Genomic DNA, 115,343 nt, shown 5'->3' on the forward strand with positions numbered 1-115,343 from the left:
ACCTTGCGGTCGCGCTCATCGGCTGAAATACCGGGGAAATGCACCTGCAGGCCTTCACCGACGATTTCAGCCACCGACATGCGCGGGCTCAGCGCACCGAAGGGATCCTGAAACACGATCTGCATGTCCCGGCGCAGCGGGCGCATTTCCTTCCAGGAATTCTTCTGGATTTCGGCACCGTTGAAGGCAATCCGCCCGGTGGAGGAAATCATGCGCAGGATCGCAAGACCGAGAGTTGTCTTGCCCGATCCGCTTTCGCCGACGATCCCGAGTGTCTGGCCCTGCCGCACTTCCACATCTATCCCGTCCACCGCCTTGATGTGGTCGACGGTCTTGCGCAGGAAGCCTCGCTTGATCGGGAACCACACCTTCAGATCGTCGGCCTGAACGACAATCGGCTTGCTCTTGTCCGTCGCCGGTGGTTCGCCCTTGGGCTCCGCGGTGAGAAGGTGCTTGGTGTAGGCGTGCTGCGGCCGGTCGAAGATATCGGCGACCGGTCCCTGCTCGACGATCTTGCCCTTGGTCATCACGCAGACCCGGTCGGCGAACTTGCGCACGATCCCGAGGTCGTGGGTAATGAACAGCATCGCCATGCCGTGGCGGCGCTGAAGGTCCTTCAGCAACTCCAGGATCTGCGCCTGAACCGTGACGTCGAGCGCCGTGGTCGGTTCGTCGGCAATCAGCAGATCCGGTTCGTTGGCCAGCGACATGGCAATCATCACGCGCTGGCGCTGGCCGCCGGAAAGCTGGTGCGGATAGGAGTTGAGACGTTTTTCAGGATCGCGGATGCCCACCTGGTTGAGCAGTTCCAGCACGCGCTCACGCGCCTTTGTATCGCTCATGCCCCGGTGGATCTTCAGAATTTCCGAAACCTGCTTTTCCACCGAGTGCAGCGGATTGAGCGAGGTCATCGGTTCCTGGAAAATCATCGAAATGCCGTTGCCGCGCACCTTGCGCAGTTCGGCTTCCTCGACCGCCAGAAGATCCTGACCGTTCATCAGGATCCTGCCGGAGGGATGCGAAGCTGCAGGGTACGGCAGAAGCCGCAGGACCGACTGAGCGGTTACGGACTTACCCGAGCCGCTTTCCCCCACCAGTGCGACGGTCTCACCCTTCTTGATGTCGAAGGTGATCCGGTCGACGGCAAGGTTCTTGCTGCCGCCTTGGGAAAAGGCAACGGACAGGTCTTCGACGGAGAGGAGCGTTTCTTTTGTCATCTTGTTTTCCTCACCCCAGGCTCTTGCGCGGGTCGAACGCATCACGCACCGCCTCGCCGATAAAGATCAGCAGGCTCAACATCAGTGAAATGACCATGAAGCCGGTGATCCCGAGCCAGGGCGCCTGAAGGTTGTTCTTGCCCTGCGCCAGCAGTTCGCCAAGTGATGCCGACCCTGGCGGCAGGCCGAAGCCGAGGAAATCCAGCGCCGTCAGGGTGGAAATCGAGCCGTTGAGAATGAACGGCATGAAGGTGAGCGTCGCCACCATGGCGTTGGGAAGCAGGTGCCGCCACATGATCACCGGATTGGAAACGCCGAGTGCCCGGGCTGCGGATATGTATTCCAGGTTCCGGCCGCGCAGGAATTCCGCGCGCACGACACCCACAAGCGCCACCCAGGAAAATGCCAGCAGGATGGTGAAAAGGGTCCAGAAGCCGGGCACCAGAAACGACGACACGATCAGGATGAGGTAAAGCGTTGGCACCGCCGTCCAGATCTCGATGAAACGCTGGAACAGGAGATCGGTCCAGCCGCCATAATAGCCCTGCACGGCCCCTGCCGCGATGCCGATGACGGAGGATGCCAGCGTCAGCGCCAGACCGAACAGAACGGAAATCCGGAAGCCGTAGACGAGACGCGCAAGCACATCCCGGCCCTGGTCGTCCGTACCGAGCCAGTTCCAGTTGCCCATGACGCAATTGGGATCTTCCGCACCAAGCGGATAGCGCGAGCAACGCTTTTCCTTGTCCATCGTCCAGGAGGGAGGTGCGGGTGCCGGGACCGGAATATCATTGTTGACCGATCGGTAGGAATAACGCACCGGCGGCCACAGCATCCAGCCGTTGGCGCTGATCTCTTCCTGGATGAACGGATCGCGGTAGTCGGTAACCGCCAGGAAGCCGCCGAACTTTTCTTCTGGGTAATCGACGAAGACCGGCGCCAGCAATTCGCCGTTGTAGGAAACAAGGATCGGCCGGTCGTTGGTCAGGAATTCGGCCAGCATGGCCATGACGAACAGCACCAGGAAGATCCAGAGCGACCAGTATCCGCGCCTGTTGGCCTTGAAGTTCGCCAGCCGCCGCTGGTTTATCGGCGAAAGGCGTGCCTTGGTCCCCTGTGCCGGGACGACAAACGCTTCGCGATCACCCGTTATAGCGGCCTCGAAGTAGGCCGCCCTGGACCGCTCGCGGCTTTCGGCTTCATATCCGCCAGCCTCATGTCCGCCACTGCCGGAATCGTAGTTTGCACTTCCTGCATCACTGTCTGAATCGGTCGCCATCGATCAGACCTCCCTGCTTTCGAAGTCGATCCGGGGATCGATCCAGGTGTAGGTCAGGTCGGAAATGAGGTTCACCAGAAGTCCCATGAGCGAGAAGATGTAGAGGGTTGCAAAGACCACCGCGTAGTCGCGATTGATCACCGATTCAAAACTGAGCAATCCCAGGCCATCGAGCGAGAAGATCGTCTCGATGAGGAGCGAGCCGGCAAAGAAGGACGAGATGAAGGCCCCCGGGAAACCGGCCACCACGATCAGCATGGCGTTGCGGAACACATGGCCGTATAGCACCTGGCTTTCCGTCAACCCCTTCGCCCTTGCGGTGATCACATATTGCTTGCGGATTTCATCCAGGAACGAGTTCTTGGTCAGCAAGGTGGTGGTGGCAAAGGCGGACAGGGCCATGGCCGTCAGAGGCAGGGCAAGGTGCCAGAAATAGTCGGCGATCCGGGCAGGCCACGAGAGCTGTTCCCAATTGTCAGACACCAGTCCCCGCAAGGGAAAGATATCCCAGAAGGAGCCACCGGCGAAAAGCACGATCAAGAGAACCGCAAAGAGAAAGCCCGGTATGGCGTAAGCCACGACGATGACACCGGAGGTCCAGACGTCGAACCGCGAACCATCCGAAACGGCCTTGCGGATCCCGAGCGGTATCGACACCGCATAGGATATCAGCGTCATCCAGAGGCCGAGAGAGATCGAAACCGGCAGTTTCTCGGCAATCAGATCGATGATCTTGATGTCGCGGAAATAGCTTTCCCCGAAATCGAAGCGGGCATAGTCGCCCAGCATCTTCAGGAAGCGTTCCAGCGGCGGCTTGTCGAAACCGAACTGCGCTTCCAGTTCCTTGATGAATTCCGGGTCGAGCCCCTGGGCACCGCGATATTTCGAACTGACCGAATCTGCAGTTGCGCCGCCACTGCCTCCAGAGGTGTCGTTGCCGCCCCCCAGCATGTCGCTGCCACCGCCGCTGATGCGTGATGTCGCCGAAACGTCCGTTCCCTGCAACTGGGCGATGACACGCTCGACCGGACCACCTGGCGCAAACTGGATGATGACGAAGTTGATTGCCATGATCCCGACCAGCGTCGGTATCATCAGCAGCAAGCGGCGAAGGATGTAGGCGCCCATGGAGTGTGTGCAGTCCCTTTTGTCTTGGCCTTCTGGAGCGGGCCCGAGGTTTCGCTGGAAATATTACCCGGCTTTACCGAGTTTTTCCGCCTTTTCCTTGTCTATCCACCACAGTTCTTCCACCGGGAAGAAGTAGCGCGGAGTTTCTTCGGGAAAGCCGTAGACATCCCACATGGCAACAGTGTGGACGTTCTTGAACCATTGCGGAATCCAGTAATGACCGGCCCGTAACACGCGGTCGAGGGCCCGCGCCGCGTTGGTCATCTCATCGCGCGTTGTCGCCGCGATGGCCTTGTCGATCAGTGCATCGACAACCGGGCTGGATATGCCGGATGTGTTGTAGGTGCCCGGAATTGTCGCCGCCTTGGAGCCCCACATCTCGCGAATGGTATCCGACAGTGTCGGCGAAAGGCTGAGCCTGCGGCTGGCGATATCAAAGTCGTAGTCGTTGAGCCTGGCCTCATATTGCGCCGGATCGACGATCCGCAGGCTCGCCTTGATGCCGAGCCGTTCCAGGTTCTTGATCATCGGATTGACGATCCGTTCGTAAGCGGCGGTGTTGTTCAGGAACTCGATCGTCAGCTGATTTCCGTCCGGGCCGATCAGGTCGGTCCCCGTCCGGGTAAACCCGGCTTCGGCCAGAAGTTCGCTCGCCCGTTTCAGCAGCTTGCGGTCATTGCCGGATCCATCGCTGACGGGCTGCATCACCGCTTCGCCGAAGACAGCCTCCGGCAACTGGTCCCGGAAGGGCTCCAGCAACGCAAGTTCCGCGGCCGTGGGCATCCCCTCCGCCTTCATGTCGGAGTTTTCGAAGAAGGACTGGGTTCTCGTATAAAGCCCGTAGAACAGGTTCTGGTTCGACCATTCGAAATCAAAGGCGTATCCAAGAGCCTCGCGCACGCGCGGGTCCTTGAACTTGTCGAGCCGGGTGTTGATGAACCAGCCCTGCGCCCCTGACGGCCGGCCATCGGGAAACTCGCGGCGGATGACCTTGCCTTCTTCCACAGCCGGAAAATTGTACTCCGTTGCCCAGTTCTTGGACGTGAATTCCTCACGGTAGAAGGTCTTGCCCTTCTTGAAGGCTTCGAATGCCGTCTGGCGTTCACGGTAGAACTCCACCCGTATAACCGCGAAATTGCAGTGCCCGACCCTGACCGGCAGATCCTTTGCCCAGTAGTTTTCGACCTGGTGGTATTCGACATAGTGACCGACGGCATGTTTTCCGACCTTGTAGGGACCGGAGGACAGGGGCGGTGTCAGGGTCGATTGCTTGAAATCGTAGGCGGTGTAATAGCGCTTGGAGAAGATCGGATAATCGGCCGCAACGACGAGCGGCAGGTTGCGCGACTGCGAACCGTCGAACTGCAGCGCGACCTTGTGATCGTCCAGAATGACCGCGTCCTTCAGTGACGACAACGGCTGGCTGAGCATGGGGTGACCGTCGGCCTTCAGAAGCAGAAGCGAAAAGGCGACGTCCTCTGCAGTCAGTTTGGAGCCGTCGTGAAATCTGGCTTCAGGCCTCAGACTGAACGTGAAAACATTGCCGTCCTCCGATACCTTGACCGTTTCCGCCAGCAGGCCATAGACCGCGTCCGGCTCATCGTAAGCGCGCACCATCAAGGTGTCGAAACACAGCTCCATGCGGGGCGGGGCATCGCCTTTCAGGATGAAGGCATTGAAGGTGTTGTAGGTCAGGACATTCTGGTTGAAGTACCAGTAAGGCGCCTGAAACGAGAACGTTCCGCCTTTCGGAGCCAGCCTGTTGACATAGTCGAACTGGGTGAAGTCCGGTCCGTATTTCAGATCGCCGAATACGGACAAGCCGTGTACGGGGCCATCCGGATATGCGGTCTGTGACGCGAAGGCCGTGGACACCGGCCAGGGCGCTGCCGACGCAAACGCCGCGGCGCTGCTCATTTGCAGGAAACGGCGCCGGGAAGTCGTCAGGGCCCCACTCATCTCGCAGTTCCCGTCTTGGCGGCCAGGGCCTCGTCGTACCACCAGATGGTCGGGAACCCGGTGCTGTATTCCGGCATCTGTTGCGGATGGCCGAAGCGGTTCCAGCGTGCCGTGCGAGTTTCGTCGGAGTAGAACTGCGGTACAACGTAATGGTTCCACAGCAACACGCGATCGAGCGCGCGGGTGGCCGCCACCAGCGTTTCCCGGTCTTCGGCAAAGATGACCTTGTCGATCAGCTTGTCGATCGCGGGGTTCTTGATGCCGGCATAGTTGGCCGAACTTTCGTTATCAGCAGATTCAGACCCCCAGTACTCCCGCTGCTCGTTTCCGGGCGACAGGGACTGTCCGATCGCCAGGACCACGGTGTCGAAATCACGGCTGCGGACGCGATTGACGAACTGCGAGGTATCGACCAGACGCAGGATCGGCTTGATGCCGATGGCTTCCAGGTTCTGCGAATACGGCAGAAGGGTGCGTTCGCTGGCCTTGTCACGGTAGAGGAATTCGATGCTGAGCTGTTCGCCGGTTTTCGGATCGACCATCTTCCGGTCTTTCAGCTCATAGCCGGCCTTGCGCAGCAACTTGACGGCTTCACGCAGGTTGGCGCGCACGTTCTGCGGATTGCCGCCAACCGGGTTCTTGAATTCTTCCGTGAAGACTTCGGGCGGCACCATGTCCCGCACTTCCTCCAGGATCTCCAGCTCCTTGCCCTGCGGCAGACCGCTGGATGCCAGCTCCGTACCGGCGAAATAGGAATTGACCCTCTTGAGAAGGTTGGCGGAAACGATCTCGTTGGTGGTTTCGAAATCGTAGGCATAGTTCAATGCCTGACGGACATCAGGGTTCTGGAATTTCTCACGGCGCTGGTTCAGGAAGAACCCCTGCATGACACCCCTGGACTTGTCCGGGAAGATTTCCTTCACCACCCGGCCATCCTTGATGGCTGGGAAGTCGTAGCGCTTGGCCCACTGGCTCGAGCTGCGCTCGGTATGGAAGTCGTACTGGTCACCCTTGAAGGCTTCGAACTGCACGGAATCATCGAGGAAGGAGATGTAACGGATCTCCTCGAAATTATCGGTGCCGACGCGGATCGGCAGGTCCTTTCCCCAATAGTCCGGCACGCGCTCGTAGATCACCTGACGGTTGGGCGAGAACTCTTTCATCTTGTAGGCACCGGAACCGAGTGGCGGCTCCAGAGTGGTGCGGGAGATGTCACGCTGCTCTCCCTTGCTGTTCGTGCCTTCCCACCAGTGTTTGGGCAGGACGGTCAGCTGGCCCATGATCTTGGGAAGCTCGCGGTTTCCGCTGACATCAAAGGTGAAGCGCACGGTGCCATCGCCGACAATCTCGGACTTCTGGACATTCTGGAAGTAGTACTTGCGCTGCGGGTCCAACTCGATGGACTTTTCAAACGACCAGATGACATCTTCGGCGGTTACCGGCTCGCCGTCATGCCACTTTGCATCCGGGTTGAGCCTATATTCGACCCAGGAATAGTCGTCGGGAAAGCGAACCGCTTCGGCCAAGACACCGTATTGGGCACTGATATCCTCTTCATCCAGAGAGGGCTCCATCAGGCTTTCGTAGATATTCAGGATGCCGGGGGCGATATTGCCCTTCTGCGCCAGAATGTTGAACGTATCGAACCCGCCGCTGGCAGCTAGCCGAACCGTGCCGCCCTTGGGGGCATCGGGATTGACGTAATCGAAATGCCTGGCATCGGCGCCGTACTTGGGTGTTCCATTGAGGGCGGCCGCGTGATGCCATTCCGGTTCAGCCGCGAAAGCCGGTACGGATCCGATCCCCGACATCACCACCACACTTGCCAGTGCAAGCCCAGCTGCGGCCCGCTTCCCTACATGCCATTTGAACACCATCGGCTTCTCCGTCCCCTTCCGGTTCCTGAACCCAAATCACGGGTTTAGAGAATCAGTGTAGGGACGTGTTGGCCCTGCGTCACCTGCTGGCTGTCGAGATGACAGAAATTTAACCTGCCTGGGGGAGGCCGTTTCCGGGAATATCCTGTGAATTTCTCTTGGACTTTGCCTTTTGCGCGTACATTCTTCCGTCGGCAACCCTAAGTAAATCCTCCACTGTGGCGGCATCACCTGGATAACTTGCCGAGCCAATACTGGCTTTCACATCGATGCGGGCACCCGAATACTGGAATGCCTGGGTCACACGTTCATCGAGGCGCGTGAGAAAGGTGTCCCTTTCCTGGCGCCGCATGTTGCCCGGCGTCAGCACGATGAACTCGTCGCCGCCGACCCTGGCGACGGTATCCGTCTGCCGGATCTGGTTCTGCAGCCGCTGCCCGACCTCGATCAGAAGCTGATCGCCAACTGCGTGCCCATAGTTGTCGTTGACCGGCTTGAAGGCATCCAGATCGACGTAAAAAATCTCGAAGCCCGCGCCACTGCGCTCGCACATGGCGGCAAGCTGGTGCATGCGGTCTTCCAGCAGGCGCCGGTTCGCCAGTCCTGTCAGAGGGTCATGCAGCGCCATGGAGCGAACCTTGTAGACCTCGCTGATCAACAGAAATGCCATGGCGCCAAAGACGAGCGAGATCAGACTGCCGACGAGTTGCGTGATCCAGACCTGGTTGCCCGTGCTCGACCAGCCGGCCTCCGGAAGACCGACAAGCTCCCAGTTCAGACCGCCCGGAAGATGCAGAGGCAGGGACACATGATCCTTTTCAAGGAGAGACTGGCTGCCGAAAATCATGTTGTTGGAAGCAACCGCGCTCCGGTTCACAAGACCGATGCGGATGCCGTTGATGACATCCGTGATGCCGGCAGTCTTCATCATGCCCTCTTCGTCCAGCACCAGGGTGGCGACACCCCAGTAACTGCGCTCCTTGAGCGGTTGCCCAAGGAAGCTGGCTGGAAAGATGGGAATTCGGATCAGGAGGGCCCTGCCCCCCTGCACAAGTTCAAGAGGGCCTGCAATCACGACGTCACGCGTCACCATCGCCTGCTGGATTGCGGGCCACTGCGCCGTGTTCATGCGGTAGTTCAGACCGAGCGCCGCCTGGTTGGGCTCCAGCGGAAACACCGCGCGAAGAATGTTGTTGGGTGCCAGGCCGATAGAGCGGATGGACGGATTTTCCTCGATCAGTTCGACCGCGATTTCCCGGTAGTCCTCCATTTCGAATGGCTGTTCGACGAACTGGGACACATAGGCTCGGATCCCGAGTCCGTGGGCCACAGTCCGGTTGATTTCGCCTTCAAGGCGCGCCCGTGCCTCGGAGAGCGAGGCGACGGCCTGACGTTTGTGCTGGGAAACAATTTCATTGCGGACCAGTTGACCGACGTGCGCAGTGACGGCGATGCCAGCGAGAAAACAGACGGCAGCAACGATGGAAGCGATCCACGTTCCATTCGACTTAGAAAATACATTCCTCGTCAAGTTGATGCCCATAGGGTCCTTGTCCGACCTTAGCCCACTATTCGACAACAATACGTAACGTAAGATTTGTTAATTTTTCATATAAATCAAATAAAAAAGCCGGGTAGTTAACCCGGCTTCTCTACAACTCTAGTCACGTTCGCGATGTCGAAGAGGTTTTACTCGGTCGGCAGCGGCGCAGGCGAATCGGCCTGTTCACGAAGGTAGGCAATCATGTCTGCGCGGTCTTCCGGTTTACGCAGTCCGGCAAAACCCATCGTGGTGCCGGAGATGAAGTTCTTCGGGGACTCCAGGAAGTGATCCAGTTCTTCATAGGTCCACTCCGGATTTTCTTCACCGAATGCGACCATCGCGGAAGAATAGCCGAAGCCTTCGTGTCCACCTGGCTTGCGGCCGATAACATCCCAAAGTGCCGGGCCAACCTTGTTGGCGCCACCCTGCGTGAAGTCGTGGCAGGCGGCGCATTTCTTGGCCACCTTCGCGCCGTCTTCAGCAGATGCTTCGACCAGACGCTCGGAGATCGGCACCACTTCCGGAACCGCGCCGACTTCCGAGGTGCTATCCTCTGCAGACGCCACGACGATCTCATAACCCGGTTTACCCGGCATCGTCGGATGGAAGATGATGTCGGAGACAATGCCGACACCCATAGTCAGAATCAGAACCATCAGTACCGCACCAGCGGCCTTGTTCAGCGTGAAGGAATCCATTCTCTCCGGCTCCAAGCTCATACGCGTCCGGGCCCGCAGCGTCGCTGCGACCCCTATCAGCTTTTCGAATTTTGCCGGAACCTACAAATTTTTTGACCTTGCTGTCCATAGCTTTAAAAGGGCATCTGATACGACAAACGGACGCGGCACGTGTTTTTTTGCATTTCTTCCGCCCGTCCGGCCCCATGGAGACCCGATTGACCGCTGCTCTTGTGATTATCCCGGCCCGCCTCGCTGCCACCCGACTGCCGCGCAAACCGCTTGCCGACATCTGCGGAAAACCCATGATCGTGCGTGTTCTGGAACAGGCCCGCAACGCGGATATCGGCCCGGTAGCCGTTGCCTGTGACGACAAGGACATTTTCGACGCGGTGCAGGACCACGGCGGCAAGGCGGTCATGACGCGTGCCGATCACGCCTCCGGATCCGATCGCATTCACGAGGCAGCGGGACTGATCGATCCGGACGGAAAGCACGATGTCATCCTGAACGTGCAGGGCGATGTGCCGCTGATCGCACCGGAAGCCATCCGGGCGGCCTTTGCGCCGCTCGCCATTGCCGATGTCGACCTGGGCACCATCATGACCGAGTTCACCAATACCGCCTTCCGGGACGATCCGAATTTCGTCAAGGCAGTCACTACGCCCAACGGCCACGGCCATCATCGCGCGCTTTACTTTACCAGGGCCGTCGCCCCGCACGGTGACGGCCCGTACTACCACCACATCGGCATCTATGCCTACCGCAGGGCAGCCCTGGCAAAATTCGTCCAGCTGCCGCCTTCGCCACTGGAACAGCGTGAAAAGCTGGAACAGTTGCGGGCCCTGGAAGCGGGCATGCGGATTGATGCCTCCGTCATCGACAGCGCGCCGATGGACGTGAACACGCCCGAAGATCTGGAACGAGCCCGGGCGGCCTATCAGACAAACTGACGAAAGACTGCCGAAAGGCGGAAAGACATATGACCGACAGAAAAAGAATCGTGTTCCAGGGAGAAACCGGTGCCAATTCGCACATGGCCTGCCGGAGCGTTTATCCCGATTACGAAGCCATCCCCTGCGCCACCTTCGAAGACTGCTTTTCGGCCATGGCCGACGGGTCGGCAGACCTTGCCATGATCCCGATCGAGAACTCCGTTGCCGGCCGTGTCGCGGACATTCATCACCTGCTGCCCAAATCGGACCTGCACATCATCGGCGAATATTTCATGCCGATCCGGTTTCAGCTCATGGCGGTCAAGGGCGCAAAGATCGAAGACCTGAAAAAGGTGCAAAGCCATGTGCATGCCCTTGGTCAGTGCCGGAACGTGATCCGTGAGCTCGGCCTGACGGCCGTCGTCGGCGGCGATACCGCGGGCTCCGCCCGGCAGATCGCCGAGCTGGGTGATCCGAGCGTCGGCGCCCTGGCGCCGGAAATGGCCGCCGAAATCTACGGTCTGGACATTCTGCGCCGGGATGTGGAGGATGAGGCGCACAACACGACCCGCTTTGTCATTCTCTCGCGCGACAAGATGGAGGCCGCGCACAACGGCCAGCCGGTCATCACGACCTTCATCTTCCGGGTTCGCAACGTTCCGGCAGCGCTCTACAAGGCCCTGGGAGGATTTGCCACCAACGGGGTCAACATGACCAAGCTGGAATCCTATCAGCTTGAAGGGCAGTTTTTCGCGTCGATGTTCTATGCGGACGTCGAAGGCCATCCGGAAGATCCGAAGGTGGCCCTGGCGCTCGAGGAGCTGGCCTTCTTCTGTGCCGAGCTGAACATGCTCGGCGTCTACCGGGCAAGCCCGTTCAGGGACAAGATCAGGGAGCCGGAATCCAACCGTGCTCTCCGGCCCAATCCCTACTCGTAACGGCGGCTACCCGACACCACCAGAGGAACTCTATGACTGAAACAAGATTTGATGCCCTGTGCATCGGCAATGCCATTTGCGACGTCTTCGCCCATGTCGAAGAGGATTTCCTGCTTCAGGAAAACCTCGTCAAAGGCTCCATGCGCCTGATCGACACCGACGAGGCAGTACGCCTGTTCGACAAGATGGGACAGACCGTCCGCATTTCCGGCGGCAGCGCCGGCAACACGGCGGCTGGCATTGCCTCGCTCGGCGGACGCCCTGCCTATTTCGGCAAGGTTGCCGAGGACGAACTGGGCGATAGCTATTATCACGACATGAACGGCACCGGCGTCTATTTCAACACGCCCCGCCTCAAGGAAGGCAAGCCGACCGCCCGGTCGATGATCCTGATCACGCCGGACGGCGAACGCACGATGAACACCTATCTGGGTGCATGCACCGAATTCGGCATCGCCGATGTTGACGAGGAAGTCGTTGCCGCCGCAGCCGTCACCTACATGGAAGGCTATCTGTGGGACCCGGCAGACGCCAAGAAGGCGTTCCTGAAAGCTGCGGAAATCGCGCATGCAAACGGGCGTCAAGTGGCGATCACCCTGTCCGACTCGTTCTGTGTCGACCGCTACCGCAGCGAATTTCAGGCCCTTCTGACCGATGGTGTCGTCGACCTGATGTTCGCCAACGAGCATGAGCTGAAGGCCCTTTACGAAACATCGGATCTGGACACTGCAGTAAATGCGGCCCGGGACTCCGGTGCCCTGACCGCCCTGACCCTCGGCGAGAACGGTGCGATGGCAATCAGCCGCGAGGAAACCGTCAAGGTTCCTGCGCAGACTGTCGACAACGTGGTTGACCTGACAGGCGCCGGCGACCTGTTTGCCTCCGGCTTCCTGTTCGGCCTTGCCCGCGACTACAAGCTCGCGGAAGCCACCGAGCTTGGCTGCCTGTGCGCCGCGAGCGTCATCAGCCACGTCGGCGCCCGGCCGGAACGGGCCTTGAAAAACATCGCCGGCCAGAGCGGCTTCGAGATCTGAACCTTTTCAGGGGCGGCCTTCGGGCCGCCCTTTTCGGAACCGGCAATTGCTACCGACGCATGCCGTGTTCCTTCGATTGCATTGCTTCAATCGCCGCCGCGATTGCCAGCACCTTTCGATCTGCCCCCGGTAGCCCATCGATTTCCAGGCCTGCGGGTACGCCGCGAACACTTCGTGCCATTGGCACACTCACGCCTGGGGCGCCAAAGAATGTCGCTGGTACCGTGTTGCGCATGGTCTTCCAGACAGACACTTCCTTGCCGTCAACGACGACACGCCCTTCTTCACCCAGTGCCGTTGCCGCAATCGGTGTCGTTGGAAAAATGATCGCGTCGAGTTTGAACTGCTCCAGATGCGCGCAGTAGTGCTTGCGACAGCGAGGGAGCGAGACGGAAATCACATGCTCGTATCGTGCTGCCAGGTCCTTGGCGTCCGCACCACGCAAAGCCTCGTCGAATTCCTCACGAACGTATTGCCCGGCTATGCCGGCAACGAGCGACCGAACATCGACGGCAGCGCCAGAAGCCGACAAATACGCTTCCAGCGCTCTTTCCAGCTCCCACGCACGGATTGGCTCCGACAATTCGCCAAGCCAGCTTGAAACCTCCGGCATCTCTGCCTCAACGACCGTGACACCCCAGGAGACAAGCTGGTCAAGGGTTTCCTCAAACGCCTGGGCGACGCCACTTTCCAGGCCGGACAGGAAATACCTTCCGGGTAGGCCAAGCCGCAGGCTTCGAAGATCGATGGCAGGCCGCTCACTCTGCCCACACAAAACGGCATCCAGAAGCAGCAGATCTTCTGCAGATCGCGCCAACGGGCCAGGCACATCGCGCGTTGGAAACAAGGGCATGACACCGTCAGTCTTGTAGCGATCACTTGTGGGGCGAAAGCCGAAAACCCCGCAAAATGATGCCGGAATTCGCACCGAGCCTGCCGTGTCCGTGCCAAGAGCAGCCGGAACCAGACCCGCGGCTACGGCAGCGGCAGAACCACTGCTGCTTCCCCCCGCTGAGCGAGAAGGATCGTGCGGGTTTCGAACGGGGCCGGTGTGATCGTTGTTGCTGGTGATGCCGAAGGCGAGCTCGTACATGTTGGTCTTGCCGAAGACCAATGCCCCGGCTTTTTCCAGTTTCGTGACCACCGATGCGGTCCTGTTGACCACGTGATCTTTCAGGCTTGGCGTTGCAGCAGTCGTTGCCATGCCGGCAATGTCGATGCAGTCCTTGATGGCAACGGGAATGCCATGCAGCGGCCCCAAAGGTCCACCGTTTGCCTGGTGCTCATCGGCCTTGCGTGCGGCGCTGCGTATATTATCCGGGGCAAACTGGGTGAAGGCATTCAGGTCAACGAACCGTTCCGATCTTTCAATCAACGCCTCGACATAGTCTCGGCAAGACATTCTGCGGCCGCGAAACATCTCCACCGCTTCAACAACTGTCAGCCGCCAAAAATCCATGTCGGTTTCACCCCAAGCATCGGAACCTTCGTATCATGGCGGGTTTGCAGCCCTTGTCACTTGCTGTTCTCAAAAAATAATCCAGTTGGCCTACCCGGTTAGGCGGCAGCTTCAATCGCCTCTGCGACGTGCAAAATTTCCCTGACAAGCAACTCGAGGTCATCGCTTCGTGTGCGGTGGTTGCAAATGGCGACGCGAAGGCTGTGACGGCCCCTGACAGTGGTATCCGAGAGCGCTGCAATGCCTTCCTCCTGAAGGCGAAGCATGATTTCCGTGTTCAGAGCTTTGAGCGAAGCTTCGTCCATTCCGCCCGGGTCGTACCGAAAATTCACGATATTGATCACGGTCGGGGCCATGAGCCGCAGCCGCGGTTCGTTTTCGATCCTTGCCGAGAGCTCTTTGGCCTGAGAGATGTTCTGATCGATCAGGCGACCAAATTTTTCGACGCCGTTTTCCTTTAGTGCCATCCAGATCTTCAGTGCCGCAAATCCCGCGGATGTGCCCATGTTGAGATCGTGCAGAAACGGCGCACCGGCGATCCCGCGAGGTTTCTCCTCCAGGTATTCCGGCGACAGGGTAAAGGCCTTTCGGTGAGCCTGGGCATCGCGCACCAGCGCGCACCCCGCGGTGAATGGAACATGCAGCCATTTGTGCGGATCGAGCGCCAATGAATCCGCTGTCTCCAGTCCGGCAACAAGCCCGCGATTTTCCGGAGCAATCGCGATCAGGGCACCGATGCAGCCGTCGACATGAAACCAGAGCCCCTCGCGTTTGCACAAGGCACCGATGGCGTTCAGGTCATCAATGGCGCCCGTGTTTACGGTGCCTGCAGTCGCGATCACGCAAGCAGGCTTCTTCCCGCTGGCACGATCGCCGGCTATCGCTTTTTCCAGGGCTGATAGATCAATGTTTCCATCAGGTCCGGTTGCGACACGAACCAGCGCCTGGTTGCCAAGCCCCAAGGCTTCAAGCGCCTTCTGGTGGCAAGAGTGGACCTGATCGGATGCGTAGAAGCGCAACTGCGAGGGGATTGCCGCCACCCCTTCGCTTCGAACATCTACGCCCGCCATCTGGTTGCGGGCGATGGTCAGGCCGATCACGTTCGCCATGGATCCACCGCTGACGATCGTGCCGCTTGCAGCCTCGGGAAACCCGACCATCTGTTTGAGCCAACCGACGACCTGTCTGTCGACGAGGGCAGCCGCCGTGTCGCCGCCACCAAGATTAGATCCGTCGATAGCAGCCATGAAGTCCGCAAGTGCGCCTGTAAAGCTGCCCGATCCCATGAACCACATCCAGAAGCGCGGATGCAGGTTTCCCATCGAGTAGGGAAGCAGGTCTTCCTTGAGTTCCTCCAGGATGTTGTCGAGCGACGTGGGGGCATGGGGCACACCACCGGTAAATCTGGTGCGCACCTCGGGCGGCATCTGTCGCCAGAGTGGTCTGGAGCGAACGTCGCGGATATGCGCGAGCGAATACGCAAGCGCCTTTTGCGCCGTGGCTTCCATCCGGTCCCAATCATCGGGATCAAGCGTTTCCTCGGCCTTGCGGGATACGGCTCCTGCCTCGTTTATCGTTACTGCTCTCTCTCGATTGGAACGAACGCACGAAATGCGAATTTCGACCGCGATGATCATCGGCCCAGTTGATGCCTGCGCCTTTCAACGCGGGCGGCGCTGCTCGTTTGACCTTCCGCCTTTCGGGGCCAGGAAGCTTGGAGAGGACCTTCAGAAAAACTTTAGAACACCCGATTTTTTGATAATCTCGAGGGATGCTATTGCGTTTTGACACTTTCGAACTGGATACGGATCGGGTTGAGCTGAGAAGATCCGACGGCACGGCTGTGCCTCTGGAACGGCAAGTCTACCAATTGCTTCTGTTGCTGGTCTCCAACGGCGATCGGCTGACGACACGTGACGAGATCGTCGAAAGCATCTGGGATGGTCGGCCCATCTCCGACGCCGCAATCGACAGCCGCATCAGCGCCGTGCGTGCCGCCATCGGTGATGCTGGGCGCGAACAACGGCTGGTGCGCACCGTTCATGGAAAAGGTTTTCGCTTTCTGGGAAGTGTCACTTTCGGGCAGGCAGGCCCTGCGCGCGCAGAGCGAAGCCCGCCCTCGATCGGCATCCTGCCACTTCAGACCTACGAACCAGATCCGGATCTTCAGCTTCTGGCCGAAGCCTTGCCGCACGAACTCATCCTGCAACTATCGCGCTTGCGCTGGCTGACCGTCATTTCACGTGGCACGACATTTCGCTTTCGGTCCCTGCCGGAGGCAAAGGCGGAGACGGTCGGCGCAGCCCTGGATGCCCGCTACCTTCTGTTCGGTCAGCTTGAAAGAGACGGTACGCACTTTGCGGCAACGGTTCAGTTGCTCGACACGGACTGCAACACCGTCGTCTGGGCGGAACGGTACCTGCTTGCGAAAGATGATCTCCTTCATGCGCGGGCTGTCATCGCGAGCGCGATCACTGCAGAAATTGATCTCAGAATTCATGCGCTCGAAGCTGCCCACGCCCAGAAAACGGGGACGGACCAGCTCGACGCCTGGTCGTCCTATCACCTCGGCCTGCAGCAGATGTACCGCTTCAACGCGAATGCCAATGCGGTAGCCGCAACGCATTTCCGCAGGGCCGTCGAACTCGATCCCAAGTTCGCCCGTGCGCATGCTGGCCTGTCGTTCACCCGGTTCCAAGACGCATTTGCACACTACGACCGCGACCGAGAGGCGGCCCTCACACAGGCAAAGGCCCATGCGGCAAAAGCGATGGAAGCGGATTCCTTCGATCCGTTTTCGAATTATGTCTGGGGACGGACATTCTGGCTGGATGGTGAGCTGGATACCGGCATCGTGCACATCGAGCGTGCCGTGTCCCTCAACCCGAATTACGCGCAAGGACACTATGCGCTCGGCTTTCTTCAGGGGTTGTCGGGAAACGCGGAAGAGGCGATTTCGCGCGGCCGTCTTTCCTACCGCCTAAGCCCTCTTGACCCGCTGGCCTACGGAACATTCGGTACGCAGGCCATGGGTTTCCTGCATCAGCACAGGCTTGCCGAGGCTGCCGAAATGGCCGAACGCAGTGCGCTGACACCAGGAGCCCACTACCTTGTCAGCATGATCGTCGTTTCATTTGCAACCCTGGCCGGACAAACCGAACGGGCCGAGCGTTGGGCGAAAGATGTGCAGTCCCGACGTGCCGACGCGACCAGGCAAATGTTTCTGGAGGCTTTTCCCTTCAAAGACCCGCAATGGCGTGCCCGCATCGATGCTTCGTTGGAAGCACATGGTTTTTAACCGCATGCGGACCGGTGACGGCAGCGCAATGTTTGCCGCCGCCACCGCCCATTCCACCGGGTCTTACCAGGGCTGATTGGCCGGACCGACGGTGAATTCGTTGACCGTCGTGTCCTCCGGCAGCGACACTGCAAACTCGACGACCGCCGCGATCCGGTCGGCGGAGATACCGTACTGGTCGTAAAGGGCCTGGAACGCTTCGGAACTGCCCTTGTCGCTGATCGTGTTCAGAAGTTCGGTGTTGATTGCCGCCGGGTAGATGGTTGCCGTACGGATGTTGGTGCCTTCCATGGCAGATTCCATCCGCAGGACTTCCATGAACGAGCGCACGAACCACTTGGTGCCGCAATAGACCGCACCGCCGGGATAAGCCTTCAGACCTGCAACGGAAGAGGTCGCGATGACATGGCCGGACTTCTGTTCGGCAAAGGTCGGCATGACGGCTGCTACACCGTTCAGCACGCCCTTGACGTTGACGTCGACCATCTGCTCCCACTCGTTCGTCTTGAGTGCGGAAATCGGCGAGGACGGCATGAGCCCCGCATTCAGGAAAATGACGTCGAGTTTTCCGTAAGTGTCCTTCGCCAGTTTGACGATAGCCTCGTTTTCAGCCGGTACGGTGACGTCCAGCGCCTGATAGACGGCTTCGCCGCCAGCAGCCTTGATCTCGTTCGCGATGGTTTCGAGCTTGTCGGTGCGCCGTGCACCCAGCACGACCTTCGCCCCCTTGCTGGCCAGCAGCTTCGCGGTTGCTTCGCCGATGCCGGAGGAGGCTCCGGTAATGATGACGACTTTTCCATTGATGTTGTCGGACATGATAGTCTCCTTGGGTTCTGAGTGTTCTTGTTCAGGCAGAGGACTGGCCCGGTTCACCGGGTCCAGCCAGATTGTTCTGCCGAAGCGAAAGCGTTTTCGAAGGTGTCGAAAATGAAGACACCTGCAGTCGGGCAATCCCGACAGGTGGACAGCCCGTTCCAGAGTTTCCCGATTTTGCGTCGTGTCAGTCGGCCGCTTCGATGCGGACCGAAAGCGGTCGATCACCCAGAAGGGCATCGATCGACCCGTCGAATGCACCGAGCCTCACGAGGCCCCGGGAATTCTGAAACGGCTTGTAGAAGATCGCGATGTTTCCCCAGGGCGCATAGTGCGTGATGTCACCCTTTTTGGGCGTGTAGCTTGCCGGGGCTTCGGAGATATCGAGCTTGCGTGGCAGGTCCGCGACCTTTTCTGTCCCGTGATAGTCGGTCAGGGTCAGGTCGAGCGGCAACAGGGCCGCGAAGTCCCTGCCTGCGCGCGTATCGTCGAGCGTGGCCGGAAGCACCACGTCTTCTACGATCACCTTGATGCGGATCATGCGAGCCTCGTTCGATGATTCGGTTGCGTTTCCGGATGCCCCCGCCCCGGCGCAAAACAGCGTCAGTGCCAACGAGAGCATTCTTGACCTGAAAGCGGGCATTGCGGGGTTCCTCCGATCGGTTGCTCCCAATCTAGGCGTCAGACCGACAGGGATTAAGCCCCTTCCAGGTACTGCCTCTCATGAGCAGCACTCATTAATCAGCGGCCGGATAACACCGGCAGGAGTGGAGCTCGTGGACAGACGGACAGCTCCACCGGGTTCATGAGTGATCCTCATGACTGCTTCCGACAGAGCCACCATTATCCACGCGTGCGTCTTGCCTACGTTCTTGAGGAAGGCCGAAAGGCCGCCTCACGACTGATGGAGACGACCTGAGATGAAACGCACTCTTGCAACGCTCGCACTCGTTCTTGCGGCTCCGGCTGCATTTGCACAATCCATGGAAATAACCCGCTCCGAAACCCTGGCGGGCCAATTGGGAAGCGGTGACTATTTTACCGGTACAGCCTATGTCGCCCCTGTTTTCCCGCCTGTCATGAACGATGTCAGCGCCGGTCACGTCACGTTTCTGCCCGGAGCCCGCTCCGCCTGGCACACGCATCCTGCGGGCCAGATGCTGGTCGTGACATCGGGGACCGGCTGGGTGCAGGAGCGCGGCCAGGAAAAGCAGATCATGCAGGCCGGTGATGTGGTCTGGTGCCCGCCTGATGTCGAGCATTGGCACGGCGCGACCGACACCACGGCCGTTTCCCATTACGCAATTCAGGCGACGGTTGACGGGTCCGCCGTTGCCTGGGGCGATCATGTGACGGAAGAAGAATATGGCCAGTAAGCTTGCCGTCCACTTTTGTGGTGTCTTGTTTGCGATGCTGATGCCGGTGTCCGTCTCTGCAGCGGACACCGTGCTGAACGGCCTCAACTATCCCTGGGATATCGAAGCCCATGGCGGCAAGATCTATGTGACGGAGAAGAGTGGAACAGTCGGCATTCTTGCCGAGGGTTCCTTCACGCGTTTTCCCGTGGAGACCAGTCAGCCGATCCTGGATGACCGCGGCGGCGGCCTGCTTGGTCTGGCCATTAGTCCGGACTTCCCGGACACCGGCCGCATCGTGCTCTACCAGCACTATGGCACCCCGGATGCCCGGATGAACCGTGTCATCGAGGCCGAACGCCTCGGGGATCGATGGAAAGAGACCCGGGTGCTGGTCGACGCCATTCCGGGCCACCCGCTTTACAACGGCGGACGCGTGGCCTTCGGTCCCGACGGCATGCTCTATGTCACCACCGGTTGGACCGAAAACAGGGAGCGTCCGCAAGACCTCGGCAGCCTTGCCGGGAAGATATTGCGCGTCACGCCGGACGGCGAAAACCCCTCGGACAATCCGTTCGCGGGTTCACCGGTCTGGTCGCTCGGCCATCGCAATCCCCAGGGCCTTGCCTGGGACGCCTCCGGGCAGCTCTTCGCAGCCGAGCACGGCCAGTCCGGCCATGACGAGGTGAACCGGATTGAGCGGGGCGGCAACTACGGCTGGCCGCTGATCCAGGGCGATGAAACCCGCGACGGCCTGCTCGCACCACTGGCGCATTCGGGCCAGAGCACCTGGGCGCCTTCAGGCCTGACCTCGGACGGTGACCGGCTGCTTCTTGCGGGCTTGAGAGTGAACGGCATTCTGGAAGTGACCACCGAAGGCCGGGTATCCGAGGCCTACCGGGCGGGAGAACGTATCCGGGACGTGCTTGTGTCGGATGGGGTGATCTATGCAATCACCACAAACCGGTCTCCCCGGCGGGAAGGGGCTTCTGAAGACAGGCTGATCCGGCTTGATCCCTGATTGCATAATCGATGGACCTCATGAGCCCGGCACATATATGTGGGAGAGACAGTGATGATTCTGGATGATCAGAACGGGACCTCCCACATGCTCCGAGAAAATATCAATGATCTCATCGCGCTTGCGGCTGTTGCGGAGGAACGCAGTTTCACGCGGGCCGCAGCGCGGTTGAACGTGTCTCAGTCCGCCCTGAGCCACACGATCAAGGGACTGGAGCAACGCCTGGGCCTGAGGCTTTTGACGCGGACGACCCGTTCCGTCGCTCCCACGATCGAAGGCGAAGACCTTCTGGCTACCCTGACACCATGCCTTGAAAAGATCGAGGCCAGGCTTCAGGCACTCAACGATGCACGTGACCAGCCCACAGGGACAGTGAGGATCGTCGCCACAGAATACGCCATAGAAAGCCTCCTCTGGCCGAAGCTGTCTCCGGTTCTCAAGGCCCATCCGCTGGTCAATGTCGAGTTCGTCATGGACTACGGCTACACGGACCTTGCCGATTCCCAATGTGACGCGGGTGTGCGTTATGGCGAACAGGTCAGCGAGGGCATGATCTCGATGCGTATCGGTCCGGACGAGCGCATGGTCTGTGTCGGATCACCCGACTATCTGGACAGGGTTCGCGAGCCGGAAACGCCTCAGGATCTCGCGGACCATAGTTGCATCAACCTGCGGCTTTCCACCCATGGCGCACTCTATGCCTGGGAGTTCGAAGACAAGGACGGCAACGAAATCCGGGTGAAGGTAAAAGGACAGGCCTGCTTCAATACGATCAACCCGGTCATGCGTGCGGCCGTGGACGGTCATGGACTGGCACTGGTCCCCGAAAGGCTGGCGCAGGAGCATCTTGCGGCCGGAACCTTGCGCACATGTCTTTATGACTTCAGCCCGTCGTTTCCCGGTTTTCACCTTTATTACCCCAGCCGGCAAAAGCCCTCGTTCGCCTTCCAGGTCGTCCTGGATGCCCTGCGGGATCGTGGTTGAGCCCACTCATGAGGTGACGTCATGAGTGGCTTGAAAGACCCGGTTATTAAGATACGTTTTTTGCGCTCCAGATTAGCAGGGTAATTGCCCACTTGCCGAAAGGGAGCTCCCGATGAAATCCATTCTCACCGCAGCTGGTCTGGCGTTGATGGCCACGACTGCAGCCGCTCAGGACGCGGCAGGAACCTTGCCTGCAGCCGTTGGCCGCGTTGCCCCGGCACTTGAAGCCTATGCGAAGGACGATCTCTTCGGTGCGGAATGGAACGGGGCAGGCCTTTCCAAGAGAGACCGGGCACTGGTCACCTTTGCCGCCCTCATGACGCGGCACGAGACCGGAAATCTTGCAAGCCATGTATCGTTGGCTCTCGATTCAGGCGTTACCCCGGCAGAGATCTCCGAAACCATCACCCACCTCGCCTTCTATACAGGCTGGGGCAATGCCACCGCGGCCGCCGAAGCAGCCGCGCCGGTGTTCGAGGAAAGGGAGATCACCATCGAAGACCTCTCGGCCTCCGACCCGGACCTGCTACCGCTCAACGAAGAGGCCGAAGCTGCCCGTGAAAACCTCGTACGCGGCAACTATGCGGATGTGAGCATGGGTGTCGTGGACAACACGCGTGAGCTGCTGTTCCGCGATCTCTGGCTGCGTCCAGATCTCGCGCCCCGCGACCGGAGCCTCGTGACGGTGGCCGCCTTGATTGCAGCCGGTCAGCCCGAACAGATGACATTCCACCTCAACCGCGCCATGGACAATGGCCTGACACAGGAAGAAGCCGGTGCCATGCTTTCTCACCTGGCATTCTATGCCGGTTGGCCGAAAGTGTTTTCGGCTTTGCCGGTTGCCAAGGCCGTGTTCGAAAAACGCGCGCAGTGACCGGTTCCCGCCGGAGCCGGCGTTGCCGCACGAAAGATCGGAACTGAGACATGAAGATAGGCATTCTGGGGTCGGGTCTGATGGGCGCAAAGCTCGGACAGCTCTGGGCGCGTTGCGGCCATGATGTGACCTTCGCCTATTCCCGCAGCCGCTCGAAGCTCGAGCGTCTCGCCCAGGCGGCTGGCGCCTCGCACTGGTCGGTGGCGGACGCGGTCGAGAACGCGGACGCGCTGCTGCTGGCCGTTCACTGGTCGCGGGTGGACGACGTCCTCGCGCAAGCCGGCGATCTATCCGGAGCCGTGGTCCTGAACTGCTGCGTGCCCCTTGATCCGACGAACACGGATCTGGTGGTCGGTATCCAGTCGTCCGGAGCCGAAGAGCTGGCCGCCATGCGGCCGCAGGCCCGCTGGGTTTCCTGTTTCAACACGGTTCCCTCCGAGGCATTCATGCCGGTTTTTTCGCAAAAGGAACGGACACCGAGGCCGCAAGTCCTGGTTTACGGGGACGATGCCGGTGCGAAGGAAGTTGCCGGTCTCCTGATCCGGGACATCGGTTTCGATCCTCTTGAAGCCGGTCCGCTTCGCACGGCCCGCTTCGCGGAGCCTTTTGCCATGGTCACCGCCGAGTTGGCCTACAGCCAACCCGGGGGGCCTGCCTTAACTTACCGTTTTGAAAAGCTGCGCGGCTGACCGCGCAACAAGCATCAGGGAGTTGAAAATGAAAATCATCCGTTCCGGGACTGCTTCGTCCGTCAAGGGGCCAGACGACTGGTTCACTGGCACTGTGCGCATCGACCCGCTTTTCCAGGCAGAAGAACCCGGCCGGACCGGCGGTGCCCATGTCACCTTCGAACCCGGCGCACGCACGGCCTGGCACACCCATCCGGCCGGACAGACGCTGATCGTAACCTTCGGCCGTGGCCGGGTTCAGCGCGAAGGCGGCCCCGTGGAAGAGATTTCCCAGGGTGACGTCGTCTGGTTCCCGGCCGGAGAAAAGCATTGGCACGGTGCCGCACCCGACACAGCCATGAGCCACATCGCCATTCAGGAAAGTATCGGCGGCTCTCCCGTCACCTGGATGGAGAAGGTCTCGGACGAAGACTACACCGGCTGACCAACCGCCAGCCGGGCCCAAGGGCCCGGCTGCCATGCCTCGGAGAATGTCCGTTTTCCGACGCCTGCGACTGACGTCCCCTGTGCTGTTCACCAACGGTTGGAGGACGTTCACGTATTCACGCCGACTGCCGGCTGTTCCCGTCAGGCAATTCCTCATCTTCGGCACTCCGGGGAGTGGAATCGGCGGCCCTGGACCTGCGGCCGAAGAGCTTCGAAACGACGACGTAGAATGTCGGCACCAGAAGCACCGCAAGCACCGTTGCCGATATCATTCCCCCAAGAACACCCGTACCGATTGCTCGCTGGCTGGCCGAACTCGCACCTGTCGCAAAAGCAAGCGGAACCACGCCGAGAATGAAGGCGAAAGACGTCATCAGGATCGGCCGGAAGCGCAGTTTCGACGCTTCGACCGTCGCTTCCAGCAGAGAACGCCCCTCGTTCCTGAGATCCCGTGCGAACTCGATGATCAGGATGGCGTTCTTGGCAGACAGTCCGATGATCGTGATCAGCCCCACCGTGAAATAGATGTCGTTGGGCAGGTCTCGCATGGTGACCGCAACGATGGCCCCGACGGCGCCAAGCGGAACGACAAGCATGACGGCGATTGGAACCGACCAGCTTTCGTAAAGCGCGGCAAGGCACAGGAACACGAAGACGAGCGACAGACCGAGCAGGAAGGGAGCTGCGTTGCCTGAAGCCTTTTCCTGGTACGACAAGCCCGTCCATTCGTAGCCGAAACCATGCGGCAAAGACTGGAAAAGCCGTTCCATTTCAGCCATCGCCTCGCCACTTGTGTGGCCGGGCGCAGGACTGCCGCTGATCTTGATCGCCTGGAGACCGTTGTACCCGACCACTTGCGTCGGCCCCAGTTCCCAGCGCGCACTCGCGAAGGCGGAGAGCGGCACCATCTCGCCGCGGCTGTTGCGGGCGTTCAGATCAAGCAGGCTCGCAACGTCCATCCGCTCGGCCGCTTCTGCCTGAACGATGACACGTTGCATCCGGCCAGCGTTCGGAAAGTCCGCGACATAGCTCGATCCGATCGACGTGGACAGTACCGCATTGATTTCATCGAAGGCGACCCCGTAGGCGTTTGCCTGCCGGCGATCGATATCGAGCATGATCTGCGGAGCAGGCGGCAGGCCTTCGATGTAAGGGTATTGCAGGATCGGGCTTTGCCAGGCCATGCCCAACAGGGCGTTGGCAGCCTGCACAAGCGCATCATTTCCGTGATTGGCACGGTCCTGCAAACGGAAACTGAACCCGCTGGCATTGCCAAGCGCTGCAATGGGCGGCGGCGTCAGGGTGAACACGGAGCCTTCCGGAATGCCGGCAAGTGCTCCCAGGGCCGAACCGACGATTGCTTCGGAGGAATCCCCCGGTCCTCTTTCCGACCAGTCCTCGTAGGTTGCGAAGGAGATCCCCGCATTCTGGCCGTTGCCGTTGAACCCGAAGCCCAGGATCGAGACGATTTTCCTGACGCCTGACCTGTTCATGAAGAAGTCATCGACCTGATCGAGAACACCGGCGGTCCGTTGCGCGGTAGACCCGGCCGGCAATTGCGTTGCGGCGATAGCGTATCCCTGGTCTTCCACCGGCAGAAAGCCGGAAGGCAGGCGAACATAGGTGTAACCCAGGCCCGCCAGGATCGCCATGTAGATCACCATCATGCGGTAGTTGCGATTCACCGCCCCGCCGACGACGCGGCCGTAGCCATTCGTCGTCTTGCCGATCAACCAGTCGAACCCACGGAAGAACCAGTTCTTTTGATGGGCATGGCCTTCAGGGATAGGCTTGAGGATCGTCGCGCACAGCGCCGGCGTAAGGGTCAAAGCCATGAAGGCCGAAAACACCATCGACATGACGATCGTCACGGAGAACTGCTTGTAGATGATCCCGATCGCCCCGGGAAAGAACGCCATCGGCACAAACACCGCAATCAGGACGACCGTGATGCCGATGACGGCGCCCGTGATCTGCTTCATCGCCTTGACGGTTGCCTCTTTCGGCGGAAGGCCTTCCTCGGCCATGATGCGCTCGACGTTTTCGACAACCACGATCGCATCATCGACCAGGATACCGATCGCAAGCACCATTGCGAACATGGTCAACACGTTGATCGAGAACCCGAAAACCTGCAGCGCGGCACATGTTCCCAGCAAGGCGATCGGCACGACAAGCGACGGGATCAGCGTGTAGCGGAGGTTCTGCAGGAACAGGAACATGATGACGAAGACCAGCACCACCGCCTCGATCAGCGTGTGAATGACCTTCTCGATGGAAATCGAAACAAAGGGCGTCGTGTCATAAGGGATCTCGAAACTGACGCCCTGGGGAAAGTTTGCCGCCAGTTCCGCCATCCTCGACTTGACAGCGTCGGCGGTCACCAGCGCGTTTCCACTCGCATTCAGCTGGATGCCGATCATCGCGGCTTCCTGACCGTTGATACTCGAGGAGATCGCATAGCTTTGCGCGCCGAATTCCACGCGCGCCACGTCTCCGAGGCGCACCACAGATCCGTCGGGGTTGGCCCGCAGTACGATTTCCGCAAACTCATCGGTGGTCGACAACTGACCCGTGGTCGAGACGGTGGCCGTAATCTCCTGGCCAGCTGCACTCGGCTGGGCTCCAATGCTGCCGGACGACACCTGGGCGTTCTGTCCAGCAATCGCGCCAGTCACGTCCCTGGCTGTCAGGTTGAGGCCGACGAGCTTTTTCGTGTCGATCCAGACGCGCATCGCCCGTTCTGTCGCGAACAGTTGCGCCTTGCCGACACCAGGCAGACGCCGCAATTCATCAATGACATTCCTGGCTGCGAATTCGCCCAGGTCGACAGCGTTCAAACGGCCATCCGTCGAGACAAGGCCGACAAAGAGCAGAAAGGAGCTGCTGGTTTCCTCGACCCGCACCCCTTGCTGGCGAACCGAAGGCGGCAGGCGCGCCTCCACACGGCTGATCCGGTTCTGCACATCCACGGTCGCGACCTGCGGATCGGTGCCCGCTTCGAACGTGATGTTGATGGTCACGCTGCCTTGCGCATCGCTGACGGAATCGAAATAGAGCATCCCCGTCGCGCCGTTCATCTCCTGTTCGATGAGCTTGGTGACACTGTCATAGAGATTTTCCGGTGTGGCGCCGGGATAACTGGTTGTCACCGCAATCGTGGTTGGTGCCACGTTCGGATATTGCGAGATGGGCAGGAACGGAATTGCGATCGCACCTGCCAGGGCAATGGCAAGTGCGATGACCCAGGCAAAAACGGGCCGTTCGATGAAATACTGCGGCATTTGGAAGGACCTGTTCTAGCTCGGGATATCGCACGGTTCTGCGGCACTGCAGTCTGATACCGTGCCGCGTTCGGCGGCCTTTTCTGCAGCCGCCTCTGCCGGAGCGGCCGAGACGGGCTGACCGGGCATTGCACGATCGAGACCGTCGACGATCACCTGATCGCCCGATTTCAGCCCCTGGGTGACGAGCCAACGGTTGCCGACGGAACGACTTGTCAGGATAGGCTGTGCGGCCGCCTTGCCGTCCCTGACTGTCATCACGCTCGCCTGGCCCAGCGTGTCCCACTGAACGGCCCTTTGCGGAACGAGCACCGCCTGGTGAGCGACGCCTTCCGTCACACGGACGCGGACATAGGTGCCTGGCAACAGTTTGCCCTGCGGATTTTCGAACTCGGCGCGGAGCAGGACCTGACCTGTGGTTTCATCGACCACGGCGGATGAAAACAACAGTCGGCCCGGATGTTCATAGGTGCTGCCGTCGTCAAGGATCAGCTCGATGGCATTGCTGCTTTCAACCGGCTGCATGTCGCCAGCATCGATTTCGCGGCGGACCCTGGACAATTCCGCGAGCGGCGCGATGAAGTCCACATAGAGTGAACTGATATCCCGCACGATCGCCATTTGCGTTCCGTCCTCCTGGCGAACCAGAGCGCCTTCGGACACCAGCGCAGCGCCAATATGACCGTCAATCGGCGAGCGGACCGAGGCATAGCTGAGTTCAAGGTCCGCGGTCTGGAGATTGGCCTTGGCAACGGCAACTTCCGCCTGGGCCTGCTTGCGGTCCGCCAGGGCAACATCGTGCTGTTCCGTGCTGGCGACATTTCGCGCGAGCAGACGCTTCACCCGGTCTGCCCGCTGGTTCGCCAGGCTGAGCGCTGCTTCCGCCCGCGAAAGCTGCGCCTTTGCGGAAGCCACGGCGGCCGCGAATTTGGCCGGGTCGATTTCGAACAACACGTCGCCCTTGTGGACGTCGCTACCCTGTTCGAATTGCCGTTCCAGTACGATGCCGGAAACCCGCGCCCTGACTTCAGCCAGACGAATGGGCACCAGTCGACCCGGATAATCTTTCTTGAGCGGCATGTCCTCGCCGGCCACCGTGATCGTCTTCACGGCCGGCGGCGGGAAACTGGCATGCGAGGTTTCTTCGGAAGGGCTGCAGCCACTGAGTATTATCAGAACCGCAAGGAGCGGGAGTAAGTCGGGAAAGTGCCTGACGTGCATTGGGTATCCGGTAATGAGTACGAGGTACCGGCGGCAGGTTTGGGCACGCCGATGAGCCTGTGGACGCAGACCCGGACGCCTTCTTAAGACCTCAACCTAAGTTGAGGTCAAGGACAAATTTCGGCTTCTTCAAATCGGTCACTTTCCGCGTACCACATCACCATGCAAAGGCTGGCCTTTGCCAAGTTCCGTGTCTGTCATCGATTGACTAGTACGATGCCGGCGACGACGAATGCCGCTCCTGCGAGGAGTGAAAAAGTCAGCTGCTCCCCCAGCAGGAGCACTGCCAGAATGCTGCCGAAGATCGGCATCAGGTGGACAAATTGCCCGCCGCGTTCCGGGCCGATGATGCCAATGCCGTAGGACCACAGCAGAAACCCGATCGCCGACGCAAAAACCGCAATATAGGCGACAGCCACCAGCGACTCTTCGGTGAACTCAGGCCGTTCCACCCCGCGTACGAGGAGGAAAGCCGCCATCACGCAAAGCGCCACCAGAATGCTTGCCACCAGTGTCACGCTTTGCGGCACGGCGGACGGCTTGTGGCGAAGCAAAAGCGTATACCAGGCCCAGATCACAATCGCGCCGAGCATCCAGACCTTGCCGGTATCAACCTGAAGAAGGGACACGCCGACGTTTCCGCCAGCCAGGACCAGAACCGAGGCACCCAGCAGCGACACAAGCAGCCCGGCGATCTGAAACAAGGTCGGCCGGAACCCGCTCCAGATCATTCCACCGGCAACAGTCGCGACCGGAGCCAGCGCCAGGATCAGGAGACAGTTCACCGCGGCTGTCTGCGAGAGCGCCTGGTAGACCATCGTGTGAAACGCGGCGATGCCGGTGATCCCAAGCAATGCGACCACGCGCCATGAGGCAACAAGCTCCCGGCGATAGGAGACCAGGCCTCGCAACGTGAAAGGCAGCATCATCGCCAGGCAAAGCCCCCACCGGATCGTGTTGAGTTCCAGCGGCGTGATCTCACCGCGGATCGCACGGCCGGCAATAAAGTTTCCCGACCAGAACAGGGTCGCAAAAACGAGCGCGGCAATTGCCGCCGTGGTGTCTTTTTGGATTGCTTGTCTCATCTTCCGGTCCCTCTTCGGCTTGATCTGTGGAGATCAGACGCCAAAACCGACCGGCGCACATGAGATCGATGTCCCGCTGCGCTTGATAAAGTGACGTGTTGCCTAGGGTGTTTGTCCCGTCTGTGCCGACAGAACGCGCACGATCAATTCGGAACGGGTGTGCACCCCAACCTTGTCGAAGAGCGAAGAGACCTGATTTCTCACGGTCTTTTCACTTTTGTCCAGAAGCTCCGCAATTTCCGAATTGCTTAGCCCCTTCGCCACCAAAGTCAGCACCTGCTCCTCCGCGGTGGTGAGCCCGAAATCGGTGTCGGATACAGCCATGTCGTCGGAAGTGCCGAGGAAGTCCCGCAAGGAAGAAAGTAGAACGTTCCACGCAGGTTCCGTGTCCAGCAATACGTGATTGTTGCTGTCCAGGGGCACGAATTTGGCATCCGGGATGGTCATGGCAAGCTCGCGTCCCTGAGCAAAGGGAACGCGTGCGTCGCCATTTGCGTGCAGCACCAGCGTCGGCACTTTCAGTCGCGAAGCCAGGTTCAGGACGTCGATACGATGCAGCGTTTCCATGGTCCGGGCCGCAATGTCTGCAGATGCGGTGTCTTGCTCAAGCGACCGCCACCATTTGTGCTGCGCAAGCGTTCCGTCCGGAATGAAGAGATGGGTAAAAACCTGATTGAAAGCAGTATCGTCCCTGCCCCACCCCAGCCGCATCAGGTTGGTCAGCGTGGCCGCTTCCAGTCTCGCCCTGTCGCTGGTGTCGCGAGCCAACAGTCCGCGCGCGTAACCGCCGATCAAGACCAGTCGTTCCACCTTGTCCGGATGGCGAAGCGCGTAAGCGATGGAAAGCGCGGCACCCTGAGACATGCCAAGCAGGGTAAAGGGTTCGTCGATTGCTTCGGTCACGGCTTCCAGGTCCGACAGCCAGGCCTCGAAGCTGATCTCGGAGACGTTTCGCGAAGAAAGACCACAGCCGCGAAGGTCGTATCGCACGAGACGTCCGAAGCCAGTCAACTCGGCAAGCCAGTGTTGCCAGACGGGACTGTCAAGATCGCGGGAGATATGGGTCAGCCAGTGCGCGGCTCGAACGATGGTTGGCCCACGTCCTGACGAGGCGCAGGCAATGCGCGCGCCGTCTTTGGCGGTGACAAAGAAGATGTCTTGTTTTGGAACTCCACGCCGCATCATGGACAGGAGTATGACATCTCTTCGCATGGGGGCACAGTATTGCCTGGGCGCGATTGCGGTTCATTTCACGCCCTATTGCACCCGGCACAAACGCGCACGGCCTCCGGGATGAGCGGAGGCCGTGAAGCGTTTTTCAGTTTTTACAGGGACGCGATTACTGCAGTCGAGTTCCGATCCGGGCATCGACGCTAAAGCGGCCGGCGCCATAGGCTACGATCTGCAACAGTCCACCGGCGATCGATATGTTCTTGAAGAAGTGGATGAACTGGTTCTGATCACCGAGCTGATTGTGGAAGGCCAGTGCTGCTGCAACAGTAAAGAGTGCCATGACTGCGGCAACGAGACGGGTCTGATAGCCTGCGACCAGTGCCAGACTGCCGACGATTTCAACCGCAACTGCGCCGATATAGGCGAGCGTTGCGAAGGGCAGGCCTGCTGCATCGATCCAGGCGATGGTAGCTTCTGCAGAACCAAGTTTGGAAATGCCGGAAAGCAGAAACAGAGGGGCGATCAGCAGGCGTGCGGCGAGCGGCACGGCGCCGTCCAGACTGCGGGTGAGTGACGAGCCGCCTTCAGGTGCGGCCGATACATCGAGATTTGCCATTTTCAGTTCTCCTGTTTTGCCGGACCTTTCCTTATTCGTCCGGGCCTGGTTAAAAGATATCGTCTACTTATCTGATTATAAGCCATCAAAATCAGATCACATTGTAATCGATTATTGAACAATCCAATCTGACGTGCCGTGAGCGGCAGGATGAGATCTGTGCCCCCGGGAGCTTCAGCGCCGGCAATTTCGAACCGAAATCTGCCGGCGCCGAAGTTTCAACCTTCATCAGGCGTTGCGGACAAAACTGGCGATGATGTCCGCCGTCAGTTCAGGATGCTGATGCTGGGGCCCATGGCCTGCACTGGGGTAAGTCACCAGTGTGACTGTCGGCAGAACCCCGTTCAGCGCGTACCAGTTCTCGACCGGGAAGATGATGTCGTGATCTCCACCGATATGCAGGATCGGCACGCTGGTCGTCTTCAGCATCTCCATCACCGGCGGCGCCGGGAAAGCCGGATTGGCCGGACCACCGGCAATGCGAGCCCGTGCAAAATCTATCGGAACTGCCGGGCTGGTATCGCCCTCACGCGCTTCGATGCGTGCCTGGGACCGGCTTGCGGCCGCACGGCTTGAATCCGATTTCGGTTCGAAGAAAAGGGCAACCACGTCTTCGAAGTCGTTCACGTCCTTGCCGGCAAGATCGTAAAAAAGCTGCTCTGCCGGTTTCACCAGATCGCCCGGAGGTGTCGAGCCCAAGAGCACAAGGTGGCTGATCTCCTGCGGATAAAGCGTCAGCGCCACCTGGGCCGCCATGCCGCCGATCGACCAACCGAGCAGGATCACGTCCTTCAGGCCCAGCGCCTGGATAAGATCACGCGGATCTGCGGCCATCTCCAGGGGATTGTAACTGGGCGTACCAGTGGACAGGCCAAGGCCGGAATAGTCGAAGGTGATGACACGAAAGCCGTTTTCGGCAAGCCCGTTCAGGAAGGCCGGATCCCAGAGATCCAGAGTGCCGCGAAAGCGCGTTGCCAGCAGGATCGGCTTGCCTTTGCCGATAGACCTGTAAGCCAGAGTTCTGCCACCGGTTTCGATGAATTGGGTCGGTGCCGTCAGGGCATCATTTTCTGCAATCTTGTCGAGCATGTCCGTCTCCTCTGCTCCTTGCCGAATAGGGCCGGATCGCTTGCCTTTCCGGCTGATGGCTAGAAGGTGAGCCAAGACGGGTCCCGGAACCATTATCTGCCAGGATGCTGCACTCATACTGGCGTATGATTGAACGGACTGCGGGCCCATGCGAGGACTTGGCCATGACTGACAATCCGATTGTTCACATCATCGACGATGACACCTCGCTACGCGAAGCCCTGGTCCGGCTGTTCCGGTCAGTTGGTCTTGAGGCGAGGCCATACGTGTCCGTCGCGGCTTTTCTTGAGGCCGGCAACAACGACACTCCGGGGTGTCTTTTGCTCGATGTGCGCCTGCCCGGCATGAGCGGTCTCGACTTTCAACGCCAACTGGAGGATCTCGGGATCCGTATGCCGGCCATCATGATGACCGGCCACGGAGATATCCCGATGTCCGTCAGCGCGATGAAGGCGGGTGCAGTCGACTTTTTGCCGAAGCCTTTTCGGGATCAGGACCTTCTGGATGCGGTGGCAATTGCAATCGAACGCGACAGCCGCAATCGGACCGACAATCGGGAAAAAGACCAGTTGCAGGCTCTGTACGAGAGCCTGACCCCGCGCGAACGTCAGGTGATGACACGTGTCTGCGCCGGACGCCTCAACAAGCAGGTCGCAGCGGATCTCGACCTCAGCGAAATCACAGTAAAGATCCACCGTGGAACGATGATGAAAAAAATGAGAGCCAGAACCCTGGCCGACCTTGTGCGCATGGCCCAGATCCTCGGTCTGAAAGACCCTCATGTGGATGCCTCCGGATTGGCGAGGCTCGACAGTCATGACCTTTGAGGCAGCCTGCGTGGCGGTCATCGATGACGATGAATCGCTGCGCAACGCCATTTCGTCGCTGCTTCGTTCAGTGGGAATGCGCGTTTCGACCTTTGCCACCGCCGATCTTTTCCTGAACCGCGCGGTGCTTGGCGACACCGATCTGATCATTACGGACATTCACATGCCGGGCATGTCCGGCATCGAGTTGAAAGACCGGCTAGACGATCTGGATTGCCAGGTCCCCGTGATCATGATCACCGCCAAGACCGAGCAGAATCTGCTTGACCGGGCGGAGGCCTCGGGAGCCTACTCGGTATTCCGGAAACCCTTCGATACCGACGACTTACTCAACACGATCGAGCAGGCCCTTGCCGACTGAACGGGAGATGCCGCATGCTGGAAGGACCTATCCCTCTTTCTGATTTGCAGCGCCCTGACGCAGCAGCAACCGCCCTTCTGGACCATGCCCCGCAAAGCGTCGTCCTGTGTGACGGAACCTGGCGTATCGCCTACTGGAACCGGGCGAGCGAAACGCTCTATGGCTGGACATCGGCTCAAGTACTCGGGCAGGAGCTGAACACACTGCTGCAAAGCCGGCATCCTCAACCCGTCCAGGCCCTGCAGCAGACTTTCGCAACGCACCGGGCCTGGGACGGTGATCTGGAACGCACCACCGCCTCCGGCAACACTCTCACCGTCGAAACGACCTGGGCGATGGTGCCTGCGGCAGACGGGCAGTCCGAGTGGATCATCGAATACGGACGCGACATCACCGCGTTGAGTGATGCGGAAATCTCCGTCCGCACACTCACCCACCAGTATACCAACGTGTTCCAGGCGATGGCCGCCTCGTTCTGGGAACTGGACTTCACCGAAGTCCGCCAGATGATCGGCGGCCTGCTACAATCCGGCGTCACCGATTTCGCGGCCTATTTTCAAAACCATCCCGAGTTTATCGACGAGGCCATTGCCCGCACGACGATCCTGGATGTCAATGATGCGACAGTGCGGCTGTTCGGGGGCAAGGACCGGGACGGCATGATCGGCCGGAACATCTCACCATTCTGGCCGCAGGAAAGCCGGACCATCTATGCCCGATCCTTGCTGGCCGCCCTGCGGCGTGAACCGAACCTGCAGACCGAAACCCGGCTGTCGACGCTCGACGGGCAGCTGATCGATGCGCTCTTCACCGTGTGTTGGCCGGAGGGCCATCATGGTCGTGGCTCGGTTCTGGTCGGTGTCATTGACCTTACCGACCGCGTCAAGGCGGAAGAGGAACTGAGACAGTCGGAACTGCGTTTCCGCGATCTTTTCCAGGCCATGTCCACGGCCTTGTTCCAGCTCGATACTGCGGGCTTGCTTGGCTTCTATGACGACTTGCATGTCCGAGGCATTACCGACATGGGCGCTCATCTTGACGACCATCCGGAGGATCTCAGGCGCGCCATGGAGGGCTGCCTCATCGTTGAGGTCAATACAGCCGCTCTCAAGATACTTGGAGCGGAAACGGCAGAGGACCTCATAGGTCAGACAGTATCCCGCTTCTGGCCAGCGTCTGGTGAAGAGGCCTTCCGGGCCGTGCTTCAGCACAGCTTCGCCTCGGCAACCCCGTTCGAAGTCCGTGCCCGGAACTGCCGCCTCGACGGAAGCGAGTTCGACACGATGTTCCTGGTCAATGCCTCGCCGATCCTGCGGGCAAGGAAGATGACGCTTGTCGGGCTCGTCGACATCACGGATGAAGTCGAGGCAAAGTCCGCCCTGCAAAAGCTTCAGGCCGAGTTCGCGCATGCTTCCCGGCTTTCGGTGCTCGGAGAACTGGCAGCCTCCATCGCCCATGAGGTCAACCAACCACTGGCGGCAATCGCCGCAAACGGGTCAGCTGCCGGCCGCTGGCTGAAGCGGCCCGACCCCGATCTTGAGGAACTGATGGCCATCAACGAGGCGATGGTCTGCGATGCCAGGCGCGCGGCCGACATCGTGTCCCGGATCCGCTCCATGGCCACCAAGCGGGAGACCCAGCAGCTTGCAGCATCAGTCAATCGGATCATCGAGGAGGCTCTGGTTTTTCTTTCCCACGAGCTGCAAGCCCACGGCACAAATACACGAACCGCGCTGAAGGACGGCCTGCCGGATGTCCTCGTCGACCGGGTGCAGATCCAGCAGGTGGTGGTCAATCTCATTCTCAACGCCGTCCAGGAACTTGCCCGCAAGAACATTCCCTTCCCGCTGATCGAAGTCACGACCTCGCAGGTGGACAACAGGGTTGTCATCCGCGTGGAAGATACCGGTGCCGGCATTCCGGCGGAGATGCGCGAGCGAATATTCGAAAGCTTCTACACCACCAAACAGACCGGACTTGGCATCGGCCTGTCCATCTGCCGCAATATCGTGGAAGGTCATGGCGGCAGGATCCTGGCGGACGGTTCACCGCTCGGCGGTGCACGGTTCCAGGTGGAGCTGCCCGTTGCCTCTGCAGCGGTGCAAACATGATTGGGAGGACGCTGCCGTCCTCCCGTTTATCTGGCTGAAACCGAGTCCTCACGCCGGCTGGACGAAGAACTCCAGAAGATCGGGATTGACGATGTCCGGATGGGTGGTTGCAAGGCCGTGCGGCAGCCCCTCATAGACCTTCAGCGTGCCCTTCGGCAGCAGCTTGATGCTTTCCAGCGCCGAGGCCCCGATCGGGACGATCTGGTCGTCGTCGCCATGCATGACCAGAACCGGGATATCGATTTTTTTCAGATCTTCCGTAAAGTCGGTCTGGGAAAACGCCTTGATGCAATCGTAATGAGCCTTTGCTCCCCCCATCATGCCCTGGCGCCACCAATTGTCGACGATGCCCTGGCTGACGACGGCACCCGGCCGGTTGAAACCGTAGAACGGGCCTGCCGGAATATCGTGGAAGAACTGAGAACGGTTGGCCAGAAAGGTTTCCCGGAAACCGTCGAACACTTCCAGCGGCAGACCGCCCGGATTGGCCGCCGTCTTGACCATCAGCGGAGGTACAGCGCCCAGCAGCACGGCCTTGGAAGCACGGGCAGTACCGTGACGGCCGAGGTAGCGGGCCACCTCGCCACCGCCGGTACTGTGGCCGACGTGGATGACGTTTTGCAGGTCCAGCGCTTCCACCAGCGCCTTCACGTCATCGGCGTAAGTGTCCATCTCGTTGCCGTCGAAGGTCTGGGTCGAGCGGCCGTGGCCGCGCCGGTCGTGAGCCAGCACCCGGTACCCCTTCGCCAGAAAGAACATCATCTGGGCGTCCCAGTCATCGGCAGAAAGCGGCCAGCCGTGGTGAAACAGGATCGGCTGGGCATTTTTCGGACCCCAATCCTTGTAAAAGATTTCGGTGCCGTCTGCAGTGGTAACGAATTGCGCGGTCATCTGGCTTGTTCCCCTGATTTCTTCCGCCGTGGCGGGGGTCGGTTGCATAACGATGGATACGGCCCCGCCGATCGCGGGGGCCGATGCCAGTCCTTCAAGAACGAAGCGTCGCGTGACAGATTTCATGGACATGTTGTTCCCCGTAGCTGATGCAGGCGGTGCCTGCGGTGACGTCATCAGCCTGCGGGAAAGGGCACCGTGGAACCATTGTACGGCAGGTCTCATCGCTCATACATCGGTATGGTTGTATTTACCCCTGTGTTCGATTGAAGCTGGTGTTGAGCCAATTCCGTCAACGAAATCCGGCTTGTTTCATGAGTCCTTCTCATCAGTGCAAGCTGGGCTCAGGGCATATTTTCCATCCGGTCTGCGGGGTATTGTGTCAGCTCCAAATTCGACTTGCCTCCCAAGCGCCTTGAAACCGGAAGCAACGCATCAGATGCAACGCCCCTTCATCATCTGCCACATGATCACCTCTCTCGACGGCCGCCTTCTTCCCGGTCGCTGGCCGGTCAGCGAGGAAGAAGTCATGACAGCCTATGAAAGCGCTGCCGAACGTCTGGACAGCGACGGCTGGATTGTCGGTCGGCGCACAATGGAAGATTTCATTGCCTCAGCTGAACCCCGCGTCTCTGCAGGTCCGGGTTCGCGTCCGGATCTCATAGCCGGCTCTTCTGGAAACAAGGTCGCGATCTGCTTTGACCGCACCGGGCGTCTACGCCCCGAAACCGGAGACCTCGATGGCGATCATCTCGTGATCGTGCTGTCGGATAGAGTTGCGGACGACCACGTCCAGGACCTGTACGCGCGCGGCATATCCGTTTTCTTTGCCGGTGCGGAGGGAACCGACCTGTCCGGTGCGCTGACAAGGATTTCGAAAGCCTTCGATTGCCGGCGTCTGTTGCTGGAAGGTGGCGGTACTCTCAACGGCGCGTTTCTGGCAGCCGACATGATCGATGAAACCAGCACACTCGTCTTCCCGGTTATTGATGGACAGAGTGGCATTCCAGCCATTTACGAGCATACGCAACCGCGTGATGCACGCAGGCTCGAACTCATTTCCTCCAGCACATTCGACGACGGAACCATCTGGATCCGCCACAAGGTGATCCGGGAGACATCCCATCGAGACCGGAAAGACAGTGACATCTGAAGCTCATCCCCCTGCCGGGGCCCTGATCATCATAGCCTTCGCGACGTTCCTTGCACTCGTCGTCTTCACCGCGCCGCTGACGACGCTGGAAGCGATGACACGTGAACTGAACCTGTCGTCGGCCGGTCAGGCGTGGGTCATGGGCGGCATGCCACTGGGGGCGGCCTGCGGCCTGCTGACCGCAGGCGCCCTCGGCGACACACTCGGCCGACGAATGACGTTCACCGGCGGACTGTGGCTCACGGTTCTGTCGTCGGTTGCCGCAGCGCTTTCCACCAGCGGCCTGTTTCTGATCCTCATGCGCATCGTGCAGGGCCTTGGAAGTGCCGGCATCATGGCCTGTGGCCTCGGGTTGCTCGGACAGATCTACCAGGGAGAAGCGCGCCGGCATGCAGCGGCTATCTGGGCGGCGGCACTTGGCGGCGGTGTGGCCGCAGGTCCGATCATCGCATCGCTCCTGCTCGGGGTTTCGGGCTGGGCCGCGATACACTGGCTGATAGCGGTGACCTCGGCCCTGCTCGCCCTCGCGGCCCGGGCACGCCTTCCGGAAAGCCAACCCAGCGGTCAGAAGGTCGACCTGGCAGGAAGCGCCGTCCTGATGACCGGGCTCGGGTGCCTTCTTTCGGCATTGACCGAGGCGCGGGTCGGGTCAGCGATGACGGTCGTAACCCTTTCGGCTTCCGGTCTTCTGCTCGTCGCGATTTTCGTGGCGATCGAAAAACGGGTCAGAAATCCTATCCTGACACTGGATCTTTTCGGTGATGCCAATTTCACGGGAGCCACAATTGCGGCCTTCGCCTCGGGCGCGGGTGTGCTTGCCCTTATGTCCATGGTTCCGACCGTTCTGGTCCGCGGCCTTGGAATGGAACCGCTGTTTGCTGCCGTTGTTCTTGTCGCCTGGTCCGGGGTCACCGTTATCGCCACTCTTGCGGCACGCCTGCTGCCGGACCGGTTCACGTCTCGACAAAGGGTTATCTGGGCCATTCTCGGTTGTGCACTTGCCCAGTTCCTGCTGATTGCCGCTGATGCCGATAAGACATGGGCAGCCGTTCTTCCCGGTCTGTTCATCGCCGGGCTGGCCAATGGCGTCCTGAACGCTTCCCTGGGCCACGAAGCTGTGCAGACGGTCCCCCCAGAACGCAGTGCCATGGGGTCCGCCGCCAACAACACGGCCCGCTACCTCGGTTCGGCCATCGGCATTGCACTTGTCTCCCTTCTGATTGCAGAACCGACGGTCGAGGGCTTTTTTGCCGGCTGGCATGGGGCGGTCATTGTCAGCACCGTCAGCAGCCTGATCGGCGTTGCAGCCATGCTGTTCGTCAGTCGTCGTGGGACCCGACCGACAGTGTGACGCCGGCGGCAGAAGCGCCCTCGACATCGCTCAATGACCAGACCTTGCCTGCTTTGTCAGCGGGCTGTCGCTGTGTGCAGGCCAGGGACATTCAGTTGGTTCGCCCGGTTCGTTTCATGAGGTCAGATCATAACTCGTTTCAAGAGACGCGCCTTAATCCCCCGGCCTGATGACTTCATATTACCCGTGACGCGCCGGGCATGACGCTGCCTGAAGCGAAACGGACGCAAGCATGATGCCGCGTTGCGCAATCAGCCGTCGGCACGCCTTCATGAAAGCTCGAGGAGAGGCACCATGGAACTGAACATCAATGGATCCCGGCACGAGGTTGACGTTGAACCCGACACCCCGCTGCTGTGGGTATTGCGGGACACGCTCGGAATGACCGGTACCAAATACGGATGTGGCCTTGCTCAATGCGGAGCCTGCACGGTGCTTGTCGACGGTTACGCGACCCGTACCTGTGTCACCCCGGTCGAAAGTGTCGCCGGTTCCGAGATCACGACAATCGAAGCAATTGAACAAGATCCGATCGGGAGGAAAGTGGTCGACGCCTGGGTGGAAAACCAGGTGCCGCAATGTGGCTATTGCCAGTCTGGCCAGGTCATGGCTGCCACGTCCCTTCTCAAGGAAAACGCGAGCCCCTCGGAAGACGACATTGCCGCAGCAATGACCAATCTGTGCCGATGCGGCACTTACAATGCGATTTCGAAAGCCGTGCGTCAGGCCGCTGAAGCTTAAGGAGGCGCTCCCATGAAAATTGAAGAAAATTCCGGTTTCACGCGCGCCGACATAAACACAGCGCGCCCGCTGAACGTCTCGCGCCGTGGCTTTCTCGCCGGTTCTATCAGCGCGCTGGTTCTGACCGTATCTCTTCCTGCTGGAACCGGGCGGGCGATTGCGCAGGCCGGCCAGGCCACGCCGGGTACCAGGATCGATGCCTTCCTGGAAATTCTGGCCGACAGCACGGTGAAATTCCGCAGCGCTTTTGTGGAAGGCGGGCAGGGTATCTACACCGCGATGGCCCAGATCGTCGGTGAGGAACTGGATGTAGAACCGGGCAACTTTCAAGTTGAAACGGCGCCCCCGGGACCGGACTACCTGCTGATCGGCGGGCAAATTCGCTTTACCGGCGGCAGCATGTCCGTGCGCATGAGCTATGACGCCATGCGCAAGCTTGGTGCGACTGCCCGTCAGATGCTGCTGCAAGCCGCCTCTGATCGCCTTGGCGTGCCGATTGAAACCCTCACGACCGAACCCGGGAAAGTGGTTCATGCGGCCTCCGGGCAATCGATCCCCTATGGAGACCTTGCGACAGCTGCGGCGAAACTTCCGGTGCCGGAAACAGTCGAATTGCGGTCGAAGGATGAATTCCGCTGGATCGGAAAGCCGCACGACAGGCTGGACGTTCTCGACAAGTCCACGGGACGGGCGCAATACGCGATCGATCTTTCGGTCGATGATATGCTCTACGGTGCGGTACAACATGCGCCACGTCTTGGCCAGCAACCTGGCGCATTCGCCAATGAGGCAGACGTCGCGGCGATGCCAGGCGTGCATTCCCTTCACAAATTACCCGGTGCCGTTGCGGTTCTGGCCGACAGCTGGTGGCGCGCCCGGATGGCCGTTGAGAAGCTGGAAGTCGAGTGGACAGAAGCTCCCGCAGGTACCGCTCGCGCCATGCCGGACACCTTCTCCTCCGAAGCGCACAAGGAAATGCTCAAGGCGACAGCTGGTCAAGGGATCGCGTTTGAAGCCGAAGGAGATGCCGATGCCGCGCTAGCATCATCCGCCAAGGTGATCGAAGCCGCCTATGACGCCCCCTATCTGGCTCACGGTCAGCTTGAGCCGCCCTCTGCGCTTGTGCGCTGGAATGACGACGGGACGCTGGAAATGTGGGTCCCGAACCAGGCTCCCGAGATGTTCCAGGCCGATGCCGCGAAGGTGGCCGGGATATCTGCGGACAAGGTCATTGTTCATTCCCCGATGCTCGGGGGCTTCTTCGGCCGACATTTCCTCTATCAGACGGCAAATCCCTATCCGCAGGCGATCCTGCTGTCCAAGGCGGCAGGCCGCCCGGTAAAACTCCTTTGGAGCCGCGAGGAAGAATTCCTGCGCGATGCTCTTCGGCCAATTGGCACGGTGCGGTTCAGGGCTGCGATCGGCCCGGATGGCCATCCCCTGGCTTTCGACGCGGTTGCCGTCGGCGAAGGCCCCACCGGACGCTGGTACGGTCGTCAGCCGGACAAGGTCGACAGCTCATCGGTCGAAGGAATTGCCGGCAAGCCCTACGCGATCGCAAACAAGCGTGTGGGCCAGATCCATGTCGACGATCCGGCCATCATAGGTTTCTGGCGTTCCGTCGGTCATTCGATGAATGATTTCTTCTATGAGTCCTTTTTCGACGAAATGGCTGATGCGGGCGAGCAGGACCCCTTTGAACTGCGTCTCAAGTTGCTGGACCACAGCCCACGTCACAAGACACTGCTGCAGACAGTTGGTGACTTGTCCGGCGGTTGGAAAAGGGGCCCCTTTGAGGCGCAAGACGGAACGCGGCGCGCCCGCGGTGTTGCCATGGCATCTCCTTTCGGCAGCGAAGTCGCAACGATTGCAGAAGTCTCCCTGGATGGCGGCGAAGTGGTCGTTCACGATGTCTGGGTTGCGATCGATCCGGGCAGCATCGTCAATCCTGCGATTATCGAAGCTCAGGTAAACTCCGCCGTGGCACTCGGTCTTTCTTCCGCGTTGCTGGAAGAGGTCGTCTACACCGATGGTATGCCCGAAGCCCGCAATTACGACATGTATCCGATCCTGCCTCCAGAGCGCATGCCGCGCGTTCATGTCCGTATCGTGGAGAGCGGTGCACCGATGGGAGGTGTCGGCGAACCTGGGCTTCCAGGCGTGCCGCCGGCAGTCGCAAATGCCGTAGCTGTTCTCACCGGCGAACGGATCCGGAGCCTGCCGCTTTCCAGGTTTGATTTTTCGGGAGCAAACGGATGATCAGCAAGATTATTGCAGCCATCGGCATCTCGCTGATGATTTATGGTGCTCCCTGCGCTTTTGCGCAGGGAGGTGACCTTTCGGGACAACAAGCGTTCCTTGAAAAACAGAACCTTGGCCTTCAAGCTGGCAGGAGCTGATTGCTGCGAACCATGAACGCTCGTCAGCACCCTTCAGACGACGCCTTGAAGGACAATGTGCTGGTTCTCGCCTTGCCGTTTTTCCCGACATATTTGACCTTCGCCCGCATGAAGGCGGGATAACCGGCCCCAATCGTCTTGGTCGAGAACCCGTAACTGTTCGTCACGGTGACCGCTCCATTGATCCGGCTTGAATAGAATTCTCCCGTCGCGGTGTTCAGGCTCAGTTTCTCCGTGCGCGTGAAGCACTTGCGCCCTTCCGGGCAAACCTGCGTATGAACCCCGCACCGGTTTTGCTTGTAGTCGTTGAAGAAGTAGACGGACTTCACCGGCCCCTTGGACCCGGTCTTGATGAAGCAACCAACAGGATGGTTGAACGGACAGGCCTGTGGTTGACCTGTCACTCCCTCATTGGAGCGCGACTGTGCTGTCGCAAATTCTGCCGGCAGACCCAGCAGAAGGCCAGCTGCAAGAGCGTAGGCGTATTTCATCAGATTGTCTCCTTTGAGCCGAAACTCGGGAAGGAGTAGACGAACTTTGTAGGCTGCAAATGTCCCATATGGGAGAGCTTGAACGGAAACCGCAGATACTCAGGCGGCGAAGCGTCAAGCTCACGCGTCTCTTTCAGCAACCTTGCGAAGCGCCAGTGACTGGCCCGGAGCAAAGCGTGACACTGTCTCATACAGCAGCCAGGACAAAAGGCAGCCAGCCAACGCCGCGGAATTCAGGTCCACTGTTGTCAGCAGCACGGTGACCGCGATCCCGACATTCAGGGACACGATTGCCGCCGGCGCGCTCACACGCCGGCCGCGAACCGACGCCCAGACAACCGGCAAGAACACCGCCAGCGAACTGAAGGCGGAAATGATCGAGTTCAGGACATCCGCGAACAAGGCCGCTGAAAGACCGAGCAACGTGAACAGCGCGGCAACGATCAGCTGCAATCTCCCCAGCGACAGCTCTGTCCGCTCCAGACCGGCCATCAGCGGCATCACGAACGTGTCCATCGTCGACATCACCACGGCGATGAGCATCAGGTCGACAAGCCATATCCAGGTCTGCGGCACCGACGTGTGCAGGATCTGCATTACGTCCCCGCCAGGCATGCTGTGCAGCCCTAGCCAGACGATAATGAGGTATCCCGCAAGGCATATCGGGGCTCCGAGCAGGAATGCACGCCGGGCAACCGACGGCTCGCGTGCGGTCGCCATCCGCTGCCAGTTGTCGACGGCCAGAACCGCGCTTGCCGGTATGAACAGCCAGATGCCGATCAGGATCGGAAAGCGGTAGGGACCAAGGTCGAAAAACACGAGCTCCCGCGAAGGCGCTTCCATGTTCCACATCCCGAGGATCGCAATGCCGACGAGAATGACCACAGCCTGCGGAATGTCGGTTTCCGTTGCCACCCGGTAACCGCCAATCGCCGTATAGGCCCCTGCAAAGAATGTTGCGAGCACGACCGCCGCAAGCGGGGGAATTGGAAGGACAGCCGTCAGGATAACGGCCAGGGCAATCAATTGCACCGAGGCCCGCAGAAGAAAGACAAAGGCAACCGGCACCCATATCAGGATCGGGTGCCGCACATTGTGGGTGACCACGATGAGGTCAATCAGTCCCCTCACACCGTATTTTTGCGACAGTCTGTGCACACCCGGAGCGACAAGGGCACACATCAGCAGCCCGGTACCGTAAGCCAGCGCGAGCGACAGGCCGATGACCGGGCTTGCCGCGGAAAACAGCACCAGGGCAACGAATGTACCAATGCCGATATTGCCGCAGATGATACCGGCAACGGTGGCCAGCAAACCCGTTCGGCCCGAGTTGAAAATGTAGTCTGCACGCGTTCCCTTGCGGCTGCGCCAGAAGGCGTAAACCAGCGGTCCCAACAGAAGCGTTCCAAGGACGATTGTCTGTGATCCCGTGCCTGTCACGCCAGAAGCAGCCCCTCGAAAACGTTTTCCGTCCGACGGGTCCTGGTCAGGTAAAAATCCCCGTGAACTCTAACCGTTGTCCGATGTAACCCGGCACCCTATGATCTCCAATATATGGAAAACCATAGTTTATGCTTGGACAGACGCAGTGCCGCCCAGTTTGATCGAGAAATTGCCTGAAGGAATTTCTTCCAACAGTGCCTGGACAGCCAGTGCGCAATTCTTCGAATCCTTTGGCTTCGACAAGCTCATTTACATCGACCGCACGATGGCCGGTCTGTCGATGTTCACCACCTTTCCGGAAAGCTGGACCTCTCATTACCGCGCAGCCGCCTATGAGCGGATCGACCCCTTCTTTGCCTACTGCTGCACCTCGACTACTCCTATGGGGACAGGCATCGACTATCTATCGGACTACCCGTATCTGTGCGCCGCCCAGCGCCAACTCATTCAGGAAGCTGGAGAAACCGGCATGCGTGCCGGCATGTCCTGTATCGTGCGGCAAGCCGGCCCTGGTGGAGCTGGTGGCTGGAACCTCGGTTCAAGCCTGCCGCGCCACGAAATCGAGAAGATATTTTCAGAACATGCCGACCTGCTCCGCCTGACAGCCTTCTTTGCGCACCAGCGCCTGCAGGCTGCGCTGGAAAACGAGCACAGGGACATCGCGCTGAGCCCGAGGGAAAAGGAATGCCTCCTTTGGGTCGCGCAAGGCCTGCGCAGCAAGCAGATTGCAGACAAGCTCGGCCTCAGGCCGGTTACCGTCGAACTCCATCTCAAGAACGCCCGCACAAAACTTCGCGCCGCGACCCGCGAACAGGCAATTGCCATTGCGCTGCTCAACGGGCTGATTTCCCCTTAGTCAGGAATGTGGGAAAGGTGTCCTGTGCCTTTCACGTGTTCAAGCTCCCTTAAATGGGAGAGGGCGCGTGTCACCCCAACTGTTCTGTTGTCGTCCGGACATGGGATTTCCGGAGACATACATGACGACGCTTTTCATCCTACTGAGCATGAGCCTTGGCGGGTTCGTCTACCTGCAGAACCGCCTGGCAGCGGCCAGAAATGCCGTTGCGAACGGGCGTTCCGGCATTCAGGTTCAACTCAAGCGGCGGCATGACCTTGTTCCCGGGCTGGTGAGCGCGGTCCGTTCCGCCATCCGTCAGGAAAACCATGTCTTCGACCGTCTTCTGGAAGTACGGGAGAAGGCGATTGCGGTCAGGCAAGGCCGCCTGGAAGACATCGAACGGGCCGAAGGCGACCTGACCGCGGGTTTGAGCACCTTCCTTGGTTACACGGAACACCATCCTGATGTGACTTCGACGGAGAACATCCTTCAACTGCAAAAACAGCTGGAGGAAACCGAGGACCAGATCAGTGCCGCACGCCGGCTCTATAACGGCAATGTGGATCGTTACAACACACTGCTGGATGCCATCCCTTCGTGTTGGGTCGGCTCGCTCCTCGGCTTCGAGCGGGCAGCGTTTTTCGCACTCGATGCAGACCAGTTGAAATCCGCTGGATCCGTACCGCCAATCGACCTGACAAGAGCGCCGTCATGAGTGGGCGCGTCACGCACTGGGACCCGATCAAGGGTGAAATCTCCGTGGAGACCCCCGATGTCTCCGACATCCGATCCGGAGTTGTTCTGCCGGCTCCGGTCCGGCGCATGCTGCCGATAGGGGCGATCCTTGCCCTTCTGTGGACCATGGTGCAGGGCTTCTGGACGGACGGCTTTCCGTTTGTGCCTGTTGCGGTCACGACCGTGATGTTCGCGCTCATGTTTCTGGCGGGGGAGCTTGAAAACAGAGACGGCCGACAGCTGAACCGCCGGGTCGAACTCGCACGCAGGAAAGGCTGGAGCTACACCGGCAAGCTCATGGAGCGCGTGCGCGAATTCGGCACTGTCATGACATCGGACGGCGCGGATCGCCGAACGCACCTGGTCAAATCCGAAAGGGCGCTTGCCGTGGAAGACCGCGTCCCGGAACTGACCAGGCTTCAGGTCGGGTCCTTTGTCGGTGCCCAATTCGATGGCGAATTCTGGGGCACAAGCAGCAACGACGGATTGCCGTTCTGGCTCGCAATCGGTGCCATGGAAATGGAAGCCGGCCTTGCGGCGAATCCTGCCCTGAGGCGTGACGCCCGTGGCGGCCGAGGGGGCTTCGGCGTGTTCTACTCCCTCCTGGGCGCTTACAAACTTGGCCGCAAGACAGGCGTCCGGGCTGCAGTTCGACCGGAGAACCTCTTCCACAAGGGCCCTCTGGATCGGGACATCAAGACGGAGTCCATCGCCTTTAACGAGGCATTCCATGTTTCCTGTTCAAACGGTGCCGGAGCGGATACGGACCTTGCCGTTCTCAGCATCCTGACGCCTGCTACTCAGACCACCCTGCTCGATCTGCTTCAGCGGTATCATACTGTCGGTTTCGTGGTTGACGACGATGTCCTGTTCTTTCTGGCGCAGGACAAGCTTGTCGGTGCCAACGCGCATCCGGACCGGGTCGATGCACATCTCGCCGACCTGCTGATCGAGTTCGAGGCCGCAAAGTTCTCTCTCAAGAATACCGTCGAATAGGGGCACTCGGCATGAAACGCCGCTTTTGCAGCCAGACCCTATGGATTTTCATAGATTTGCAACGGCGGCTTTCTGCTGCAGTCTCGCGGCGGGCGTCTGCAAGGGGAATTTTGACACATTGGGCAGATGTGGTTCTGAGACGAGATCTGCGCATGGAAGCAAAATACCTACCGAGACCTGACGGGCCTTCGCTTTATTACCGTCATTGGCCCGTCAACATGACGCGCCGTCTCTATTCGGGAAAGAGAACCGTTTTCCTTGGCCACAGCCAACCAACGCATTCAGGAATGCTGCAGCCACTCGCGGCCGGATTCCGCGCCTCCGGCTGGGACGTCCACTCCGGTGATATCCGGGGACACGGCAAGAGTTTCGACAAGACCTCGGTTGCCGGGCATCTGGATCCGCGAGACGGCTGGAAATCGGCTGTAGAAGACATGCGGCACCTGCTGCAGCGGAGCTTTGAGGACACGCCCTGGCAGGACCGGTTGATCGTCGTTCCCAATATCACCGCCCTGCTGACCCTGGAAGTCATGAAGTCCTGGCCGGACCTTGCACGGCACATCGTGTTCATCTCGCCGCCGCCCAACCAGAAGACGCTGGCCCTGTTCGGCAAGACTTTTGCCGAGGTTCGCATCCGCCTGAAAGGGGCGGATACGCCCGACGAACAGACCCTGCACCATCTCTATTCCTTCCTTGGCGCGCACCTGAAGGATCGCAGGCACCTTGCCGATGTCATGAGTACGGATCACCGCGTCATTCAGCAGGTTCTGGAAGACCCGCATGGCTGGCCGACACCGACACCCGCATATTGGAAGCAGATTTTCGAAGGCATGCTCAGTGCGTGGTCTTGGCCGCGTGACGCTCAGATGAAACCAGGCACGCGGTGCCTTGTCGTCTTCGGCGGCGAGGATGCAATGCTCCGCGACGGCGGTTTCCTGCCGCCCATCCAGCGCTTCCTGTCGCGGATAGGCATCGAGGACGTAGCCTCCGAACGTGTCGACGGAGCCCGGTCGGCGCTGTTTCTGGAAGAGGACAAATTCTCAATCAGCGGACGGATCCTGGACTGGGTCCAGAAAAACAGGCGCCCTGAGGCCGATATCAGTGAAGTCGGCGTGGAAGAGCTTGCCTCGGACATCCTCAACCGGATCAGCGAAACCGGCGCACGGCAGCTGGAGCCGGATGAACTTGTCGAGCTCTGTTACAACGCGATCGACGACGACAGCCGATGGACGGAAATCATCTACCGGATGATCCATGAGGCGGAACTCTCCGGGAACGTCAACGAGGAGGAATTGCACGAGCGCATCAGCCGGCTGATGCCGCACTGGGAACGGGCGTTCAATCTGAACAAGCAGGTCATGATGAGCGCGACGCTCGGCGTTCTCCTGGAAAGCGTGATCGAGCGGCTGCAGATCGGTGTTGCCCTGCTGGACAGGCAAAACGACCTCCTGCATTGCAACGGCGCCTTCGAAACCTCGCTCTCGGGCCTGTTGCCGCAGGACGACGCTTGTCAAATTCAAGAAACCGCGAAGACGCGGGTAAAGTCGCTTCTGGTAGAAAACGAAGCGGCAGTCATTTCTCGCCAGAACGGGGAAAGACTGATTGTCCACGAGGGCAAGCCTGTCGGCTTTCAGTTTTTTCCTGCCGCCCTCAAACAGACCAGCCTTCAAAGGCACGGGCCTGCCAGCTTGTTGTTGTTGAGGGTGCAGACCGGCGAAGACACCTCCGAAACCCGAAAGACCCTGATCGAACTGGCCTATGGCCTGACCGGCAAGGAAGCGGAGATTGCCCTCGAGATCGCCGAAGGACGATCGCTGGACCAGATTGCAGACAACCAGGGCATTCTGGTCAGCACGGCACGCGGGCATCTCAAGAAGAGTTTCCAGAAGATCGGCGTGCACAGTCAGTCGGAGCTTGTGGCCCGGCTGATGGCCGGGCCTGTCGGCTGGTTGAAATAGACCGTCCGCACGCATTCCATTCGGGAAGTTTTCGTACCGCCTGTCACCTGCCAGCAGCGTAGACGGAACATCCCTGCTTCAAGGCGGCGCGACGGTCGCTCTGGCACTCGCAGGAAGGGGTGATCCCCGTGCCGGTGAGGCAGGAAACGCCTTTGACGTAGCAACCCTGAGCGCGAACCACCACCCTGTGGTTAAACCGGGTGCCATCGAACTTGGGATATCCTTTTGTTACTCGGGCCATGGAAACGGCAAACCGGCGGCCATGGCTGTTCCTCATCTTGCCTTGCCAGTTTACCCAGGCTCTTGCCTCGGCACCGGCCCGGGTCTTGTGACCCTTGCTGAAAGCGCTCTCCGCCTGAATCGTGCAGATCGTCTTGGCCTGCGCCGAAAAGGTTGGCAGCAGGAAACTCGTCCCCAGTGCCAGAAAAAGTATCATCCAAATCTTCCGCATTTCAGTCTCCGGTCTTGTTGGCGAGACATGTCGATGACGCAAGACTGACGTTTCGATCCGGCTGAAGCCTCTCCCATTTGGGTGAGCATCAATGCGGTTCCGGCACCGGATGGCGCTTATTTGCAGACAATGAAACCAAAAGCGGGACACCCGCCGGTTTCGCAATAGGCGTCGACCGTTGCGGCCTTTCCGACGAGCTTGATGTCGCCGAAACAGGCAACGTCCGGCTCACCGAATTTCAGACAATAGGCACGGGCGGGTGCCTTGCCGCATTCGCTGTAGCGATTGTTCGCTCCCTTGAAACAGGCGAGCACCCGGATGTCCGGTTGCCCCTGCACGAAGATCGGATCGACAGACACATTGCCCGGACATGGTGCCTCGGAAAACCCGTCGAAACTTGCGAAGTCGGGCAAGGCTTGTGCACCACTGCCATTCGGCGATGCGCCGGTGTCCTCGGTACCCGAACTTGAAAGGCTGCCCGCGCCGGTACCTATGCCGGAACCGGCAGCCTGCAGGCATTCGGATGGTGGCAGGGCTACGTTTCTTGCCACCTCCGTAAACCGTGCGGGATAAGCCTGGGCGAACAGGTCCCGGGCCTCTCCCGTGGTCATCAAGCCCAGCATTGCCAGGACGTCGCATTGCGAAGACGAAACGCCTTGGCAGCCTTACCCCGCCGCACAAGCGAGGTCTTCGACACCTGGGGCCTGGACAACTGGACCCTGCGCGAAGACAGCTTCCGACAGGACCCAGGGGATTACGAAGGCCAGACAAGCACGGCGAGGACGAATCCTCATTGCGAAACCAGCTCGATTGCAAACCTGTCGAATTCGAAATGGCTCTCTTGCGACTTTGCCTTGTTCCATTGACCGGCGAGCACGCTCGGCTTGCCGGCAAGGCGCAGTACGGTAACCGGATCGGTCTCGAGGACGTAGGGACCGCCCTCCTGACCATCAGCAGCGGGCAATTCCAGTTCGATGGCAGCGGAGAGCGCACGTCCTCGCCGTTTCAGGCGCAGCAGAGCACCATCGGTCGAAAGCGATTCCAGAACCTTGTTGCCATAGGCCCTGCCCGCCTTGTCGCACACGGTCTTGACGATCTGCTTGCTGAACAGATTGACATCGAAACGCGATACTTCAGGCTTGCCTTCGGGATCTCCGGAGAGGCGGGTCAAGGACAGGTTCAGATAAGAACCGCAGCCTTTCGTCCAGATCCAGGCCATTGCGCCAATCTGGTTGTTCGTATCCTCCAGCAGCGACAACGATACGCTTTCATGGCCGCTTTGTTCATGCAGCTTGAACTTGAGACTCAGGTCGAAATCGCCGTCAGGCAGCGGCTCGTCAAGAACGAGGCGGTTTAGCGCGTTCTTGTTGTCGTAGATCGTGTCGCCCCCCAGTGCGGAGACAAACAGGGTGCCGTTTCCGGTAAACCTGGTAAGCCTGTCGGTTCCGTTCAGTGTTTGCCAGCTGGCTGCCAGCTCCGGGCCGTCAAATGTTTCCTCAAACACAAGGGTGCTGGCCGGAACGTCTTCTTCAGCTTCCGGCGCCGGTGCGGGAGGTTCCGCTGCCTTGCCTGCGTCCGCGACAGCCTGCTTGACGGCCTCGGTGAAGCTTTCGGCATTGTTGGCGGCGTAATAATTGCCGCCACCATTTTCGGCGATGCACTGAAGGGCCTGGTTCTCTTCCTGCGTCAGGTCAAACCCGACCACATGGACGCGGGTGTTGATACCCCGCTCGGCCAATGCCTTGGCCGCGGCGCATGGGTCGCCGCCGCAGGTTTCCAGCCCGTCTGAAATCAGAAGCACGTTTGCCGGCCGGTTGGAGGCGGGCATGGCGGAAGCCGCCTGTTGCAGGGCGGCCGCGATGGGGGTTTTTCCACGAGGCGTAATCGCGTCGATAACCGGCTTCAGACGTTCGGTATCGAAGTTGGAAACCGGATACAGGATCTCGGTGTCTCCGCAATCCCCCTCCCGGCGGTGCCCGTAGGCCATGAGACCGACATTGGTCTGAGCCGGCAGATCACCGATAAGACCTGTAAGCGCCTGTTTCGCGGTGGTGATCTTGGCAACACCGTCGACCTGTCCCCACATGGAGCCTGAACCGTCCAGAACGAACAGAAGGTCGCTCCCTTCAGAGGACAGGCCGTTTCCGGGAAGGTCCCCTTCCTCCATGCCGGGTACCACGGCGTCTCCGCCATTTGCAGCCTGTGTCTGCCCCGATCCAACGGTGGACCCGGCCGCTGAACCGCCCTTGAGCGTGATCTCGGAACCTGGATCCGATCTGATGTCCACACCGGCGGACTGCAGGAGATCGGACAGCGACCAGTCGTTTGTTTCGGAATAGATGTCGTTGATCTGCCAGGAACCGTCCGGCACGGATATCAGCGTGTAGATGTGCCGGATCGGCATTCCGAAGTTGGTAAAAGTCACCTGGATCCGGGCAGCGCCCTGCAAGAGAGGTGCCTCCGGATCCGGCCGGATGCTGAGATCGGAAATGCTCGCGTCCTGGGCATCATAGACCGGGTCGAATTGCAAAATCCCCTGAAGCTCCCCTTGCACAAGACCGTCAACGAGGAACTCCTTTGCGGCCGGAGCGTCGTTCAGGAGCGGCGTATCGCCGTCGTTGAACCGCTTGGAATGTTCGGCATAAAACTGCCTCACGAGGTTCTCAGCGGCGGCGACATCACCTTGCTGAGCATGAGAAGGTAAAGCTGCACAAAGGGCGAGCGAGAAAGGAACCACGAGCCGCAGTACGCGCGCCCGAGAGGGAAGAGCAGACATGGGAAACTCCGGGCTCATTGTTGCGGACGGCGGATGCTGAAGTGGTCGAACTCGGCCAGCGTTTCACCGCTGCCGGCGCGGCTGCCCTGGCCAAGCAGGAAAACCGGTTTGCCGAAAGGCGCCATACGGGCAATCCAGTTGGTGTGAACGGTCTCGAGACCGGCGGGTTTTTGCGCCCCTCTGTCCGGAACGGTCAATGTCAGGGAGGTCCGGTAACGCAACCCTCTTCTGGAAAGGGTCAGCTCAAAACCTTCTGCAAACAGGTCGGACAAGATCTGATCCCCAAGAGGCCGACCGGCCTTGTCGCAAACAGACTTGATGATGGGACCGTCAAACAAGCTGTGGTTGGCGGCGGTCAAAACCGGCTCGCCTTCCCGCATTACCGGCTGATTGGCGACAGTCCGCAGGAACAGTGCTGGGCCACACCCCTTGGTGAGCACATAAAGATGGGCTGCAATAAAATTGTCCGGACTTTCCCGAAGTCCCAGCCAGACTTCGTCGTAACCGGTTTTCGGATCGAGCTTGCCCTTGATAGCAAGATCGAAGTCTCCCTCAGGCGGCATGCCTTGCAGCTCGAAGATGTTGCTCGTATCCGCATTTCGCAGACTGTTCTTGCCGCCACTCGTGAGCGCAAGGAGGATGCCGTTCTCTACAACGAAGGTGTCCTTGTCAGCATTCAGGAGCTGCCAGTGCCCGGCCAGATCCTTGCCGTCAAACGGCTCCTCGAAGGGAAGTTCGATTGCGGTGGCAGTCGGTGCCTGGCCGCCGTCGGCTGCGGCCAGCCTGGCCTGTTCTTCAGCTGTCAGGTTTGTCTGGGCCTGCGCCGAAACCGCGCCGAGCAGAAAAACTGCAGTTGCCTGAAATAGCGAACGTCCCGATTTCCCTGATCTGCGCACCAGCTTCCGCAAGCGGGAAGAAACTTTCGTGCATTCGGCCATCTAAAAATGCTCCAACCGTGGTCGACGGCTGGAAACCTATAGAGGCGCGGCAGATCGGCCCTCCCTCAAATGGGAGAGAGACACTGAATGCAAATCATTATTCAGGACTGTTTTTGCAAAGAAATTGCCGGGGAATTGCAGACGGTACATGCCCGCTTCAAAGGCCCATTCGATAATGCCCAGGGCAACGCAGGCACCTGGCGGGCTGCAGGCTGTCTTTCAAAAACAAGTCCCGCTGCCTCTTGGAAGCAGCGGGACATGATTTTCGGCAATGCGGACTGGCCTCAGTCGGCGAGATCCTGGACGCTGACCACGCCGCCGTTTTCATCGAGGCGATAGATGATCGGCGTTCCGGTGCCCAGTTCGCGCTTCAGGATTTCTTCCGGTGAAAGATCTTCCAGATCCATGATCAGCGACCGCAGCGAGTTGCCGTGCGCGGCAACGATCGTGCGGCTGCCAGCCAGGACGCGCGGCAGAATTTCCGACTTGTAGTAAGGCAGAACGCGCTCTGCGGTCATCTTCAGGCTTTCACCGCCCGGAGGTGGAATGTCGTAGGAGCGGCGCCAGATATGGACCTGCTCTTCGCCGAATTTCTCGCGCGCTTCGTCCTTGTTCATGCCGGTGATGTCACCGTAGTCACGCTCGTTGAGAGCCTGATCCTTGAAGGTTTCAAGGCCGGTCTGGCCCAGTTCTTCCAGGATGATGTCCAGCGTCTTCTGTGCACGCGACAGATCGGAGGTGAAAGCAACGTCGAAGGACAGCTTCAGATCCCTGAGCTGCTCGCCGGCCTTGTGAGCCTCCGCCACGCCCTGCTCGGTCAGGTCCGGGTTTTTCCAGCCGGTGAACAGGTTCTTCAAATTCCAGTCGCTCTGTCCGTGACGGACAAGCACAAGAAGGCGGTCCATGCCATTCTCCTCAAGCTAAATGCGTATCTTCAAGAATCCAGGCCGAGGACATCGGCCATCGAATAAAACCCGGGCTTCTGGTCAAATCCCCACAGTGCCGCCTTGACGGCCCCGCGGGCAAACAGTTGCCGGTCTTCCGCCCGGTGAGTGAGTTCGATGCGCTCGCCCTCACCTGCAAAAATCACTGAATGCTCCCCGATGACCGACCCGCCCCGCAGGGTTGCAAAGCCTATGTCGCCGGTCTTGCGAGGGTCCATGATACCGTCGCGCGAACGGACCGAATGGGCGGCCAGATCCAGGCCCCGGCCCTGTGCAGCCGCTTCGCCAAGCAACAGCGCCGTGCCCGAGGGGGCATCCACCTTGTGCTTGTGATGCATTTCCAGAACTTCGATGTCGAAATCCGCATCAAGCGCGGCGGCAGCCTTGCGCACCAGGCTCGCCAGCAGATTGACACCCAGGCTCATGTTTCCGGATTTGACGATCCGGGCATGGCGGGCAGCCGCCTTCAGAGGTTCGTCCTGCCCTTCAGCCCAACCGGTGGTGCCGATGACATGGACGATGCGAGCCTGCGCGGCCAGCTCGGCAAACCAGAGGCTTGCCGCCGGAGCCGTGAAATCCAGGACGCCGTCAGAGGCAGCAAAGGCGGTCAATGGATCGTCGGTGACAGGAACGCCCAAGGAACCTGTTCCAGCCAGGTCGCCCACATCCTTGCCAAGGAACTCGGAGCCCTCGCGTTCGATCGCAGCGACGACGGTAGCACCCGTTGTTTCCGTGACCGCCCGCGTCAATGCCCGGCCCATTCGGCCGCCGGCTCCAACGACTACCAAGCGCATCTGCCCCATCAAGTGGCTCCGTCTTCCGCAGTAGGCCAATCGACCCCAATTCACTTCACGATGGGGGTATACCAGTTTCGCCGGGGGAGGCAAACGCCCGATCATGCAAGGGGACTGCAGCACGCAATAGAAATAGCTCTTGTCAAATATTACTATACCCAATCGCGACATTATTAATGAACAGCAAGTTAAATTGACAATAAAGTCGCAACATCTTCACCATTCCAATTCACCAAAGGTAAACCTCGAGCAGTTACGTTTAAGTCTGTAAGTGTTTTTTCTTACAATTGCAAAACGAGGACCAGGTTTCATGATACTGTGCTTATGGACGCATCGGTTCGTCACAACCAGTCTTTTCCCGAAGCTGTCCACACCCGCCACCGGGTGCCTTGTACTTGCAAGACCAGCAACAACCTGTTGTTCCAACCGAGAAGGACCCCGCCCCGCCTTGCTTCCCCTCACGTCCCATTATCCTGTCAGATGATGCCCGCCGGTTCAGGAGCGCTTCGTTGAAGGCCAATTTTTCCATTCCCTTCAGCCGCCTTGTCATGGCTCTGTTTGCGTTCGGTCTCATGGGAACGGCGATCGCACTCTTCTGGATTACGTACCTTGGCAGCCTGTCGATTGCCGAACATGAAATTGCCCGCAGCGCGAAATCCAAGGCAACGCTCGCAAGGCTCGTCTTCACCCAGCATCTGGACAAACTCGAAGCGCAGATCCGAGCGGTCGCAGCACACCCGGATATCCGGCAGGCCCTGTTGGACAACGACAAGGAGACCGCCAAGGTCATCATTGAACGTGCTTCCGAAGGCATGACCAGCGCCGTTCTGGACATTCTCCTGATCGATCGTCCGGGTGAAGACGGCTGGGTAAACGGCAGTCTCGGCCTCGTCGACCTGAGCCACCAGTTGCCGGTGAAGATACGCGCGGCCATGCCGCCCGACATCTGGGTAACTTACGCGGACCATGATTCCGATCCCATACAGATCACTGCTGCGATCTCTGTTCTGGTACTGGATTCCGATACCGGCCGAGCCCTCGGCAGGATCTACGGCGGGACGACTGTTACCGATTCCTTCTCTCTGCCGGGTGTCCTCGCCAAGGCGCTACGGGTGGAAGATATCGCCTTCTATCACCATGAGGATGTTGTGGCGGGCATGGGTGACCTGACCACGGAAGTCCTTCCCGAACGGCTCTACGCTGCACCCGACGACGTCAATTACGCGCTCAACGGAGAGAATCTTTTCGTTTTTGCTCCGTTGATGCAGGGGCTGGACGGCCATATGCTTGCGACCGTGATCAAGCAGCCCGTGGACACCCTGCAAAAGGTCGAGGAAACCTACAGCCAGCTGTTCACGCCGTTCCTGCTTTATACCGCGATACTGGCAATCGGTGCCGCGCTTCTGGTCAATCGCATCACCACGGCCGGCCTGGGCAGGCTGCTGAACTACGCGATGAGCCTGCGTCAGGACAGGGTGGTGTCGCCACCGCCACCCGGGCTGATCTTCGAATTCAACAAATTGGCGACCATGTTCCAGGCAGCGTTCGAATCCGTTCGTGACCGCGATGCCCAGTTCAAGGACATGATCGACGGCTCGATGCACGGCGTGCTGGTTCATGCCAATCATCGCATCCTTTATGTGAACGACGCCCTGCTGAAAATGTGCGGTTACACCCCCGGTGAACCCGAGCAGCTTGTCGAGTCTCCCACATTGGTGATCTATGCGCCGGAAGAGCACAGCCGGCTGCGCAGCTACTACAACATGCGTGAAAACGGCGAAGGCGCACCCCGCGCCTATGAGGTCAAGGGCATCCGCAAGGATGGCGAGACCATCTGGCTGGAGCAGCATGTTCGGTTGACGGAATGGCGCGGAGAACGCGCCTATTACGCCACCATCACAGACATCAGCGAGCGCAAACGCCAGGAGGAACTGGCAACCAAGAATGCCAATTTCGACATTCTGACCGGCCTGCCGAACCGGCGCCTGTTCATGGACCGTTTGCGCCAGGCGATCCAGCGCGGCAAGCATATGGGCGACCTGACCGCGCTGATGATCCTCGACCTCGACCGATTCAAGACCGTCAACGAAACCTATGGACCCAAGGCAGGGGACAAGGTCATCGAAACCATAGCCGCGCGTCTGACCAGGACCCTTGGTCCGGACCAGACCGTGGCCCGCATGGGCGGCGACGAATTCGCCATTATCCTGTCGAACCCGGAAGACCGCTGGCAGATCGAACAGACCGCCCGTGACATTCTGAAGGCGATCGGCGACCCGATCAAACTGGAAGACGGCAATGAAGCCGTGCTTGCCGGCAGTCTCGGCATTACCGTCTGCCCGCACGATGGCACACACGAGGAAGCGCTGCTGATGCAGGCCGACACCAGCATGCTGCAGGCCAAGGCCGATAGCGGTGCCAGTTACCGGTTCTTTGCCACGCGCATGAATGAACAGGCCGCCCGCGCAAGCCAGATCGAGATCTGCCTCCGGCAAGCCATCGACAAGGGTGAGCTGCACCTGAATTTCCAGCCGATCGTGGACTATGAAAAGAACCGCGTGGTGAGCTGCGAAACTCTGGCACGCTGGACCGATCCCAAGTTGGGCGTCGTCCCGCCGACCGAGTTCATCAAGGTGGCCGAAGACTGTGGGCTCATCGTGCCGCTTGGCGAACAGGTGCTGCGCGAGGCCTGCGAATTCTTCCAGTCCTGCAACCGCAACGGCCTGCAGCTCGACGGGATCAGCGTCAACATCTCACCGCGCCAGTGCAGGGATGCGGATTTCCTGCCTCGGCTGAGAGAAATCCTCGACGAGACCGGCATGGACCCGGCCCGCCTGCAGCTGGAAGTCACCGAAAGCGTGATGTTCGACGACCAGCGCGTCAACCCGGTTGAAATCCTGGAAGCCATCAGCAACCTCGGCATCAAGATCTCCCTGGATGATTTCGGTACCGGCTATTCGTCACTCAGCTACCTGAAGCGCCTGCCGATCGACACGCTCAAGATCGACCGGACCTTCATCATGGGCCTGGAGCGGGATGTGGACGGCCAGGCACTGGTTCAGGCGATCATTTCAATGGCCGGCTCGCTGCATATCGAAGTCGTGTGCGAGGGAGCTGAGACGCACGAACAATGCGAGCTGATACACTCCTTCGGCTGCTCGCTCATCCAGGGGTACAGCTTTTCGCGCCCGCTTTCCGGCGTCGACTTCCACCGCTATCTCGCCAAGATGAACGGCGTCGATTCTGTTGCGGCCCGGGCCGGCTGACCAGCCTTTCTCGCTTCAAGACAAACAAAAACGGGGACCTTTCGGTCCCCGTTTCATATATTGCGTCTGTCGGACGGAAGCTTATTCAGCTTCTTCCTTCTTTTCGATTTCCTTGCCGGTTTCCTGGTCGACAACCTTCATGGACAGGCGGACCTTGCCGCGCTCGTCGAAGCCCATGAGCTTGACCCAGACCTTGTCGCCTTCCTTGATCACGTCGGTGACCTTGGCAACTTTCTTCGGAGCCAGCTGGGAGATGTGGACCAGACCGTCCTTCGCACCGAAGAAGTTCACGAATGCGCCGAAATCAACGCATTTGACGACGGTGCCTTCGTAGATCATGCCCACTTCCGGCTCAGCGGCGATGGAGTTGATCCAGTTGACGGCAGCCTTGATCGCCTTGCCGTCGGCAGATGCGATCTTGACGGTGCCGTCGTCTTCGATGTTGACCTTCGCGCCGGTCTTTTCCACGATTTCGCGGATGACCTTGCCGCCCGAACCGATGACTTCACGGATCTTGTCGACCGGGATCTTCATCACTTCGATGCGCGGAGCATGTTCGCCGAGCTCGGCACGAGCCTCGGTGATAGCCTTGGACATTTCGCCGAGGATGTGGATACGGCCGTCCTTGGCCTGACCCAGAGCGACCTTCATGATCTCTTCGGTAATACCGTCGATCTTGATGTCCATCTGCAGCGAGGTGATACCGTCCTGGGTACCGGCGACCTTGAAGTCCATGTCGCCGAGGTGATCTTCATCGCCCAGGATGTCGGACAGAACCGCAAAACGGTCGCCGTCCTTGATCAGACCCATGGCGATACCGGCAACCGGTGCCTTCAGCGGAACGCCGGCATCCATCAGCGACAGCGAAGTGCCGCAGACGGTTGCCATGGAAGACGAACCGTTGGATTCGGTGACTTCGGAAACGACGCGGACGGTGTACGGGAACTCGTGATGCGGAGGCATCATCGGGTTGATCGCACGCCATGCCAGCTTGCCGTGACCGATTTCGCGGCGTCCCGGGGAGCCCATGCGGCCGGTTTCACCGACGGAGTAAGGCGGGAAGTTGTAATGCAGCATGAAGTGAGACTTCACGGTGCCTTCCAGAAGATCGATGAACTGCTCGTCTTCGCCGGTGCCGAGGGTGGCAACGACCAGGCCCTGGGTTTCACCACGGGTGAAGAGCGCGGAACCGTGTGCACGCGGCAGAATGCCGACTTCGGAAGAGATCGCACGGACGGTCGACAGGTCACGTCCGTCGATACGGGTGCCGGTGTCGAGGATCGCGCCACGAACGATTTCAGCTTCCAGTTTCTTGAACTGCTCGCCCAGAACGGTGCTTTCGACGGCTTCGCCTTCGGCAGCGTTGGTGATCAGCGCTTCAACGACCTTCGCCTTGGCAGCGTCGACTGCATTCTTGCGGTCGGTCTTGGACGTGATCTTGTAAGCGGCAACAAGCTCGCCCTCGGCCAGAGCCTTGACCTTGCCGAACAGCTCGGAATGATCCGGCAGGACCAGCTCGCGCGGTTCCTTGGCAGCGGTTTCAGCCAGTTTGATGATCGCGTCGATCACCGGCTGGAAGCCCTTGTGGCCGAACATCACAGCGCCGAGCATGATGTCTTCGTTCAGTTCCTTGGCTTCGGATTCAACCATCAGAACGGCGTCGTTGGTACCGGCAACAACCAGATCCAGCGAGGATTCCGGCATGTCGTCGACCAGCGGGTTCAGCACATATTCGCCGTTGATGTAGCCAACGCGCGCGCCGCCGATCGGCCCCATGAAGGGAACGCCGGAAAGGGTCAGAGCAGCGGAAGAAGCCACCATCGCCAGGATGTCCGGAGCGTTTTCCAGATCGTGCGACAGAACGGTGATCACCACCTGGGTGTCGTTCTTGTAGCCGTCTGCGAACAGCGGGCGGATCGGACGGTCGATCAGGCGGGACGTCAGCGTCTCGTGCTCTGACGGACGGCCTTCACGCTTGAAGTAGCCACCCGGGATCTTACCAGCGGCAAATGCCTTTTCCTGGTAGTTCACGGTGAGCGGGAAAAAATCCTGGCCCGGCTTCGGAGACTTGGCGGAAACAACCGTCGCCAGAACCTTCGTTTCGCCATAGGTCGCCATGACGGCGCCGTCGGCCTGACGGGCAACCTTGCCCGTTTCGAGGACGAGCGGGCGTCCGCCCCACTCGACTTCTACACGATGAATATCAAACATCATCTGTCCTTACAGCTTTGCCTGCCTTTGGCTGCTTTCGGTACAGCACGGTCATGGCAGACACATTCCCGGTCGGCCCCGTATGGGCCGGTTACCGGCGGACAGGTCACGGGCAAGACGACGAGCTGCTTTCGGCTCAAGACGGAAAGAAGCCGGCAATCCTGCCCCATGACGTGTCACGAGGTCTCTATAGAGCGTTCCACTCGAATTTGAAACACTCAAAGCTCTTTCGCGGAACAAAGACCCGAAGTGGATCAGTGTTTTGCCCGCAAGAGCTGCGTCCGGCAAATGCCGTCACGCAATACAAAAACGCGGCGGGTTCTCACCCACCGCGCTTTCAGGTTCTGAGTTCTTAGCGGCGAATGCCAAGACGCGAGATCAGCGACTTGTAGCGTTCTTCGCTCTTGCCGCGCGTGTAGTCCAGAAGGGACCGGCGCTGCGCAACCATTTTCAGAAGACCGCGGCGGGAGTGGTTATCCTTGCCATGACCCTTGAAGTGTTCGGTCAGGTTGTTGATCCGCTCGGTGAGGATCGCGACCTGTACTTCCGGGGAACCGGTGTCGCCTTCTTTGATGGCGTATTCCTTGATGAGCTCAGCTTTGCGCTCTGCAGTAATCGACATCGCTCTTTCCTTTCAAAGAGTGGGGTCCGTTGACCGGACACGTTGAAATGCCGGAGACCGGCCTGATCCGGACGTTTCCAGAGCCGAGATGTCGTTCAGCAAAGGATCCTTCCGGACGAATTGAGCATCAGTGCCCAATGGCGGCGGAATATGGCGGAAAACCTTGCGAGAATCCAGAGGTTTCTCAGGTTTTTTCGCCACACCCGAATTTACAGGTGAAACACCCTGGTCGGCTGGAACCGGCCCTTGTCAATTGAGCCGATGGCGACCGGCACGCTGGCGTGGCTGGCAAAGGCGACTTCCGTGTTGAGCGGTGCATCGCGGCCGCGCAGCAACACGGCCATGCCCTTGCGGATTTTTGCCGCGTCATCGAGCGAAACCGGTACCTCGATCAGATTGTCCATCGCCTCGCGAACCGGCAGGACGAACTCCTCGACCAGCGCCTCGACGCCGGCGCCTTCCTCAAGTGCCTCGGATGCTTCCAGGATTTCGTCCAGCCCGATCAGGTCGTCTTCGCCGAACGGCCCGACCAGCAATCTTCGCAGTTCGGTAACGTGACCACAGGTGCCGAGACGGCGGCCGAGGTCGCGGGCGATTGCCCGCACATAGGTCCCCTTGCCGCATTCAGCCTCGAAAACAGCCCGGTTCTCGTCCGGACATTCGACCAGATCCAGCCGGTGCACGTCGATGGGCCGGGCTTCCAGCTCGACCTCTTCGCCGTCGCGCGCCAGATCATATGCCCGTTCACCGGCGATCTTGATGGCGGAGAATTTCGGCGGAACCTGCATGATCGTGCCGACAAACTCACCAAGAACTGCCGAGATTTCTTCCGCATTCGGCCGCACGTCGGACGTGGCAACCGCCTCGCCCTCGGTGTCGTCCGTGTTGGTTTCCACGCCCCAGGTCACCTCGAAACGGTAGACCTTGCGGCCATCCATGACGAAGGGCACGGTTTTCGTGGCTTCGCCGAAGGCGACCGGCAGGAGTCCGGACGCGCGCGGATCCAGTGTTCCGGCATGACCGACCTTTTCCGGCGAGAAGATCCGCTTGATCTTGCCGAGTGCGTCGTTGGAGGTGATGCCATAGGGCTTGTCCAGCACAAGCCAGCCGTTGATTGCGTTCTTTTTTCTTTTGAATTGTTTTTGGCGTGCCATGAGTGCGTTTCAATACGATTGCAATTGTTTTTCGGCGACAAACGAAAAACTGACTGTCGGACCCACCATCCATACGCAACAGCAAGACCCTGAAGACATCAGCTTTCGTCAGCGATCATTCTTGAGTTTTTCAAGTCTGTTGTGGTCACAGTAAGTCATCTGGTTTCCAACTTTATGCGTCTGATGGAGCCAATACTGCCACCAACTCAATCTCTGCATTTGCAACCGGCATACCATCGTTTAACAGCACGCCCGAAACCTCAGGCGAGAGGACGCGTGGAACGGGAAACACGACACATGCAGAGGTCGCTGCACCAAGTGCGATTGCTGCGATAGTTCTGAAGAGCGCCATCTTCTTTCACATCAAGTGACTTGCCGACACGGCACACATTCAAGTCGACCGGCCAGACAAATTCAGTTTTCCATTTCCCGGCGAGGCTACAATTACCGAGGGCCAAGAACTCGGATTCACGCAATTTCAAATTGAACCGTGAATTGTGGTTTCAACGCGGCAATCAATCCTTGGCTGGGTCGCCGTCCTCTTCGTCCGCGTCGAGATCGCGGGAGACTTCCGGGGAATGCAGCAGCGTGCCGATGCGGTCGTCGTCGTCGAACCTGGTGTCGAGAACGAAGCGCAGGTCCGGCATGTATTTCATGGTCAGCCGGCGGGACACCTGGCCGCGCAGATATTTGGCGCTGCGGTTCAGGGCCTTTTCGACATTTTCAGCGTTGACACCCCCAAGCGGCATCACCAGGCAGGTGGCCAGGCGCAGGTCCGGTGTCATGCGCACTTCGGGGATCGTGACGATCACCCCGTCGAGATCGGGGTCGGAGAACCGTCCCCGGGTCAGAATATCGGACAGCTCCTTGCGGACCGTCTCGCCAACGCGCAACTGGCGCTGGGAAGGGCCGCGGCTGTCCTGTCCGTGTTGTCTTGCCATTGTTGTTGTTCCTGCATCTCTGGCAGCGCATTCCGTCCCGACGTATTCGGGCGCCGTTGGCGGACCGGTCCCAGCGATCCGCGCCATTACCGGGCCTGAAGCGCGGACGGTGGCGAGACCATCTGGATGGTGCGAATACCACGGCCGAGCCATGGCATAACGGCGTTACCTGCGACCAGATACGACGTCAGCGGCTTAATTGAATAAGCCGCTGACATCAGTTTCAAGTAGATTTCTGACTTCGATCAGAGTGTCCGTGCGATCTGCTCGACGCGGAAGCACTCGATGACGTCGCCCGGACGCATGTCCTGGTACTTGACGAAGTTCATGCCGCATTCCTGACCGGATTCGACAGACTTGACCTCGTCCTTGAAGCGCTTGAGCGTGCCCAGTTCGCCTTCGTGGATGACCACGTCGTCGCGAATGAGGCGAACGTTGGCGCCACGTTCCACGACACCTTCGGTGACCAGACAGCCTGCAACCTTGCCGACCTTGGAGATGTGGAAGATTTCCTTGATCTCCGCATTGCCGAGGAAGGTCTCGCGGCGCTCCGGCGACAGCATGCCCGACAGGGCCGCCTTGATGTCGTCGACCAGGTCGTAGATCACGTTGTAGTAACGGATCTCGATGCCTTCGCGGCTTGCCGCTTCACGAGCCTGCTTGTTGGCACGCACGTTGAAGCCGATGATCGGAGCCTTGGAAGCGAGCGCCAGCGTGACGTCGCTTTCGGTGATGCCACCGACACCGGAGAGCAGGATGCGTGCGCCGACTTCCTCGTTGCCGAGTTCGTTGAGCGCATGGGCAATCGCTTCCGCGGAGCCCTGCACGTCGGCCTTGAGCACCAGCGGGAACTCTTTTTTGCCGGTTTCCTGCAGACGGTTCATCATCTGCTCGAGCGAACCACGCGTACCGGAGGCGACCACGGAGGCCTTCTCGCGGATCTGGCGCTGACGGTAATCGGTAATTTCACGGGCGCGGGCTTCGTTGTCGACGACCGCAACCATGTCACCGGCTTCCGGCGTGCCCTGGAAGCCCAGAACCTCGACCGGTTTGGCCGGACCGGCTTCCTTCACCTGGTTGCCATTCTCGTCGAGCATGGCGCGGACGCGGCCCCACTCGGCACCGGCAACAAGAATGTCGCCCGGCTTGAGTGTGCCCTTCTGCACCAGAACGGTGGCAACCGGACCACGGCCCTTGTCGAGCTGCGCTTCGATGACGATACCTTCCGCCTTGCGGTCCGGATTTGCCTGGAGTTCCAGAACTTCGGACTGCAGCAGGATCATTTCCAGAAGCTTGTCGAGGCCCTGGCCACTCTTGGCCGAGACTTCCACATCGATCACGTCACCGCCCATGGATTCCACAACGAGGCTCTCGCTGAGAAGTTCGGTACGGACGCGGTTCGGATCTGCTTCCGGCTTGTCCATCTTGTTGATGGCCACGATGATCGGTACGTCGGCCGCCTTGGCGTGCGCAACGGCTTCCTTGGTCTGCGGCATGACACCATCGTCGGCAGCAACAACAAGGATCACGATATCGGTCGACTTCGCACCGCGAGCACGCATCTGCGAGAACGCAGCGTGGCCCGGGGTATCGATGAAGGTGATCTTGTTGCCGTCCTGATCGACCTGATAGGCGCCGATGTGCTGGGTAATGCCGCCGGCTTCGCCGGTGACAACCTTCGACTTGCGGATCGCATCGAGCAGCGAGGTCTTGCCGTGATCGACGTGACCCATGATGGTCACGACCGGAGGACGCGGCAGCAGGGTGGCCGGTTCGTCTTCCGTGGTGAACAGACCTTCTTCGACGTCTGCTTCAGACACGCGCTTGACCGTGTGGCCCATTTCCTCGGCGATCAGTTCGGCGGTATCGGCGTCGATAACGTCGTTGATCTTGAGCATCTGGCCCTGCTTCATGAGAAGCTTGATCACGTCCACGGCGCGCTCTGCCATACGGTTGGCGAGTTCCTGGATCGTGATGGCTTCCGGCAGAACGACTTCACGCATGATCTTTTCACGCACGACCTGCTGCTGCCCGCGCTTCGCCTTTTCCTGGCGACGGCGCATGGAAGCCAGAGACCGCGCACGCTGGCCGTCGTCGCCACCGGTGGCGGCGGAGATGGTCAGCTTGGAGCGGCGGCGGTCGTCGCCAGTGCGCGGACGCGCGGCGGGAGCCGGAGCCTGCTTCGGGCGTTTGACCGCACGAACGCTCTTGTTGTTGCGATCGTCTTCTTCGGATTCTCCGCGCTCGGGTTTCGCACGTGCGGCCGGAGCTTCCGGCGCCTTGCGCTTGCCCATGTCGTCAAGGCTGGGCGGCTTGCCGCCGTCGGCGTGAGCCGGCTTGCGAACCACGGTGCGACCGGTTGCTTCCTTGCGCACAGGCGCAGCAGCTTCCGTTGCCGGTTCGGCGACAGGTTCGCTCTTCGGTTCGGCCTTGGCCTGTTCCGCAGCCTGGAGAGCTTCTTCGGCTTCACGCTTTGCGCGCTCTTCCGCTTCCACCTTGGCGCGGGCCTCTTCTTCGGCCTGACGCTGCGCGGCTTCAACAGCCCGGCGCTTGTCTTCTTCTTCGCGGCGCTTGCGGTCTTCCTCGTCGCGCACCTTCGCCATCTGAAGGGCTGCCGCACGTGCTGCCGCTTCTTCCTTGGTCAGGGTGCGCAGAACGTTGCCGTTGCCCTTTTGGCGCTGGCCGGAGGCAGACCGGCGGGCCTGCTTGGTCGCCTGTGGATCTGGCTGTGGCGGCGTACGCGGCGCTTCAGCCGGCCGCTCGAGGCGCTGTGTTGTCGGCGCAGGAGCTTCTGCTTTCGCTTCCTGCCCCGGGAGTACAACACGACGCTTCTTCTTTTCCACGACGACGGCTTTGGTCCGGCCATGCGAGAAGGACTGCCGAACAGTTCCCTGATCGCCACCGCCGCGCTTTAGGCCAAGCGTTTTGCCACGCTCAACGCTGATTGTCTTGTCGCCTGGATTTTTCGTATCGCTCATATTGCCTTCAGTCCTGCGCAACCGCCTTTTCAAGCGTTGCCATTATCGCTGCTTGCCCCGGAGGAGTTGCGAAAACGCTCCAGGTCACGCACCCGCGACAGGAAGTTTTCGCTCGCCTGCCCCGCAAGCAGTGCAGCATGTATCACATTTGACCGGCCCAATGCCAAATCCAATTGGTCCGAATCGAACAAACGGACGATTTGGCATCCGTTTGCGTGTTCCTGAGTGCCGGCAGCCAGTGCCGCCAGCTTCCTTACCCCGTCTTCTGCAGCGTCCGAGGCATGGACCAGCCCGGCGACATCTTCCTGCCGCAGAGCTGCTTCAACTTTCGCATATCCCGTTACCAGCTCGCCGGCCTTGCGCGTCATGGAGAGCGCTTGCAGCGCCGATCGTTCCATGAGCGCATCAACCCGATCCGCCAGTCCCGGCTCGACAGAGGCTTCCCCTTTAAAACCCCTGCCGAAGACCTTTTTCCGGTCCTTTTCGGCAACAGCCACGACTTCTTTCGTGGCGGTTATCCAAACACCACGCCCTGGAAGAACCCGCTTCAGATCCGGAACCACCTCGCCTTGCGGGTCGAGGACGAACCGGATCAGCGCACTGACGGGCTGAACCTCCCGGGTCACGGCACATTGCCGTTCGGTCGGCTCACTCTTCCTGGGCACGCTGCCACTCCTTTAGATCAACCTGCTTTCCGGTGCGAACACCTTCGGCGCAGAAAAGTTGATCGAACTTGCGAATTCGAAGCTGCCGATCGGCCGGGGCCATACCGGAAGCTTCATACAGGAGGCTTTTGCCTCTCTCGTTACCCGTTCAGGATCGCGCCGCCCTGCGGCTCTTCTCCAACGGTCTCGGCCATTTCGGCCTCGTCTTCTTCTTCGGCTTCTTCTGCCTCAGCCTGAGCTGCGAGTTCTTCCTCGGTGATCCAGCCGGCGGCCAGACGGGCGGCCATCACGACGTTTTCCGCTTCAGCGCGGGACATGTCGAATTCCGAAAGAGCACCTTCGAAGCGCTTGGTTTCACCGTCCTTGCGTTCGGTCCAGCCGACGAGATCGTCAGCAGCGCAACCGGCGAGGTCTTCCATCGTCTTGATGTCGTCCTTGCCCAAGGCAACCATCATAGCCGTTGTCAGGCCATCAATCGACCTCAAGTCGTCGGCAACGCCGAGCGAAATACGCTCTTCGTCGAGTTTTGCTTCCAGCTCGGCCAGGTAATCCCGGGCACGTGCCTGGATTTCGACGGCGGTGTCGTCGTCGAAGCCTTCGATCATGGAGATCTCGTCGAGCTCCACATAGGCAACTTCCTCAACCGAGGTAAAGCCTTCGGTCGCCAGCAACTGTCCGACCATCTCGTCCACGTTGAGGGCTTCCATGAACAGCTGCGAGCGCTCCAGGAATTCCTTCTGGCGGCGGTCGCTTTCTTCCTGCTCGGTCATGATGTCAATGGCCCAGCCGGTCAGCTGTGAGGCCAGACGCACGTTCTGGCCGCGGCGGCCGATCGCCAGTGATAGTTGGTCATCGGGAACGACAACTTCAATACGTTCGGCGTCTTCGTCCAGAACAACCTTGGCAACTTCGGCCGGCTGCAGGGCGTTGACGATGAAGGTTGCCGCTTCTTCGTTCCACGGGATGATGTCGATCTTTTCGCCCTGGAGCTCGCCAACAACGGCCTGGACGCGGCTGCCGCGCATACCCACGCAGGCGCCGACCGGATCGATGGAGCTGTCCTTGGAGATCACGGCGATCTTCGCGCGCGAACCCGGGTCACGGGCAACGGACTTGATCTCGATGACGCCGTCGTAGATTTCCGGAACTTCCTGGGCAAACAGCTTCGCCATGAACTGCGGATGCGTGCGCGACAGGAAGATCTGCGGGCCGCGCTGCTCGCGGCGAACGTCGTAAATGATGGCGCGGATGCGGTCGCCCGTGCGGAAGATTTCGCGCGGGATCAGCTCGTCGCGGCGGACGATGCCTTCGCCGCGGCCAAGATCCACGATGACGTTGCCGTATTCCGCGCGCTTGACGACACCGTTGACGACTTCGCCGACACGGTCCTTGAATTCTTCGTACTGACGGTCACGCTCGGCTTCGCGCACTTTCTGCACGATGACCTGCTTGGCGGACTGGGCGGCGATACGGCCGAAATCGAGCGGCGGCAGCGGTTCGGCAATGAAGTCGCCGATGCTGGCTTCCGGATTGCGGGCCTGCGCGTCATCAAGAGAGATGTCGGTGGAAACGTTCTCGACAGTGTCAACGACCTGAAGCAGGCGCTGCAAACGGATCTCGCCGGTCTTCGGATTGATTTCGGCACGGACTTCCGTTTCCGTACCATAGCGGGAGCGGGCTGCCTTCTGGATCGCGTCTTCCATTGCATTGATGACGATCATCCGGTCGATGGATTTTTCCCGTGCGACCGCGTCAGCGATTTGCAGCAGTTCCAGCCGGTTCGCGCTGATTGCCATATTCCACTCCTCTTGCGCCAAGGATCGGTTCGGGCGCGTTCTTCTTCTTTCCCTTAGAGCCTGTGGCTCAGTTGGGCATGTTGTCCTGCGACAGCTCGTCATCCTGGCCACGGGCGGCAAGCGCCGCCTTTTCCGCCTGAAGAGCTGCGGTAATCAAGTCATCGGTCAGAACCAGCTTGGCTTCGCCGATGTTCTCCAGCGGCAGCGCCACGGTGTCCTCTTCGCCTTCCCGCACATCGGGCAGCCGAAGGTTGGCCTTGCCGTCTTCCGCGCCGAGGAGCTTGCCCCGGAACCGCTTGCGGCCATCCAGCATGACGGCCATCTCGACCTTCAGCTCATGGCCGGCCCAGCGATTGAAATCGCCGGCCCGCACGAGCGGACGATCGATACCTGGAGATGAAACTTCTAGATGATATGCCCGGTTGATCGGGTCTTCGACGTCGAGCGCAGGCGAGACGGCCCGGCTGATGGTTTCGCAGTCCTCGACCGTCATGGTGCCGTCGGGGCGCTCCGCCATGATCTGCAGGGTGCAGCCGTTCTGAGCACTGATCTTCGTACGCACCAGTCGGTAGCCGAGGTCCTCGATGACCGGCTCCACAATTGCGGCAACACGGGCATCAAGACCCTGTTCCGTCACAATTCTCGGTTCGTGTGCGCTCACACTTGGCTCCTGTTGGCGGCCGTTACCGGCTCTTGAGCATCAGATGCACCTGATTGTCGATTTACATAGGGCAGTCCTGCTCGAACTCGTTGGTTTCCGGTTATGTAAGCAAAAAAGAGCGGGTCCCCGGCGGGCCCACTCTCAAAGTGCTCAGATAAGCCGTTTGAGGTGAAACACGGGCTGTATAACGCCAAAGGGGGCAAAAAGGCAAGAGGCCGGGCCAAATTCCTCAAAGAAGTTGGCGCCAGTCCAGAATCCCCCGATAAACGGCAGCAAATGCGCCGTTCTCCGCGCTACGCCGCTACACCCTGCGGAAGGTCAGGTAGCGTCCGATACGCCCCTCGCGGATGGCCTTCGCCTCGTAGCGTGTACTCGGCCAGCCTTCCCAGGGCGTTTTCCAGTCGGATGCAGTTTCCGCAGCCCATTCGAACGCCACATGGTCGCGGCAATGGCGCAGTGTCCAGTCGACGTAGGTATCGATGTCGCTGGCAAAACGGAATTCGTGGCCGGGCTTGATGACCCGGGCATAGCGATCGAGATTCTGCTCGTTGATGAACCGGCGCTTCCAGTGGCGCTTTTTCGGCCAGGGATCCGGATAGAGCTGATAGGCCAAGTCGAGACTTGCCTCGGGCAACCAGTCCAGCACATTGACGGCATCATCATCGTAAAGGCGGATATTGCGGAACCCCTCCCCCACGACGGCATTCACGGCCTTGGCCATGCTGCCGACGAAAGGTTCGACGCCGATGAAGCCGACACGCGGATTGGTTCTGGCCCGGTGGAGCAGATGCTCACCGCCGCCAAAACCGACCTCCAGACACACCTCGTCGACATCCGCATCAAAGAGGGTCTTCAGATCCTCCGGAGCGGGGGTCGCCAGGTCCAGCGCGAGGCGCGGCAGTTCGTTTTCCATCAGCGCCTCACGGCGCGGGCTCAACGGCTTGCCCTTGCGGCGGCCGTAAAAGGAACCTTCGTAGCGGTCAGTCATAATTCAACTTCAAAACGACAGATCGCCGGCACTGAACCGGCGATCTGCTTCACTTCTTCCATGTTCAGCGTAAGCGCAGCTTATCCCGCAAGCGGGCGCAGCGCGTCAACCAGATCCGTCTTTTCCCAGCTGAAGCCGCCATCGGCCTCAGGTTCGCGGCCGAAGTGGCCGTAAGCGGCGGTGCGCTCATAGATCGGGTTGTTCAGCTTCAGGTGCTGGCGAATGCCGCGCGGGCTGAGACCCATGACATCGCGCAAGGCTTTTTCCAGCTTGGCTTCATCGCAACGGCCGGTGCCATGCAGGTCGACGTAGACCGACAGCGGCTCCGGAACGCCGATGGCGTAGGAAAGCTGAATGGTGCAGCGGTCGGACAGATCGGCCGCAACAACGTTCTTGGCAAGATAGCGCGCCGCGTAGGCTGCCGAACGGTCCACCTTGGTCGGATCCTTGCCGGAGAATGCGCCGCCGCCGTGTGGAGCTGCACCACCGTAGGTGTCGACAATGATCTTGCGGCCGGTCAGGCCTGCATCACCGTCAGGGCCGCCGATGACGAAGGCGCCGGTCGGGTTGACGTGCCAGACGGTGTCGCCGGTGATGAAGCCTTCCGGCAGTGCAGTGCGGATGTAGGGCTCGACAATGGCGCGCACGTCGGAGGAGGTCAGGGCCGGATCCAGATGCTGGGTCGACAGAACGATCGAGGTTGCCTCGACCGGCTTGCCGTCGACGTAGCGGACGGTTACCTGGCTCTTCGCGTCCGGGCCGAGCGCAGGCTCCTGACCGGATTTGCGGACGTCGGCCAGAAGACGCAGGATCTTGTGCGAAAACAGGATCGGAGCCGGCATCAACTCTTCGGTTTCGCGGCAGGCGTAGCCGAACATGATGCCCTGATCGCCCGCACCTTCGTCCTTGTTGTCGGCGGCATCAACGCCCTGGGCGATGTGTGCGGACTGCGCGTGAAGGTGAACGGCGATATCGCAGTTTTCCCAATGGAAACCGTCTTGCTCGTAGCCGATATCCTTGACGGCCATGCGGGCAAGATGAGCGATGTAATCGTTGGTGATGGTTGACGGACCGCGGGTTTCGCCGGCGATCACGATGCGGTTGGTCGTTGCCAGGGTTTCACAGGCAACGCGCGCTTCCGGCATTTCCTTGAGGTAGGCATCTACAACCGCATCGGAAATACGGTCGCATACTTTATCCGGATGCCCTTCGGAGACGGACTCGGAGGTAAACAGGTAATTCTGACGTGCCATTGGCGATCGTCCTTCTGGGAATGAATATGACAGAAGCGGCGATTGTCATCGCCGCTCCGTCTGCATCAATCTTAGAAGTTCTTCGCCGCGTCAAGCGCGCGCGTGAATTTTGTCAGTCGTCGCCAGCCAGAGACCGGACCAGATCGACGATCCGGCGGCGTACTTTCGGGTCTTCAATCCGCACGAATGCCTTGTTCAGGGACAGGCCTTCGGAAGAAGACAGGAAGTCGACAACATAGGAGGTCGGCTGCGTTTCGCCGAAGCCTTCCGCCTCTTCAGGCGTACCGGGCGCATCTTCGAAGAAAAAGGAAACCGGGACTTTCAGAACGGTTGCGATGTGTTGCAACCGGCTGGCACCGATACGGTTGGTGCCTTTTTCGTATTTCTGGATCTGCTGGAAGGTGATGCCCAGACTTTCGCCAAGCTTTTCCTGACTCATGCCTAGCATCATGCGGCGAAGCCGGACGCGGCTGCCAACATGAATATCGATCGGATTCGGAGACTTTTTACTGGGCATCTGTGTCGCTCTTTCTTTTTCTCGCGGAAAAAGCCCGCTCGTTTTCGTTTGCACAAGCTCTCCTGACATCCCCCCACAGGCTCAAGAGACCGAAGTTTGCCCGCAACCTTTCACTTGTACATGAAGCAGCCTTCAATCGGCTATTTCACGGTTGTATCACAGTTTCTTCACTCAACTCAAACAAAAAATATCAATTTACACGCGAATCGCGGTTGTATTGGTAAAACCCGGCAAATACTACGATAAGAAACGAGATAACGAGCACCGGCAGATCGCCAAAAATGCCGTAGAGAGTATTGTCTAGTCTCTGCGGAAGCTTGGAATCGATCAGACCTTTTTCGAATATCGCGAGTTTCGCGACCACCTGACCTTTGGCATCAATCACCGCTGAAATGCCTGTATTTGCAGCTCTAATCAGCGGCAGGCCGGTTTCGATGGCACGTAAACGAGCCTGTGCGAGGTGCTGATAAGGGCCGGGCGTCCGGCCAAACCAGGCGTCGTTGGTAACGTTCAGCAGAAAATCCGGCCTCCTGGAAACACCGTCCAGAGATCCCGGAAAAATTGCCTCATAGCAAATCATGGGTAGAAAACTAAAACTTTCGGAGGTGGTCAGTACACGCGGTTGATACCCGGCCTCGAACCCATCCATGGGGCCTGCAAGGTTAGAAATTCCCAGTGATTCAAGCAGAGGTTTAAACGGAACGTATTCACCGAAAGGTACGAGCCGAACCTTGTCGTAGATGCCCTGGACGGTGCCCTCGGTGCCGATGACAAAGACGCTGTTGAAGTAATCTGCCCCTCTCATGCCGGGCTCGGCCCGGATCGCACCGGTCACCAGTTCGGTCTTGTCACCGAGCGACTGACCGATCCGGAACAAGGCTCCCGGCTCCTGTGTCAGCAGGAAGGGAACGGCCGATTCCGGCCAGACCACCATGCGCGGCTGTCCGACGCGCGCGGCGCCGCCAAGCGGCGCTTCGGTCATGTCGAGGAAGGTCTGAAAGATCTCGTCGCGCAGCTCCGGCCGCCATTTGTCTTTCTGATCGATCGATGGCTGCACGATTCGGATGTCCAGATCGGCAACAGGCAATGCCGTCTGCCAGAGCCTGACGACGCCGTAACCTGCAACCGCGGCCAGAGCAACCGCGGCAATGACAACGGCCGTCACGCGCTGGCGAAACGGGCGAGCGTCGGCCAGAACGGCCGGCGTCGAAAAGATCGCAACCACGAAGAAGGTGAGACCATAGAGCCCGACAAGACTTGCCGCCTGTGACACACTCAGCGATCCGGACACGCCATAGCCGAAGGCATTCCAGGGAAATCCGGTCAGGACATGGCCGCGCAGCCAGTCCGTCAGTGTCAGGCCGGCAGCAAGTACCAGGATGCGGCGAAACTGGTCACTCCAGAATATCGCGGCCAGTCCCACCCCAAGGCCCGTGAACAGCGCCAGCCCGACAGGCATTGCCAGCACGGCAAAGGGCATCAGCCAGGCAAAGCGCTCCGCTTCCACCAGAAACGCCGCGCCGATCCACCAAAGGCCCGAGAGAAAATAGCCGAAGCCGAACAACCAGCCGAGCGCGAAGCCGGTGCGAAACCGCTGAACCCGCTTGCCGGGTGCGGGATCGACCGCTCCGTCCAGCATCCAGACCAGACAGGGAAACGTGACCAGAAGCACGAAGGTGAAGTCATAAGGGGGAAGCGCAAAGGCCGTCAGCGCACCGCAGGCGGCGCACAAGAGACGGCGCTGCCAGCCCCATGCCAGAAGAAAGGTATTTGGCAGGGCCGACAGGCGGTGTGACAACCATTGCATCAAAGAGCTTCCCCATACTTGCGGTCAGGAGATTTGTCGGCTCGCCGCAGTGGGGTCAAGGGTTAATACCAACGGCGCGCGAAGAAGTCGCTTCGAGACGACGGGCCATCGGCACCGTTGGCAAGCATCCATTTGGCTGGTTTCGGCGTCCGGCCGCTCATCCGTTTCCGCTGGACGCAGCAACCTTGGTCTTGGTGCTTTCGCTGTCCTGGCTGCTCTCGCCGGAAACGGAATCGGTCCGCTTTGGACGGCGGCGAAGATCCGGCGGGCGCGCGTCGGCGCGGCGGCGGCGGATCTTCAGGCGCTTGATGCGGCGCGGATCCGCATCCATTATCTCGAACTCGAACCCGGGCACTTCATCCGGCACCAGCAGCAGCTCGCCGCGGACCGGTACGCGGCCAACGGAGACATAGAGCAGACCACCGAGCGTATCGACGTCCTCGGAAATCTCGCCGTCGTTCAGCTGCGTGCCGAGCGCTTCGTCGAGTTCCTCCAGCGGCAGACGCGGATCTGCGATCCACACGCCCTCGCCGGCGGCAGCCAGCATGGCTTCCTCGTCCTCGTCGTGTTCGTCTTCGATATCACCGACAACTTCCTCGACAAGATCCTCCAGCGACACAAGTCCGTCGGTTCCGCCGTATTCGTCGATCACCAGCGCCATCTGGATACGATCGGCCTGCATTTTCGCCATCAGGTCTGTCGCCGGCATGGACGGCGGCACGAACAAGAGATTGCGCAGCAGATCCGTGTCCTTCAGCGAGACCGACAGGTCGACACAGGACAGGTCCAGGTCAGGCATGTTGTGACCGTTTCGCGCAGGCGCATTCGAATTGGACGGTTGAAAGCCGGTTGTATCGTTTTCATTGTCCACAGAAGTTGCAGGACGGTTCGAAGCGCCACGTTCTGCGATATAGGCCATCAAATCCTTGATGTGGACCATGCCCCGCGGATCGTCGAGCGTCTCTTCGTAAACCGGCATGCGCGAATGCCCGCTCGTCTGGAACAGTTCCATGACGCGGCTCAGGCTGGTTTCCAGATCGACCGCGTCGATATCCGCACGCGGGATCATGACGTCGTCGACGCGCAATTCACGCAGTCTCAGAATGTTGCCGAGGAGCATTCGCTCTTCCGGCGAGAAGGCAGCATCACCACCTTCGCGAGCAAGCTCGTCCTCCAGGTTCTCGCGCAAGCTCGAAGACTGGCGGCCCAAGCGCAGGAAGCGTTTGAGGAGATCGAGAAAGGCCGCAGGTTTCTGCGGCTTCAGCTGTTGCGGGTCTTCCCCGTCCTGGTCCTGTCCGGTGCTGGCAGGCTTCTGCCCGGTTGCCGGACTTTGCGGTTCAATTGAGTTCATCATCCATCAATCAAGAACATCACATCCCATGATGCCACTTAACCGCCGTCGGCCACAAGTGGCCTGTCCGCGTAAGGGTCATCGATGCCAAGAGACGCCAGAATGGACTTCTCAAGGCTTTCCATCAGTTCCGCCTCTTCACTTTCCTGATGATCATAATCGAAAAGGTGAAGCAAACCGTGAACAGTCAGATGGGTAAGGTGATCGGAAAATTCAATTCCAAGGTCTGCAGCTTCCGCTGCGACGGTTTCATAGGCGAAAACGATGTCCCCCAGAAGGGGGCCATAAACGTCGCCTTGCGGATCGCTGCCGGGAAAGGACAGGACGTTTGTTGCCTTGTCCTTGTCGCGCCATTTCGCGTTCAGCTGCCGGATCGACGCGTCGTCGGTAAACAGCAGCGAGACTTCGGTTCCCTCCAGCACTTCCAGATCCGCCCCTGCAAAGGCAGCGGTGATTGCCTTTGCAGTTATTGCTTCCAACTGGCTTTCCGCCGGCCAATCACCCGCTTCTATCGAAAGGTCGATCTGAAAACTATCAGGCAATCGGTCTGGCATCGTCGGCAAGGGCTTTTCAGGAATTTGCGGCTTCACGAGGGCGCGCAGAGGCACCGTCGCGGTCCGCACCACGTTGTCGCTCGGCAAAGCGGCGCTCGCGCGCTTCCGATTCTTCCCGAGAGGCGTTGTCGTAAGCGGTCACGATCCGTCCGACCAGTTCGTGACGGACGACGTCTTTCTCGTTGAAGCGGATGTGGGCAACTTCCGGAATGTCCGTCAAAAGCCCCAGCGCTTCGCGCAGACCGGACATCTGTCCTGACGGCAGGTCGATCTGGCTCGGATCGCCGGTGACGATCATCTTCGAGCCTTCCCCAAGACGCGTCAGGAACATCTTCATCTGCATGGAGGTCGTGTTCTGTGCCTCGTCGAGCAGCACCACCGCGTTGGAGAGCGTGCGGCCGCGCATGAAGGCGAGCGGCGCCACTTCGATCATGCCGGACTGCAAGCCACGGTCGACCTTCTCGGCAGGCATCATCTCGTAAAGCGCATCGTAGATCGGCCGCAGGTACGGATCGACCTTGTCCTTCATTTCACCCGGCAAAAAGCCGAGGCGCTCACCGGCTTCCACGGCAGGACGGGACAGGATCAGACGGGCCACATCGCCGCGCTCCAGAAGAGCTGCTGCATAGGCAACCGCCAGAAAGGTCTTGCCGGTACCGGCAGGGCCGGTTCCGAAAATCAGGTCGGCCCGATCCATCGACCTGATATAGGCATCCTGGGTCGGTGTGCGGGCGACGATCGTTTTCCGGCGGGTCGCGATCTGGGCGAAGGCCAGCCGGGACTTCGGCTCCAGCGTCGGCAACGGCAGCTGCGCTTCCGCAGCCGCTGCCATGCGCAGCGCGCCGTCGACATCACCCGGGTGGATTTCCTGTCCCTGCAGCAGACGCTGATACATGGCTTCCAGAGCCGTGCGCGCCTGGGCGCAGCCAACCTGGCTGCCTTTCAGTGTCACCTGGTTGCCCCGGGCAATCGCATCGATCCCAAGACGCTGCTCGATCAGCGCAAGGTTCTGGTCGAATTGCCCAAACAGATCTCCGATCAGCCGGTTATCTTCAAAGGCAAGAACAATATGGGTCATGTCGGAGGCCGAACCGGCCGCAGAGGATTGTACCGAAGACTTGCGGGATGAAGAGTGGCTGTCGCGCGTCAAATGACGTCTCCTTTAGGCCGCCGGAGCCGGGATGCGTCCGGACCTTCCAAGATCATCTTGCCCCGCAATCAGCCGCCCGAACAGGGAATTGGACCCGATGTCGACGATTTCCACCGCTTGTATCGACCCGATGAGGTCTTCAGGTGCATCCAGTTGCACCGGCTGCAGCCACGGCGACTTCCCGACCAGCTGTCCGGGATTGCGGCCGGTCTTCTCCAGAAGCACATCGCAGGTCATGCCCAGACGCGAGGCGTTGAACGCCTTCTGCTGCTCGGCAACCAGCGCCTGAAGCGCGGCCAGCCGTGCGGACTTGACGTCCTCCGGCACCTGTTCGTCCATGGTCGCGCCGGGCGTACCGGGCCTGGAACTGTATTTGAACGAGAAGGCCGAGCCGTAGCCGACCTGTCGAATCAGATCCATCGTGTCTTCGAAATCCTGGTCGCTCTCGCCCGGGAAACCGACGATGAAATCGCCTGAGAGCGCAATGTCGGGAGAGACCTCGCGAATGCGGTCGATCAGGCGGAAATACTCATCGCGCGTGTGCCGGCGGTTCATCGCCTTCAGGATCTTGTCGGACCCGGACTGCACAGGCAGGTGCAGATACGGCATCAGGCTTTTCAGGTCCCGATGCGCCTCGATCAGGTCGTCATCCATGTCGCGCGGATGGCTGGTGGTATAGCGCAGCCGGTCCAGACCGTCGATTTCCGCCAGGCGCCGCAGCAACCGGCCAAGACCCCAGACGGCACCGTCCGGCGATGTGCCGTGATAGGCGTTGACGTTCTGGCCCAGCAACGTGATCTCGCGTACCCCGGCCGCGGCCATGCGTTCGGCTTCGCTGACGATCTGCTCGACAGAGCGGGAGACTTCGGCCCCGCGCGTGTAGGGAACGACGCAGAAGGTGCAGAACTTGTCGCAACCTTCCTGCACGGTCAGGAAGGCGGACGGCGGGCGTTTGAGAACCTGCTTTTCGGCACGTTCCGACAGGTGATTGAACTTGGCGTCGATGTCGAACTCGGTCTCGACAACCTTGGAGCCCGCGCGGGCCTTTTCCAGAAGGGACGGCAGCTGATGATAGCTCTGCGGGCCCACCACAAGATCGACAATCGGCGCCCGGCGAGAAATTTCCTCGCCCTCCGCCTGCGCAACGCAGCCGGCGACACCCACCATCATGTCCTTGCCGGATTTTGCCCGCTCTTCCTTGACCTTGCGGATGCGGCCAAGCTCCGAATAGACTTTCTCGGCTGCCTTTTCTCGAATGTGGCAGGTGTTCAAAATGACAAGATCCGCATCTTCCAGATCGTCCGTCGCCTCGAATCCCTCCGGTGCCAGCACATCGGTCATGCGCTCGCTGTCGTAGACGTTCATCTGGCAGCCATAGGTACGCACGAACACCTTGCGGGTGTTCCCACCCTTGCGGGCGTCTGTCATATCGGCGGTGGAAACGGCGGTGACGTTCGTTTCCATGTCTTGTTCAGGGCGGCTTGTCATTCGCTCCTCGTGGGGCTCCTCAGGGCCTTGATACGCTGGCCTTTTTCAGGCGGCCGGATGTCGTGAATGTCGGTACCTTCATCGGGCAGTTCACCCGGCACAGGCACAGGATCGATCCGTCCTTCATGCCCGGGACCCGCGCCTGAGACCGGCGGCGGACGGCACCTTGCAAATTCAGGCGCCAGCTTTAGCGGTTTTTTCCGCGTTTGAGAAGAACTCGAGTGTCTCGATTTCGCTGAAATCTTCGGTGTCGACCGGCTTTTGCAGCAGCGAGGCTATCGTCATGGCCCTAACCTCGGTTTCCAGGCGGCGGGTCAGGGCTTTCCGGTCCGTTGTCCGGTCAACCAGAACCGGCTCGCCCCAGCGCACCACCACGTCGAGTGCACCGCGCGAAAAGATGCCCCAAAGATGGCCGGCGAGTTCCATATCGCCATACCAGGCGACATGCGGCCGATGGGCACGACCCATCGGCAGGCCGTAAAAGCCCTGATAGGCGACCGAAAGTGGCTGCACCCAGACTTTCGAGGTTTCGTCCTCGCCGACCGCACGGGTGGCGGCGCCCAGTAGGGCCGAGCGAAACGGCAGGACGCAATTGCCGTCGTTGGAGGTACCTTCGGCAAACAGGACCATCGCGTCCCCGGCAGCCATACGATCGGCGATGGCATCGGCCACCTGGGCGGTTTCCGTGCGCCGGGTGCGATTGACGAACACCGTGCGCTGAAGCTTGGCGAACAGGCCGAAAATGGGCCAGCCTGAAACCTCGGACTTGGCGATGAAGGAGAGAGGCATCAGCGAGCCGACCACGGTGATATCGACCCAGGATGCGTGGTTGGAGGCGATCAGCAACGGCCGGTCCACGGCCGGGGCCCCGATCTGCTCGATCTTGATGCCCACAAGCCGGGTGGCGATCCGGTGCCAGAGCTGGGGTAGTTTGCGCTGCATCTTCAGCCCGAGCTTCACCGCCAGCCACTGAAGCGGGATCAGCACCAGCGAGACCAGCGTCAGAAGGAAGATGATAACCCCGGCCTTGAGCTCAGCCATCGCCCTGATTATCCTTCGGGACATCGAGCGGGACGCCATAAAGTTCCAGCCGGTGATCGACCAGACGGTAACCCAGCTTCTTGGCGATGAATTCCTGCAAGGCCTCGATTTCCTCGTTGCGGAACTCGATGACCTGGCCGGAGCGCAGATCGATCAGATGGTCGTGATGCTCGTCCGGAACGGTTTCATAACGCGACCGGCCATCACGAAAATCGTGCCGTTCGATCATGCCGGCGTCCTCGAACAACTTCACCGTGCGATAGACCGTCGAAATGGAAATGCCAGGATCGATCGCCACGGAGCGGCGGTAGAGTTCCTCGACGTCCGGGTGCTCGTCGGACGCGGCTTCGATGACGGAGGCAATGACGCGACGCTGTTCGGTCATGCGCATACCTTTTTCGATGCACAAGTCCGCTAGCGTTGATTGCCGCTCTTCCGCCATTGCGATGCCGTCCGCTGTCTGTTTCCGATACCGTATCCGTTTCCGCTACAGCGCTTAACCAAGATCGACGCGCATGACAAGCGCGGTGCCGTCTCCTCCACTGTCGCTGTAATAGCCTTTGCGGCTGCCGACTTCCTTGAAGCCGAGCGCCCGGTACAGCAGCAGAGCCGGTTCGTTGGCTGCGTCCACTTCCAGAAAAAGGTGTTTGCAACGTTCACCGTAGAGCCGAAACAGGCCGGCTTCCATCAGCTTCTTGCCGATGCCACGGCCGCGCTGGCGCGGGTGAACCGCAATGGTGATGACCTCGGCTTCGTCGGCAACGGTGCGCACGATCAGGAAACCAAGCGGTGCGCGCGTGCCATAGGGGCTCGCCCGGCGTGCCACCAGAAACATCGTCCCCGCATGCGCTTTCATCCGCGCAAGCTCGTCCGTATTCCATTTGTGCTTGAAACAAAGCGCGTGGATGTCGGCAATCTTTGGTAGATCCTCGTCCAGCGCCTCTTCTATCACCGGCGGCTGGGTCCAGAACCACCAAAAACTCATTGCCGTTCTATCCTTCCCTTCGTTTGCGGTGTCGCATCGGGCGGCCGCAAATAGAGTGGCGAAGGGGATGACCTCGAAGGATCGGCGGAGATCCCCAGTTCCGCGACATCCCGAATACCCGGGAAAGTGCTGCGGGACAATATCGCGCTTTCCGGAAGCCCAAGCTCCCTCGCGATTTTTTCCGATGCCGATCCTGCCAATCTTATGTCCTTGGGCAGGTTCGCCGCAAGATCTGCGATGGTACGGACACCGGCTTCATCGGCAGCGCTGCCGGACGCATGATAAAGCTGGCAATAGACCTCGTCTGCCTTTCCGGTCAGCGCCACCAGCACGGGACCGCCGTCATCCCCTGGCACGGCGGAACGGGCAATGGCTGCCAGGGTCGTTACGCCGACAACCGGCTTTCCGAGCACGAGACCAAAGCCACGGGCAACCGCCAGTCCGACGCGAAGGCCGGTAAAGCTGCCGGGTCCGATGGTCACGGCAACGCGGTCGAGCTCGGAAAAGGTGGTGGACGACTCGGCCATGACCTCACCGATCATGTCCATCAGCTTCTCGGCATGGCCTCGGCCGATCTCCTCGCCGCACGCCTCGAAACACGCGGTTTCGACACCGTCGTCGAGAACGGCGGCGGCGCAATTGGCAAGGGCTGTATCGATGGCGAGGACGCGCATTCCGGTTTGGCTCATGGTTTTCGTGTCCCACATGCCACTACCCCGCCCCGGCCCGCGAGTCGAGCGGGGCTTTGGACCTAAGTCCAAAGGGGGGCTTGCCTTCCACAAAGAATGGGAGTCGAAAATATTAAAGGCCCGGACAAGAGGCCGGGCCTTTGAAATTCTTCAGGAATGCTCCGATCAGATCGGGCGGACTTCTTCGACTTCCGGAACGAAGTGACGCAGCAGGTTCTGGATGCCGTGCTGCAGGGTTGCCGTGGATGACGGGCAGCCGGCGCAGGCACCGCGCATGGACAGATAGACCACGCCTTCCTTGAAGCCCTTGAAGGTGATGTCGCCACCATCCTGCGCCACAGCCGGACGCACCCGGGTTTCCAGGAGTTCCTTGATGGTGCTGACAGTGTCCGCGTCACCTGCCTCGAAGAATTCACCTTCCTCGATATTTTCCGCTTCGCTGGTGGCCATGACCGGCTGACCGGACATGAACTGCTCCATGATCACGCCCAGGATGGCGGGCTTCATGTGCTGCCAGTCGGTTTCGTCCTTGGTCACGGTCACGAAGTCGTGGCCGAAAAAGACCGCGACCACGCCCGGCACGTCGAACAGTTTCTGTGCAAGAGGCGACACCCCGGCGTCCGCCCTGGAGCGGAAATCGTAGGTTCCCTCCGGCAGGACAACCCGTCCCGGCAGGAATTTCAGTGTCGCCGGATTGGGAGTGGCTTCGGTTTGAATGAACATCTTGTCTCGTCCTTGCGCTTCAGGTCGCGCCCATGTTGCCGGCTTCGTTTTGCGCCTCACCTCCATCGCAAAACGCCGATGAATGTTTCTAACGTATCTCTCGGCAGTTTGGAACCGTTAAAAACTAGATAGGTGCAGATCATTCCTGGTCAAGCCGTCTTCTTGAATCCGCCAGCCCTGCGATCGCTCGTCAAGCCAGCGCGGCGATGGAATCATCATCCAGGTTACCCGGCACGATCGTCACCGGAATGGGGAAGGTTCCCGCGGATTTTCCGGCAATCGACGACACCAGCGGTCCCGGCCCTTCGGAGCCCGTGCTGGCGGCCAGGATCAGGATGGCGATGTCGGCATCCGCCTCGATCAGCTCCATGATCTCCTCGGCCTTTGTCCCTTCCCGCACCACCGATTCCGGTTCGGTACGGGCAACGGACCGCACGCGCTCGGCGGCTTTCGCAAGTGCTGCCTCGGCTTCTTCCTGGGCTTCCGCCCGCATGATGTCTTCAACCCCCAGCCAATGCTGGAAGTCCCCAGGTGCAATGATGAAGACCAGCGTCACGACGCCGCCGGTCCGGGCCGCCCGTTTTGCGGCATATACGATCGCCCGGTCACATTCGGGCGTCTCGTCGACCACGACCAGAAACTTCCGGCGGTGGCCTTCCTCGTTGCTTTTTCTGATAGCTACCATGGGCCGCATGCTGCCACCGGTCCGCGCACTCCGCAAGCGGCGAAATCGCCGCGCACGGAGCGCTCAACCGGTGTCTTTCCGCATGCCTCCTAGAGGATGAACTTCGACAGGTCGACGTTCTTGGCAAGGTCGCCGATGTTGTCGCGAACGAATTTGCCCGTGATCTCCACCTCTTCACCCGGACGGTCCGGCGCCGTGAAGGAAATCTCGTCGAGAATGCGCTCCATCACCGTCTGCAGACGGCGGGCACCGATGTTCTCGACAGAGGCATTGAGATCAACCGCAATCGAGGCGATCTCGTCGATGGCATCCTCTGTGAAGTTCAGTGTGACCTTTTCTGTTTCCATCAGCGCCACATACTGCTTGATGAGGCTGGCTTCCGGTTCGGTCAGGATCGCACGGAAATCGTCCTTGTCGAGCGCACGCAGCTCGACCCGGATCGGCAGGCGGCCCTGCAGCTCCGGCAAAAGGTCCGAAGGCTTGGCGACGTGGAATGCACCGGAAGCGATGAACAGGATGTGGTCGGTCTTGACCGGCCCGTGCTTGGTGGAGACCACCGTTCCTTCGATCAGCGGCAGCAGGTCACGCTGCACGCCTTCACGAGAGACATCGGCTCCCGCACGGCCTTCACGGGCACAGATCTTGTCGATCTCGTCCAGGAAGACGATGCCGGAATTCTCGACAAGTGAAATTGCCTCTTCCACCACCTTGTCGTCGTCGAGCAGTTTGTCGGATTCCTCGTTGATCAGGAGCTGGTAGCTGTCGCGAACGGTGGTGCGTTTGGTCTTGGTCTGGCCGCCGAACGCCTTGCCCAAGAGGTCGGAGACATTCATCACCCCGACGCTGGCACCCGGCATGCCCGGCAGATCAAAGCTCGGCATCTGTGCCTGGGCCCGGACCTCGACCTCGATTTCCTTCTCGTCCATTTCGCCATTGCGCAGCTTGGTGCGGAAGCTGTCCCGGGTTGCCGGGCTTGCGTTCTTGCCGACCAGCGCATCCAGCACGCGTTCCTCGGCCAGCATGTGTGCCTTGGCCTTCACCGCTTCGCGCTTCTGGTCGCGCACCAGCGTGATGCCGGCTTCCACCAGATCACGGACGATCTGCTCCACGTCGCGGCCGACATAGCCGACCTCTGTGAACTTGGTGGCTTCCACCTTGGTGAAGGGGGCATTTGCCAGCTTTGCCAGACGGCGGGAAATCTCGGTCTTGCCGACGCCGGTCGGGCCGATCATCAGGATGTTCTTCGGCAGAACTTCCTCGCGCATCTGGCCTTGCAGCTGCTGGCGGCGCCAGCGGTTGCGCAATGCAATTGCGACCGCGCGCTTGGCATCTTTCTGGCCGACGATGTAGCGGTCGAGTTCGGAAACGATCTCACGCGGAGAAAAATCGGACATTGTTTAAGACACGCCTTCTTTACTTACGAGTTCCATCAGCAGGCAGTCGCCGGTGCGTCCCAGAAGCGCTTCGATCTCCTGAAAGCCCGCCTTGCGATAGGCCTTCAGGGCCCTGAGATTGGCCGGATCCGGATCGATGATGATCCGTTCGTGACCTTCCTCGCGCAACTGGCGGACAAACGCCTGCAAAGTTCTTGTTCCAAGTCCCCGGGACAGATCTTCCTCGAATGCAATCGAGAGGTCGACACCGACGGCCTCTGCCGGCAGCCGCTCCAGCCAGGGATAATCCGCCGCAAATGCGCTTCCCTGCTGATCGCCGACAAACCAGGCCTGGATATAGCCCTTGTCGATGCCGTCTTCCTGGAAGATGAAGGGCCGGGTCGTATCCCTGCCTTCGACCATGTCCCGGATGTTGCTCAACTCTTCGTCCGGATCGCCCCACCATTGCCGCCAGTGCGGCCGCGCCAACCAATTCGCCAGCGTGGGCAAATCGTCGGCGGTGACGGGGCGAAACGAAATCATCGGCCCCTACTCGGCCGTATCCAGCGACTCGACCGTCACGCTGGCGTTCGTGTAAACGCAGATTTCGGCTGCAACCGCCATCGCCTTGCGGGCTATGGTTTCTGCGTCATAGTCGGTATCTGCCAGGGCACGTCCGGCCGCGAGTGCATAGTTGCCGCCAGAACCGATACCCATGACACCCCCTTCGGGCTCCAGAACGTCGCCGGTACCGGTCAGCACCAGCGACACGTTCTTGTCGGCCACCAGCATCATCGCTTCCAGCCGGCGCAGATAGCGGTCGGTCCGCCAGTCCTTGGCAAGTTCCACGCAGGCGCGCATCAATTGGCCGGGATACTGTTCCAGCTTCGCTTCAAGGCGCTCGAACAGGGTGAAGGCATCGGCGGTTGCACCGGCGAAACCGGCAATAACCTCGCCCTTGGCCAGCAGGCGTACCTTGCGGGCGGTGTGCTTGATCACTGTCTGGCCGAGGGAGACCTGGCCGTCACCGGCGATCACCACCTTGCCACCCTTGCGCACCATCATGATCGTCGTACCGTGCCACTGGGCCGGTTCGCGCGTTTCGCTCATTCAATCCTCTTGGCAATCTTCATGGTCATCTTGTCTGCCGCCCTATGTAGGCGGCAAATCCGGTATTTCCAAGCAGTCAATGGGATGCGGCCCTGTTAAGCCCGGCTATGGAGCCGGCCGAAATCGGCTCAAGACACACATTTTCAGTGCGATTTCGGCCGGCAATTCGAAACCTCAGTGCGACATCTCGATCCGGGTTGCCCGCAAAAGTGCGTCCACCAGCTTGTCGAGCTGGCCGCCTGCCCGTTCATCGGAAAGTTCGCCCTTGTCGTCGAACGCGCCCGCCGCTTTCGGTACGGCCACCATCTGCGGCAGGACCATTGCTCCAAGGCCGACTTCCAGAATGGTGCGCATGCCGATCAGACCGCGCATGCCACCGAACGCGCCGGTCGAAGCTGCACCGAGCGCAAAGACCTTGGTCTTGTAGGGATCGCCCGGTTCCTTCACGCGGCTGATCCAGTCCAGAGTGTTTTTCAGCAGCGGCGAGATGCCGGCGTTATATTCCGGACAGGACAGAAAAATGCCATCCTGCGCCAGGAACAAGCGTTTGAGTTTCCTGGCATTTTCCGGAACGCCATTCGTATCTTCCAGATCGCCGTCGTAGATCGGCAACGGATAGTCCTTCAGCGACAGATGCGTCACCTGAGCATCCAGGATCGCAAGTTTCTTGGCGGCCAGCGCCGTCAGTCTGCCGTTGAAGGAACCGCTTCGGACCGAGCCCGAGCAAACGAGGATCTTCGGATTGCGCATCAGAACCTACCCTACAAATGTCCGGCTCGCGCGTAGCACCGCGGTGAACCGCCTGAGGGCAAGTTTAGGGCGCTTTTCGGGAAATGGGAGTGCTTCCTGCCCGCTGTCCCCTGCCGTCTGAACCTTCAATGGGCCTTGCGGTAAACCCAGACGCGTGCCGGAGGCAGGTTTTTCCAGACCCAGTCCGAACTGAAGACGGAGACAGAGCGGTTGTCCGGTTTCACCGGAGCGACCAGCCCGTAGGAAAACTGGATGAAGGGCGCGCCCGGCTTCAGAATTTCCAGAGCTTCCGCCAGCAGCGCCTTGCGGACCGTTTCCGGTCGCGTCAGCAGCGGCAGGGACGAGACGATGCCGTCAAGCGAATGGCGCTGGTCTTCCGCTGCTGACAGCGTATCGCCGGCGCGCGAAAGGGTGGCGCCAAGGGCGTAGGCATCACCCTGGACAATTTTCAGGCCGGGGTATCTGCGGGTCAGCAGTTCGCAAAATTCCGGGCAATACTCGATGAGCCTGAGCTGCTGGGAGGAAAATCCGCGATCCAGAATCGCCTTCGTGACGACGCCGGTTCCCGGCCCGAGTTCCACAACTCTTGAATGGGGACGCGGTGTCAGAAAGGAGGCCATCTTGGCGGCGAGCTCGGGCCCGGAAGGGGCGACGGCACCGGTTCGAAGCGGGTTCTGGGCCCAGGAACGGATGAATTTGACTTCATCGAGCACCTTCGCCCGAACGGCACTTGCCTTCTCAAGCTTTTCCCGAAAAGCTTCCCGGCGCGAGCTATTGCGTTTCAGCATCTTTCCTCACTCACATCCCCCACGCGGGGAATATAGGAGTGATTGCAATAAGATGCCATGGGCAAGCGCACATATTGCACGCATACGTCACCCTTTGCAGACTGCTTATGCACCGAGATTATCGATGAAATCCTTCACCTTGGAGAAAAACCCAGCCGATTCAGGATGGTTTTCACCGGAGGATTCCTTCTCGAATTCCGCCAGAAGCTCACGTTGGCGCCGGGTCAGATTGGTCGGTGTTTCGACCGTGACCTGAATATACATGTCGCCGTGCTGGCTGGAACGCATGATCGGCATGCCCTTGCCGCGCAAACGGAACTGCTTTCCGGTCTGGGTGCCTTCGGGCACCTTCACGCGGCTGGTAGACCCTTCGACCGTCGGCACGTCGAACTGACCGCCCAGTGTCGCGGTCGACATGGAAATCGGCACGCGGCAGTAAAGATCGGCGCCATCGCGCTGGAAAAGCTCGTGCGGCCTTATGGAGAGGAAGATATAGAGATCGCCCGCGGGGCCACCGCGCACGCCTGCTTCACCCTCGCCTGCCAGCCGAATACGGGTTCCGTCCTCGATACCGGCCGGAATGTTGACCGATAGCGTGCGCTCCTGGGTCTTGCGTCCGGAGCCGCTACAGCTTTCGCACGGATCGGTAATCACCTGGCCGCGTCCCTGACAGCTCGGACAGGTGCGTTCCAGCGTGAAGAAGCCCTGCGCGGCACGCACGCGGCCTGCCCCGCCACAGGTGCGGCAGGTCGTCGGGCTGGTTCCGGGCTTTGCGCCCGAACCGGAGCAGTCGTCACAGGTAACGCTGGTGGGAACCTCTATCTCCACCGTCTTTCCGGTGAAGGCATCCTCCAGCGTGATATCCAGATTGTAGCGCAGGTCCGCACCGCGCTCGCGTCCGCCCGACCGGCGGCTACCGCCGCCACCCATGCCGAAGAATTCCTCGAAGATATCGGACATGGTGGAGGAAAAATCGTGGGCGCCGGCACCGCCGCCGCCAAAACCACCGTTTTCGAAGGCCGCATGGCCGAAACGGTCATAGGCTGCACGCTTCTGGCTGTCCTTCAGCGTGTCATAGGCCTCGTTGACTTCCTTGAACTTGGCTTCGGCGGCCTCGTCACCCGGATTGCGGTCCGGGTGAAATTGCATGGCCATCTTGCGGTAGGCGCTTTTCAGCGCTTTTTCGTCCGCCTCACGCGAAACACCCAGCACCTCATAGAAATCACGTTTCGACATCAAGATCTTCCGGTCTTGTTGTTGCACCGCCGGCGGCCTGGCAAATGCCGGCGCCAATTACGGCGAAGGCGCCGCGCACAAGTGCCCTTTCATCAGGCAGTCGAGCGACCGGCGCCAGGATTGGACCAGCCAGCCGGTTACCGGCTGGCTGGTATTTTTCGGTTATGCGGATTTTTTGTCGTCGTCTTCTTTGACTTCTTCAAAATCCGCATCAACGACATCGTCTTCGGCCTTGGCTTTCGGATCGGCTTCCTCGCCGTCTTCTGCCTGGGCGTCAGCCTGAGCTGCCTGATACATGGCTTCGCCAAGTTTCATGGAAGCTTCTGCCAGAGCCTGGGTCTTGGCCTTGATGTCTTCCAGGTCTTCACCTTCAAGAGCAGACTTCAGGGAGGCGAGCGCGGTCTCGATTGCGGACTTGTCGTCCTCGGAAACCTTGTCGCCGTAATCCTTCAGGGACTTGTCGGTGGAGTGCACCAGGGATTCGCCCTGGTTCTTGGCTTCCACCAGTTCCTTCCGCTTCTTGTCCTCATCGGCGTGGGATTCAGCGTCCTTGATCATCTGGTCGATGTCGCTGTCGCTGAGGCCGCCGGAGGCCTGGATGCGGATCTGCTGTTCCTTGCCGGTGCCCTTGTCCTTCGCGGACACGTTGACGATACCGTTGGCGTCGATGTCGAAGGTGACTTCGATCTGCGGAACGCCGCGCGGTGCCGGCGGCAGGCCGACCAGGTCGAACTGACCGAGGATCTTGTTGTCCGCAGCCATTTCGCGCTCACCCTGGAAGACACGGATGGTCACGGCCGTCTGATTGTCTTCAGCGGTCGAGAACACCTGGCTCTTCTTGGTCGGGATCGTCGTGTTGCGGTCGATCAGACGGGTGAAGACACCGCCAAGCGTTTCGATGCCGAGCGACAGCGGGGTCACGTCGAGCAGCAGAACGTCCTTGACGTCGCCCTGCAGAACGCCGGCCTGGATCGCAGCGCCCATGGCCACGACTTCGTCCGGGTTCACACCCTTGTGCGGGTCCTTGCCGAAGAAGGTCTTCACGGTTTCCTGGATCTTCGGCATGCGGGTCATGCCGCCGACCAGAACCACTTCGTCGATTTCACCCGGAGCAAGACCTGCGTCCTTCAGAGCGGCTTTCATCGGCTCGATGGTGCGCTTGACCAGATCCTCAACCAGCGACTCGAACTTGGCGCGGGTGAGTTTCAGCGTCAGGTGCTTCGGACCGGAAGCGTCCGCCGTGATGAACGGCAGGTTGATTTCGGTCTGGGAAGAGGACGACAGTTCGATCTTCGCCTTTTCCGCAGCTTCCTTCAGGCGCTGCAGGGCCAGCTTGTCGTTCTTCAGGTCGATGCCCTGGTCCTTCTTGAACTCGGACGCGAGGTAGTCGACGAGAACCATGTCGAAGTCTTCACCGCCGAGGAAGGTGTCGCCGTTGGTGGACTTCACTTCGAAGACACCGTCGCCGATTTCCAGGACGGAGACGTCGAACGTACCGCCACCAAGGTCATAGACCGCGATGGTTTTACCGTCGTTCTTGTCGAGACCGTAGGCAAGCGCTGCTGCCGTCGGCTCGTTGATGATGCGCAGGACTTCAAGACCCGCGATCTTGCCGGCATCCTTGGTTGCCTGGCGCTGCGCGTCGTTGAAGTATGCCGGAACGGTGATGACCGCCTGGGTCACTTTTTCGCCGAGATAGCTCTCTGCGGTTTCCTTCATCTTCTGAAGGATGAAAGCGGACACCTGGGACGGGGAGTATTTGTCGCCGTTGGCTTCCACCCATGCGTCGCCATTGTCGGCCTTGACGATCTCGAACGGGACAAGCTTCTTGTCCTTGTCGACGGTCGGATCGCTGTACCGGCGACCGATCAGGCGCTTGACTGCAAAAAGGGTGTTGGTCGGGTTCGTGACCGCCTGGCGTTTTGCCGGCTGGCCGACGAGACGCTCGCCATCGTCGGAGAAGGCCACCATCGACGGGGTGGTGCGGGCGCCTTCTGCGTTTTCAATTACCTTGGAATCCTTGCCGTCCATTACGGCGACGCACGAGTTCGTCGTGCCGAGGTCGATACCAATGACCTTTGCCATATCTGCCTCTCTTTCTAGCAAACCGGATAGACCCAAAAAGGCGTCATTCCGGCTCCTCTCAGTTGGGTTCCGGGTTCCCCCGGACATCGCGCCTGAACGCTAGGCTCATGATTTGGCGCGAAGCTTGACCGCTATATAGGTGGATGAAACTTTGCCTGCAAGACATCTGTCCACTGACATTTCACAGACCTTCCGTTCTTCGCCGATATTTCTTCCCAGATCGTTACCAGCATTGTCAGCTTTGCGAATTCCACATGCAATCGGCACATGGAGACGAGGTTTTGCTCAAACCTTGCGGACAATACGGCTAACATCGCCCCGTCACCGCGATACCAACGCGGAAAGGAGACCTGAATTGCAAGATCCCAGCCTCTGGAATCGGCTTCAAGCCTGCCACCCGGACGAAGTGGAAGCGGATTTCCCGTTCTCCGCGCGCCTTGCCCGAGACAATGGCTGGAGCAAAAGCTTTGCGGGGCGGGTCGTTGTCGAATATCTGCGGTTTGCCTATCTCAGCCGGCTTGGTAAAGGCATCGTGACGCCGAGCGACGAAGTGGACCAGGCCTGGCATCTGCACCTGACCTACACCAGACATTACTGGGGCCCCTTCAAGGAAGCGCTCGAAGGTCCGCTGCATCACATGCCGACAAAAGGCGGCCCGGAACAGGAAGTCCGGTTCCGGCAGGCCTATGCAAGAACACTCCGGCTTTACCGGTCGGAATTCGGCGAACCGCCTGTGGACATCTGGCCACCGGAGGAAATCCGGTTCGGCAAGGCGCCGGGCTTTGTCCGCGTGAATGCGCAGGATGTGTGGATCATCCGCAAGCCGGACTGGCCGAACCAGCTCGCAAGACAAGCCGGGAAGGTTGCGAATGCGCCCACCGCAGTTCACTGCGCCCTGCTGGCCGCCATATCTCTGCTTCTAGGCACCAGGCTGGCCTTCGCCCATGGCGAGGCGCAAGGCGATACCCTCATCGAGAGACTGCGCAACATGGTCTGGCACTGGGCCACCATGCACACGGCCGAATTCCTGATTTCCCTGTTCATCATCGCCGTGGTGCTGATCATCCTCTTCAAGAAATCGACCGGTGGAAATTCTTCCGGATGCAGTTCAGGCTGCGGCACCAGCAGCAGCGGTGACGGAGGCGGCGGTGGCAGCTCCGGCTGCAGCGGTTGCGGCGGGGGCGACTGACGACCGGCGACAATTGACCATGCAGGAAAATCCCATAAACGGCCTGAGCGGGCTTTACTATCTGCCGGGTTATTTCGACCGCGAGGGCCAGGAACAGCTCCTGGCACATATCCGAGCGATCGTCGCCGAAGCGCCCTTGTTCCAGCCGGTAATGCCGAAAACCGGAAAGCCCTTTTCGGTGCGCATGAGCAACTGCGGGCCGCTCGGCTGGGTGTCGGATATCCGAGGCTATCGCTACCAGCCGGCGCACCCCGAAACCGGCCGGCCATGGCCAGCCATGCCGGATGCCTTGACGCACCTGTGGAAGGACGTTGCCGGTGCGGCGCCACCACCCGAAGCCTGCCTGATCAATTTCTATGATCCCAGCGCCCGCATGGGCCTGCACCAGGACAGGGATGAACAGATGTTCGAAGCCCCGGTCGTCTCGGTTTCCCTGGGAGACACTGCGACCTTCCGTGTTGGCGGCGTGAACAGGAAGGATCCTACCAAATCCTTCCGCCTTCAATCCGGTGACGTCGTCGTACTCGGCGGCGAGGCTCGACTGGCCTTTCACGGTATCGATCGCGTGTTGAAGGGAACTTCGACGCTTCTGAAAAACGGCGGCCGCATCAACCTGACCCTTCGGCGCGTCACGCCACCCTGAATTCTTACGTTTCCACGTAGGTTGCCTCGAAGCTCACCGGAAAATTTACCGAGCGGGCGATGAAGCAGACCTTGTGGATCTCGTGGTGGATCGCGTCGGCCGTTGCCAGGTCCGTACCCTTGGGCACGGTGATGACCGGCTTCAGCACAGCGCGCAGAAAACGGCCGGCTCCGGAAGGCTCGGTTTCCCCCGTCGCATCCGGCACGTCCTCGTATCCCATGACGGCAATGCCAGCATCGCTTGCCAGATGCAGATACCAGAGCATGTGGCAGCTCGCCAGGGAGGACAGGAGCAAGTCCTCCGGATTATGGAGCGCGGGATTTCCGCCCAGTAGCGGGTCGTTCGAACAGGAAACCGGAGGCTTTCCAGGTGTTCGTATCTCCCAGGTTCGGTCATAGGACCTGTAGCTCTTCGTCCCCTCGCCCCGGTTTCCCGTCCAGTGGATGAGGGATGTGTAGACGTGCTCTTTGCTCATGCTTCCTCCAAAATGTATACATTTATACATTTTTGATTTACAGGCTGCTGTCAAGGCTCTATTGAAAATTTCGGGAGGTGCCATGTCCGCAGAAAAAATCGCAGCCACGCTCGAAACCGATATCGTCTCCGGGATCTTCCGGCCGGGTGAGGAACTGAAACAGGGAGAGCTTGCTGCCCGCTTTTCGGTCAGTCGCATTCCCGTGCGCGACGCCCTGCAGCTGATGGCCGCACGGGGCCTGATCGACCTTGAGCGCAATCGACGGGCTCGAGTGATCAGTCTTACCCCCGCGGAGATTGATGAGGTCTACCATCTGCGCGTGCTTCTGGAGACCGATTGCCTACGGCAATCAATCCAGCGGCTGGAAGCGGACGATCTTGTGAATATCGAAGCAGCCCTTGCCCACTCCAGCATAGACGCGGCAACCGACCGTTGGGCCGACGGCGACTGGGCCTTTCACAAGAGCCTTTATATGCCTGCAAGACGCCCAAGAGAGCTGGCGATGATCGAGGATCTTCGGCGGACCTGCCGCATTCACATTGCCGGCTACGGCGTCCTGCCGACGCTCACCGACAGGTGGCTGAAGGACCATGAAGAGCTGGTGGCAGCGATGAAATCACGCACGGAAGACCAGGCGGCAGACATTCTGGCCCGCCATATCGCGGACGCGCGGCAGACATTGCTGGACGCAATGCCCGGCTGAACCTTCAGCGTGCCAACCGAGCCTCAGAAAAGCATGTAGGTCGCCACGACCGCACAGGCTGCAATGACCCACAAGGCAGCCCGCCCCGAGCGGGTGTGACGTGCCTCTGCACGGCCAATTGCTTCTGCGGTCTCGTCATCGAACCTGAGGCCGCCCTGTGTCATCCTTTCCAGCTCTTCCGACATCCGACCGATCCTGTCGGCAAAGAGCGGCATGTCGTTGGCAATGCGCGCCAGTGCCGACAGCGCATCGCCGGCATCACGCAGTTTGCCGACCGGACCAAGGTTGTCCTTGATCCAGGTGCCGACAACGGGTTCCGCCGTCCGCCACATGTCGAGATTGGGATTGAGCGAACGCGCCACGCCTTCGACCACAACCATGGTCTTCTGCAACATGATCAGCTGGGTCTGGGTGCTCATCTCGAAGAGTTCCGTCACTTCGAACAGCTGGGTCAGCAGGCGGGCCATGGAGATTTCGCTGGCATCGTGACCGTGGATAGGCTCGCCGATGGCACGGATCGCCTGGGCGAACATGTCGACATCCTGATGCGCAGGCACATAGCCGGCCTCGAAATGCACCTCCGCCACCCGTCTGTAGTTGCGGGTGATGAAGCCGAACAGGATTTCTGCCAGAAACCGGCGTTCGCGCTTGTTGAGACGGCCGATGATGCCGAAGTCGACGGCAACCAGGGTGCCGTCGGGCTCAACGAAGAGATTGCCCTGGTGCATGTCTGCATGAAAGAAGCCGTCGCGCAGCGTGTGGCGCAGGAAGCTCTGGATGACGGCAGCCCCCAGCGCTTCCAGGTCATGGCCATCTTCCTTGAGACCCTCGACGTCCGACATCTTGCGGCCGTCGATCCATTCCATGGTCAACACGCCCTTGGCGGTGCGCAGCCACTCGACAGCCGGAACGCGGAACCCCGGATCGTCAGCGGTGTTCTCGGCCATTTCCGACAGGGCCGCGGCCTCCAGGCGGAAGTCCATTTCCATCGCGACCGACTGGGCCAGCGTGTCCACGACCGCGACCGGCCGAAGGCGCCGTGAGGGCGGATGGAACCTTTCGGCCAGGCGGGCAACGAGATAGTAGCTTTCAAGATCGCGCTGGAAGCGGCGGGAAACGCCCGGCCGCAGCACCTTGACCGCAACCTTTCGCTCCGTGCCGTCCTGATCGATGATCACGGCCGGATGAACCTGGGCAATCGAGGCGGCGGCAACGGCTTCGCCGAAGGACACGAAGACCTCATCCAGCGGCTTGCCGAGCTGCTCGGCCACCGCGGCGCAGGCCGCATCATGATCGAACGCCGGCAACCGGTCCTGAAGGGCTGACAGTTCGCGTGCGGCTTCCTTGCCGACCACATCGGCCCGGGTCGCCAGGAACTGGCCAAGCTTCACATAGGACGGTCCAAGCTTGTTCAGCGCGTCGGACAGACGAAGGTCTGCCCGCTTGTTGCGAACCGACCGGCGCTCCAGAAGCCGCGCCATGGCAATGGCGAACCGAGGCCCGGCTGGCAGGTCCGGAAGCGAAACGAGGCCGAAAACGCCCTCGCGCGCCATCACGAAACCCGCCCGCGCCAGGCGGAGAAAAGGCATCACGGGAAGGGCCATGTATCAGAGTTTCCAGCCGTAATGCAGGGCGGCGATACCGCCGGAATAGTTGCGGTAGCCGACACGCTCGAACCCGGCTTCGCGGATCATGTCCGCAAAGCGTTCCTGGTTCGGGAAATTGCGGATCGATTCCACCAGATACTTGTAAGGGTCACCGTCCCCTGTTACCCAGCGGCCCATGGCCGGGATCGCGTTGAAGGAAAAGGTGTCATAGACCTTGTCGAGCATCGGCACGTCGACTTCGGAGAACTCCAGACACATGAAGCGGCCACCCCGCTTCAGGACCCTGCGCGCTTCCCGCAGCGCCTTGGGAATATCCGGGACGTTGCGGATGCCGAAGGCAATCGTATAGGCATCGAAACTCTTGTCGGGAAACGGCAGTTCCTCGGCATTGCCCTGGCTGAAAGTAATGAGATCCGACAGACCGGCCTTTTCGGCCCGGTCGCGGCCGACGCCGAGCATGCTTTCGTTAATGTCGCATACCACGGCACGGGCCGTGTCGTTGGACCGGCGAACCACACGGGTGGCGATGTCGCCGGTTCCGCCGGCCACATCCAGCAGCCGCCAGTTGGAGGCAGCTGTCTTGGGCGGTGCCAGGAACGAGACCATGGCGTCCTTCCAGACCCGGTGAAGGCCGCCGGACATGAGGTCGTTCATGAGGTCGTAGCGCTCGGCAACCTTGTGAAACACATCGTCCACCAGCGCCTGCTTTTGCCCTTCGGCAACCTTGGTAAAGCCGAAACTGGTCGGCATTTCTTCCGGTGCGCGGTTCGACCTGGCCGAATGCCCCTGTGCCTGTTGCGTCATGAAAGCGCCTCCAAGATCACCCCGCGCCGCGCCAAGACTGCCGGGCGGCGGCGGGTTCGATCACTTCTTACCCGTTGGACAAGCCACCTGTTGAAAGAGCTGGCGGATTGCCGTTTCGAAACTATCTTCAAAGTGCGCCGGACCATAGTACAAGCCATTGGCAAGCGCTATCTGTGCCGGCCACCAAAAACCATATGCCGCAGGCCTATAGCCTGCCATGACAGCGGATACCAGACCTCTCATGCCCGAACTCCCGGAAGTCGAAACCGTCAAGCGCGGCCTTGCCCCCACTTTCGAAGGGGCTCTGATTGCCAAGGTCGACCAGAACCGGCCCGATCTGCGCTTTCCTTTTCCGGACGGTTTCGCCGACCGCTTGACCGGACGACGGCTGACCGTGCTGTCGCGCCGGTCGAAATACCTGTTGGGCGATGTCGACAGCGGCGATGTTCTGGTCATGCACCTTGGCATGTCTGGATCGTTCCGGATCGAAAACGATCTTTCCGAGGATACGCCAGGTGCCTTTGCCCATGCGCGCAGCAAGGACCCGAAACACGACCACGTCGTCTTCCATCTGGAGACCGTTGACGGCGGGCGAGCCCGGATCGTCTACAACGACCCGCGCCGGTTCGGCTTCATGGATCTCATTGCCCGTCCCGTGCTCGCAGACCATCCCTTTTTCCGTGAGCTCGGCCTGGAGCCACTCGGCAACGACCTTGGCGGCGAAACACTGGCGCGGCTTTTCAATGGCCGGAAGACACCGCTGAAGGCGGCCCTGCTCAACCAGAAACTGATTGCGGGCCTTGGCAACATATATGTGTGCGAAGCGCTCTGGCGCACCGGGCTCAGCCCGGAACGGGCTGCCGGCACGCTGGTGACGAAAACAGGCAAGCCGACAAAAAAGGCGGAAGAACTGGCCGCCAATATCCGCGCCACCCTGGAAGACGCCATCCGGGCGGGCGGGTCCTCGCTGCGCGATCACACCCAGGCAGACGGCACACTTGGCTACTTTCAGCACTCGTTTGCCGTCTACGACCGCGAAGGCCAAGCCTGCCGGACACCAGGCTGCAAGGGCACCGTCGCCCGGCTGGTCCAGTCCAACCGGTCAACCTTCCACTGCCCGGCCTGCCAGAGCTGACTTGTCCTATCGGTCAAGCTTGCCAGACCCGCCCGACCTCGGGTAGGCATTGCCGGTGAAGTACACGTCCAGGAAACCGCAGGCACCAGGAGCCGGGCTCGAGAAAGACCTGGTCATCCGGCCCGGCGCGGTTTCCAGCACTGGGAGCGGGCAACATGGGATATGAGAACATCCGCGTCGAAAAACGCGGAAAAGTCGGTCTGATCACTCTGGATCGGCCAAAAGCCTTGAATGCACTCAATTCGGCCCTGGTTGCCGAACTCGGCACGGCGCTTGACGGGTTCGATGCGGACGAGCGGATCGGCTGTATCGTCATCACCGGTTCGGAAAAGGCCTTTGCCGCCGGTGCCGACATCAAGGAAATGCAGCCGCACAATTTTTCGTCCGCCTATCAGACGGACCTGATCACGCCCTTCGACCGGGTTTCGCGCAACCGCAAGCCGATCATCGCCGCCGTGGCGGGCTATGCGCTTGGCGGCGGCTGCGAGCTGGCCATGCTTTGCGACTTCATCATTGCCGCGGACACGGCCAAGTTCGGCCAGCCGGAAATCACGCTCGGCGTTATTCCGGGTGCCGGCGGCACCCAGCGTCTGACGCGGTTCGTCGGCAAGTCCAAAGCCATGGAAATGGTGCTGACCGGCCGCATGATGGACGCGGAAGAAGCCGAGCGCAGCGGTCTCGTCAGCCGTATCGTTCCGGCGGACGACCTGCTTGAAGAAGCGCTGAAAGCGGCTGAAAAGATCGCCGATTTCTCTCTGCCTGTCGTCATGATGGCCAAGGAAAGTGTCGACCGGGCCTATGAAACCACCCTGTCGGAAGGCGTCCGCTTCGAACGGCGCGTGTTCCAGGCCCTCTTTGCCCTGGAAGACCAGAACGAAGGCATGAGCGCCTTCACCGAAAAACGTACGCCGCAGTTCCGGAACAAATAAACTACGGCGTTCAACGATAAAGCCGTTGACGGCGTCCGAAAGCGCGATTATAAGCAGCGCCCAATCGGTGGCGGTTTTCCGCCGCCGTTGTTTTTTGATCGGGTCTTGCAGCTTTGGCTCCCTTGTCCCGATCGCCACCGGACACTAGTCCCAATTACCGATCAGGATAGAGCCCATGGCCAACACACCATCGGCCAAGAAGGCGGCCCGCAAGATTGCCCGCCGGACGGCCACGAACAAAGACCGTCGCAGCCGCGTGCGCACGTTCCTGCGCAAGGTTGAGGAAGCAATTGCTTCCGGCGATCAGGCCGCTGCAAACGAAGCCTTCAAGGTTGCGCAGCCGGAAATCATGCGTGCTGCCGGCAAAGGCACGATGCATGCCAACACGGCCTCCCGGAAGGTTTCCCGCCTCAATGCCCGTATCAAGGCACTCAGCGCGTAACCGACCCGTCATACGACCGTTAAAAAGACCCGGCCACAGTGCCGGGTTTTTTTTAGCCACGCAATTTTGTGGATGACGAAATTTGACAACTCATACGCGCAATATTGCAATTTCTACCGAGTATAATAGTGTCAGGAAAAACGTTTATTTTTCAGATATTTACGCACATGTACCATTGAGAGAAGGCGATCAATCCGGATTCGATACGAGTCAAGCTATCAGTTCCGAAATTTTTTTTGAAATTGTTGTTTTTGAAATGTGACAGGGCGCTTCAGAGCGAAAAGTCATTGCGGTAAAACACATTTGCTCGCTCGCCAGCAGGGGCCAAAAACACAGTGACGCGGGGGGAGAAACCAGCACTTTCCGCCATTCGCAAAAACCCGCTGTTGCCCCTTCGGTCGCGGTCTGTATATTAACAATACGGCTGGCGGGTAAGACCAGCGACCAACTTAAAAACGGTGCTTGGAAAACAATGAAAAAGTTAAACCGGACCATCGCTGAGCACATCAAATCCAGTTCACGGAATGAATACGTTAGCGTATTCGAACACTCAGGCATTTAGCCTGAAGTAACCTACTTCTTTCTCAAGAAAATCTTGAAGAATACTTTTGATCAATAGCGTCACGCTATTGAAGGGGGCGGCTTTGCAATTTCAGGGTGGATATGCAGGAAACGTGACTTCGCAGGAGGCCTTTGACGGCCTTGCCGGGCAGCAGGAAGCAACTCTTATCGACGTGCGCACACAGGCCGAATGGTCCTTTGTCGGGGTGCCGGACCTTCGTCCGCTCGGCAAGGAGCCGATCCTGGCCGAATGGCAGAGCTTTCCGTCGACCGGACCCAATCCGGCATTCGCGGAATCGGTTTCTGATGTTCTGGTCAAAAAAGGACTTGACCGGAACGCGCCAATCTATTTCTTGTGCCGCTCCGGAGCACGGAGCCAAGCAGCTGCGATCGCCCTGACGCAGGCCGGCTTTACGCAGTGCTTCAATATCTCCGATGGTTTCGAGGGCCCACTCGGCCCGGATGGCCACCGTGGGACCCAGTCCGGCTGGAAGGCCGCCGGATTGCCCTGGATTCAAAGTTAGTTACCCTGCCCATCGACAGGGTCAGGTGAAGGGAGATTTTCCTTCGCCATATAAATAACCGTCCCAAAAGGGACATTATAATGCTGCAAAAGCAGCAAGGCGTCGAAGAACGGCTGTGGCGGACTGTTCTTCACATTTACAGGAGGCAGATAACATGCAGGTTCAGGAGGCAGGCGGCTCCGAACAGTGGAAACGGGTGAAGAAGCAGCTTCGCGCAGAATTGGGCGATGATGTTTTTACCAGCTGGTTTGCACGTGTAGACCTCGAGGAACATCAGGACGGCACCGTTCGTCTGTCTGTTCCGACCCGGTTTTTGAAGCAGTGGATTCAGAACAATTACAACGATCAGCTGATGGGCCTCTGGCAGCGTGAATGTGACAACGTTCATCGCATCGAACTGACGGTACGCGGCGCAATCCGCCCACGTCAGGCCCCGATTGCCAAGCCGAGCCTCGCAGCACCCCAGGGCAGCAAGCCGGCGACTGCAGAAACCCGCTCCGACGCACTTTCCGACGCGGCACAGGTAACCCGGGCCCAGGCGGCAACCGCGGCTCTCGGCCGAGGTGAGACCAGCTCGGACAACGCTCGTGACGTCCTGCAAGGTGCGGCGCTCGATCCGAAATACACATTCGAGACCTTTGTCGAAGGCGAGTCCAACAATCTGGCCCTGGCTGCGGCCCGGCAGGTTGCCGCCGGCGGCGCGGTCACATTCAATCCGCTTTACCTGCATGCCTCCGTCGGTCTGGGCAAGACCCACCTGATGCAGGCCGTGGCCGCAAAGGCCCGGGCGTCCGGTCGCAAGGTGCTCTACCTGACGGCCGAGCACTTCATGTACAAATTCGTTGCCGCCCTGAAGTCCCAGTCCGCACTGGCCTTCAAGGAGAACCTGCGCACGATCGATCTTCTGCTGATTGACGACATGCAGTTCCTGCACGGCAAGCAGGTGCAGCAGGAGTTCTGCCACACCCTCAACGCCCTCATCGACGGGGCCCGCCAGGTGATCGTGGCCGCAGACCGCGCGCCTTCCGAACTTGATACTCTCGACGACCGTGTCCGCTCACGCCTGTCCGGCGGTCTGGTGGTCGGTATTCAGGAACCGGATTTCGCACTGCGCCGGAACATCCTGGCCACACGCGTCGATACGGCCCGCAAGACCTACCCGCAATTCGATGTTCCGGAAGGTGTGCTGGATTATGTCGCGCGTCATGTTGCCTCCTCCGGCCGCGACCTTGAAGGCGCGCTCAACCGGCTGATCGCGCACAACCAGCTGACCAACCAGCCGATCACGCAGGAAATGGCCGAGATGACCCTGCGCGACCTGGTTCGCTCCAGCGAGCCGCGCCGGGTGAAGATCGAGGACATCCAGCGGGTGGTCTCCAAGCATTATAATGTCACCAAGGCGGATCTGCTGTCGGCCCGGCGTACCCGGACCATCGTTCGCCCGCGCCAGATCGCCATGTATCTTGCCAAGGTGATGACCCCGCGCTCACTGCCGGAAATCGGTCGCCGGTTCGGCAACCGGGATCACACAACGGTTCTGCACGCTGTCCGCAAGATCGAGGAAATGGCGCGTGCCGACTATGCCCTGGCGCAGGAGCTGGAACTGCTCAAGCGCATGCTTGACGCCTGAGGCGGCAAACTTCGGAAACGGGCCTTTTGCGGATGTCTGCCTGAATTCAAACGGGCATCCGCCAGCCTGATCCCGGATCGTGCTAAACCAAGGTTAAAATACACGATATTCTACCAAAATTGGGGGCGTTCGGGCAGAACGCCCCCTTGCTTTTGGAGCCGGTTAAGGGCAGTGTCGTCCACCCCGCTCCACACCGGAGCCAAGAATATTCAATCAGCCCGGCAGTTCAGCCAGGCGCTTCATGAGTACGGAACGAGAGTATGAAAGCGACCCTCGAGCGGACCGACCTCCTCAAGTCCTTGACCCATGTTCACCGCGTGGTCGAACGCCGGAATACCATTCCGATCCTGTCGAACGTTCTTCTGCGCGCCGATGGCGGCGCGATCAACCTGAAGGCTACGGACCTCGATCTGGAAATCGTCGAAAGCGTTCCGGCCATGATTGAATTGCCAGGCGCGACCACGGTTCCGGCACACATGTTCTACGACATCGTTCGCAAGCTGCCGGAAGGCTCGCAGGTGGTTCTGGAAACCACAAGCGACAACGCCACGCTGGAAATCCGCGCCGGTCGCTCGAAGTTCACCCTGCAGATGCTGCCGGAAACCGACTTCCCCGACCTGACCGCGGGCGACTTCAGTCACGGTTTCGCACTGACCGGCGCCGATATCCGCAAGCTGATCGACGCGACCCAGTTCGCGATTTCGACCGAAGAGACCCGTTACTATCTGAACGGTATCTACCTGCACACGGTAGACGCGGGCTCCGGTCTCCAGTTCCGCGCTGTTGCCACAGATGGCCACCGTCTGGCCCAGGCAGAAGTGCCGGCGCCTTCCGGTTCGGCCGGCATGCCGGGTATCATCGTGCCGCGCAAGACCGTTGGCGAGATCCAGAAACTGCTCGAGAACCCGGAAGCCAACGTCCAGATCGAGCTTTCCGATACAAAGATCCGCCTCACGACCGGCTCCGTCATCCTGACGTCCAAGCTGATTGACGGCACCTTCCCGGACTACGGCCGGGTGATCCCGCAGAACAACGACAAGGAAATGCGCGTCGACCGGGACGAGTTCAAGGAAGCTGTCGACCGCGTGTCGACGATCTCCTCCGAACGCGGCCGTGCCGTCAAGCTGTCGCTGACCGAAGGTCGCCTGGTGCTGACCGTGAACAACCCGGATTCGGGCAGCGCGACGGAAGAACTTGCCGTCGAATATGATGCCGATCCGTTGGAAATCGGCTTCAACTCCCGCTACCTGCTCGACATTGCCAACCAGCTGTCGAGCGACACGGCCCTGTTCCGTCTGGCGGACAGCGGCTCGCCGACCCTCATTCAGGACAACACGGTTGACGACTGCCTGTTCGTTCTCATGCCGATGCGGGTCTGATCTAGCCGGCACGCCCAATCAGTAGCGGAAGTGGGGTCATGACAGATTACCGGACGGCGCGGCTGACCCGTCTGTCGCTGACCGGCTTCCGCAACTACAGCACGCTGACATTGCCGATGGCGGCCAGGATGGTCGCCTTCGTCGGCCCCAATGGCGCCGGCAAGACCAATATTCTGGAAGCCATATCCTTTCTGACTGCCGGCCGCGGCCTGCGCCGGGCGGCCCTTGCCGACATAGCGCGCAACGACGGCGATGGCAGCTGGAGTGTTGCCGCAACAGTTCTATTGGATGGGTTCGAAACCAAAATCGGTACAGGTTTGGTGGCCGGCACCTCCGGACGCAAGGTGCGTATCGACGGCGAGGAAGTTCGCGGCTCGGAAAGTCTTTTGGACTACATGCGGGTGCTCTGGCTCGTGCCGTCGATGGACGGGCTGTTCACCGGCCCGGGTTCCGACCGTCGCCGTTTTCTTGACCGGCTGACGCTGGCGATCGACCCGACCCACGGCCGCCGGGTCAGCGACTTCGAAAACGCCCTTCGTCAGCGCAATCGCCTTCTCGATCAGGGTGGCTCCGATGCCTTTCTCAGCGCGCTGGAACAGCAGGTAGCCGAGCTCGGCACCGCCGTCTCCATCGCCAGGGCAGAGACCGTTGATCTGCTCAGCCGGATGATCGCCGGCCAGGCAGCCCAGGACCTGCCGTTTCCCCATGCTTCGGTTTCCCTTGAAGGTGCCTTCGAGGCGGAAACCGCCGGTTTGAGCGCCTCCGACCGGGAGGATCGCTACCGCCAGATGCTGCAGGACGGCCGACACCGCGACCGGGCCGCCGGGCGCACGCTCAACGGACCGCATCTGAGCGATCTCACCGTTCACCACGCGGCCAAGGCGATGCCGGCTTCGCAATCCTCGACCGGGGAACAGAAAGCGCTACTGATAGGCCTTATCCTTGCGCATGCCGAACTGACGGCAAAGGTGTCGGGGATGACGCCTGTCCTGTTGCTTGATGAAGTCGCCGCGCATCTCGATCCCGACCGTCGTTCGGCCCTGTTTTCGAAGCTGGATTCCCTTGGCGGACAGGTCTTCATGACCGGTACGGACGAGGCCCTTTTCGAGGCTTTGCCGGCGGAAGCCGAAGTGTTTGAGATCCGGGAGCACCAGGGCCGCCTGCTGAAGCGAGGCGAGGCCCCTTAAATCCGCCGGAATCTTATGGTTTTCCACCAGAATCCCTTCGCTGGCTTGGCTATGGCCGGCACGTGGTTGAACCCCCGCCGGAACCCCGTATAACGGGGGTGGAAAAGATAAATCGATTGGTGATTGATTCGCATGAGCGACACGTCCACGCCTGAGAGCAGCCCGACCCCCGAAACCAATGGCGGTGCCGAATATGGCGCCGACAGCATCAAGGTCCTCAAGGGCCTCGATGCCGTGCGCAAGCGGCCCGGCATGTATATCGGCGACACCGATGACGGCTCCGGTCTGCACCACATGGTCTACGAGGTGGTCGACAACGCCATCGACGAAGCGCTGGCCGGCCATGCCGACCACGTGACCGTGACGCTCAATCCGGACGGATCGGTTACGGTATCCGATAACGGCCGCGGAATCCCGACGGACCTGCACCCGGAAGAAGGCGTGTCGGCTGCCGAGGTCATCATGACCCAGCTGCATGCGGGCGGCAAGTTCGACCAGAACTCCTACAAGGTCTCCGGCGGCTTGCACGGCGTGGGCGTTTCCGTGGTCAATGCGCTGTCGACAAAGCTGGAACTGCGCATCTGGCGCAACGGCGAAGAACACTCCATGACCTTCGCCCATGGCGATGCCCAGGCACCGCTCAAGGTGGTTGGTCCGGCCAACGGCAGAAAAGGAACCGAGGTGACCTTCCTGCCGTCACCGGAAACCTTCACCAAGACCGAGTTCGATTTCAGCACCCTGGAACACCGGCTGCGCGAGTTGGCCTTCCTGAACTCCGGCGTCCGCATCATCCTGACGGACAAGCGCGGCGTTGAGGACAAGGTCGAGGAGCTGTTCTACGAAGGTGGCCTGGAAGCGTTCGTGCGCTATCTGGACCGTGCCAAACATCCGTTGATCGAGGAGCCGATCAACATGCGGGCCGAGCGTGACGGCATCACGGTCGAAGCCGCCATGTGGTGGAACGACAGCTATCATGAACATGTGCTTTGCTTCACCAACAACATTCCGCAGCGCGATGGCGGTACCCACCTTGCCGGTTTCCGGGCTGCGCTGACCAGGCAGGTGACCGGCTATGCGGAAGCAACCGGCCTGATGAAAAAGGAAAAGGTGAACCTTTCCGGCGATGACTGCCGCGAAGGCCTGACCTGCGTTCTTTCCGTCAAGGTGCCGGATCCGAAATTCTCGTCCCAGACCAAGGACAAGCTGGTTTCCTCCGAAGTGCGTCCGGTGGTCGAAAACCTGATCTCGCAGATCCTGAGCGAATGGCTTGAGGAAAACCCCGCGCCGGCCAAGACGATCGTCTCCAAGGTGGTGGAAGCGGCCTCCGCGCGTGAAGCCGCCCGCAAGGCACGCGAACTGACGCGCCGCAAGGGCGCCCTCGACATCGCCTCCCTGCCCGGCAAGCTTGCCGATTGCCAGGAGCGCGACGCCTCCAAGGCCGAACTCTTCCTGGTGGAGGGTGATTCCGCGGGTGGCTCGGCCAAACAGGGCCGTCACCGCGAAAACCAGGCCGTGCTGCCTCTGCGCGGCAAGATCCTCAACGTGGAGCGGGCACGCTTCGACAAGATGCTGTCCTCGAACGAAATCGGCACGCTGATCACGGCGCTTGGAACCGGCATCGGCAAGGAAGAATTCAACGTCGAGAAGCTGCGCTATCACAAGATCATCATCATGACCGATGCTGACGTGGACGGCGCGCACATTCGCACCCTGCTGCTGACGTTCTTCTTCCGCCAGATGCCGCAGCTGATCGAAAACGGCTACATCTATATTGCTCAGCCACCGCTCTACAAGGTCAAGCGCGGCCAGTCCGAGCAGTACCTGAAAGACCAGAAGGCGCTGGAAGACTATCTGATCGGACAGGGTCTGGACGAAGCTTCGCTGACGCTTGCCAATGGCGAGGTTCGCACCGGCCAGGACCTTCGTGCCGTCGCCGAAACCGCACGGACCATTTCCGACATCTTCGACGGGTTGCATTCACGCTACAACCGCGATGTTGTCGAACAGGCCGCGATTGCGGGTGCGCTGACACCGGAAATCCTGGACGATCAGGGCAAGGCTGAGGAAGCTGCCGCCTATATCGCCCGCCGGATGGACATCCTGGCAGACGAATTCGAACGGGGCTGGACCGGCGAAGCGCGGGACGATGGCAGCCTTGTGTTCAAACGGATGGTTCGCGGCGTGCAGGAAGCCGCAACGATTGACGCTGCCCTGCTTGGCTCCACGGACGCACGCCGTCTTGCAGCACATGCAGCCCATCTGAACGAGATCTACGGCAAGGCCGCTGTCTTGCGGCGCAAGGATATCTCGACGGAAATTCGGGGGCCTCGCGCCTTGCTGAACCAGATCTACGCCGCCGGCCAGAAGGGTATCTCGCTGCAGCGCTACAAGGGTCTCGGCGAGATGAACCCGGAACAGCTCTGGGAAACGACGCTCGACCCGAATGTCCGCTCCCTGCTGCAGGTGAAGGTGCGCGAGGCGGACGACGCCGACGACATCTTCACCAAACTGATGGGAGACGAGGTCGATCCGCGGCGCGAATTCATCCAGGAAAATGCCCTGGCCGTGGCCAACCTCGACATCTAAGGCCCTGGAAAACAAACAAAAAAGCGGCGCTTTGCGCCGCTTTTTTTTACGATCTCAGATTTCGCTCAACCGCCGGGCCAGGGTTCGGGCCGACCGAAGAAGAAGCCCTGTGCCGCCTCGATATCGAGCTCCCTCAGCAGACTGGCCTCTTCCGCCGTTTCAACATGTTTGGCGATCACCTTGATGCCGAGTTCGTGCGCCGCGCGAACCAGCCCGTTCAGGATGGCCGCCTTGGCGGGCTCTTCCACCACCTGCTGAGTGAGGCTCGATTCAAGCTTCAACCATTCGACACGCAGGTTGGTCAACCGCGACAGAACCGGCCAGTGTCCGGCAAAATCGTCAATGGCGGTCTGGCACCCCAGTTCATTCACGAACTTGAAAAACGCCTGAACGCTCGCCGGCTCTCGCAGGAAATCCTTTTCCGCGATTTCAAGACACAGCTTGGATGCCAGCAGCGGATTGACCGACAAACGATGATAGAGCCCGTCACGGAAGACCGGATCGCGGGCGGATTCAGCCGAGACGTTCATCGTCAGGATGGTACGGTCGGGATTGCGCTCTGCCGCGTCCAGCACCTTGTCCAGCGTCCAGGCATCCACCTGTGCAATGAAACCGGAGCGTTCGGCAGCCGAGATCCAGGCACGTGAAGACAGGCCCCGGGCACGATCCCCCTGCAGGCGCAGAAGGATTTCAGAACCGCAGGCCCTGTTCCGCTTCAGGCAGACGATGGGCATCGCGTAGAGCGTCAGCTCGTTGCCACGGAAACTTCCCGGCTCGGGTAGATCCGCCAGCTCACCACCCGCCCCTTCGCAGTCCTGCGGCTGCACCGAATGAACCTGCACGGAACGGCCGCCAAATCGCTTGCCGCGCAAACATGCCCGGTCGGCCAGCCCCAGTAGAGCTGCCGCATCGCCTTCACGCAGCTTCACATTGCTGTCGAGGAACGCCACACCGATGGACCCGCCAATGGTGAACACCCGGTCCCCCACCTCCAGGCGGATACGGTCAAAACCGGCCAGAATTTCCTCGGCGATATCGAGAGCGGCTTCCTCGTTGACCACCGGCACCATGCCGGCAAATTCATCGCCGCCGATCCTGGCGGCTGTACCGAATTCACCCAAGGTCAGGCGCAGGCAAGCCGCGACACGCTGGAGCATGTCGTCACCCGCGTCGTGGCCACCAAGATCATTGACCTTCTTGAACTCGTCGAGATCGATATAAAGAACGGCAAGGCCGATTTCATCTTCTGCGGCAAGCCGGGTCAACTCGCGTTTCAAGGCTTTGGTGAAGGCACGGCGGTTCTCCAGGCCGGTCAGCGGGTCGAGATACGCCAGGCGCCTGTTTTCGGCGGTTTCCTGGGGGCAGTCGACATTGCGCCGGATAACCGCCATGGAGGCACCGATGCCCGGCTTACTTTTCACCGCACCGGGAATGGGAACGAGCCGTACTTCGCACATCTGGCGATCAGCCACGTAACCTGCTGCCTGGAAGCTTCGGTTTTCCGGAATATAGAAGGTCTGCGGCAGTTCGCCTTCCAGATTTTCCAGGGCTTCGGCCAAGAGGTCCACTTCATAGTCGCTGTTGATCAGCTTCAGCAGCTTTCCCGCCATTTCGTCGGGGCTTTCGGAACCGTCGAACACAAGAACGTCGTCCGGAAAATGCTCCAGAAGATCGAGATCTCTTGCGGACTTCGCGGAGCGGATTTCATTTCGCGCCGGCTCTGGCAGGGTAACGATCTCGTCCTGGCCGTGTTCTTCCAGATCGAACTGCACCAGGACGGCCTGGCGCTCGCCCGAGAGGGAGACAAAGGATGTGCAAATCATGTGGTGGCAGAAGGTTTCGCCCGACTGCAGCACGATGGCCCCGCTCGCCTGCGCGGGAACGCCGCTGAAGGCCGCCGACAGAACCGCCTCGCACCGCCGCCAACTGGTTTCCGACAAAAGCGACGGCAGGCTGACCGGCACCGGAAAGACACCTTTTGCGGCGCAAAGCGCCTTCATTTGCTTGTTGTGAACAAGGACGCTGCCATCCTGCGCGACGTAGGCCGCAGCATGGGGAAGAACCTCCAGCAGGGACGTGTGGAAGCCTGTAAGATTATTATTTTCCGCACGACCGGATTGTTCCAGCCGGTCGCTTAAGAACCGATGGCTGACTTGCACCAGACCGCCCTTTCAAATTGCCGTTAAAATGGCGCTAATCAATACACACATGCGCCGCTCCTATGTAAAAATTACTAACACAGTTCAGTTGGCAAAACCGAAACAGAAAAACTACCCACAACTCTTAGAATTTTTATAGTAAATCAAAAATTAATGCGACTCTTTCAAATGTATTTAAAATTTTATGTTTATTTTATACTAACGCCTCATTTATCCCGAAAACTGCCACATTTTGATCACCCTCACGACGTAAAGGCGCCGCTACGGAATGTTACGAGCGTCGTCACGAAACTGTGTTCAAGATCGATCGGGGCGGGCTCACTTGCCCCAGGGGGACTATCATGAAGAGAATTACCTTCGCGCGGCATTTATCGCGCGTTGCCTTGGCGGGTGCCTTGCTTGCAGCAGCAGGTGTCGTCAGCGGTGCTCAGGCGGGCGTCTATCAACAATGCGGGAAAGCGTCCTGGTACAAGCTCGGCGGCACCACCGCCAGTGGTGAACGTGCAAATCCCAATCGGCTGACCGCAGCCCACAGGAGCCTGCCCTTCGGTACGCTGGTGGATGTGACCAATCTTGCCAACGGAAAGACCGTCACGGTGCGTATCAACGACCGGGGCCCCTTTGCCAAGGGCCGTGTTATAGATGTGACCTGGGCGGCAGCAAAAGAGCTCGGTTTTGTCCGCAGAGGCATCACGCGCGTAAAACTTTCCAGCAAAACCGGGAAAATATCTTCCGAATATAAGCAAATTTGCCAATAAATTTGCGGCAGGAAAGACAATATTTCCTTGCCGCAACGGCGCCTCCAAATTGTATGACAAATTTAAAGCGCTGAATTTAATGAATTAATTTGTACGACACATTATTTCATATATGACTCAGTATGAATAACGATCAGTCGCATTACAGTGAATCAAAAAATAAAATATTTTACGGTAATGACAATCGAGAAAGATGCCGCTAGAGTTGCCGCCGTGGTCGATGGGGCCACGTGCACAGTAACTTTATTCGCGCAGTCTAACGGCTGCGCGTTTTTTTTGTAACATTCCTCATCCCGCCGTAACCGGCTCGAAACAGCCCTCGATAGCCTCTGCGTTTGCTTACGCGGACGAGCCACTTTCAGACCTCCTCCCCCTCAAGTAGACGTTTCAGGAAGTCCGCAGCACTTTCCTTGAGTAGCTGCTGTTTTTCCGGCCCCATCCTGGCCCAGGACGCGTAAGGCTGACCGAGCCGCGGATTGCCCTTGAGCACCTCCTTGTTGCGGTCCAGAAAGTCCCAGTAAAGCGCATTGAACGGACAGGCCTTCGGGCCGGTCTTCTGCTTCACGTCATAAGAGCATGCGCCACAATAGTCCGACATCCGGTCGATATAATTGCCGCTCGATACATAGGGTTTGGAGCCGAGAAGCCCGCCATCGGCGAACTGGCTCATGCCAATGGTGTTGGGCGCCTCCACCCATTCATAGGCGTCGGCATAGACCATCAGATACCATTCATGCACTTCCTTTGGCCTGACGCCGGCCAGCAGGGCGAAATTGCCTGTCACCATCAGTCTTTGAATGTGGTGGGCATAGGCTTCTTCCAAGGTCTGGCCGATCGCTTCCGACAGGCAGCGCATGCGTGTCCGTCCGGTCCAGTAGAAATCGGGCAACGGACGGTCGGCGCCAAGTGTGTTGTTGTCGACATAGTCCGGCATCTTCAGCCAGTAGATGCCGCGCACATATTCCCGCCAGCCAAGGATCTGCCGGATGAATCCTTCGGCGGCATTGAGCGGAACCTTGCCGTCTTTCCATGCCTCTTCCACCTTCCGGCACAACACCTTGGCATCCAGCAGGCCGGCGTTCAGATAGGCCGACAGGACCGAGTGGAACAGAAACTTCCGGCCGCTCAGCATGGCATCCTGATATGTTCCGAAATCGGCCAGCATGTCGGCCAGGAAGTGCTCACAGGCCTCTTCCGCGTCCTTGCGGGTCACCGCGAACCAGAATGGCTCAAGATCGCCTATGTGCCCGGAAAATCGACTGGCGACCAGGTCCAGCACCTCTCGCGTGATTGCATCCGGCTCAAAGCGTTTCGGCTCTGGCATGAACAGGTCCGGCTGCGCGGGCTTGCGATTGTCTGCATCATAGTTCCATTTGCCGCCCGCAGGCTTGTCACCGTCCATCAGCAGGCCGGTGGAACGGCGCATCTCGCGGTAGAAATATTCCATCCGCAATTGCTTGCGTCCGTCCGCCCATGCCCGAAAATCCGCCACCGCTGAGAAGAACCGCGTGTCGGTAAGGATCTCTACCGGCAGGGTGAAAGCGTCGGACCAGGAGCGCATATCCTCCAAGACCCGCCACTCGCCGGGTTCGGTAACCACCATCCGCTGTGGCCGCAGGCGTTCGCAGGCCCGCTTCACCTCGCCCTTGAAGCTGCCGCTGTTGTCAGGGTCATCCAGCTTGACGTAATCCACCGTCCAGCCGGCTTCCTTCAGCTCTTCGGCGAAGTGGCGCATGGCGGAGAACAGGAAGGCAATCTTCTTCTTGTGATGGCGTACATAAGTGGCCTCTGCCATCACCTCGACCATCAGAACCCTGTCGTGGGCCGGATCGGCCCGCTTGAGGCTGGACAGTTCAAGTCTCAGCTGGTCTCCCAACACAAGTACAAGCGAACGGCAGTGGTTGGTCTCGGTCATGGGGCTCTGTTTTTTCCGGTCCTGGCCTTCCTACGCACAAGCCCCGCCGCCCTATCACCTCTACGGCCATTTTTTCCTCGCGCTCCCGGATCAAACGACACCCGCCCTTCTTTCTTCGGCCAGTTTCTCCCTGACCAGCCAGGCTCGAGCCCCCAAAAATCACCAACAGGTGCGCAGATAACCCGACGTTCATCCAGCCCCGACAACCCCGCCGATATCTTGTCCAAAATTTCAGAAAGCGATTGCCCCGGATCGCCGGATCTTGTATCAGACCCCTCTATCCGCCGCGCAGCCCTTGCGCGCGCGAAGAGCACCCGTAGCTCAGCTGGATAGAGCGCTGCCCTCCGAAGGCAGAGGTCACAGGTTCGAATCCTGTCGGGTGCGCCAAAAATCTGCAGAAAATTCAATAGCTTATACAATTCTGCGCGTTGCTCTAATCGAGCATTGTTCGCAGTATGTACGAGAAACGACTTTTGTTCGCGTTTTCTCCCCAGCCACGACCTCAGTTCATCTGCAGGTAGCGACATCGTTCCAGGGAGGCGCACATGTCTGAGCGCCGTCCATTCCGGGAAGTTAAGCTTCAGTGGCTGAGACTGCTGAGCTGTGATGCCAATATCAATGACAATGCCAAGTGCATTGCGCTCTATATCGTGACCGCACATGTGAACGGCCACACCGAGAAGGCGTGGCCGTCCTACAAGACCATTGCCGAAGCAACCGGCAAGAGTGTCAAATCCATCCAGCGGGCCATCCGAGATCTGGAAATCGGTGAATGGCTCAGCGTTCAACGCGGGAATGGCGTCGGGCACAATACGGAGTATTGCCCTACCGACGCCTCGATCCTAAAGGCTTCAGAGCTTCGAGAAAAGACGGACAAATCTGTCCCCCTTGCCTCTTCTGAAGGCGGACAGATCTGTCCCGAAAGGCGGTCAGATGTGTCCGGCAAAGGCGGTCAAATCTGTCCACCAAACAAAGAGAAAGAAATAAATAAAAAACCTAACCCGCGTGAGGCGCGCGCGAAGGCGGCTTTCCGTCGCTCCATTCCCGTCGTCGTCCTGCCAACGGCTCAGACCAGACAGGTCGATGAATGGAACGCCTGGCTGGCCGAAAAGACCCTGCCCGACCTGGCGCGGTTCAATCTCGCAACCAGCGTCAACGGCTTCTCCGGATACCAGCTTCCAGGGCGATGGCCACCGGAAGACGGCTCGGACAAAGAGCAAGATTGCCTCTCGTATTTCCTGAACAGACTGCCCGTGATCGCGCACCAATCGGCCTCTCAGACAGCCTACAGGCAAGCGGCATGACTGCGGCGGATCGGACAAGAGCAAGGCGACCCGTGTCATACGACACAGGACCTTGCGAGGGGTGGCAGGCCTCCCCTTCGAACCCCTCCGGACCGCAAACGGCCCGTCTCGCCGAGACGGTTGTTATGCGCTGTACGACGGAGGAAAAGAGACATCTCAAGCGCCGCGCCGCCGCGGACAAAATCTCCGTCTCGGAGCTGTTGCGCGCAGCGTTGGGGCAGATCAAAGCCCCGCGCCGCCGTGCCACACCGCAGGCTGATCCGCAGCTTGTGACAGCGCTCAGCCGCATCGGCACGAACCTGAACCAGATCGCCCGCGCCGTGAACTCCGCCCAGGCCGCCGACGACATGCGTCAGCTCGACGGCCTGCAGCTGCTCGCCGAGCTGATCGGCATCGAGCGCCAGATGTCGGCCCTCCTTGCCAGCCACACACGGCGGGACGCAGATCATGCTGATTAAGCTGTTCCGCAGTGGCAAGGGCGGCGGGGCGGCACCGGTCGATTATCTGATCGCCTCTCATGTGCTCGACTACGACGCCAATCGCGATCTCATCCGCGACGACGCTGGCGTCCCGCTGATGAAGAGCCGCGATCCGTTGCCGGAAGTGCTGGCGGGCGACGCGGACCACACCCGGGCGCTGATCGATGCCTGCCCCCACGCCTGGACGTACCGGGCCGGCGTGATCAGCTTCGATAAGGACGACCATCCGAGCGAAGAGCAGCAGCAGGCCGTCATGGACGCCTTCGACGAGCTCGCCTTTTCTGGTCTAGACCGCGACCAGGTCGACATGCTCTGGGTTCGGCACAGCCACGAGGGCCGCGTGGAACTGCATTTCTGCACGCCGCGCATGGAGCTTACGTCCGGCAAGAGTCTCAACATCGCCCCGCCTGGCTACCAGAAGGCCATGGATGCCCTGCGCGACATGCTCAACAAGGAGCATGGCTGGGCCGATCCGCAAGATCCGTCCAGGTCGCAGGACACCAAGCAGCTTCCGGAAAAGAAGCTTCGGGCACAGGGCCGCGAGGACATCCAGAACTGGCTGGAAGACCTGATCGTCACCGGTCGCATCTCATCCCGGCCGGACATGGTTGCCGCACTTGAGGGCGCCGGCTTCGAACTGCCCCGCCAGGGCAGAACCTATCTCACAGTCAAAGACCCGGACAGCGACACCCGCTGGCGGCTCAAGGGAGACATTTTCCATGCAGATTGGACCAGAGAGAAGACCGCTCAGAGAGCGACTGAGCGAGAACATCGAGCAGATGCACGAGGATCAGAACGCCTCGCTGCTCGAAGCCTTTCAGACCTCCGAGACGAATATCGAGCGCATGTTGAAAAGCGCAGGGTCTACAATCAGCAAAGATATCCGCACGTCCCAGGAGAAACTGAACGCAACGTTAGAAAGGCACTTGAGGTCGAGCGAGGAACAGATCCATCAGCTGAAAACAGGCATGGCGGAAAACGAGAGATTGGCGGCGAAGAACCGCTTGTTGAAACTCTCGGCAGCGATTCTGGTCTCGGTCGTCCTGACGCTTGGCGGGGTTCTGTTCCTGGAGAACCACTTGAGAGGGGCGCTGATCGCCTCTGCCTTCAATCAGACAACTTACACGGAATTTCCGATCCTGATCTTCGACACGAAAACCGGCACGTACGAGCGTTGCCGGGACATAGACGGGAATTTCTCCTGCCACCTAACCAAGTAGAGCACCATGACAGACACCAATCCCTCCGCACCGAACCTGCCATCCCAACAAACCCTGACGCCGCTCGAGCGCGGGTTGCTGAGCTTGGTCGAACGCTTGACCAAAGCCTTCGAACATTCGACCGCTCAGCTGGAGCATTTGGAAAGACGCTCGACCGGCTTGCTGGAAGAACGGCTGACCGAACTCGAAACGTTGCTCGACAGGTCCATCAGCTCGCAACGGGCCTTCAACGAGGCCTTGCTCGACTTGCTCAGTGCGCCGGAATCCTCCGGCAGATCGGTGGAAGAGCTCTACGGGGCTACGGAAAAGCTCAACAGCTCCAGAATCCTGCGATAAATACAAGACGCTCACGCAAAACACGTCGAGAGCGCTAGGATTGCTGCCACGTTCTAAAGTTGCATCTTTTCGCACTCAACTCTATGAGTACATAAATGTCATCCTTGAGTCACCAATTGAGACAGATATGCAGCATTCAGAGAGTGAAGTAGCTATTTCATTGGAAGCTTTTCAGATACTCGGCCTCTATGACGAGTTTGATTATATGATTCCATTTAATACACAGGAACATGTTACCGCTGTAATAGCACCCAATGGGGCTGGAAAAACTTTATGTCTAAAAGCAATTGATGCTTTATTTGGAAGAGAGTGGAAGTTTTTTAGAGGAATAGTTTTCGACGCCGCTCGCTATTTATTCTCTGACGGAACCTCAATTGAGATTTTAAGAAAGAAACTTGATGACGATAATTTAGAGTTTGACGAAAACCTCGAGGAAGAACCCTCTTTATACATATCCATGCTCCGCGATGGAGAGTGGATACGCTCGCTCCTCCCGAGTGGGAAAAGGCGTCCCTCGAGGAAATACGAATTTCACTTACCCTTTCTTCAAAGAGTCGGACCGGATCGGTGGCTAGACGCTCGTAGTAAAACCATAATTCGAAGCCGGGAAATAGAAGAGAGGTTTTCTGATGAATTACCAAATCCAGCGAAATTGTTTGTCAACCGGGAAGCGTTATCTAGTATCTTTTCCTTTTTAAAGCGCATTAATTGCAATTTTATTGAAACACAAAGACTTATTGTTTTATCTCAAGAATTCGACGAAGATGACGAAGACAACGAAAATTTTTTTCTTACGCAAGCGGGAAAAACGCAGTTTGCTATCGAACAAAAAGCAGACATGCTCAAATCAATTATTCGTAGTGAGCTAACAAAATACGCCGCGCTCTCTCAATCATTAGACCGAACATTTCCTCAGCGTGTCATTCGCTCAGCAATTGAACATCGAGCCACACCCGACATTGCCGAAGAATTAGAACTCTTAGACACCCTTCGAAAACGTTATATGTCGGTCGGCATTTTGGAAAGTGAACACGATGTTCCTGTAAATATGCCGACCGGCTCTTATGATGACGAGGCAATAAATGCACTTCTCGGTGTATATGTTGAAGACAACAAGAAAAAACTAAATGCACTTTCAGAAATATATGAAAAAATTTCTCTATTTAAGTCTTTGATGGAGAATAGATTCGGAAAAAAAGAAATTGAAATAAACAAAACTGATGGATTGGCAGTTACATATAAGGGAAGACGAATTCCTGTCGAGAAACTCAGCTCTGGAGAGCAGCATCAGCTAGTTCTGTTTTTCTCACTGCTATTTGAAATGCCCTCAAATTCTCTAATTCTAATTGATGAGCCAGAAATTTCGCTTCACATTGCCTGGCAAAAGAAATTCATCGGCGACTTAATAGAAATTATAAAGCTGCGAAATTTTGACGTTGTACTTGCAACTCACTCACCTCAATTAATAGGTCGTTGGACAAATTTGGTTGTTGAGCTTGGTGATGTTTATGAAGGCGAGCATCCTTTTGGGATAATTGATTTTGAGGACCCGTTCGCATGAAGTCGATGACCAACGAGATCGGTCCTGAGGAAATTTTTGGCGAACTTCTTCTTATGCGACAAGAGTTCAAAGGCGCTCAATTGCTACTTGAAGGTGCGAATGATATCGACAGGTTCGAGAAGTTTGTGGATAGCAATACCTGCTCAATAACAAATTGCTATGGAAAACCCAATCTGCTGGGAGCAATGAAGATTGCGCACGAAAAAGAGTTCGTGGGTTGCATTGGCCTAGCAGACGCAGACTTCGACCGTGTCTTAGGCAGATTGGAGCAACTTCCAGACTTAATCTACTCAGAATGCTATGATTTTGATATGGATACTATTCGAACGGAGGCTACGTCTCGCTATTTAAGATTAGCTGGTGACGAAGATAAATGTAAATCTATCGGTTCTCACGATAAAATCGTTGATTCGATTGTTCTATCCTTGTCGCCCGTTTCTCATGCAAAACTTGCGAATGAAATGTTCAGACTTGGTTACCCTGTGGGTAATGTTCAATGGTATAAATTTTATGAAGACTTCCAAATTGATAAAGGAAAGCTTGTCGCTGGAATTTTAGGTAAAACTGTTTGCGAAGTAGGCAAAGTAGAAAAATTAAAAGCTCATATCGAATCTGCAGCCGCAAATAATTTTGATCTCCATCAGATCACCAACGGTCATGATTTTTGTTGGGCTTTAGGTGTCAATCTTCGGAAGAAGCTGGGGGATCGAAACAAAAATCAAACCATCGGCAAGGAAGTTGAAATGCACCTCAGACTTGCCATAAGTGAATCCGATTT

General features: G+C 59.5%; 100 protein-coding genes and 1 tRNA gene (2 of these 101 cut by a window edge). 41 read left to right on the top strand and 60 right to left on the bottom strand.

Features of this window, described 5'->3' with window-relative positions; genetic code table 11:
- From FIV03_RS03735 to FIV03_RS03765, 7 genes are all read right to left on the bottom strand, one after another.
- Nucleotides 1-1,217 carry the 5' portion of an ABC transporter ATP-binding protein gene (locus FIV03_RS03735; RefSeq protein ID WP_152508709.1) on the bottom strand. 415 nt of this gene lie to the left of the window's left edge, so only the first 1,217 of its 1,632 coding nucleotides appear in the window; its start codon is at nucleotides 1,215-1,217; its stop codon lies beyond the left edge, outside the window.
- 10 nt (nucleotides 1,218-1,227) lie between these two features.
- Complete coding sequence (locus tag FIV03_RS03740) at nucleotides 1,228-2,496, bottom strand: ABC transporter permease (protein WP_209009848.1); 1,269 nt, start codon at nucleotides 2,494-2,496, stop codon at nucleotides 1,228-1,230.
- Between the two features lie 3 nt (nucleotides 2,497-2,499).
- Nucleotides 2,500-3,624 carry a microcin C ABC transporter permease YejB gene (locus FIV03_RS03745; RefSeq protein WP_152508710.1) on the bottom strand — a complete coding sequence of 375 codons (1,125 nt, stop codon included), beginning with the start codon at nucleotides 3,622-3,624 and terminating at the stop codon, nucleotides 2,500-2,502.
- 63 nt (nucleotides 3,625-3,687) lie between these two features.
- The gene (locus tag FIV03_RS03750) at nucleotides 3,688-5,583 is read right to left on the bottom strand and encodes an extracellular solute-binding protein (protein WP_152508711.1); all 1,896 of its coding nucleotides are present in this window, start codon (nucleotides 5,581-5,583) and stop codon (nucleotides 3,688-3,690) included.
- On the bottom strand, nucleotides 5,580-7,460 hold the full coding sequence (locus FIV03_RS03755; protein WP_152508712.1) for an extracellular solute-binding protein: 1,881 nt from the start codon (nucleotides 7,458-7,460) through the stop codon (nucleotides 5,580-5,582). The genes FIV03_RS03750 and FIV03_RS03755 overlap by 4 nt, the downstream gene beginning before the upstream one ends.
- Nucleotides 7,461-7,569: 109 nt before the next feature.
- Complete coding sequence (locus FIV03_RS03760) at nucleotides 7,570-8,991, bottom strand: diguanylate cyclase (protein ID WP_209009849.1); 1,422 nt, start codon at nucleotides 8,989-8,991, stop codon at nucleotides 7,570-7,572.
- Nucleotides 8,992-9,149: 158 nt separating this feature from the next.
- A complete protein-coding gene (locus FIV03_RS03765; protein WP_152508714.1) occupies nucleotides 9,150-9,701 on the bottom strand; it encodes a cytochrome c family protein in 552 nt (183 codons plus the stop codon).
- 185 nt (nucleotides 9,702-9,886) lie between these two features.
- Here FIV03_RS03765 and FIV03_RS03770 point away from each other — a divergent pair, with 185 nt between their 5' ends.
- Genes FIV03_RS03770 through FIV03_RS03780 form a run of 3 tightly spaced genes read left to right on the top strand, consistent with a single transcriptional unit; the run spans nucleotide 9,887 to nucleotide 12,587 of the window.
- Entirely contained in the window at nucleotides 9,887-10,633 is a 747-nt protein-coding gene (locus FIV03_RS03770) for a 3-deoxy-manno-octulosonate cytidylyltransferase (protein WP_152508715.1), read from the top strand.
- A 29-nt stretch (nucleotides 10,634-10,662) separates the two neighbouring features.
- The gene (locus FIV03_RS03775) at nucleotides 10,663-11,553 is read left to right on the top strand and encodes a prephenate dehydratase (RefSeq protein WP_022999063.1); all 891 of its coding nucleotides are present in this window, start codon (nucleotides 10,663-10,665) and stop codon (nucleotides 11,551-11,553) included.
- A gap of 32 nt (nucleotides 11,554-11,585) precedes the next feature.
- Nucleotides 11,586-12,587, top strand: a complete 1,002-nt coding sequence (locus FIV03_RS03780) for an adenosine kinase (RefSeq protein ID WP_152508716.1) — start codon at nucleotides 11,586-11,588, stop codon at nucleotides 12,585-12,587.
- 49 nt (nucleotides 12,588-12,636) lie between these two features.
- On the opposite strand, the gene FIV03_RS03785 is transcribed toward FIV03_RS03780, so the two are convergent.
- A complete protein-coding gene (locus FIV03_RS03785; protein ID WP_152508717.1) occupies nucleotides 12,637-14,046 on the bottom strand; it encodes an amidase family protein in 1,410 nt (469 codons plus the stop codon).
- A 98-nt stretch (nucleotides 14,047-14,144) separates the two neighbouring features.
- Nucleotides 14,145-15,683 (bottom strand): pyridoxal-dependent decarboxylase, encoded by a 1,539-nt coding sequence (locus FIV03_RS03790; protein WP_152508718.1) that lies wholly within the window; start codon nucleotides 15,681-15,683, stop codon nucleotides 14,145-14,147.
- Between the two features lie 140 nt (nucleotides 15,684-15,823).
- On the opposite strand from FIV03_RS03790, the gene FIV03_RS03795 reads away from it, so the two are divergent.
- The gene (locus tag FIV03_RS03795; protein WP_173013760.1) at nucleotides 15,824-17,344 is read left to right on the top strand and encodes a winged helix-turn-helix domain-containing protein; all 1,521 of its coding nucleotides are present in this window, start codon (nucleotides 15,824-15,826) and stop codon (nucleotides 17,342-17,344) included.
- A gap of 63 nt (nucleotides 17,345-17,407) precedes the next feature.
- Here FIV03_RS03795 and FIV03_RS03800 read toward each other — a convergent pair whose 3' ends face one another.
- Together FIV03_RS03800 and FIV03_RS03805 are read right to left on the bottom strand one after the other, a co-directional pair.
- Nucleotides 17,408-18,160, bottom strand: coding sequence for an SDR family oxidoreductase (locus FIV03_RS03800; RefSeq protein ID WP_152508720.1), 753 nt, complete (start codon nucleotides 18,158-18,160; stop codon nucleotides 17,408-17,410).
- 184 nt (nucleotides 18,161-18,344) lie between these two features.
- Complete coding sequence (locus FIV03_RS03805) at nucleotides 18,345-18,698, bottom strand: cyclophilin-like fold protein (RefSeq protein ID WP_173013761.1); 354 nt, start codon at nucleotides 18,696-18,698, stop codon at nucleotides 18,345-18,347.
- A 379-nt stretch (nucleotides 18,699-19,077) separates the two neighbouring features.
- Between FIV03_RS03805 and FIV03_RS03810 the strand changes: the two genes are divergently transcribed.
- The 6 genes from FIV03_RS03810 (at nucleotide 19,078) to FIV03_RS03835 (ending at nucleotide 23,504) form a co-directional block, all read left to right on the top strand.
- Nucleotides 19,078-19,533 (top strand): cupin domain-containing protein, encoded by a 456-nt coding sequence (locus tag FIV03_RS03810; RefSeq protein WP_152508721.1) that lies wholly within the window; start codon nucleotides 19,078-19,080, stop codon nucleotides 19,531-19,533.
- On the top strand, nucleotides 19,523-20,533 hold the full coding sequence (locus tag FIV03_RS03815) for a PQQ-dependent sugar dehydrogenase (protein ID WP_152508722.1): 1,011 nt from the start codon (nucleotides 19,523-19,525) through the stop codon (nucleotides 20,531-20,533). The genes FIV03_RS03810 and FIV03_RS03815 overlap by 11 nt, the downstream gene beginning before the upstream one ends.
- Nucleotides 20,534-20,620: 87 nt before the next feature.
- Nucleotides 20,621-21,517 carry a LysR family transcriptional regulator gene (locus FIV03_RS03820; RefSeq protein WP_152508723.1) on the top strand — a complete coding sequence of 299 codons (897 nt, stop codon included), beginning with the start codon at nucleotides 20,621-20,623 and terminating at the stop codon, nucleotides 21,515-21,517.
- A gap of 112 nt (nucleotides 21,518-21,629) precedes the next feature.
- A complete protein-coding gene (locus tag FIV03_RS03825; protein WP_152508724.1) occupies nucleotides 21,630-22,391 on the top strand; it encodes a carboxymuconolactone decarboxylase family protein in 762 nt (253 codons plus the stop codon).
- Nucleotides 22,392-22,441: 50 nt separating this feature from the next.
- Nucleotides 22,442-23,080 (top strand): NAD(P)-binding domain-containing protein, encoded by a 639-nt coding sequence (locus tag FIV03_RS03830; protein ID WP_152508725.1) that lies wholly within the window; start codon nucleotides 22,442-22,444, stop codon nucleotides 23,078-23,080.
- 28 nt (nucleotides 23,081-23,108) lie between these two features.
- On the top strand, nucleotides 23,109-23,504 hold the full coding sequence (locus FIV03_RS03835; protein ID WP_152508726.1) for a cupin domain-containing protein: 396 nt from the start codon (nucleotides 23,109-23,111) through the stop codon (nucleotides 23,502-23,504).
- Between the two features lie 118 nt (nucleotides 23,505-23,622).
- Here the strand turns inward: FIV03_RS03835 and FIV03_RS03840 are convergent, their stop codons facing one another.
- From FIV03_RS03840 to FIV03_RS03865, 6 genes are all read right to left on the bottom strand, one after another.
- A complete protein-coding gene (locus FIV03_RS03840) occupies nucleotides 23,623-26,790 on the bottom strand; it encodes an efflux RND transporter permease subunit (protein ID WP_152508727.1) in 3,168 nt (1,055 codons plus the stop codon).
- Between the two features lie 15 nt (nucleotides 26,791-26,805).
- Entirely contained in the window at nucleotides 26,806-27,900 is a 1,095-nt protein-coding gene (locus FIV03_RS03845) for an efflux RND transporter periplasmic adaptor subunit (RefSeq protein ID WP_173013762.1), read from the bottom strand.
- A gap of 308 nt (nucleotides 27,901-28,208) precedes the next feature.
- On the bottom strand, nucleotides 28,209-29,096 hold the full coding sequence (locus FIV03_RS03850; protein WP_152508729.1) for a DMT family transporter: 888 nt from the start codon (nucleotides 29,094-29,096) through the stop codon (nucleotides 28,209-28,211).
- Between the two features lie 102 nt (nucleotides 29,097-29,198).
- Nucleotides 29,199-30,308 carry an alpha/beta fold hydrolase gene (locus tag FIV03_RS03855; protein WP_286202261.1) on the bottom strand — a complete coding sequence of 370 codons (1,110 nt, stop codon included), beginning with the start codon at nucleotides 30,306-30,308 and terminating at the stop codon, nucleotides 29,199-29,201.
- 127 nt (nucleotides 30,309-30,435) lie between these two features.
- The gene (locus FIV03_RS03860; RefSeq protein WP_152508730.1) at nucleotides 30,436-30,885 is read right to left on the bottom strand and encodes a DoxX family protein; all 450 of its coding nucleotides are present in this window, start codon (nucleotides 30,883-30,885) and stop codon (nucleotides 30,436-30,438) included.
- 228 nt (nucleotides 30,886-31,113) lie between these two features.
- Entirely contained in the window at nucleotides 31,114-31,974 is an 861-nt protein-coding gene (locus FIV03_RS03865) for an alpha/beta hydrolase (RefSeq protein ID WP_152508731.1), read from the bottom strand.
- 164 nt (nucleotides 31,975-32,138) lie between these two features.
- Between FIV03_RS03865 and FIV03_RS03870 the strand changes: the two genes are divergently transcribed.
- Genes FIV03_RS03870 through FIV03_RS03880 form a run of 3 tightly spaced genes read left to right on the top strand, consistent with a single transcriptional unit; the run spans nucleotide 32,139 to nucleotide 35,273 of the window.
- Nucleotides 32,139-32,801, top strand: coding sequence for a response regulator transcription factor (locus FIV03_RS03870; RefSeq protein ID WP_152508732.1), 663 nt, complete (start codon nucleotides 32,139-32,141; stop codon nucleotides 32,799-32,801).
- Complete coding sequence (locus FIV03_RS03875; RefSeq protein WP_152508733.1) at nucleotides 32,791-33,162, top strand: response regulator; 372 nt, start codon at nucleotides 32,791-32,793, stop codon at nucleotides 33,160-33,162. The genes FIV03_RS03870 and FIV03_RS03875 overlap by 11 nt, the downstream gene beginning before the upstream one ends.
- A 14-nt stretch (nucleotides 33,163-33,176) precedes the next feature.
- Nucleotides 33,177-35,273, top strand: coding sequence for a PAS domain S-box protein (locus tag FIV03_RS03880; RefSeq protein ID WP_152508734.1), 2,097 nt, complete (start codon nucleotides 33,177-33,179; stop codon nucleotides 35,271-35,273).
- Nucleotides 35,274-35,321: 48 nt separating this feature from the next.
- Here FIV03_RS03880 and FIV03_RS03885 read toward each other — a convergent pair whose 3' ends face one another.
- Nucleotides 35,322-36,164, bottom strand: a complete 843-nt coding sequence (locus FIV03_RS03885; RefSeq protein WP_228148114.1) for an alpha/beta hydrolase — start codon at nucleotides 36,162-36,164, stop codon at nucleotides 35,322-35,324.
- A 439-nt stretch (nucleotides 36,165-36,603) separates the two neighbouring features.
- On the opposite strand from FIV03_RS03885, the gene FIV03_RS03890 reads away from it, so the two are divergent.
- The 5 genes from FIV03_RS03890 (at nucleotide 36,604) to FIV03_RS31500 (ending at nucleotide 41,808) form a co-directional block, all read left to right on the top strand.
- Nucleotides 36,604-37,317 carry a dihydrofolate reductase family protein gene (locus FIV03_RS03890; protein WP_152508735.1) on the top strand — a complete coding sequence of 238 codons (714 nt, stop codon included), beginning with the start codon at nucleotides 36,604-36,606 and terminating at the stop codon, nucleotides 37,315-37,317.
- Nucleotides 37,307-38,668, top strand: coding sequence for an MFS transporter (locus FIV03_RS03895; RefSeq protein ID WP_173013763.1), 1,362 nt, complete (start codon nucleotides 37,307-37,309; stop codon nucleotides 38,666-38,668). The genes FIV03_RS03890 and FIV03_RS03895 overlap by 11 nt, the downstream gene beginning before the upstream one ends.
- A 294-nt stretch (nucleotides 38,669-38,962) precedes the next feature.
- Complete coding sequence (locus FIV03_RS03900; protein WP_152504859.1) at nucleotides 38,963-39,409, top strand: (2Fe-2S)-binding protein; 447 nt, start codon at nucleotides 38,963-38,965, stop codon at nucleotides 39,407-39,409.
- 12 nt (nucleotides 39,410-39,421) lie between these two features.
- Nucleotides 39,422-41,668, top strand: a complete 2,247-nt coding sequence (locus tag FIV03_RS03905) for a xanthine dehydrogenase family protein molybdopterin-binding subunit (protein WP_152508737.1) — start codon at nucleotides 39,422-39,424, stop codon at nucleotides 41,666-41,668.
- Nucleotides 41,665-41,808 (top strand): hypothetical protein, encoded by a 144-nt coding sequence (locus tag FIV03_RS31500; protein ID WP_173013764.1) that lies wholly within the window; start codon nucleotides 41,665-41,667, stop codon nucleotides 41,806-41,808. The genes FIV03_RS03905 and FIV03_RS31500 overlap by 4 nt, the downstream gene beginning before the upstream one ends.
- Nucleotides 41,809-41,831: 23 nt before the next feature.
- Here FIV03_RS31500 and FIV03_RS03910 read toward each other — a convergent pair whose 3' ends face one another.
- A complete protein-coding gene (locus FIV03_RS03910) occupies nucleotides 41,832-42,299 on the bottom strand; it encodes a hypothetical protein (protein WP_055657093.1) in 468 nt (155 codons plus the stop codon).
- Nucleotides 42,300-42,419: 120 nt separating this feature from the next.
- The gene (locus FIV03_RS03915) at nucleotides 42,420-43,739 is read right to left on the bottom strand and encodes a hypothetical protein (protein ID WP_152508738.1); all 1,320 of its coding nucleotides are present in this window, start codon (nucleotides 43,737-43,739) and stop codon (nucleotides 42,420-42,422) included.
- A gap of 148 nt (nucleotides 43,740-43,887) precedes the next feature.
- Here FIV03_RS03915 and FIV03_RS03920 point away from each other — a divergent pair, with 148 nt between their 5' ends.
- The 4 genes from FIV03_RS03920 to FIV03_RS03935 all read left to right on the top strand — a co-directional run bounded on the left by FIV03_RS03920 (nucleotide 43,888) and on the right by FIV03_RS03935 (nucleotide 48,269).
- Nucleotides 43,888-44,598 carry a LuxR family transcriptional regulator gene (locus FIV03_RS03920; RefSeq protein ID WP_158514219.1) on the top strand — a complete coding sequence of 237 codons (711 nt, stop codon included), beginning with the start codon at nucleotides 43,888-43,890 and terminating at the stop codon, nucleotides 44,596-44,598.
- Nucleotides 44,599-44,719: 121 nt separating this feature from the next.
- The gene (locus tag FIV03_RS03925) at nucleotides 44,720-45,295 is read left to right on the top strand and encodes a LemA family protein (protein WP_173013765.1); all 576 of its coding nucleotides are present in this window, start codon (nucleotides 44,720-44,722) and stop codon (nucleotides 45,293-45,295) included.
- Entirely contained in the window at nucleotides 45,292-46,311 is a 1,020-nt protein-coding gene (locus FIV03_RS03930) for a hypothetical protein (protein WP_152508740.1), read from the top strand. Before FIV03_RS03925 ends, FIV03_RS03930 begins: the two co-directional genes overlap by 4 nt.
- 287 nt (nucleotides 46,312-46,598) lie before the next feature.
- Nucleotides 46,599-48,269 (top strand): alpha/beta hydrolase, encoded by a 1,671-nt coding sequence (locus FIV03_RS03935; protein ID WP_286202262.1) that lies wholly within the window; start codon nucleotides 46,599-46,601, stop codon nucleotides 48,267-48,269.
- 43 nt (nucleotides 48,270-48,312) lie between these two features.
- On the opposite strand, the gene FIV03_RS03940 is transcribed toward FIV03_RS03935, so the two are convergent.
- From FIV03_RS03940 to dapB, 6 genes are all read right to left on the bottom strand, one after another.
- Nucleotides 48,313-48,705, bottom strand: a complete 393-nt coding sequence (locus FIV03_RS03940; protein WP_022999097.1) for a hypothetical protein — start codon at nucleotides 48,703-48,705, stop codon at nucleotides 48,313-48,315.
- Between the two features lie 131 nt (nucleotides 48,706-48,836).
- Nucleotides 48,837-49,343 (bottom strand): hypothetical protein, encoded by a 507-nt coding sequence (locus FIV03_RS03945; RefSeq protein ID WP_152508742.1) that lies wholly within the window; start codon nucleotides 49,341-49,343, stop codon nucleotides 48,837-48,839.
- Nucleotides 49,344-49,510: 167 nt separating this feature from the next.
- Nucleotides 49,511-51,496: a VWA domain-containing protein gene (locus FIV03_RS03950; protein WP_173013767.1), complete on the bottom strand. Its 1,986-nt coding sequence runs from the start codon at nucleotides 51,494-51,496 to the stop codon at nucleotides 49,511-49,513.
- A 14-nt stretch (nucleotides 51,497-51,510) separates the two neighbouring features.
- Nucleotides 51,511-52,434, bottom strand: coding sequence for a hypothetical protein (locus FIV03_RS03955; protein WP_152508744.1), 924 nt, complete (start codon nucleotides 52,432-52,434; stop codon nucleotides 51,511-51,513).
- A 284-nt stretch (nucleotides 52,435-52,718) separates the two neighbouring features.
- Nucleotides 52,719-53,339 carry a 2,3-bisphosphoglycerate-dependent phosphoglycerate mutase gene (locus FIV03_RS03960; RefSeq protein ID WP_022999102.1) on the bottom strand — a complete coding sequence of 207 codons (621 nt, stop codon included), beginning with the start codon at nucleotides 53,337-53,339 and terminating at the stop codon, nucleotides 52,719-52,721.
- A gap of 29 nt (nucleotides 53,340-53,368) precedes the next feature.
- A complete protein-coding gene (gene dapB / locus FIV03_RS03965) occupies nucleotides 53,369-54,181 on the bottom strand; it encodes a 4-hydroxy-tetrahydrodipicolinate reductase (RefSeq protein ID WP_200863749.1) in 813 nt (270 codons plus the stop codon).
- A gap of 500 nt (nucleotides 54,182-54,681) precedes the next feature.
- On the opposite strand from dapB, the gene FIV03_RS03970 reads away from it, so the two are divergent.
- Nucleotides 54,682-57,438: an EAL domain-containing protein gene (locus tag FIV03_RS03970; protein WP_152508745.1), complete on the top strand. Its 2,757-nt coding sequence runs from the start codon at nucleotides 54,682-54,684 to the stop codon at nucleotides 57,436-57,438.
- An 81-nt stretch (nucleotides 57,439-57,519) separates the two neighbouring features.
- Here FIV03_RS03970 and pnp read toward each other — a convergent pair whose 3' ends face one another.
- The 29 genes from pnp to dnaK all read right to left on the bottom strand — a co-directional run bounded on the left by pnp (nucleotide 57,520) and on the right by dnaK (nucleotide 89,039).
- Nucleotides 57,520-59,649 carry a polyribonucleotide nucleotidyltransferase gene (gene pnp / locus FIV03_RS03975; RefSeq protein WP_152508746.1) on the bottom strand — a complete coding sequence of 710 codons (2,130 nt, stop codon included), beginning with the start codon at nucleotides 59,647-59,649 and terminating at the stop codon, nucleotides 57,520-57,522.
- A 352-nt stretch (nucleotides 59,650-60,001) separates the two neighbouring features.
- Nucleotides 60,002-60,271, bottom strand: coding sequence for a 30S ribosomal protein S15 (gene rpsO / locus FIV03_RS03980; RefSeq protein WP_006935430.1), 270 nt, complete (start codon nucleotides 60,269-60,271; stop codon nucleotides 60,002-60,004).
- 209 nt (nucleotides 60,272-60,480) lie between these two features.
- Nucleotides 60,481-61,425, bottom strand: a complete 945-nt coding sequence (truB, locus tag FIV03_RS03985; RefSeq protein ID WP_055657074.1) for a tRNA pseudouridine(55) synthase TruB — start codon at nucleotides 61,423-61,425, stop codon at nucleotides 60,481-60,483.
- A gap of 515 nt (nucleotides 61,426-61,940) precedes the next feature.
- Complete coding sequence (rbfA, locus tag FIV03_RS03990) at nucleotides 61,941-62,366, bottom strand: 30S ribosome-binding factor RbfA (RefSeq protein ID WP_055657070.1); 426 nt, start codon at nucleotides 62,364-62,366, stop codon at nucleotides 61,941-61,943.
- A gap of 245 nt (nucleotides 62,367-62,611) precedes the next feature.
- A complete protein-coding gene (gene infB, locus FIV03_RS03995; protein ID WP_152508747.1) occupies nucleotides 62,612-65,344 on the bottom strand; it encodes a translation initiation factor IF-2 in 2,733 nt (910 codons plus the stop codon).
- A gap of 29 nt (nucleotides 65,345-65,373) precedes the next feature.
- Nucleotides 65,374-66,009 (bottom strand): RNA-binding protein, encoded by a 636-nt coding sequence (locus FIV03_RS04000; RefSeq protein WP_031268706.1) that lies wholly within the window; start codon nucleotides 66,007-66,009, stop codon nucleotides 65,374-65,376.
- 140 nt (nucleotides 66,010-66,149) lie between these two features.
- Nucleotides 66,150-67,805, bottom strand: a complete 1,656-nt coding sequence (nusA, locus tag FIV03_RS04005; RefSeq protein ID WP_062490911.1) for a transcription termination factor NusA — start codon at nucleotides 67,803-67,805, stop codon at nucleotides 66,150-66,152.
- Between the two features lie 67 nt (nucleotides 67,806-67,872).
- Nucleotides 67,873-68,466 carry a ribosome maturation factor RimP gene (rimP, locus tag FIV03_RS04010; protein WP_031268707.1) on the bottom strand — a complete coding sequence of 198 codons (594 nt, stop codon included), beginning with the start codon at nucleotides 68,464-68,466 and terminating at the stop codon, nucleotides 67,873-67,875.
- A gap of 301 nt (nucleotides 68,467-68,767) precedes the next feature.
- Complete coding sequence (locus FIV03_RS04015; RefSeq protein WP_152508748.1) at nucleotides 68,768-69,454, bottom strand: tRNA (guanine(46)-N(7))-methyltransferase TrmB; 687 nt, start codon at nucleotides 69,452-69,454, stop codon at nucleotides 68,768-68,770.
- An 80-nt stretch (nucleotides 69,455-69,534) separates the two neighbouring features.
- Nucleotides 69,535-70,707, bottom strand: a complete 1,173-nt coding sequence (gene metK, locus FIV03_RS04020) for a methionine adenosyltransferase (RefSeq protein ID WP_022999115.1) — start codon at nucleotides 70,705-70,707, stop codon at nucleotides 69,535-69,537.
- A gap of 112 nt (nucleotides 70,708-70,819) precedes the next feature.
- A complete protein-coding gene (locus FIV03_RS04025; RefSeq protein WP_023014432.1) occupies nucleotides 70,820-71,224 on the bottom strand; it encodes a helix-turn-helix transcriptional regulator in 405 nt (134 codons plus the stop codon).
- A gap of 190 nt (nucleotides 71,225-71,414) precedes the next feature.
- Complete coding sequence (lnt, locus tag FIV03_RS04030; protein WP_209009851.1) at nucleotides 71,415-73,031, bottom strand: apolipoprotein N-acyltransferase; 1,617 nt, start codon at nucleotides 73,029-73,031, stop codon at nucleotides 71,415-71,417.
- Between the two features lie 157 nt (nucleotides 73,032-73,188).
- A complete protein-coding gene (locus tag FIV03_RS04035) occupies nucleotides 73,189-74,385 on the bottom strand; it encodes a hemolysin family protein (protein WP_022999118.1) in 1,197 nt (398 codons plus the stop codon).
- A gap of 35 nt (nucleotides 74,386-74,420) precedes the next feature.
- Nucleotides 74,421-74,936, bottom strand: coding sequence for an rRNA maturation RNase YbeY (gene ybeY, locus FIV03_RS04040; protein WP_075281731.1), 516 nt, complete (start codon nucleotides 74,934-74,936; stop codon nucleotides 74,421-74,423).
- A 16-nt stretch (nucleotides 74,937-74,952) separates the two neighbouring features.
- Nucleotides 74,953-76,014 carry a PhoH family protein gene (locus FIV03_RS04045; RefSeq protein ID WP_022999120.1) on the bottom strand — a complete coding sequence of 354 codons (1,062 nt, stop codon included), beginning with the start codon at nucleotides 76,012-76,014 and terminating at the stop codon, nucleotides 74,953-74,955.
- A gap of 84 nt (nucleotides 76,015-76,098) precedes the next feature.
- The gene (gene miaB, locus FIV03_RS04050) at nucleotides 76,099-77,514 is read right to left on the bottom strand and encodes a tRNA (N6-isopentenyl adenosine(37)-C2)-methylthiotransferase MiaB (RefSeq protein WP_228872652.1); all 1,416 of its coding nucleotides are present in this window, start codon (nucleotides 77,512-77,514) and stop codon (nucleotides 76,099-76,101) included.
- A gap of 234 nt (nucleotides 77,515-77,748) precedes the next feature.
- Nucleotides 77,749-78,615 (bottom strand): lysophospholipid acyltransferase family protein, encoded by an 867-nt coding sequence (locus tag FIV03_RS04055; protein WP_022999122.1) that lies wholly within the window; start codon nucleotides 78,613-78,615, stop codon nucleotides 77,749-77,751.
- Complete coding sequence (locus tag FIV03_RS04060; protein ID WP_031268709.1) at nucleotides 78,608-79,057, bottom strand: Fur family transcriptional regulator; 450 nt, start codon at nucleotides 79,055-79,057, stop codon at nucleotides 78,608-78,610. Before FIV03_RS04060 ends, FIV03_RS04055 begins: the two co-directional genes overlap by 8 nt.
- A 54-nt stretch (nucleotides 79,058-79,111) precedes the next feature.
- On the bottom strand, nucleotides 79,112-79,600 hold the full coding sequence (rimI, locus tag FIV03_RS04065) for a ribosomal protein S18-alanine N-acetyltransferase (RefSeq protein ID WP_022999124.1): 489 nt from the start codon (nucleotides 79,598-79,600) through the stop codon (nucleotides 79,112-79,114).
- Entirely contained in the window at nucleotides 79,597-80,274 is a 678-nt protein-coding gene (gene tsaB, locus FIV03_RS04070; RefSeq protein WP_152511814.1) for a tRNA (adenosine(37)-N6)-threonylcarbamoyltransferase complex dimerization subunit type 1 TsaB, read from the bottom strand. Before tsaB ends, rimI begins: the two co-directional genes overlap by 4 nt.
- A 180-nt stretch (nucleotides 80,275-80,454) precedes the next feature.
- Nucleotides 80,455-81,012, bottom strand: coding sequence for a NifU family protein (locus FIV03_RS04075; protein ID WP_152508749.1), 558 nt, complete (start codon nucleotides 81,010-81,012; stop codon nucleotides 80,455-80,457).
- A gap of 190 nt (nucleotides 81,013-81,202) precedes the next feature.
- Entirely contained in the window at nucleotides 81,203-81,697 is a 495-nt protein-coding gene (locus FIV03_RS04080; protein ID WP_031268712.1) for a universal stress protein, read from the bottom strand.
- Between the two features lie 89 nt (nucleotides 81,698-81,786).
- Nucleotides 81,787-83,091, bottom strand: a complete 1,305-nt coding sequence (hslU, locus tag FIV03_RS04085) for an ATP-dependent protease ATPase subunit HslU (protein WP_022999128.1) — start codon at nucleotides 83,089-83,091, stop codon at nucleotides 81,787-81,789.
- A 3-nt stretch (nucleotides 83,092-83,094) separates the two neighbouring features.
- Nucleotides 83,095-83,613 (bottom strand): GNAT family N-acetyltransferase, encoded by a 519-nt coding sequence (locus FIV03_RS04090; protein ID WP_152508750.1) that lies wholly within the window; start codon nucleotides 83,611-83,613, stop codon nucleotides 83,095-83,097.
- 6 nt (nucleotides 83,614-83,619) lie between these two features.
- A complete protein-coding gene (hslV, locus tag FIV03_RS04095) occupies nucleotides 83,620-84,180 on the bottom strand; it encodes an ATP-dependent protease subunit HslV (RefSeq protein ID WP_006935406.1) in 561 nt (186 codons plus the stop codon).
- 174 nt (nucleotides 84,181-84,354) lie between these two features.
- Nucleotides 84,355-84,930 (bottom strand): NAD(P)H-dependent oxidoreductase, encoded by a 576-nt coding sequence (locus tag FIV03_RS04100; RefSeq protein ID WP_055657064.1) that lies wholly within the window; start codon nucleotides 84,928-84,930, stop codon nucleotides 84,355-84,357.
- A 125-nt stretch (nucleotides 84,931-85,055) separates the two neighbouring features.
- The gene (locus tag FIV03_RS04105; RefSeq protein WP_083660359.1) at nucleotides 85,056-85,718 is read right to left on the bottom strand and encodes an rRNA adenine N-6-methyltransferase family protein; all 663 of its coding nucleotides are present in this window, start codon (nucleotides 85,716-85,718) and stop codon (nucleotides 85,056-85,058) included.
- A gap of 105 nt (nucleotides 85,719-85,823) precedes the next feature.
- On the bottom strand, nucleotides 85,824-86,954 hold the full coding sequence (dnaJ, locus tag FIV03_RS04110) for a molecular chaperone DnaJ (RefSeq protein ID WP_152508751.1): 1,131 nt from the start codon (nucleotides 86,952-86,954) through the stop codon (nucleotides 85,824-85,826).
- A gap of 162 nt (nucleotides 86,955-87,116) precedes the next feature.
- Nucleotides 87,117-89,039, bottom strand: a complete 1,923-nt coding sequence (gene dnaK / locus FIV03_RS04115; protein WP_022999135.1) for a molecular chaperone DnaK — start codon at nucleotides 89,037-89,039, stop codon at nucleotides 87,117-87,119.
- 355 nt (nucleotides 89,040-89,394) lie between these two features.
- Between dnaK and FIV03_RS04120 the strand changes: the two genes are divergently transcribed.
- Together FIV03_RS04120 and FIV03_RS04125 are read left to right on the top strand one after the other, a co-directional pair.
- On the top strand, nucleotides 89,395-90,228 hold the full coding sequence (locus tag FIV03_RS04120; protein WP_152508752.1) for a hypothetical protein: 834 nt from the start codon (nucleotides 89,395-89,397) through the stop codon (nucleotides 90,226-90,228).
- Between the two features lie 19 nt (nucleotides 90,229-90,247).
- Nucleotides 90,248-90,871: an alpha-ketoglutarate-dependent dioxygenase AlkB gene (locus tag FIV03_RS04125; RefSeq protein ID WP_152511815.1), complete on the top strand. Its 624-nt coding sequence runs from the start codon at nucleotides 90,248-90,250 to the stop codon at nucleotides 90,869-90,871.
- A 4-nt stretch (nucleotides 90,872-90,875) separates the two neighbouring features.
- On the opposite strand, the gene FIV03_RS04130 is transcribed toward FIV03_RS04125, so the two are convergent.
- The gene (locus FIV03_RS04130) at nucleotides 90,876-91,346 is read right to left on the bottom strand and encodes an OsmC family protein (RefSeq protein ID WP_152508753.1); all 471 of its coding nucleotides are present in this window, start codon (nucleotides 91,344-91,346) and stop codon (nucleotides 90,876-90,878) included.
- An 82-nt stretch (nucleotides 91,347-91,428) separates the two neighbouring features.
- Here FIV03_RS04130 and FIV03_RS04135 point away from each other — a divergent pair, with 82 nt between their 5' ends.
- Nucleotides 91,429-92,049 carry a GntR family transcriptional regulator gene (locus FIV03_RS04135; protein ID WP_152508754.1) on the top strand — a complete coding sequence of 207 codons (621 nt, stop codon included), beginning with the start codon at nucleotides 91,429-91,431 and terminating at the stop codon, nucleotides 92,047-92,049.
- Nucleotides 92,050-92,072: 23 nt separating this feature from the next.
- Here the strand turns inward: FIV03_RS04135 and ubiB are convergent, their stop codons facing one another.
- Both ubiB and ubiE read right to left on the bottom strand, forming a co-directional pair.
- On the bottom strand, nucleotides 92,073-93,653 hold the full coding sequence (ubiB, locus tag FIV03_RS04140) for a 2-polyprenylphenol 6-hydroxylase (protein ID WP_152508755.1): 1,581 nt from the start codon (nucleotides 93,651-93,653) through the stop codon (nucleotides 92,073-92,075).
- Nucleotides 93,654-93,656: 3 nt separating this feature from the next.
- The gene (gene ubiE, locus FIV03_RS04145) at nucleotides 93,657-94,406 is read right to left on the bottom strand and encodes a bifunctional demethylmenaquinone methyltransferase/2-methoxy-6-polyprenyl-1,4-benzoquinol methylase UbiE (RefSeq protein WP_031268716.1); all 750 of its coding nucleotides are present in this window, start codon (nucleotides 94,404-94,406) and stop codon (nucleotides 93,657-93,659) included.
- 295 nt (nucleotides 94,407-94,701) lie between these two features.
- Here ubiE and mutM point away from each other — a divergent pair, with 295 nt between their 5' ends.
- From mutM to gyrB, 8 genes are all read left to right on the top strand, one after another.
- Nucleotides 94,702-95,595, top strand: coding sequence for a bifunctional DNA-formamidopyrimidine glycosylase/DNA-(apurinic or apyrimidinic site) lyase (gene mutM / locus FIV03_RS04150; protein WP_152508756.1), 894 nt, complete (start codon nucleotides 94,702-94,704; stop codon nucleotides 95,593-95,595).
- 155 nt (nucleotides 95,596-95,750) lie between these two features.
- Nucleotides 95,751-96,524: an enoyl-CoA hydratase gene (locus tag FIV03_RS04155; RefSeq protein WP_022999145.1), complete on the top strand. Its 774-nt coding sequence runs from the start codon at nucleotides 95,751-95,753 to the stop codon at nucleotides 96,522-96,524.
- 175 nt (nucleotides 96,525-96,699) lie between these two features.
- The gene (gene rpsT / locus FIV03_RS04160; RefSeq protein ID WP_022999146.1) at nucleotides 96,700-96,966 is read left to right on the top strand and encodes a 30S ribosomal protein S20; all 267 of its coding nucleotides are present in this window, start codon (nucleotides 96,700-96,702) and stop codon (nucleotides 96,964-96,966) included.
- Between the two features lie 674 nt (nucleotides 96,967-97,640).
- Nucleotides 97,641-98,051 carry a rhodanese-like domain-containing protein gene (locus FIV03_RS04165; RefSeq protein ID WP_152508757.1) on the top strand — a complete coding sequence of 137 codons (411 nt, stop codon included), beginning with the start codon at nucleotides 97,641-97,643 and terminating at the stop codon, nucleotides 98,049-98,051.
- Nucleotides 98,052-98,205: 154 nt separating this feature from the next.
- On the top strand, nucleotides 98,206-99,681 hold the full coding sequence (dnaA, locus tag FIV03_RS04170; RefSeq protein ID WP_075281739.1) for a chromosomal replication initiator protein DnaA: 1,476 nt from the start codon (nucleotides 98,206-98,208) through the stop codon (nucleotides 99,679-99,681).
- Between the two features lie 260 nt (nucleotides 99,682-99,941).
- Entirely contained in the window at nucleotides 99,942-101,060 is a 1,119-nt protein-coding gene (gene dnaN / locus FIV03_RS04175; RefSeq protein ID WP_077291059.1) for a DNA polymerase III subunit beta, read from the top strand.
- 38 nt (nucleotides 101,061-101,098) lie between these two features.
- Complete coding sequence (recF, locus tag FIV03_RS04180) at nucleotides 101,099-102,247, top strand: DNA replication/repair protein RecF (protein WP_152508758.1); 1,149 nt, start codon at nucleotides 101,099-101,101, stop codon at nucleotides 102,245-102,247.
- A gap of 132 nt (nucleotides 102,248-102,379) precedes the next feature.
- Entirely contained in the window at nucleotides 102,380-104,833 is a 2,454-nt protein-coding gene (gene gyrB, locus FIV03_RS04185) for a DNA topoisomerase (ATP-hydrolyzing) subunit B (protein ID WP_152504884.1), read from the top strand.
- A gap of 65 nt (nucleotides 104,834-104,898) precedes the next feature.
- On the opposite strand, the gene FIV03_RS04190 is transcribed toward gyrB, so the two are convergent.
- Nucleotides 104,899-106,992 carry a GGDEF and EAL domain-containing protein gene (locus FIV03_RS04190; protein WP_152508759.1) on the bottom strand — a complete coding sequence of 698 codons (2,094 nt, stop codon included), beginning with the start codon at nucleotides 106,990-106,992 and terminating at the stop codon, nucleotides 104,899-104,901.
- A 341-nt stretch (nucleotides 106,993-107,333) separates the two neighbouring features.
- On the opposite strand from FIV03_RS04190, the gene FIV03_RS04195 reads away from it, so the two are divergent.
- The gene (locus tag FIV03_RS04195; RefSeq protein ID WP_152508760.1) at nucleotides 107,334-107,750 is read left to right on the top strand and encodes a septal ring lytic transglycosylase RlpA family protein; all 417 of its coding nucleotides are present in this window, start codon (nucleotides 107,334-107,336) and stop codon (nucleotides 107,748-107,750) included.
- 358 nt (nucleotides 107,751-108,108) lie between these two features.
- Here the strand turns inward: FIV03_RS04195 and FIV03_RS04200 are convergent, their stop codons facing one another.
- Nucleotides 108,109-109,665: a cryptochrome/photolyase family protein gene (locus tag FIV03_RS04200; RefSeq protein ID WP_152508761.1), complete on the bottom strand. Its 1,557-nt coding sequence runs from the start codon at nucleotides 109,663-109,665 to the stop codon at nucleotides 108,109-108,111.
- Between the two features lie 310 nt (nucleotides 109,666-109,975).
- On the opposite strand from FIV03_RS04200, the gene FIV03_RS04205 reads away from it, so the two are divergent.
- From FIV03_RS04205 to FIV03_RS04230, 6 genes are all read left to right on the top strand, one after another.
- A tRNA-Arg gene (locus tag FIV03_RS04205) sits at nucleotides 109,976-110,052 on the top strand.
- 158 nt (nucleotides 110,053-110,210) lie between these two features.
- The gene (locus FIV03_RS04210; protein ID WP_152508762.1) at nucleotides 110,211-110,969 is read left to right on the top strand and encodes a helix-turn-helix domain-containing protein; all 759 of its coding nucleotides are present in this window, start codon (nucleotides 110,211-110,213) and stop codon (nucleotides 110,967-110,969) included.
- Nucleotides 110,970-111,094: 125 nt separating this feature from the next.
- The gene (gene mobC / locus FIV03_RS04215) at nucleotides 111,095-111,427 is read left to right on the top strand and encodes a plasmid mobilization relaxosome protein MobC (protein ID WP_152508763.1); all 333 of its coding nucleotides are present in this window, start codon (nucleotides 111,095-111,097) and stop codon (nucleotides 111,425-111,427) included.
- Entirely contained in the window at nucleotides 111,417-113,042 is a 1,626-nt protein-coding gene (locus FIV03_RS04220) for a relaxase/mobilization nuclease domain-containing protein (RefSeq protein WP_152508764.1), read from the top strand. The genes mobC and FIV03_RS04220 overlap by 11 nt, the downstream gene beginning before the upstream one ends.
- 2 nt (nucleotides 113,043-113,044) lie before the next feature.
- A complete protein-coding gene (locus FIV03_RS04225; RefSeq protein WP_152508765.1) occupies nucleotides 113,045-114,565 on the top strand; it encodes an AAA family ATPase in 1,521 nt (506 codons plus the stop codon).
- Nucleotides 114,562-115,343, top strand: partial view of a hypothetical protein gene (locus FIV03_RS04230; protein WP_152508766.1) — the 5' portion only. 82 nt of this gene lie beyond the right edge of the window; only the first 782 of its 864 coding nucleotides appear in the window; the start codon lies at nucleotides 114,562-114,564; its stop codon lies beyond the right edge, outside the window. The genes FIV03_RS04225 and FIV03_RS04230 overlap by 4 nt, the downstream gene beginning before the upstream one ends.

It is taken from the genome of Labrenzia sp. THAF187b, assembly GCF_009363375.1.
GTDB lineage: Bacteria > Pseudomonadota > Alphaproteobacteria > Rhizobiales > Stappiaceae > Roseibium > Roseibium algicola.

What these genes read in the sequence shown, in the direction of transcription:
- FIV03_RS03780 (WP_152508716.1), top strand. Translation starts at nt 11,586, where the DNA reads ATGACTGAAACAAGATTTGATGCCCTGTGCATCGGCAATGCCATTTGC.
- FIV03_RS03840 (WP_152508727.1), bottom strand. Translation starts at nt 26,790, where the DNA reads ATGCCGCAGTATTTCATCGAACGGCCCGTTTTTGCCTGGGTCATCGCA.
- FIV03_RS03875 (WP_152508733.1), top strand. Translation starts at nt 32,791, where the DNA reads ATGACCTTTGAGGCAGCCTGCGTGGCGGTCATCGATGACGATGAATCG.
- FIV03_RS03805 (WP_173013761.1), bottom strand. Translation starts at nt 18,698, where the DNA reads ATGATCCGCATCAAGGTGATCGTAGAAGACGTGGTGCTTCCGGCCACG.
- FIV03_RS04100 (WP_055657064.1), bottom strand. Translation starts at nt 84,930, where the DNA reads ATGCGCAATCCGAAGATCCTCGTTTGCTCGGGCTCGGTCCGAAGCGGT.
- ybeY (WP_075281731.1), bottom strand. Translation starts at nt 74,936, where the DNA reads ATGCCAGACCGATTGCCTGATAGTTTTCAGATCGACCTTTCGATAGAA.
- FIV03_RS03950 (WP_173013767.1), bottom strand. Translation starts at nt 51,496, where the DNA reads ATGTCTGCTCTTCCCTCTCGGGCGCGCGTACTGCGGCTCGTGGTTCCT.
- hslV (WP_006935406.1), bottom strand. Translation starts at nt 84,180, where the DNA reads ATGAGCGAAACGCGCGAACCGGCCCAGTGGCACGGTACGACGATCATG.
- recF (WP_152508758.1), top strand. Translation starts at nt 101,099, where the DNA reads ATGACAGATTACCGGACGGCGCGGCTGACCCGTCTGTCGCTGACCGGC.
- FIV03_RS03810 (WP_152508721.1), top strand. Translation starts at nt 19,078, where the DNA reads ATGAAACGCACTCTTGCAACGCTCGCACTCGTTCTTGCGGCTCCGGCT.
- ubiE (WP_031268716.1), bottom strand. Translation starts at nt 94,406, where the DNA reads ATGCCGACCAGTTTCGGCTTTACCAAGGTTGCCGAAGGGCAAAAGCAG.
- FIV03_RS03770 (WP_152508715.1), top strand. Translation starts at nt 9,887, where the DNA reads ATGGAGACCCGATTGACCGCTGCTCTTGTGATTATCCCGGCCCGCCTC.
- gyrB (WP_152504884.1), top strand. Translation starts at nt 102,380, where the DNA reads ATGAGCGACACGTCCACGCCTGAGAGCAGCCCGACCCCCGAAACCAAT.
- FIV03_RS04105 (WP_083660359.1), bottom strand. Translation starts at nt 85,718, where the DNA reads ATGCTGAAACGCAATAGCTCGCGCCGGGAAGCTTTTCGGGAAAAGCTT.
- FIV03_RS03745 (WP_152508710.1), bottom strand. Translation starts at nt 3,624, where the DNA reads ATGGGCGCCTACATCCTTCGCCGCTTGCTGCTGATGATACCGACGCTG.
- FIV03_RS03885 (WP_228148114.1), bottom strand. Translation starts at nt 36,164, where the DNA reads ATGACCGCGCAATTCGTTACCACTGCAGACGGCACCGAAATCTTTTAC.
- FIV03_RS03940 (WP_022999097.1), bottom strand. Translation starts at nt 48,705, where the DNA reads ATGATACTTTTTCTGGCACTGGGGACGAGTTTCCTGCTGCCAACCTTT.
- FIV03_RS04090 (WP_152508750.1), bottom strand. Translation starts at nt 83,613, where the DNA reads ATGATTTCGTTTCGCCCCGTCACCGCCGACGATTTGCCCACGCTGGCG.
- dnaN (WP_077291059.1), top strand. Translation starts at nt 99,942, where the DNA reads ATGAAAGCGACCCTCGAGCGGACCGACCTCCTCAAGTCCTTGACCCAT.
- FIV03_RS03775 (WP_022999063.1), top strand. Translation starts at nt 10,663, where the DNA reads ATGACCGACAGAAAAAGAATCGTGTTCCAGGGAGAAACCGGTGCCAAT.
- nusA (WP_062490911.1), bottom strand. Translation starts at nt 67,805, where the DNA reads ATGGCAATCAGCGCGAACCGGCTGGAACTGCTGCAAATCGCTGACGCG.
- FIV03_RS04130 (WP_152508753.1), bottom strand. Translation starts at nt 91,346, where the DNA reads ATGAGCAAAGAGCACGTCTACACATCCCTCATCCACTGGACGGGAAAC.
- FIV03_RS04035 (WP_022999118.1), bottom strand. Translation starts at nt 74,385, where the DNA reads ATGATGAACTCAATTGAACCGCAAAGTCCGGCAACCGGGCAGAAGCCT.
- FIV03_RS03765 (WP_152508714.1), bottom strand. Translation starts at nt 9,701, where the DNA reads ATGGATTCCTTCACGCTGAACAAGGCCGCTGGTGCGGTACTGATGGTT.
- FIV03_RS03750 (WP_152508711.1), bottom strand. Translation starts at nt 5,583, where the DNA reads ATGAGTGGGGCCCTGACGACTTCCCGGCGCCGTTTCCTGCAAATGAGC.
- FIV03_RS31500 (WP_173013764.1), top strand. Translation starts at nt 41,665, where the DNA reads ATGATCAGCAAGATTATTGCAGCCATCGGCATCTCGCTGATGATTTAT.
- FIV03_RS03945 (WP_152508742.1), bottom strand. Translation starts at nt 49,343, where the DNA reads ATGCTGGGCTTGATGACCACGGGAGAGGCCCGGGACCTGTTCGCCCAG.
- FIV03_RS04015 (WP_152508748.1), bottom strand. Translation starts at nt 69,454, where the DNA reads ATGACTGACCGCTACGAAGGTTCCTTTTACGGCCGCCGCAAGGGCAAG.
- FIV03_RS03785 (WP_152508717.1), bottom strand. Translation starts at nt 14,046, where the DNA reads ATGGATTTTTGGCGGCTGACAGTTGTTGAAGCGGTGGAGATGTTTCGC.
- dnaK (WP_022999135.1), bottom strand. Translation starts at nt 89,039, where the DNA reads ATGGCAAAGGTCATTGGTATCGACCTCGGCACGACGAACTCGTGCGTC.
- FIV03_RS03835 (WP_152508726.1), top strand. Translation starts at nt 23,109, where the DNA reads ATGAAAATCATCCGTTCCGGGACTGCTTCGTCCGTCAAGGGGCCAGAC.
- rpsO (WP_006935430.1), bottom strand. Translation starts at nt 60,271, where the DNA reads ATGTCGATTACTGCAGAGCGCAAAGCTGAGCTCATCAAGGAATACGCC.
- mobC (WP_152508763.1), top strand. Translation starts at nt 111,095, where the DNA reads ATGCGCTGTACGACGGAGGAAAAGAGACATCTCAAGCGCCGCGCCGCC.
- FIV03_RS03755 (WP_152508712.1), bottom strand. Translation starts at nt 7,460, where the DNA reads ATGGTGTTCAAATGGCATGTAGGGAAGCGGGCCGCAGCTGGGCTTGCA.
- hslU (WP_022999128.1), bottom strand. Translation starts at nt 83,091, where the DNA reads ATGTCCGATTTTTCTCCGCGTGAGATCGTTTCCGAACTCGACCGCTAC.
- FIV03_RS03890 (WP_152508735.1), top strand. Translation starts at nt 36,604, where the DNA reads ATGCAACGCCCCTTCATCATCTGCCACATGATCACCTCTCTCGACGGC.
- FIV03_RS03960 (WP_022999102.1), bottom strand. Translation starts at nt 53,339, where the DNA reads ATGGACCGCCTTCTTGTGCTTGTCCGTCACGGACAGAGCGACTGGAAT.
- FIV03_RS03910 (WP_055657093.1), bottom strand. Translation starts at nt 42,299, where the DNA reads ATGAAATACGCCTACGCTCTTGCAGCTGGCCTTCTGCTGGGTCTGCCG.
- truB (WP_055657074.1), bottom strand. Translation starts at nt 61,425, where the DNA reads ATGGCACGCCAAAAACAATTCAAAAGAAAAAAGAACGCAATCAACGGC.
- ubiB (WP_152508755.1), bottom strand. Translation starts at nt 93,653, where the DNA reads ATGGCCCTTCCCGTGATGCCTTTTCTCCGCCTGGCGCGGGCGGGTTTC.
- FIV03_RS03870 (WP_152508732.1), top strand. Translation starts at nt 32,139, where the DNA reads ATGACTGACAATCCGATTGTTCACATCATCGACGATGACACCTCGCTA.
- FIV03_RS04195 (WP_152508760.1), top strand. Translation starts at nt 107,334, where the DNA reads ATGAAGAGAATTACCTTCGCGCGGCATTTATCGCGCGTTGCCTTGGCG.
- FIV03_RS03880 (WP_152508734.1), top strand. Translation starts at nt 33,177, where the DNA reads ATGCTGGAAGGACCTATCCCTCTTTCTGATTTGCAGCGCCCTGACGCA.
- FIV03_RS04135 (WP_152508754.1), top strand. Translation starts at nt 91,429, where the DNA reads ATGTCCGCAGAAAAAATCGCAGCCACGCTCGAAACCGATATCGTCTCC.
- FIV03_RS03820 (WP_152508723.1), top strand. Translation starts at nt 20,621, where the DNA reads ATGCTCCGAGAAAATATCAATGATCTCATCGCGCTTGCGGCTGTTGCG.
- mutM (WP_152508756.1), top strand. Translation starts at nt 94,702, where the DNA reads ATGCCCGAACTCCCGGAAGTCGAAACCGTCAAGCGCGGCCTTGCCCCC.
- FIV03_RS04200 (WP_152508761.1), bottom strand. Translation starts at nt 109,665, where the DNA reads ATGACCGAGACCAACCACTGCCGTTCGCTTGTACTTGTGTTGGGAGAC.
- FIV03_RS04210 (WP_152508762.1), top strand. Translation starts at nt 110,211, where the DNA reads ATGTCTGAGCGCCGTCCATTCCGGGAAGTTAAGCTTCAGTGGCTGAGA.
- FIV03_RS03855 (WP_286202261.1), bottom strand. Translation starts at nt 30,308, where the DNA reads ATGCGAAGAGATGTCATACTCCTGTCCATGATGCGGCGTGGAGTTCCA.
- dnaA (WP_075281739.1), top strand. Translation starts at nt 98,206, where the DNA reads ATGCAGGTTCAGGAGGCAGGCGGCTCCGAACAGTGGAAACGGGTGAAG.
- rbfA (WP_055657070.1), bottom strand. Translation starts at nt 62,366, where the DNA reads ATGGCAAGACAACACGGACAGGACAGCCGCGGCCCTTCCCAGCGCCAG.
- metK (WP_022999115.1), bottom strand. Translation starts at nt 70,707, where the DNA reads ATGGCACGTCAGAATTACCTGTTTACCTCCGAGTCCGTCTCCGAAGGG.
- FIV03_RS03850 (WP_152508729.1), bottom strand. Translation starts at nt 29,096, where the DNA reads ATGAGACAAGCAATCCAAAAAGACACCACGGCGGCAATTGCCGCGCTC.
- FIV03_RS04080 (WP_031268712.1), bottom strand. Translation starts at nt 81,697, where the DNA reads ATGGTAGCTATCAGAAAAAGCAACGAGGAAGGCCACCGCCGGAAGTTT.
- FIV03_RS03740 (WP_209009848.1), bottom strand. Translation starts at nt 2,496, where the DNA reads ATGGCGACCGATTCAGACAGTGATGCAGGAAGTGCAAACTACGATTCC.
- FIV03_RS03925 (WP_173013765.1), top strand. Translation starts at nt 44,720, where the DNA reads ATGACGACGCTTTTCATCCTACTGAGCATGAGCCTTGGCGGGTTCGTC.
- FIV03_RS04025 (WP_023014432.1), bottom strand. Translation starts at nt 71,224, where the DNA reads ATGCCCAGTAAAAAGTCTCCGAATCCGATCGATATTCATGTTGGCAGC.
- FIV03_RS04060 (WP_031268709.1), bottom strand. Translation starts at nt 79,057, where the DNA reads ATGGCGGAAGAGCGGCAATCAACGCTAGCGGACTTGTGCATCGAAAAA.
- FIV03_RS03905 (WP_152508737.1), top strand. Translation starts at nt 39,422, where the DNA reads ATGAAAATTGAAGAAAATTCCGGTTTCACGCGCGCCGACATAAACACA.
- FIV03_RS03830 (WP_152508725.1), top strand. Translation starts at nt 22,442, where the DNA reads ATGAAGATAGGCATTCTGGGGTCGGGTCTGATGGGCGCAAAGCTCGGA.
- FIV03_RS03955 (WP_152508744.1), bottom strand. Translation starts at nt 52,434, where the DNA reads ATGGCCGAATGCACGAAAGTTTCTTCCCGCTTGCGGAAGCTGGTGCGC.
- FIV03_RS03900 (WP_152504859.1), top strand. Translation starts at nt 38,963, where the DNA reads ATGGAACTGAACATCAATGGATCCCGGCACGAGGTTGACGTTGAACCC.
- FIV03_RS03865 (WP_152508731.1), bottom strand. Translation starts at nt 31,974, where the DNA reads ATGCTCGACAAGATTGCAGAAAATGATGCCCTGACGGCACCGACCCAA.
- FIV03_RS03790 (WP_152508718.1), bottom strand. Translation starts at nt 15,683, where the DNA reads ATGATCATCGCGGTCGAAATTCGCATTTCGTGCGTTCGTTCCAATCGA.
- dapB (WP_200863749.1), bottom strand. Translation starts at nt 54,181, where the DNA reads ATGGGGCAGATGCGCTTGGTAGTCGTTGGAGCCGGCGGCCGAATGGGC.
- tsaB (WP_152511814.1), bottom strand. Translation starts at nt 80,274, where the DNA reads ATGCGCGTCCTCGCCATCGATACAGCCCTTGCCAATTGCGCCGCCGCC.
- rimI (WP_022999124.1), bottom strand. Translation starts at nt 79,600, where the DNA reads ATGAGTTTTTGGTGGTTCTGGACCCAGCCGCCGGTGATAGAAGAGGCG.
- FIV03_RS04045 (WP_022999120.1), bottom strand. Translation starts at nt 76,014, where the DNA reads ATGACCCATATTGTTCTTGCCTTTGAAGATAACCGGCTGATCGGAGAT.
- FIV03_RS03935 (WP_286202262.1), top strand. Translation starts at nt 46,599, where the DNA reads ATGCTGCAGCCACTCGCGGCCGGATTCCGCGCCTCCGGCTGGGACGTC.
- FIV03_RS03930 (WP_152508740.1), top strand. Translation starts at nt 45,292, where the DNA reads ATGAGTGGGCGCGTCACGCACTGGGACCCGATCAAGGGTGAAATCTCC.
- FIV03_RS04075 (WP_152508749.1), bottom strand. Translation starts at nt 81,012, where the DNA reads ATGTTCATTCAAACCGAAGCCACTCCCAATCCGGCGACACTGAAATTC.
- FIV03_RS03825 (WP_152508724.1), top strand. Translation starts at nt 21,630, where the DNA reads ATGAAATCCATTCTCACCGCAGCTGGTCTGGCGTTGATGGCCACGACT.
- FIV03_RS03800 (WP_152508720.1), bottom strand. Translation starts at nt 18,160, where the DNA reads ATGTCCGACAACATCAATGGAAAAGTCGTCATCATTACCGGAGCCTCC.
- dnaJ (WP_152508751.1), bottom strand. Translation starts at nt 86,954, where the DNA reads ATGTCGAAACGTGATTTCTATGAGGTGCTGGGTGTTTCGCGTGAGGCG.
- pnp (WP_152508746.1), bottom strand. Translation starts at nt 59,649, where the DNA reads ATGTTTGATATTCATCGTGTAGAAGTCGAGTGGGGCGGACGCCCGCTC.
- FIV03_RS04125 (WP_152511815.1), top strand. Translation starts at nt 90,248, where the DNA reads ATGCAGGAAAATCCCATAAACGGCCTGAGCGGGCTTTACTATCTGCCG.
- miaB (WP_228872652.1), bottom strand. Translation starts at nt 77,514, where the DNA reads ATGACAGACGCCCGCAAGGGTGGGAACACCCGCAAGGTGTTCGTGCGT.
- FIV03_RS04155 (WP_022999145.1), top strand. Translation starts at nt 95,751, where the DNA reads ATGGGATATGAGAACATCCGCGTCGAAAAACGCGGAAAAGTCGGTCTG.
- FIV03_RS04220 (WP_152508764.1), top strand. Translation starts at nt 111,417, where the DNA reads ATGCTGATTAAGCTGTTCCGCAGTGGCAAGGGCGGCGGGGCGGCACCG.
- FIV03_RS03815 (WP_152508722.1), top strand. Translation starts at nt 19,523, where the DNA reads ATGGCCAGTAAGCTTGCCGTCCACTTTTGTGGTGTCTTGTTTGCGATG.
- FIV03_RS04055 (WP_022999122.1), bottom strand. Translation starts at nt 78,615, where the DNA reads ATGGCTGAGCTCAAGGCCGGGGTTATCATCTTCCTTCTGACGCTGGTC.
- rpsT (WP_022999146.1), top strand. Translation starts at nt 96,700, where the DNA reads ATGGCCAACACACCATCGGCCAAGAAGGCGGCCCGCAAGATTGCCCGC.
- infB (WP_152508747.1), bottom strand. Translation starts at nt 65,344, where the DNA reads ATGAGCGATACGAAAAATCCAGGCGACAAGACAATCAGCGTTGAGCGT.
- FIV03_RS03860 (WP_152508730.1), bottom strand. Translation starts at nt 30,885, where the DNA reads ATGGCAAATCTCGATGTATCGGCCGCACCTGAAGGCGGCTCGTCACTC.
- lnt (WP_209009851.1), bottom strand. Translation starts at nt 73,031, where the DNA reads ATGCAATGGTTGTCACACCGCCTGTCGGCCCTGCCAAATACCTTTCTT.